At 43.6% G+C, this 115,076-nt stretch carries 111 protein-coding genes, 2 tRNA genes and 5 pseudogenes; 59 read left to right on the top strand and 59 right to left on the bottom strand.

Annotation, left to right across the window (positions count from 1 at the left end; translation table 11 throughout):
* The first annotated feature begins 104 nt into the window (after window positions 1–104).
* Window positions 105–1,190, top strand: a complete 1,086-nt coding sequence (locus tag F6K53_RS05420; protein WP_149031254.1) for a Gfo/Idh/MocA family oxidoreductase — start codon at window positions 105–107, stop codon at window positions 1,188–1,190.
* 260 nt (window positions 1,191–1,450) lie between these two features.
* On the opposite strand, the gene F6K53_RS05415 is transcribed toward F6K53_RS05420, so the two are convergent.
* On the bottom strand, window positions 1,451–2,437 hold the full coding sequence (locus F6K53_RS05415) for an SGNH/GDSL hydrolase family protein (RefSeq protein ID WP_293065603.1): 987 nt from the start codon (window positions 2,435–2,437) through the stop codon (window positions 1,451–1,453).
* Window positions 2,438–2,635: 198 nt separating this feature from the next.
* Between F6K53_RS05415 and F6K53_RS05410 the strand changes: the two genes are divergently transcribed.
* The 3 genes from F6K53_RS05410 (at window position 2,636) to F6K53_RS05400 (ending at window position 3,204) form a co-directional block, all read left to right on the top strand.
* Complete coding sequence (locus F6K53_RS05410) at window positions 2,636–2,776, top strand: hypothetical protein (protein ID WP_293019812.1); 141 nt, start codon at window positions 2,636–2,638, stop codon at window positions 2,774–2,776.
* A gap of 71 nt (window positions 2,777–2,847) precedes the next feature.
* A tRNA-Tyr gene (locus F6K53_RS05405) sits at window positions 2,848–2,932 on the top strand.
* A gap of 200 nt (window positions 2,933–3,132) precedes the next feature.
* A tRNA-Thr gene (locus tag F6K53_RS05400) sits at window positions 3,133–3,204 on the top strand.
* 53 nt (window positions 3,205–3,257) lie between these two features.
* Here F6K53_RS05400 and F6K53_RS05395 read toward each other — a convergent pair.
* The 3 genes and pseudogenes from F6K53_RS05395 to F6K53_RS05385 form a co-directional block, all read right to left on the bottom strand.
* The gene (locus F6K53_RS05395) at window positions 3,258–3,608 is read right to left on the bottom strand and encodes a DUF5615 family PIN-like protein (protein WP_293019810.1); all 351 of its coding nucleotides are present in this window, start codon (window positions 3,606–3,608) and stop codon (window positions 3,258–3,260) included.
* An 8-nt stretch (window positions 3,609–3,616) separates the two neighbouring features.
* Complete coding sequence (locus F6K53_RS05390) at window positions 3,617–3,946, bottom strand: DUF433 domain-containing protein (protein ID WP_070395498.1); 330 nt, start codon at window positions 3,944–3,946, stop codon at window positions 3,617–3,619.
* A 117-nt stretch (window positions 3,947–4,063) separates the two neighbouring features.
* Window positions 4,064–4,267 (bottom strand): annotated as a pseudogene (locus tag F6K53_RS05385) (hypothetical protein); the annotation flags it as partial.
* 115 nt (window positions 4,268–4,382) lie between these two features.
* Here F6K53_RS05385 and F6K53_RS05380 point away from each other — a divergent pair.
* Window positions 4,383–5,030: a bifunctional 4-hydroxy-2-oxoglutarate aldolase/2-dehydro-3-deoxy-phosphogluconate aldolase gene (locus tag F6K53_RS05380; RefSeq protein ID WP_293065599.1), complete on the top strand. Its 648-nt coding sequence runs from the start codon at window positions 4,383–4,385 to the stop codon at window positions 5,028–5,030.
* A 107-nt stretch (window positions 5,031–5,137) separates the two neighbouring features.
* On the top strand, window positions 5,138–5,611 hold the full coding sequence (locus tag F6K53_RS05375; protein WP_293065596.1) for a L,D-transpeptidase: 474 nt from the start codon (window positions 5,138–5,140) through the stop codon (window positions 5,609–5,611).
* A gap of 54 nt (window positions 5,612–5,665) precedes the next feature.
* Here F6K53_RS05375 and F6K53_RS05370 read toward each other — a convergent pair whose 3' ends face one another.
* Window positions 5,666–6,844: a restriction endonuclease gene (locus F6K53_RS05370; protein WP_293065593.1), complete on the bottom strand. Its 1,179-nt coding sequence runs from the start codon at window positions 6,842–6,844 to the stop codon at window positions 5,666–5,668.
* 237 nt (window positions 6,845–7,081) lie between these two features.
* Window positions 7,082–7,264 carry a hypothetical protein gene (locus F6K53_RS05365; protein ID WP_293080045.1) on the bottom strand — a complete coding sequence of 61 codons (183 nt, stop codon included), beginning with the start codon at window positions 7,262–7,264 and terminating at the stop codon, window positions 7,082–7,084.
* A gap of 153 nt (window positions 7,265–7,417) precedes the next feature.
* Between F6K53_RS05365 and F6K53_RS05360 the strand changes: the two genes are divergently transcribed.
* The 6 genes from F6K53_RS05360 (at window position 7,418) to F6K53_RS05335 (ending at window position 13,535) form a co-directional block, all read left to right on the top strand.
* Window positions 7,418–7,738 (top strand): hypothetical protein, encoded by a 321-nt coding sequence (locus F6K53_RS05360; RefSeq protein WP_293065567.1) that lies wholly within the window; start codon window positions 7,418–7,420, stop codon window positions 7,736–7,738.
* Window positions 7,739–8,019: 281 nt separating this feature from the next.
* Window positions 8,020–10,098, top strand: coding sequence for a dynamin family protein (locus F6K53_RS05355; RefSeq protein WP_293065565.1), 2,079 nt, complete (start codon window positions 8,020–8,022; stop codon window positions 10,096–10,098).
* A 267-nt stretch (window positions 10,099–10,365) separates the two neighbouring features.
* Window positions 10,366–12,588, top strand: a complete 2,223-nt coding sequence (locus F6K53_RS05350) for a dynamin family protein (protein WP_364301448.1) — start codon at window positions 10,366–10,368, stop codon at window positions 12,586–12,588.
* Window positions 12,575–12,715 (top strand): hypothetical protein, encoded by a 141-nt coding sequence (locus F6K53_RS05345; protein ID WP_293065563.1) that lies wholly within the window; start codon window positions 12,575–12,577, stop codon window positions 12,713–12,715. The genes F6K53_RS05350 and F6K53_RS05345 overlap by 14 nt, the downstream gene beginning before the upstream one ends.
* A 169-nt stretch (window positions 12,716–12,884) precedes the next feature.
* On the top strand, window positions 12,885–13,157 hold the full coding sequence (locus F6K53_RS05340) for a hypothetical protein (RefSeq protein WP_293065560.1): 273 nt from the start codon (window positions 12,885–12,887) through the stop codon (window positions 13,155–13,157).
* 9 nt (window positions 13,158–13,166) lie between these two features.
* The gene (locus F6K53_RS05335) at window positions 13,167–13,535 is read left to right on the top strand and encodes a hypothetical protein (RefSeq protein ID WP_293080042.1); all 369 of its coding nucleotides are present in this window, start codon (window positions 13,167–13,169) and stop codon (window positions 13,533–13,535) included.
* A 9-nt stretch (window positions 13,536–13,544) separates the two neighbouring features.
* Here F6K53_RS05335 and F6K53_RS05330 read toward each other — a convergent pair whose 3' ends face one another.
* The 3 genes from F6K53_RS05330 to F6K53_RS05320 all read right to left on the bottom strand — a co-directional run bounded on the left by F6K53_RS05330 (window position 13,545) and on the right by F6K53_RS05320 (window position 16,737).
* A complete protein-coding gene (locus F6K53_RS05330) occupies window positions 13,545–14,315 on the bottom strand; it encodes an ABC transporter ATP-binding protein (protein WP_293080039.1) in 771 nt (256 codons plus the stop codon).
* A gap of 359 nt (window positions 14,316–14,674) precedes the next feature.
* On the bottom strand, window positions 14,675–15,514 hold the full coding sequence (locus tag F6K53_RS05325) for an ABC transporter permease (protein WP_293065551.1): 840 nt from the start codon (window positions 15,512–15,514) through the stop codon (window positions 14,675–14,677).
* Between the two features lie 161 nt (window positions 15,515–15,675).
* Entirely contained in the window at window positions 15,676–16,737 is a 1,062-nt protein-coding gene (locus F6K53_RS05320) for an ABC transporter substrate-binding protein (RefSeq protein WP_293065548.1), read from the bottom strand.
* A 726-nt stretch (window positions 16,738–17,463) separates the two neighbouring features.
* Between F6K53_RS05320 and F6K53_RS05315 the strand changes: the two genes are divergently transcribed.
* On the top strand, window positions 17,464–19,023 hold the full coding sequence (locus F6K53_RS05315; RefSeq protein ID WP_293065545.1) for an ATP-binding protein: 1,560 nt from the start codon (window positions 17,464–17,466) through the stop codon (window positions 19,021–19,023).
* Here the strand turns inward: F6K53_RS05315 and F6K53_RS05310 are convergent.
* Window positions 19,001–19,186, bottom strand: coding sequence for a hypothetical protein (locus F6K53_RS05310; RefSeq protein WP_293080034.1), 186 nt, complete (start codon window positions 19,184–19,186; stop codon window positions 19,001–19,003). The genes F6K53_RS05315 and F6K53_RS05310 overlap by 23 nt on opposite strands.
* Before the next feature lie 401 nt (window positions 19,187–19,587).
* Here F6K53_RS05310 and F6K53_RS05305 point away from each other — a divergent pair, with 401 nt between their 5' ends.
* The gene (locus F6K53_RS05305) at window positions 19,588–19,788 is read left to right on the top strand and encodes a hypothetical protein (RefSeq protein ID WP_293065542.1); all 201 of its coding nucleotides are present in this window, start codon (window positions 19,588–19,590) and stop codon (window positions 19,786–19,788) included.
* Here the strand turns inward: F6K53_RS05305 and ftsH2 are convergent.
* On the bottom strand, window positions 19,783–21,669 hold the full coding sequence (gene ftsH2, locus F6K53_RS05300) for an ATP-dependent zinc metalloprotease FtsH2 (RefSeq protein ID WP_293021913.1): 1,887 nt from the start codon (window positions 21,667–21,669) through the stop codon (window positions 19,783–19,785). The genes F6K53_RS05305 and ftsH2 overlap by 6 nt on opposite strands.
* Before the next feature lie 397 nt (window positions 21,670–22,066).
* Between ftsH2 and F6K53_RS05295 the strand changes: the two genes are divergently transcribed.
* Window positions 22,067–22,294: a hypothetical protein gene (locus F6K53_RS05295; RefSeq protein WP_293021911.1), complete on the top strand. Its 228-nt coding sequence runs from the start codon at window positions 22,067–22,069 to the stop codon at window positions 22,292–22,294.
* A 2-nt stretch (window positions 22,295–22,296) separates the two neighbouring features.
* Window positions 22,297–22,716 (top strand): PIN domain-containing protein, encoded by a 420-nt coding sequence (locus tag F6K53_RS05290; protein ID WP_075899596.1) that lies wholly within the window; start codon window positions 22,297–22,299, stop codon window positions 22,714–22,716.
* Between the two features lie 233 nt (window positions 22,717–22,949).
* Here F6K53_RS05290 and petH read toward each other — a convergent pair whose 3' ends face one another.
* Window positions 22,950–24,134 (bottom strand): ferredoxin--NADP reductase, encoded by a 1,185-nt coding sequence (gene petH, locus F6K53_RS05285; protein ID WP_293065538.1) that lies wholly within the window; start codon window positions 24,132–24,134, stop codon window positions 22,950–22,952.
* Window positions 24,135–24,701: 567 nt separating this feature from the next.
* On the opposite strand from petH, the gene F6K53_RS05280 reads away from it, so the two are divergent.
* Both F6K53_RS05280 and F6K53_RS05275 read left to right on the top strand, forming a co-directional pair.
* Complete coding sequence (locus tag F6K53_RS05280) at window positions 24,702–25,712, top strand: phosphoribulokinase (protein WP_293021906.1); 1,011 nt, start codon at window positions 24,702–24,704, stop codon at window positions 25,710–25,712.
* Between the two features lie 96 nt (window positions 25,713–25,808).
* On the top strand, window positions 25,809–26,165 hold the full coding sequence (locus F6K53_RS05275) for a hypothetical protein (RefSeq protein WP_293038575.1): 357 nt from the start codon (window positions 25,809–25,811) through the stop codon (window positions 26,163–26,165).
* 142 nt (window positions 26,166–26,307) lie between these two features.
* Here F6K53_RS05275 and F6K53_RS05270 read toward each other — a convergent pair whose 3' ends face one another.
* The 6 genes from F6K53_RS05270 to iscB all read right to left on the bottom strand — a co-directional run bounded on the left by F6K53_RS05270 (window position 26,308) and on the right by iscB (window position 32,923).
* On the bottom strand, window positions 26,308–26,895 hold the full coding sequence (locus F6K53_RS05270; RefSeq protein WP_293038572.1) for a TIGR04376 family protein: 588 nt from the start codon (window positions 26,893–26,895) through the stop codon (window positions 26,308–26,310).
* A 305-nt stretch (window positions 26,896–27,200) separates the two neighbouring features.
* Window positions 27,201–28,370, bottom strand: coding sequence for a hypothetical protein (locus tag F6K53_RS05265; RefSeq protein WP_293065533.1), 1,170 nt, complete (start codon window positions 28,368–28,370; stop codon window positions 27,201–27,203).
* Between the two features lie 77 nt (window positions 28,371–28,447).
* Window positions 28,448–30,358, bottom strand: a complete 1,911-nt coding sequence (mnmG, locus tag F6K53_RS05260; RefSeq protein WP_293065530.1) for a tRNA uridine-5-carboxymethylaminomethyl(34) synthesis enzyme MnmG — start codon at window positions 30,356–30,358, stop codon at window positions 28,448–28,450.
* Window positions 30,359–30,535: 177 nt separating this feature from the next.
* A complete protein-coding gene (gene gatC / locus F6K53_RS05255) occupies window positions 30,536–30,826 on the bottom strand; it encodes an Asp-tRNA(Asn)/Glu-tRNA(Gln) amidotransferase subunit GatC (protein ID WP_293038553.1) in 291 nt (96 codons plus the stop codon).
* Window positions 30,827–30,942: 116 nt separating this feature from the next.
* A complete protein-coding gene (locus tag F6K53_RS05250) occupies window positions 30,943–31,464 on the bottom strand; it encodes a photosystem I assembly protein Ycf3 (RefSeq protein ID WP_293021894.1) in 522 nt (173 codons plus the stop codon).
* Window positions 31,465–31,639: 175 nt separating this feature from the next.
* Window positions 31,640–32,923 carry an RNA-guided endonuclease IscB gene (iscB, locus tag F6K53_RS05245; protein ID WP_293065527.1) on the bottom strand — a complete coding sequence of 428 codons (1,284 nt, stop codon included), beginning with the start codon at window positions 32,921–32,923 and terminating at the stop codon, window positions 31,640–31,642.
* On the opposite strand from iscB, the gene F6K53_RS05240 reads away from it, so the two are divergent.
* Window positions 32,922–33,095 carry a hypothetical protein gene (locus F6K53_RS05240; RefSeq protein WP_293021515.1) on the top strand — a complete coding sequence of 58 codons (174 nt, stop codon included), beginning with the start codon at window positions 32,922–32,924 and terminating at the stop codon, window positions 33,093–33,095. The genes iscB and F6K53_RS05240 overlap by 2 nt on opposite strands.
* 571 nt (window positions 33,096–33,666) lie before the next feature.
* On the opposite strand, the gene F6K53_RS05235 is transcribed toward F6K53_RS05240, so the two are convergent.
* The 3 genes from F6K53_RS05235 to map all read right to left on the bottom strand — a co-directional run bounded on the left by F6K53_RS05235 (window position 33,667) and on the right by map (window position 36,939).
* Window positions 33,667–34,356 (bottom strand): Uma2 family endonuclease, encoded by a 690-nt coding sequence (locus F6K53_RS05235; protein ID WP_293021892.1) that lies wholly within the window; start codon window positions 34,354–34,356, stop codon window positions 33,667–33,669.
* 1,349 nt (window positions 34,357–35,705) lie between these two features.
* Window positions 35,706–35,834 (bottom strand): hypothetical protein, encoded by a 129-nt coding sequence (locus tag F6K53_RS05230; protein ID WP_293065522.1) that lies wholly within the window; start codon window positions 35,832–35,834, stop codon window positions 35,706–35,708.
* Between the two features lie 271 nt (window positions 35,835–36,105).
* Entirely contained in the window at window positions 36,106–36,939 is an 834-nt protein-coding gene (map, locus tag F6K53_RS05225) for a type I methionyl aminopeptidase (RefSeq protein WP_293065518.1), read from the bottom strand.
* A 252-nt stretch (window positions 36,940–37,191) separates the two neighbouring features.
* Between map and F6K53_RS05220 the strand changes: the two genes are divergently transcribed.
* Window positions 37,192–37,644 carry a helix-turn-helix domain-containing protein gene (locus F6K53_RS05220; protein ID WP_293021888.1) on the top strand — a complete coding sequence of 151 codons (453 nt, stop codon included), beginning with the start codon at window positions 37,192–37,194 and terminating at the stop codon, window positions 37,642–37,644.
* 18 nt (window positions 37,645–37,662) lie between these two features.
* On the opposite strand, the gene F6K53_RS05215 is transcribed toward F6K53_RS05220, so the two are convergent.
* On the bottom strand, window positions 37,663–38,304 hold the full coding sequence (locus tag F6K53_RS05215) for a hypothetical protein (protein WP_293065515.1): 642 nt from the start codon (window positions 38,302–38,304) through the stop codon (window positions 37,663–37,665).
* Between the two features lie 192 nt (window positions 38,305–38,496).
* Here F6K53_RS05215 and F6K53_RS05210 point away from each other — a divergent pair, with 192 nt between their 5' ends.
* Window positions 38,497–39,723, top strand: a complete 1,227-nt coding sequence (locus F6K53_RS05210; RefSeq protein WP_293065512.1) for a sulfite exporter TauE/SafE family protein — start codon at window positions 38,497–38,499, stop codon at window positions 39,721–39,723.
* Between the two features lie 151 nt (window positions 39,724–39,874).
* Complete coding sequence (locus tag F6K53_RS05205; RefSeq protein ID WP_293021883.1) at window positions 39,875–40,315, top strand: hypothetical protein; 441 nt, start codon at window positions 39,875–39,877, stop codon at window positions 40,313–40,315.
* Window positions 40,316–40,384: 69 nt separating this feature from the next.
* Here F6K53_RS05205 and F6K53_RS05200 read toward each other — a convergent pair whose 3' ends face one another.
* From F6K53_RS05200 to upp, 3 genes are all read right to left on the bottom strand, one after another.
* A complete protein-coding gene (locus F6K53_RS05200; RefSeq protein WP_293065509.1) occupies window positions 40,385–40,633 on the bottom strand; it encodes a YggT family protein in 249 nt (82 codons plus the stop codon).
* 117 nt (window positions 40,634–40,750) lie between these two features.
* Window positions 40,751–41,086, bottom strand: a complete 336-nt coding sequence (locus F6K53_RS05195) for a hypothetical protein (protein ID WP_293065506.1) — start codon at window positions 41,084–41,086, stop codon at window positions 40,751–40,753.
* A 300-nt stretch (window positions 41,087–41,386) separates the two neighbouring features.
* Entirely contained in the window at window positions 41,387–42,037 is a 651-nt protein-coding gene (gene upp / locus F6K53_RS05190) for a uracil phosphoribosyltransferase (RefSeq protein WP_071104472.1), read from the bottom strand.
* 126 nt (window positions 42,038–42,163) lie between these two features.
* Between upp and F6K53_RS05185 the strand changes: the two genes are divergently transcribed.
* Both F6K53_RS05185 and crtH read left to right on the top strand, forming a co-directional pair.
* The gene (locus F6K53_RS05185) at window positions 42,164–42,331 is read left to right on the top strand and encodes a hypothetical protein (protein WP_293021876.1); all 168 of its coding nucleotides are present in this window, start codon (window positions 42,164–42,166) and stop codon (window positions 42,329–42,331) included.
* 386 nt (window positions 42,332–42,717) lie between these two features.
* Window positions 42,718–44,268: a carotenoid isomerase gene (crtH, locus tag F6K53_RS05180; protein WP_293065503.1), complete on the top strand. Its 1,551-nt coding sequence runs from the start codon at window positions 42,718–42,720 to the stop codon at window positions 44,266–44,268.
* A 27-nt stretch (window positions 44,269–44,295) separates the two neighbouring features.
* Here crtH and F6K53_RS05175 read toward each other — a convergent pair whose 3' ends face one another.
* Window positions 44,296–44,418, bottom strand: coding sequence for a hypothetical protein (locus F6K53_RS05175; RefSeq protein ID WP_293021874.1), 123 nt, complete (start codon window positions 44,416–44,418; stop codon window positions 44,296–44,298).
* 456 nt (window positions 44,419–44,874) lie between these two features.
* Window positions 44,875–45,171, bottom strand: a complete 297-nt coding sequence (locus tag F6K53_RS45710; protein ID WP_364301474.1) for a TIGR03985 family CRISPR-associated protein — start codon at window positions 45,169–45,171, stop codon at window positions 44,875–44,877.
* A gap of 439 nt (window positions 45,172–45,610) precedes the next feature.
* Here F6K53_RS45710 and F6K53_RS05170 point away from each other — a divergent pair.
* A pseudogene (locus F6K53_RS05170) lies at window positions 45,611–45,808 on the top strand (IS1 family transposase); the annotation flags it as partial.
* A 1,057-nt stretch (window positions 45,809–46,865) separates the two neighbouring features.
* Window positions 46,866–47,267: an Hsp20/alpha crystallin family protein gene (locus F6K53_RS05165; RefSeq protein WP_293021873.1), complete on the top strand. Its 402-nt coding sequence runs from the start codon at window positions 46,866–46,868 to the stop codon at window positions 47,265–47,267.
* A gap of 77 nt (window positions 47,268–47,344) precedes the next feature.
* Here F6K53_RS05165 and F6K53_RS05160 read toward each other — a convergent pair whose 3' ends face one another.
* Entirely contained in the window at window positions 47,345–47,641 is a 297-nt protein-coding gene (locus F6K53_RS05160; protein WP_293021872.1) for a DUF2470 domain-containing protein, read from the bottom strand.
* Window positions 47,642–48,630: 989 nt separating this feature from the next.
* Between F6K53_RS05160 and F6K53_RS05155 the strand changes: the two genes are divergently transcribed.
* The gene (locus tag F6K53_RS05155) at window positions 48,631–49,821 is read left to right on the top strand and encodes a HetZ-related protein 2 (protein WP_293065499.1); all 1,191 of its coding nucleotides are present in this window, start codon (window positions 48,631–48,633) and stop codon (window positions 49,819–49,821) included.
* A gap of 601 nt (window positions 49,822–50,422) precedes the next feature.
* On the opposite strand, the gene F6K53_RS05150 is transcribed toward F6K53_RS05155, so the two are convergent.
* Entirely contained in the window at window positions 50,423–50,887 is a 465-nt protein-coding gene (locus tag F6K53_RS05150) for a CAAD domain-containing protein (protein ID WP_293021868.1), read from the bottom strand.
* A gap of 273 nt (window positions 50,888–51,160) precedes the next feature.
* Here F6K53_RS05150 and rpe point away from each other — a divergent pair, with 273 nt between their 5' ends.
* Window positions 51,161–51,868: a ribulose-phosphate 3-epimerase gene (rpe, locus tag F6K53_RS05145; RefSeq protein ID WP_293042750.1), complete on the top strand. Its 708-nt coding sequence runs from the start codon at window positions 51,161–51,163 to the stop codon at window positions 51,866–51,868.
* 105 nt (window positions 51,869–51,973) lie between these two features.
* Window positions 51,974–52,159, top strand: a complete 186-nt coding sequence (locus tag F6K53_RS05140) for a hypothetical protein (RefSeq protein WP_293042749.1) — start codon at window positions 51,974–51,976, stop codon at window positions 52,157–52,159.
* On the opposite strand, the gene F6K53_RS05135 is transcribed toward F6K53_RS05140, so the two are convergent.
* From F6K53_RS05135 to F6K53_RS05105, 7 genes are all read right to left on the bottom strand, one after another.
* Complete coding sequence (locus F6K53_RS05135) at window positions 52,092–53,573, bottom strand: family 10 glycosylhydrolase (protein ID WP_293021865.1); 1,482 nt, start codon at window positions 53,571–53,573, stop codon at window positions 52,092–52,094. The two genes, F6K53_RS05140 and F6K53_RS05135, sit on opposite strands and share 68 nt — an antisense overlap.
* 649 nt (window positions 53,574–54,222) lie before the next feature.
* Window positions 54,223–54,627, bottom strand: coding sequence for a photosystem II protein Psb27 (psb27, locus tag F6K53_RS05130; RefSeq protein ID WP_364415405.1), 405 nt, complete (start codon window positions 54,625–54,627; stop codon window positions 54,223–54,225).
* Window positions 54,628–54,750: 123 nt separating this feature from the next.
* The gene (locus F6K53_RS05125; protein WP_293080029.1) at window positions 54,751–54,921 is read right to left on the bottom strand and encodes a hypothetical protein; all 171 of its coding nucleotides are present in this window, start codon (window positions 54,919–54,921) and stop codon (window positions 54,751–54,753) included.
* Window positions 54,922–54,990: 69 nt separating this feature from the next.
* Window positions 54,991–55,821 (bottom strand): phosphate ABC transporter ATP-binding protein PstB, encoded by an 831-nt coding sequence (pstB, locus tag F6K53_RS05120; RefSeq protein ID WP_293042743.1) that lies wholly within the window; start codon window positions 55,819–55,821, stop codon window positions 54,991–54,993.
* Between the two features lie 97 nt (window positions 55,822–55,918).
* Window positions 55,919–56,827 carry a phosphate ABC transporter permease PstA gene (pstA, locus tag F6K53_RS05115; RefSeq protein WP_293065491.1) on the bottom strand — a complete coding sequence of 303 codons (909 nt, stop codon included), beginning with the start codon at window positions 56,825–56,827 and terminating at the stop codon, window positions 55,919–55,921.
* Window positions 56,827–57,834 carry a phosphate ABC transporter permease subunit PstC gene (pstC, locus tag F6K53_RS05110; protein WP_293042737.1) on the bottom strand — a complete coding sequence of 336 codons (1,008 nt, stop codon included), beginning with the start codon at window positions 57,832–57,834 and terminating at the stop codon, window positions 56,827–56,829. The genes pstA and pstC overlap by 1 nt, the downstream gene beginning before the upstream one ends.
* Window positions 57,835–58,116: 282 nt before the next feature.
* Window positions 58,117–59,085 (bottom strand): PstS family phosphate ABC transporter substrate-binding protein, encoded by a 969-nt coding sequence (locus F6K53_RS05105; protein WP_293021858.1) that lies wholly within the window; start codon window positions 59,083–59,085, stop codon window positions 58,117–58,119.
* Window positions 59,086–59,291: 206 nt separating this feature from the next.
* On the opposite strand from F6K53_RS05105, the gene bioB reads away from it, so the two are divergent.
* The 4 genes from bioB (at window position 59,292) to F6K53_RS05085 (ending at window position 63,144) form a co-directional block, all read left to right on the top strand.
* Window positions 59,292–60,449 carry a biotin synthase BioB gene (bioB, locus tag F6K53_RS05100; protein WP_293065624.1) on the top strand — a complete coding sequence of 386 codons (1,158 nt, stop codon included), beginning with the start codon at window positions 59,292–59,294 and terminating at the stop codon, window positions 60,447–60,449.
* Window positions 60,450–60,464: 15 nt separating this feature from the next.
* Complete coding sequence (locus F6K53_RS05095) at window positions 60,465–61,049, top strand: biotin transporter BioY (protein WP_293021857.1); 585 nt, start codon at window positions 60,465–60,467, stop codon at window positions 61,047–61,049.
* A 232-nt stretch (window positions 61,050–61,281) separates the two neighbouring features.
* Entirely contained in the window at window positions 61,282–61,785 is a 504-nt protein-coding gene (gene lspA / locus F6K53_RS05090) for a signal peptidase II (RefSeq protein WP_293048376.1), read from the top strand.
* A gap of 852 nt (window positions 61,786–62,637) precedes the next feature.
* On the top strand, window positions 62,638–63,144 hold the full coding sequence (locus F6K53_RS05085; RefSeq protein WP_070393137.1) for a transcriptional repressor: 507 nt from the start codon (window positions 62,638–62,640) through the stop codon (window positions 63,142–63,144).
* Between the two features lie 49 nt (window positions 63,145–63,193).
* On the opposite strand, the gene F6K53_RS05080 is transcribed toward F6K53_RS05085, so the two are convergent.
* On the bottom strand, window positions 63,194–64,213 hold the full coding sequence (locus F6K53_RS05080) for a dipeptide ABC transporter ATP-binding protein (protein WP_293080026.1): 1,020 nt from the start codon (window positions 64,211–64,213) through the stop codon (window positions 63,194–63,196).
* Between the two features lie 94 nt (window positions 64,214–64,307).
* Window positions 64,308–64,922 carry a TetR/AcrR family transcriptional regulator gene (locus tag F6K53_RS05075; RefSeq protein ID WP_293065483.1) on the bottom strand — a complete coding sequence of 205 codons (615 nt, stop codon included), beginning with the start codon at window positions 64,920–64,922 and terminating at the stop codon, window positions 64,308–64,310.
* 229 nt (window positions 64,923–65,151) lie between these two features.
* Between F6K53_RS05075 and F6K53_RS05070 the strand changes: the two genes are divergently transcribed.
* From F6K53_RS05070 to F6K53_RS05060, 3 genes are all read left to right on the top strand, one after another.
* Complete coding sequence (locus F6K53_RS05070; RefSeq protein ID WP_293021846.1) at window positions 65,152–65,748, top strand: hypothetical protein; 597 nt, start codon at window positions 65,152–65,154, stop codon at window positions 65,746–65,748.
* Between the two features lie 61 nt (window positions 65,749–65,809).
* Window positions 65,810–66,328, top strand: coding sequence for a hypothetical protein (locus F6K53_RS05065; protein WP_293065480.1), 519 nt, complete (start codon window positions 65,810–65,812; stop codon window positions 66,326–66,328).
* Window positions 66,329–66,760: 432 nt separating this feature from the next.
* Entirely contained in the window at window positions 66,761–69,184 is a 2,424-nt protein-coding gene (locus F6K53_RS05060; RefSeq protein WP_293080023.1) for an ATP-binding cassette domain-containing protein, read from the top strand.
* Here the strand turns inward: F6K53_RS05060 and F6K53_RS05055 are convergent.
* The 3 genes from F6K53_RS05055 to F6K53_RS45705 form a co-directional block, all read right to left on the bottom strand.
* Window positions 69,102–69,326, bottom strand: a complete 225-nt coding sequence (locus F6K53_RS05055) for a hypothetical protein (protein ID WP_293065474.1) — start codon at window positions 69,324–69,326, stop codon at window positions 69,102–69,104. The two genes, F6K53_RS05060 and F6K53_RS05055, sit on opposite strands and share 83 nt — an antisense overlap.
* Window positions 69,327–69,476: 150 nt before the next feature.
* Window positions 69,477–69,872, bottom strand: coding sequence for a DUF5615 family PIN-like protein (locus F6K53_RS05050; RefSeq protein ID WP_293065471.1), 396 nt, complete (start codon window positions 69,870–69,872; stop codon window positions 69,477–69,479).
* Window positions 69,869–70,996, bottom strand: coding sequence for a DUF433 domain-containing protein (locus F6K53_RS45705; RefSeq protein WP_366511324.1), 1,128 nt, complete (start codon window positions 70,994–70,996; stop codon window positions 69,869–69,871). Before F6K53_RS45705 ends, F6K53_RS05050 begins: the two co-directional genes overlap by 4 nt.
* Window positions 70,997–71,306: 310 nt before the next feature.
* Between F6K53_RS45705 and F6K53_RS05035 the strand changes: the two genes are divergently transcribed.
* Complete coding sequence (locus tag F6K53_RS05035; protein WP_293080020.1) at window positions 71,307–71,561, top strand: hypothetical protein; 255 nt, start codon at window positions 71,307–71,309, stop codon at window positions 71,559–71,561.
* A gap of 304 nt (window positions 71,562–71,865) precedes the next feature.
* On the opposite strand, the gene F6K53_RS05030 is transcribed toward F6K53_RS05035, so the two are convergent.
* The gene (locus F6K53_RS05030) at window positions 71,866–72,687 is read right to left on the bottom strand and encodes an Rpn family recombination-promoting nuclease/putative transposase (protein ID WP_293080017.1); all 822 of its coding nucleotides are present in this window, start codon (window positions 72,685–72,687) and stop codon (window positions 71,866–71,868) included.
* Window positions 72,688–72,831: 144 nt separating this feature from the next.
* Between F6K53_RS05030 and F6K53_RS05025 the strand changes: the two genes are divergently transcribed.
* Window positions 72,832–73,368, top strand: coding sequence for a Uma2 family endonuclease (locus F6K53_RS05025; RefSeq protein ID WP_293027167.1), 537 nt, complete (start codon window positions 72,832–72,834; stop codon window positions 73,366–73,368).
* A 95-nt stretch (window positions 73,369–73,463) separates the two neighbouring features.
* Here F6K53_RS05025 and F6K53_RS05020 read toward each other — a convergent pair whose 3' ends face one another.
* The 4 genes from F6K53_RS05020 to F6K53_RS05005 form a co-directional block, all read right to left on the bottom strand.
* A complete protein-coding gene (locus tag F6K53_RS05020; RefSeq protein WP_293080014.1) occupies window positions 73,464–74,255 on the bottom strand; it encodes a DUF4058 family protein in 792 nt (263 codons plus the stop codon).
* 115 nt (window positions 74,256–74,370) lie between these two features.
* Window positions 74,371–74,982: a Uma2 family endonuclease gene (locus F6K53_RS05015; RefSeq protein WP_293027173.1), complete on the bottom strand. Its 612-nt coding sequence runs from the start codon at window positions 74,980–74,982 to the stop codon at window positions 74,371–74,373.
* Window positions 74,983–75,568: 586 nt separating this feature from the next.
* Window positions 75,569–76,315: a 16S rRNA (guanine(527)-N(7))-methyltransferase RsmG gene (gene rsmG / locus F6K53_RS05010; protein WP_293069928.1), complete on the bottom strand. Its 747-nt coding sequence runs from the start codon at window positions 76,313–76,315 to the stop codon at window positions 75,569–75,571.
* A 299-nt stretch (window positions 76,316–76,614) separates the two neighbouring features.
* Window positions 76,615–77,256, bottom strand: a complete 642-nt coding sequence (locus F6K53_RS05005) for an ABC transporter ATP-binding protein (protein ID WP_293027213.1) — start codon at window positions 77,254–77,256, stop codon at window positions 76,615–76,617.
* 302 nt (window positions 77,257–77,558) lie between these two features.
* Here F6K53_RS05005 and F6K53_RS05000 point away from each other — a divergent pair, with 302 nt between their 5' ends.
* The 4 genes from F6K53_RS05000 to carA all read left to right on the top strand — a co-directional run bounded on the left by F6K53_RS05000 (window position 77,559) and on the right by carA (window position 80,848).
* Window positions 77,559–78,512, top strand: a complete 954-nt coding sequence (locus F6K53_RS05000; protein ID WP_293069930.1) for a Sll0314/Alr1548 family TPR repeat-containing protein — start codon at window positions 77,559–77,561, stop codon at window positions 78,510–78,512.
* 266 nt (window positions 78,513–78,778) lie between these two features.
* The gene (locus F6K53_RS04995) at window positions 78,779–79,105 is read left to right on the top strand and encodes a hypothetical protein (protein ID WP_293027182.1); all 327 of its coding nucleotides are present in this window, start codon (window positions 78,779–78,781) and stop codon (window positions 79,103–79,105) included.
* 49 nt (window positions 79,106–79,154) lie between these two features.
* The gene (locus F6K53_RS04990) at window positions 79,155–79,697 is read left to right on the top strand and encodes a GIY-YIG nuclease family protein (protein ID WP_293027185.1); all 543 of its coding nucleotides are present in this window, start codon (window positions 79,155–79,157) and stop codon (window positions 79,695–79,697) included.
* On the top strand, window positions 79,694–80,848 hold the full coding sequence (gene carA / locus F6K53_RS04985; protein WP_293069933.1) for a glutamine-hydrolyzing carbamoyl-phosphate synthase small subunit: 1,155 nt from the start codon (window positions 79,694–79,696) through the stop codon (window positions 80,846–80,848). Before F6K53_RS04990 ends, carA begins: the two co-directional genes overlap by 4 nt.
* Here the strand turns inward: carA and F6K53_RS04980 are convergent.
* Window positions 80,799–80,927 (bottom strand): hypothetical protein, encoded by a 129-nt coding sequence (locus F6K53_RS04980; RefSeq protein WP_293069935.1) that lies wholly within the window; start codon window positions 80,925–80,927, stop codon window positions 80,799–80,801. The two genes, carA and F6K53_RS04980, sit on opposite strands and share 50 nt — an antisense overlap.
* Window positions 80,928–81,525: 598 nt before the next feature.
* On the opposite strand from F6K53_RS04980, the gene F6K53_RS04975 reads away from it, so the two are divergent.
* From F6K53_RS04975 to F6K53_RS04960, 4 genes are all read left to right on the top strand, one after another.
* Window positions 81,526–81,882 (top strand): STAS domain-containing protein, encoded by a 357-nt coding sequence (locus F6K53_RS04975; RefSeq protein ID WP_293027215.1) that lies wholly within the window; start codon window positions 81,526–81,528, stop codon window positions 81,880–81,882.
* Between the two features lie 178 nt (window positions 81,883–82,060).
* Window positions 82,061–82,549, top strand: a complete 489-nt coding sequence (locus tag F6K53_RS04970; protein WP_293069937.1) for a ribonuclease III domain-containing protein — start codon at window positions 82,061–82,063, stop codon at window positions 82,547–82,549.
* 14 nt (window positions 82,550–82,563) lie between these two features.
* On the top strand, window positions 82,564–83,613 hold the full coding sequence (gene rlmB, locus F6K53_RS04965; RefSeq protein WP_293080010.1) for a 23S rRNA (guanosine(2251)-2'-O)-methyltransferase RlmB: 1,050 nt from the start codon (window positions 82,564–82,566) through the stop codon (window positions 83,611–83,613).
* Window positions 83,614–83,681: 68 nt separating this feature from the next.
* Entirely contained in the window at window positions 83,682–83,966 is a 285-nt protein-coding gene (locus tag F6K53_RS04960; RefSeq protein ID WP_293042898.1) for a DUF1816 domain-containing protein, read from the top strand.
* Window positions 83,967–84,077: 111 nt separating this feature from the next.
* Here the strand turns inward: F6K53_RS04960 and F6K53_RS04955 are convergent.
* Window positions 84,078–84,281: pseudogene (locus tag F6K53_RS04955) on the bottom strand (Uma2 family endonuclease); the annotation flags it as partial.
* A 328-nt stretch (window positions 84,282–84,609) separates the two neighbouring features.
* Here F6K53_RS04955 and F6K53_RS04950 point away from each other — a divergent pair.
* The gene (locus F6K53_RS04950) at window positions 84,610–84,825 is read left to right on the top strand and encodes a hypothetical protein (RefSeq protein WP_293069941.1); all 216 of its coding nucleotides are present in this window, start codon (window positions 84,610–84,612) and stop codon (window positions 84,823–84,825) included.
* Between the two features lie 23 nt (window positions 84,826–84,848).
* On the opposite strand, the gene F6K53_RS04945 is transcribed toward F6K53_RS04950, so the two are convergent.
* The 3 genes from F6K53_RS04945 to F6K53_RS04935 form a co-directional block, all read right to left on the bottom strand.
* Entirely contained in the window at window positions 84,849–87,233 is a 2,385-nt protein-coding gene (locus F6K53_RS04945; RefSeq protein ID WP_293069943.1) for a hypothetical protein, read from the bottom strand.
* 168 nt (window positions 87,234–87,401) lie between these two features.
* Complete coding sequence (locus F6K53_RS04940) at window positions 87,402–88,616, bottom strand: glycosyltransferase (RefSeq protein ID WP_293027207.1); 1,215 nt, start codon at window positions 88,614–88,616, stop codon at window positions 87,402–87,404.
* Window positions 88,617–89,188: 572 nt separating this feature from the next.
* Entirely contained in the window at window positions 89,189–90,418 is a 1,230-nt protein-coding gene (locus F6K53_RS04935) for a glycosyltransferase family 4 protein (RefSeq protein WP_293030952.1), read from the bottom strand.
* Between the two features lie 197 nt (window positions 90,419–90,615).
* Here F6K53_RS04935 and F6K53_RS04930 point away from each other — a divergent pair, with 197 nt between their 5' ends.
* Window positions 90,616–91,575, top strand: coding sequence for a glycosyltransferase family 2 protein (locus tag F6K53_RS04930; protein WP_293030760.1), 960 nt, complete (start codon window positions 90,616–90,618; stop codon window positions 91,573–91,575).
* A gap of 610 nt (window positions 91,576–92,185) precedes the next feature.
* Window positions 92,186–92,902, top strand: coding sequence for a heme oxygenase (biliverdin-producing) (locus F6K53_RS04925; protein WP_293069945.1), 717 nt, complete (start codon window positions 92,186–92,188; stop codon window positions 92,900–92,902).
* 484 nt (window positions 92,903–93,386) lie between these two features.
* Here F6K53_RS04925 and F6K53_RS04920 read toward each other — a convergent pair whose 3' ends face one another.
* On the bottom strand, window positions 93,387–93,743 hold the full coding sequence (locus F6K53_RS04920) for a Mo-dependent nitrogenase C-terminal domain-containing protein (protein WP_293069947.1): 357 nt from the start codon (window positions 93,741–93,743) through the stop codon (window positions 93,387–93,389).
* 715 nt (window positions 93,744–94,458) lie between these two features.
* The gene (gene mfd / locus F6K53_RS04915) at window positions 94,459–98,226 is read right to left on the bottom strand and encodes a transcription-repair coupling factor (protein ID WP_293069949.1); all 3,768 of its coding nucleotides are present in this window, start codon (window positions 98,224–98,226) and stop codon (window positions 94,459–94,461) included.
* Between the two features lie 382 nt (window positions 98,227–98,608).
* Between mfd and F6K53_RS04910 the strand changes: the two genes are divergently transcribed.
* Both F6K53_RS04910 and F6K53_RS45700 read left to right on the top strand, forming a co-directional pair.
* Complete coding sequence (locus F6K53_RS04910; protein ID WP_293069951.1) at window positions 98,609–99,565, top strand: PleD family two-component system response regulator; 957 nt, start codon at window positions 98,609–98,611, stop codon at window positions 99,563–99,565.
* 719 nt (window positions 99,566–100,284) lie between these two features.
* Window positions 100,285–100,554: pseudogene (locus F6K53_RS45700) on the top strand (hypothetical protein); the annotation flags it as partial.
* Here F6K53_RS45700 and menD read toward each other — a convergent pair.
* From menD to F6K53_RS04890, 4 genes and pseudogenes are all read right to left on the bottom strand, one after another.
* A pseudogene (gene menD / locus F6K53_RS45695) lies at window positions 100,539–101,621 on the bottom strand (2-succinyl-5-enolpyruvyl-6-hydroxy-3-cyclohexene-1-carboxylic-acid synthase); the annotation flags it as partial. The pseudogenes F6K53_RS45700 and menD overlap by 16 nt on opposite strands.
* Before the next feature lie 106 nt (window positions 101,622–101,727).
* Window positions 101,728–102,513 (bottom strand): 2-succinyl-6-hydroxy-2,4-cyclohexadiene-1-carboxylate synthase, encoded by a 786-nt coding sequence (gene menH / locus F6K53_RS04900; RefSeq protein ID WP_293069955.1) that lies wholly within the window; start codon window positions 102,511–102,513, stop codon window positions 101,728–101,730.
* A 257-nt stretch (window positions 102,514–102,770) separates the two neighbouring features.
* Window positions 102,771–104,219, bottom strand: a complete 1,449-nt coding sequence (locus F6K53_RS04895; RefSeq protein ID WP_293069971.1) for an isochorismate synthase — start codon at window positions 104,217–104,219, stop codon at window positions 102,771–102,773.
* 561 nt (window positions 104,220–104,780) lie between these two features.
* On the bottom strand, window positions 104,781–105,872 hold the full coding sequence (locus F6K53_RS04890) for a methyltransferase dimerization domain-containing protein (RefSeq protein WP_293080007.1): 1,092 nt from the start codon (window positions 105,870–105,872) through the stop codon (window positions 104,781–104,783).
* Window positions 105,873–106,301: 429 nt separating this feature from the next.
* Here F6K53_RS04890 and menA point away from each other — a divergent pair, with 429 nt between their 5' ends.
* The 7 genes from menA (at window position 106,302) to F6K53_RS04855 (ending at window position 113,190) form a co-directional block, all read left to right on the top strand.
* Complete coding sequence (gene menA / locus F6K53_RS04885; protein ID WP_293026061.1) at window positions 106,302–107,213, top strand: 2-carboxy-1,4-naphthoquinone phytyltransferase; 912 nt, start codon at window positions 106,302–106,304, stop codon at window positions 107,211–107,213.
* Window positions 107,214–107,230: 17 nt separating this feature from the next.
* The gene (gene ubiE, locus F6K53_RS04880) at window positions 107,231–107,929 is read left to right on the top strand and encodes a bifunctional demethylmenaquinone methyltransferase/2-methoxy-6-polyprenyl-1,4-benzoquinol methylase UbiE (protein WP_293026059.1); all 699 of its coding nucleotides are present in this window, start codon (window positions 107,231–107,233) and stop codon (window positions 107,927–107,929) included.
* 202 nt (window positions 107,930–108,131) lie between these two features.
* Window positions 108,132–109,058 (top strand): o-succinylbenzoate synthase, encoded by a 927-nt coding sequence (locus tag F6K53_RS04875; protein WP_293026057.1) that lies wholly within the window; start codon window positions 108,132–108,134, stop codon window positions 109,056–109,058.
* 10 nt (window positions 109,059–109,068) lie between these two features.
* On the top strand, window positions 109,069–109,260 hold the full coding sequence (locus tag F6K53_RS04870) for a hypothetical protein (RefSeq protein ID WP_293026055.1): 192 nt from the start codon (window positions 109,069–109,071) through the stop codon (window positions 109,258–109,260).
* A gap of 91 nt (window positions 109,261–109,351) precedes the next feature.
* Entirely contained in the window at window positions 109,352–110,839 is a 1,488-nt protein-coding gene (locus F6K53_RS04865) for a 2-succinylbenzoate--CoA ligase (protein WP_293026053.1), read from the top strand.
* Between the two features lie 151 nt (window positions 110,840–110,990).
* The gene (gene dusA, locus F6K53_RS04860; protein WP_293069960.1) at window positions 110,991–112,013 is read left to right on the top strand and encodes a tRNA dihydrouridine(20/20a) synthase DusA; all 1,023 of its coding nucleotides are present in this window, start codon (window positions 110,991–110,993) and stop codon (window positions 112,011–112,013) included.
* A 268-nt stretch (window positions 112,014–112,281) separates the two neighbouring features.
* On the top strand, window positions 112,282–113,190 hold the full coding sequence (locus tag F6K53_RS04855) for an Rpn family recombination-promoting nuclease/putative transposase (RefSeq protein ID WP_293069962.1): 909 nt from the start codon (window positions 112,282–112,284) through the stop codon (window positions 113,188–113,190).
* Window positions 113,191–113,318: 128 nt separating this feature from the next.
* Here F6K53_RS04855 and F6K53_RS04850 read toward each other — a convergent pair whose 3' ends face one another.
* The gene (locus F6K53_RS04850; protein ID WP_293026043.1) at window positions 113,319–113,567 is read right to left on the bottom strand and encodes a hypothetical protein; all 249 of its coding nucleotides are present in this window, start codon (window positions 113,565–113,567) and stop codon (window positions 113,319–113,321) included.
* 254 nt (window positions 113,568–113,821) lie between these two features.
* Between F6K53_RS04850 and F6K53_RS04845 the strand changes: the two genes are divergently transcribed.
* Window positions 113,822–114,082, top strand: a complete 261-nt coding sequence (locus F6K53_RS04845; RefSeq protein ID WP_293026041.1) for a hypothetical protein — start codon at window positions 113,822–113,824, stop codon at window positions 114,080–114,082.
* Between the two features lie 194 nt (window positions 114,083–114,276).
* Here F6K53_RS04845 and F6K53_RS04840 read toward each other — a convergent pair whose 3' ends face one another.
* Complete coding sequence (locus F6K53_RS04840; protein ID WP_293069965.1) at window positions 114,277–114,882, bottom strand: exosortase, PEP-CTERM interaction domain protein; 606 nt, start codon at window positions 114,880–114,882, stop codon at window positions 114,277–114,279.
* Between the last annotated feature and the right edge of the window lie 194 nt (window positions 114,883–115,076).

Below are 115,076 nucleotides of genomic sequence, written 5' to 3'. Positions count from 1 at the left end.
TGAAATTCTTCACATTTATAGTTGCTGTGGTACTATCTGGATGGTTTAAGGCGACTTAGATTAAGTAAATCGACTTATTACCAGTGGTGGAGGAGCAAAAAAGAGTGCAGAATCGTACTTATCAAAGACATCGAGATCATCAAGTCCAGCGCAACTTACCGCAGCCAATCAAAATCGGTGTGATTGGCGTTGGCAATATGGGACAACATCATGCCCGAGTTTTGAGTCTTCTCAAAGACGTTGAAATTGTGGGTGTGGCAGACATTAACGTCGAGCGTGGTTTAAATATTGCCAGTAAGTACCGTGTTCGCTTTTTTGAAGATTATCACGATCTTCTTCCCTATGTAGAGGCGGTTTGCATTGCAGTACCGACCCGTCTACATCATGACGTCGGGATGACTTGTCTACAAGCTGGAGTCCATATTTTAATTGAAAAACCGATTGCCGCTAGTATTGCTGAGGCAGAATCCTTAGTGAATGCTGCAGCAGAGTCCCAATGTATTCTTCAAGTTGGACATATTGAACGTTTTAACCCAGCTTTCCAGGAACTGAGCAAAGTTCTGAAGACAGAACAATTGCTGGCTGTGGAAGCTCATCGCATGAGTCCTTACTCTGACCGAGCCAATGATGTCTCGGTGGTTTTGGATCTCATGATTCATGATATAGATCTATTACTAGAATTGGTAGCCTCACCGGTGACAAGGTTAACCGCTAGTGGCAGCCGTGCTTCTGATTCCGGGTATTTAGATTACGTCACTGCTACCTTGGGGTTTGCCAATGGTATTGTTGGTACCGTCACGGCAAGTAAAGTGACACACCGAAAAATCCGTCGCATCGCTGCCCATTGCAAAAATTCTCTGACGGAAGCTGATTTCCTCAATAATGAGATTCTAATTCATCGGCAAACCACTGCCAATTATATGACCGACTATGGTCAAGTGCTTTACCGACAGGATGGTTTGATTGAGAAGGTTTATACCAGTAATATTGAACCACTCCATGCTGAGTTAGAACACTTTGTCAATTGTGTACGGGGTGGTAATCAACCTTCTGTCGGGGGTGAACAAGCCCTAAAAGCACTGCGCTTGGCAAGTTTGATTGAGCAGATGGCTCTTGATGGTCAAGTTTGGCACAACGTAGACAATGGGAATCATAAACTCCATACTTCCGTCATGACAGTTCCCTGTTAATGACTTATTGTTGATTTGTGATGATGTAGGGGTCAGTTGCACTTGTAACTGACCAAAATTACGGGAAGCCCAAGGGGGTAAGGAATAAATCAGCCAAATCCGCTTTGATAAATCCCTTCTAACCCTGACAACTAGAAGTCGCGGCTATAGGTAGGTGAAGCCTTCTCGAAGAGTACAAAGTTTGCCTGGACAGACTGACTTCAACAGGGGGTCTTTAATCCGGATTTGCGATCAACCTTTTCCCCTGTGCGTTTGAACATTTACCTGACTTGTCTTATCACTGATGAAGCTACCTGATTTGATATAACTTCACTGACTTTCTGATTTCCTTGGGGGCTAAGGTGAATGTGGTCACGGTAAAGTATTTCTGGTGTTTCGGTGTTATTGAACACTGGTAAAAAATCTAGATAAGTAATGTTGTGCTCTTGAGTAAAGCCACTCAAGCGTTTACGGGCTTTTAACTCATAGTCACGAGGTCCTTTGGTTCCAATTTCCCGCAGTAGGGGGGTCATCCCTAGCACTAACTTGGCTCCAGCAGCATCAGTTAGGGTCTTAATTTCCCCAATGGCCTTGAGATTAAAGCCAACCCGGTCTCCTGGTTCCGCTCTGACTGCTTCCATTTCAGGAATAGCTGGCGCTCTCAGGAGATAGCGACTCCAGATCTCGGCTATGGCTAGGAGGGGTTTTTGGCTGGGATAATTGCGATCGCGTCCCACTTGTACAGAAGTCGGTGCTGTAGCAAACAAGTCATCGGTATTAATAAGTAATACCACTACATGGGCGTTGAAGGTGCCAAAGCGTCGTAGATAGGCTAACTCATTTCGTGGTCCCCAAGAATTAGCAGAAGCATTAAGGACTTCGACTGTTTCAAATGGTTTCTCGTTGGTTAGACTTGGTAAAACGTCTTTGGTCAGCCATAGTTCTAATTGAGATTGGAGCAGTGCTGATATGGTTTGGTCTTGGTCTGTCCACCAAGCCCCATTCGCAACAGAATCCCCCAGTAGGAACACCCGCAGCATGGATAGAGGTGGCTGAGGAGTGGTGGTGGCACTGCGCATGGAATATTCATTAATGACAATGCGGTTGCCAAACCGTCTGGTGCTTTGGTTAGGGGCTAGCAAATAGCCAATTTCCTCATCTGCCAGATAAATCAGGGGATTACCGAAGCCGAGCAGCCATCGTAAACCGACCTCTAGCGCTACCAAGGAACTGACTAGCACTGCCAAGGTTAATAGCAATACTTTCACAAGAAAATCCTATATAATTTATAAATTTTTCCTATAGTTTTGTCTAGGTGTTCAGTAGTGAGATCACTTTAAAAGCCGAGTATAACCGCTCAAAGCTGAGTATACCAAGGTTAATCGGTAAATTTCCCCCTGATCTAGCCCTGGCTATAATCGACTTGTTGGTTAGATCCCTGATAACTCAAACAGGAGCGACAAACTATGTCAGACCTCAATCGTGGCATCATGAAGTTTAAAGGAGCTGATAGCCCCACAGCCGTTGTTATTTCAGCAATTCTGGTTTTGGGCAGTATCAGCGTTCTGATCTGGTGGGCATTGCACAACGCTTACAGCATTGGCTAATCTCCGTCGATTTCCTTAAAAAATTGACAATTCCTAAAAGCTGTGCTAACATTTATAAATGTGAGCTAAAAGGGTCGGTGCCCGAGTGGTTAATGGGGGCGGACTGTAAATCCGTTGGCTATGCCTACGCTGGTTCAAATCCAGCCCGGCCCACCACAATGGTTTGGGATATAACCTAAATATACTTTTGATAAGTCAGCATAAAATTGGCTGATGTTAACCGTTAACTAATTACCATGACTGGTTTAGCGTCGGGAAATCAAAAGCTGATTAATTGATACCTTGGCAGAGTAAATTTGGCCAAAGTACAATAGTCTAAATCAAACCAATAATGTAAATCTAATAATTTAAATCTAGCCCGTGTGGCTCAGTGGTAGAGCACACCCTTGGTAAGGGTGAGGTCACGAGTTCAATCCTCGTCACGGGCTTTTAAGCATAAATTACCGAGTAGTTAGCAAATTGTACAGTGACTAATTATTGGTCACAAAGGCAAATACAGCACAATTCCCTTCCATTCTGCTTGCTCACTACAATCGATCAGTAGTAGTAATTCATCAATTGCCTGTCGAATTGGCATTCGATCATTGACGACAAAGATGCCCGCCATTGACTCTCCTGAAACTAGGCGGTTGTAGGCAAAATCTGGCATCGTTGCACGATCATGAGTTAGAAGGATACGTCCATTAATTGCTGCCCAAGCTAGAATCGCTGGATCATCTACTTCTCGCAACCCAACATCTTGAACTCGTAGTAGGTCAAGATTGGGTTGACGCGAAAACAGCCCTCGAACAATGTCACCGTTGAAATTCTCATCGCTCAGCAAACTCAGCATAACCGTTTCTACTGATTCTGCTGAGATAGCAAACGGGTACGAATTAAGCTGAGATCAGGTTGGATACTAGACAAACGTTGCTGCACTGATTCAGCTAACTGCTCTCTCTGATTTAAGTATGTTTCTACCGCATCTTGGTGTCGAAGGTAGTAGCCAATTGTATTGTAAACATCGGACAAAGATAGAGTCGAGTATCGATGCACAATAGACTCAGGAGATGCACCATCTTGAAACGCTCGAATAACAGTCTCTAGCAAAACCCTTGAATTTCCAACTCGAATCGCTCCGGTTTCATCTTCTCGCAAAGGCGGTGTCTCACGTTCTAAAACTAGGCTCATAGATTAACTTTCCGCGCATCCAGTATAAAACCATCGTAACTTACCTGACTAGCGCAATTGCTCAGTGAACTTAAAAACACTGTCTCAAAATTGGGCGTTGCTGAATATCGAAATGATTTAACCATAAAGGAGAATTTTATGATAATTTAAATAATAAACAAGAAGCCTAATTGATAAATCCAAGATTTTATTGATGCAAAGCGCGAGTGGGGAGAGACCCCCAAGACCGCGCTGCATCGCTTCTTCAGATTTAGAGTAGCACAGAGTGCGTCGATGTAGTCTTGCTAAATAATGTCTCAATCTTGTATTTTCATTTTCTATATATAGTCATATAAATTTTATTAACCCAAGTTGCTAGTTATGCAGATGCGATTTGACCGTAGGTCACGCTACGGGAACGCACAAGGGTGTTGAGGTTAACTAATGGTAACTAGAATTGAGGACTGATAACTGGTTAAACCTATTACAACAGCAGCGAGTAATTGCTGTGATTCGAGCATCCTCGAAATCCTTAGGAGATCAGATGGCTAAGACAGTAGCCACTGGGGGTATACGGTTAATTGAAATTACCTGGAATAGCGCTGATGCTCCTGAGCTGATTAGTCAGCTCCATAGAGAATTACCCAACTGTATCATCGGTACTGGCACCATCTTAAACCAATCTCAGTTACATCAGGCAATTGATGTTGGAGCGCAGTTTATCTTTAGTCCCCATGTAGATACAGCAGTTATTAAAGCAGCGGTAGCTGCTAACGTGCCAGTGGTTCCCGGAGCACTTTCCCCCACAGAAATTGTGACAGCTTGGGATGCTGGTGCTAGCTGTGTTAAGGTGTTTCCGATTCAGGCGGTCGGTGGTGCTAGTTACATCAAAGCCTTACTTGGGCCACTCGGTCACATCCCGTTAATCCCTACTGGTGGTGTTACGATAGACAATGCTCAGGAATTGATTAATATCGGAGCGATCGCTGTGGGTCTTTCTGGGAATTTGTTTCCTAAATCCCTGATTGATGGGGGGAATTGGAATGCGATCGCAAAACGAGCAAAACAGCTCAAGCAACGATTAGCCCCTGATTCTCTGAGTTGAGGCTATGATGTTGGTGATTTGTTTGATTGACTTTGATTGACTGCTAAGGTTATATGTTTTTCCACTGGCTAAATCCCTTAAGAACCTGGTTTGCCAGTTTACCACTGATGCTAATCGCCTTGGCTGTCTGGACAACACCAGCGTTGACCAATCCTGTGAGTGAGCAAATCGCTACCAGAGTGATGGAACTACAAGATTCAGAGGAACGCTGGATTGAGATAGACCTAACCAATCAAAGGCTGATTGCTTGGGAAGGTAGACAACCGGTTTATGCAATAATTGTCTCCACTGGTAAAGATTCAACACCTACCCATCCTGGTACATTCACGATTCAATCCAAGCGTCGCAAGGACAGAATGCGTGGTGCAGATTACGATCTGGCCAATGTACCTTATGCGATGTATTACCACCGAGGCTATGCTATCCATGGGGCATACTGGCATCGTAAGTTTGGTACGCCAGTAAGTCATGGCTGTGTGAATGTAGCTGTGGATCATGCTGAGTGGTTATTTGATTGGGCCTCTGTGGGAACACCAATCGTAATTCATCAGGGCGTTGAGGAATTGGCCAATGATGAATGATATCAAGTCTGTTGAATCATTAGTCACTCTACCTGTAGGGTGTGCTTCCCAGTTCTAAGTAAATCCTGTTAATTTCTTTAGGAATAGTTCACCAGCTTCTTCCAAATTCCCATCCAGAGAAAACGTCAAGCTGCGGACTCGAATATCACGAATTTTAACATCAAGGGGTTGAGTTAAAGGAGCTGGATATACTAAAACTGCCTCTTGGCAATCTTGTGTGATGGCATAGATTACTACTTGGTTAAAGTCATCACGAGATGGACTAATAGGGATTTTATACTTAGTATCGAGAATGCAGCATGTTTTCTCAGTCGCTATCTCGTACAGTACTAAATCAATGTAAAAATATAATGTCTTGTCGATGTCTACTCTTTCGAGTATCTTAATGCCAAAGCCAGTAGGTAAGTGCGATTTTAACCATTCAGCCACAAAGCGTTCATAGAGTTTTGCCATGTTAACTAGAAAGGGCAACATGGTATGACTACCTGTTTGATGACTTGGTCCGCTGTGTTCGAGAAAAAAGCGGCAAAGAACATGTAACCTTTGGTAATTCTGATTGAGCCGATTATAGTTTCGTCCGATACAATCCCTAGCGCTATAAGGTTGTAGGGTGACAAGGTTTTGTAGGGCATGATAGGCTTGGCGCAACATGGGACTTACCTTAGCGCTATATAAACCCGTGCGAGAGATACAGTGGAGTGTCCAGGCGATAATCTGATTATCTTCGATGTCACTAGTATGTTCGTCGTAATGGCAGTTAAGTTTGATATCCCATGGCTTCTGGATAGTTTGCTGTACATCCAAACGCCCCCGAAGGTATGCTAGTTGACCAGTTGTAGGGATGTAGGTGCGGTAGAGTCCTTGGCGAATGCGATCGCGTATGCCATTAATGAGGATACTGACCAGGTAATCGTAAAATTCTTCTAGAGATTTACAATCAATCAACCCCTCTAGAATCTGAAAGCTTCTAAGGTTATAAGCATAGTCCAGCATTCCGAAAAGATTGTTTAGGGGGACTTTCGGCTGGAGTTGGATGCTCAGTTCATTGCTTAGGGGAATATAACCTACCCATCCTTGAGAGGTTAGTTGCCAGTAATCCCCGCTTTTGGAGTATTCAAGATTTACTGTGACCTGATTGCTGTATTTTTGCTGCAATTCATCGATTACCGATTCTGGAATCTGGTAGCGTGGGATCTTATCTGGCTGATACTCCGTTAGTTTAATTATTGTCATTTTTTATAGGGCTACGCCCAGGGAACAGGGAATAGGGAATAGGGAGTAGGAAGTAGGGAGTAGGGAGTAGGGAGTAGGGAGTAGGGGTAAGAACATTGAATTTACTTCATAAGTATTTGAAACGCTAGATTCTTAATTCTTAATTCTTAATTCTTAATTCTTAATTCTTAATTCTTAATTCTTAATTCTTAATTCTTAATTCTTAATTCTTAATTCTTAATTCTTAATTCTTAATTCTTAATTCTTAATTCTTAATCTGACTTCTGACTTCTGACTTCTGACTTCTGACTTCTGACTTCTGACTTCTGACTTCTGACTTCTGACTTCTGACTTCTGACTTCTGACTTCTGACTTCTGACTTCTGACTTCTGACTTCTGACTTGCGCGTAGCGCTATAGTAAAAACTATAGGCTTGATCATACTTATGAGCTATATTGAATCAATTTAGAATTGCTATAGTAGCTAATGACTAATGATAAAAGTACCCCTGTGGGTACTGTCAATCCATGACAGAAGCATCAGACTAGATTTGTCAGTCAACCAGGAAATTTTCAGTCAACTCAGGAAAACCCGATGAATTCCAAAGAAGAAAAAGCTAAAGACCTTGAGCTTCGAGAACGAGAACTCCAGCAACGGGAGCGAGACCTTCGACTCCGGGAAATGGAAACGGAAATTTATCAACAGGAACCACAAGTGCATCAAACCCAGAAGCATGAAAAACCTGAAGGTAAACTAAAAAAGTGGGGCAGAAAGCTAGCTAGATTCGGGAAATTCTTAGCCGTTGTCATTGCCGTTGTTGTCACCATTAGAGTCGCTTATTGGCTTGCCCTAGTCATGATAGTTGGAGGAATTGCCTGGTTAGGGTACGAAATTTTCTGGAAAGATGACGCCTGAATAACAAAACAAAAAGGCAATAAGGTTAAATTTATTTATAAATTACCAAGACCACAATAGTTTAACATAAACTAACTAATTGAATAGTATTATAATTAATTTTTCTAATAAATAGTTGGTAAAATATATAGGAATGAACAATTAATTAATTGTGATAAGTTTTGTTCCCTACTCCCTACTCCCTACTCCCTACTCCCTACTCCCTACTCCCTACTCCCTACTCCCTACTCCCTGTTACCTGTTCCCTTTGAAACCATTAATTAGCTAAAAGCAAAATAAATATGAGTACTAAAATGGAAACCACAAATTTTATCCATGATCTCGATCGCGTTGCCAGAGTTCGTGCTGAAATCGCCAGTAATTTAAATCAAATCAATAAAACTCTTGAGCAATCGGAATCCGCAGGGGAGCATAATTCCGGTAAATTAGGCTTAGAGAGAGATATTGAAGATATCTATAAAGTCAGTAAAAATTTACAGCAGGGGCGATTCCGACTACTAGTGTTAGGGGATATGAAGCGGGGAAAAAGTACATTCCTCAATGCCTTAATTGGTGAGAACTTACTGCCCAGTGATGTCAATCCTTGTACAGCTTTGCTGACAGTTTTACGCTATGGTGCTCAAAAGAAAGTTACAGTGTACTTTAATGATGAGACACTACCCCAAGAAATTGATTTAGAAAGTTTTAAGCATCGCTATACCATCGACCCAGATCAAGCCAAGCGACTACAACAAGAGGAGAAGCTAGCGTTTCCCAATGTTAGTCATGCCGTGGTGCAATATCCCTTACCGTTGCTAGAAAAAGGGATTGAAATTGTAGATAGTCCAGGACTGAATGATACGGAAGCGCGCAATGAGTTATCCCTCAGTTACATTAATAATTGTCACGCTATCCTGTTTGTCCTCAAAGCAACTCAGCCCTGTACTCTAGAAGAACGTCGTTATATCGAAAATTATCTTAAAGGTCGGGGATTAACAGTTTTCTTTTTAATCAACGCTTGGGATGAGATTCGTAAGGGATTGATTGACCCGGAAGACTCCGAAGAACTGGCAGCAGCTGAGGAAAAACTCCGTCAAGTCTTCCAAGCTAACCTGATGGATTATTTTCAGGTAGAAGCACAGACTTATCAGAAACGAGTCTTTGAAATCTCTTCATTGATGGCGTTGCGTCGGCGGGTTAAAAATTCTGAGGATTCTCTTGAAGGAACGGGATTTCCTGAATTGATGGCAGCACTTAATTCATTTTTAACCAAAGAACGTGCGATCGCAGAAATGCGCCAAGCTAAAATCCTAGCCCAGCAAGTCTATAACCATGTCCATGAAGCAATTGAACGGCGGATTCCATTGCTGGATCAGGATGTTAATCAGTTGAAACAGCAGATTAGTGAAGTCGCACCGGAATTTGAGAAACTGACGGAAATTCGTGATCAATTTCAGGAAGAAATCCGAATTACCCGTAACCGTACAGCAAAAGCTGTCGCTAATTCCTTTCGGGACTATATTTTAAATTTAGGCAATACCTTTGAATCAGACTTTGTCCGCTATCAGCCAGATTTAGGCTTTCTGGATTTCCTGCGACAGGGGAAACGGGATGAGTTTAATGCAGCATTTAAGCGAGCCTTTGAACGGTACATTAACGAAAAGATTTCGGCTTGGGAAGTCACCGCTGAGCAAGACATAAGTGAAGCGTTTTTAGAACTAGCTAGGAGTGCCGCTAATTATGGTGCAATCTATGGTAAGATAGCCGATGCCATGACTGAAAAGTTGATTGGGAAAAAGGTTTACGCGAATACCACTATGGATTCAGCAGACACTTCACCAGCCTGGGCTAGTTGGGCGATGGGATTTTTATCCTTGGCTTCAGGTAATGTTGCTGGTGTGTTTCTAGCTGGTGCTGGGTTTGATTGGAAAAATATTCTGGTCAATTGGTTAGCCGTGTGGGGAATTACTGCCTTTTTATTGATTTTTACAACAACACCATTTATAGGACCAATAGGTGTGGCTCTGATGGGTCTAGGGGTTGGTGCTTTCCAAGCCGATCAAGCTCGCAAACAATTAATTCAAGCTACTAAGAAAGAGTTGGTGAAATATTTGCCCCAGTTGGCTGAGGAGCAATGGCAACCAATTCATGATGCGGTCAACGAGTGTTTTGATGATTATGAACGCCAGGTAATTAAACGATTAAATGATGACATTAAATCCCGGAAGGATGAGTTGGATAATTTGGTAGAGCAAAAAGAATCTAATCAAGTGAATCGCGAGACTGAGTTAAAGCGTCTAAGAAGTTTGGATGCTGAGGTTTTGTCTAAGGTTAATGGTATTGAATCCGTTTATGGCTACTTGCTAGCAGCTCCAATGTAAGCATTGAAGGGATTAGGGAGTAGGGAGTAGGGAGTAGATCACCTTTATAATTAGGTATATAGATCCCCCCTAACCCCCCTTAAAAAAGGGGGGAATTAGATTAAAAAGTCCCCCTTTAGATTAAAAAGTCCCCCTTATTAAGGGGGATTTAGGGGGATCTAAATCAGGGATTAAAAAAAACTTACATGCTCCCCTAGGGAGTAGGGAGTAGGAAGTGTTGAAACCATTAATTAGCTAAGATCAAACTATAGCATTTATAAAAAACGAATGCTAATTGAGCATAACACCAAAAACTACTCGCATCTCTTGACTACTGTTCCCTGTTCCCTGTTCCCTGTTCCCTGTTCCCTGTTCCCTGTTCCCTTTGTCTATCAACCCTATCTTTACATCTCAAATAGAAATACTAGAACTATGAGTACTAAAATCGAAACCACAAATTTTCTCAATGATCTCGATCGAGTTGCCACGGTGCGTGGTGAAATAGCTGGTTATTTAAATCAAATCAGTAATATACTGGAACAATCGGAATCCGCAGGGGAGCAAAATTCTGGTAAATTAGGCTTGGATAGAGATATTGAAGATATCTCTAAAGCTAGTAAAAATTTACAGCAGGGGCGATTCCGACTACTAGTGTTAGGGGATATGAAGCGGGGAAAAAGTACATTTCTCAATGCTTTAATTGGTGAGAATTTACTGCCCAGTGATGTCAATCCTTGCACAGCTTTATTGACAGTTTTACGCTATGGTGCTCAAAAGAAGGTGACAGTGTACTTTAATGATGATACACCACCAGAAGAAATTGATTTTAAATCCTTTAAGCATCGCTATACCATCGATCCAGCTGAAGCGAAGCGACTTGAACAACAGAAGAAGCTAGCGTTTCCGAATGTTAGTCATGCTGTGGTGGAGTATCCCTTACCGTTGCTAGAAAAAGGGATTGAAATTGTAGATAGTCCAGGACTAAATGATACGGAAGCGCGCAATGAGTTATCCCTCGGTTATATTAATAATTGTCACGCTATCCTGTTTGTGCTCAGAGCAACTCAGCCCTGTACTTTAGGGGAACGTCGTTATCTAGAAAATTATCTAAAAGACCGGGGATTAACGGTTTTCTTTCTAATTAATGCTTGGGACCAGATTCGGGAAAGTTTGATTGACCCCGATGATACAGAAGAATTAGAAGAAGCTGAAGATAGACTAAGGCGAGTATTTCAGGCTAACTTGGCAGACTATTGTCAGGTAGATGGCTATGATATCTATGATGAACGAGTGTTTGAAATATCAGCAATTAATGCCCTGCGCAAGCGAGTGAAAAATCCAGACGTGTCTCTTGATGGCACAGGGTTTCCAGAGTTTATGGGAGCACTCAATACATTTTTAACGAAGGAACGAGCAATTTCTGAATTACGACAAGCGAGAACCTTAGCCCGTCAAGGTAGTAACCATGTTCATGAAGCTATTGAACGTCGCATCCCCTTGCTAGAGCAAGATTTAAATGAGTTAAAAGAACGGATTAATTCCGTTGAACCAGAATTTAATAAACTCAAGGATATTGGTGAGCAATTCAAGGATGAAATTAAAACTGTTCGGGATAGTAAAGCGAAAGCGATCGCAGATTCCTTTCGTACCTATGTTTTAAATTTAGGCAATACCTTTGAGTCGGATTTTTTACACTATCAACCTGAACTCCGATTTATGGATTTCTTGAGTACAGGCAAACGAGAAGCCTTTGAATCAGAGTTGAGACAGGGATTTGAACGGTATATTAATGATAAATTGTCAGAGTGGAGTAAAACGGCTGAAAAAGAAATGGATGCTGCCTTTGAACAGCTATCTCGCAGTGCGGTAACCTACGGGGCTTCCTATACTAAAGTCACGGATAAAATTAATCAAAAGTTAACCGGACAAACCGTAAGACCGGTGAGTAGCTACACCACAGAAGATAACGCTCCCGCTTGGGCAAAATGGGCAGCAGGATTATTTTCCTTAGCTAGAGGTAATCTAGCAGGAGTCGCCATGGCTGGAGCTGGTTTCGATTGGAAAAATATTGTACTGAATTTCATCACAGTCATGGGAATTGGTAGCATCATTACCTATGTTTCTGGGATTGCTCTCGGACCAGTGGGTCTAGCCTTATTAGGATTAGGGGTTGGAGTCGTGCAAGCCGATCAAGCTCGTAAGGAATTGGTGAAAGCAGCTAGAAAAGAGTTGGTTAAATATTTGCCTGAGGTAGCACAAGAGCAATGGCAACCAATTTATGATGCTATCAAAGAATGTTTTGATGTGTATGAGCAGGAAGTAACTGAGCGGATGGATGATGATATTAAGGCTCGCAAAGGGGAATTAGATAATTTAATGAAACAAAAAGAATCTCATGAAATTAATCGGGAGCAAGAATTAGCTCGGTTGAAACAGTTAGAGGCTGATGTCGCCTCCCAATCCCAGAAGGTTGAGAGCACTTATCAGAATTTTGTGAATGCGATCGCTTAACCTTCTAGTAAGCATTCAGCTATCAGCGGTCAGCGGTCAGCGGTCAGTGGTCAGCGGTCAGCCGTTGGCTTTTGGCACCTCAAGTAGCGCATTAGCTGTTCGCTTACAATGCGATCGCTTAACGTGATACTATCGATTACCCAAGAGTAATAATTAGTCTTGGGTAATCGATAATAGAAGCAAAAACCATAACAACTACTATCCTATATTTAGTGCAGTATTTAGCATCTTGATTTACGGAAGAGCTGAATCGGTATATAATTGATATTGTATACTTCTATAGTAATCCTTGCCCAGTGGCAGTTGAACAACCAGAGAAAGAATTTGAGGATTGGGCTAAACAATGTAAACTTGGTAATCTCAACTCACCTATAACTGGCCAGCTTTACAAAAATCGCTTTCTCACTGTCCAAGAGTATATTGCTAGATTCCGAAGAGCTAATATTAACCAAGTTCTTCCTGATGAAGCAAAAACCATGACAGTTGAAGAAGCTCTTAAAGCTGGAAGAGTAGCAGGGATAAACATTCGCAAGCTACTGACAGATAACAGAGAAAAATTAAAAAAATGAGGTAACCTGATGACTTTGAGAACTGATCCAAAGGATGATATTACCGAAACTCTTAGGCAAATGATTGGGGATATCATCCCAATAGCCTATGAAACAGATCGTGCTGAAGCCTGTCTATCTACCTTATCTTTCCAAAGCCTAAATTATCCAGAAAGACACATTTGGATTGACACAGATGGTGATGGAATAGCAATTGATTTAGAAGACTGGCAGGATGAAAGGGAATGGGATAACGCTGTTGCTCGCATTACAGTCGAGGCTACAGCAGAAGTCGTAGATATCGTCAAAACCTGGCTTTCTGGAGAGAAATTGGACAACTATTCTAATCTTAATAAAGACTATAAAAGAGTTAATAAAATAGCCACTATCTCCAATTAATAAGCATGATCAAATGCGCAAAGCATGAATTACCTGCCGTTTCAATTCCACAAATTCCAACGTTAGCTTTGTATCCAGAGTACGAACAGCGGGTAAATCAATCATAATCTTATCCCGGATACAACCTGGATGAGCTCCCATCACATAGATACCCTCGGATAAGAACACCGCTTCTTCCACATCATGGGTAATCATCAAAACGGTAATATGGGTCTTCTGCCAAAGTCCTAGGAAGAATTCCTGCAATTCCTCCTTAGTTTGGGCATCTAAGGCTCCAAAGGGCTCATCCATCAACAGCACTTCCGGTTCATTAGCCAACGCTCGTGCGATCGCAACCCGCTGTTTCATCCCCCCTGACAGCTGTTTGGGGTAGGCATTAGCAAAGCGGCTGAGACCGATTACATCCAAATAGTAAGCAATCCGTTCTTGGGATTCCCCCTTAGGCAATCGTTGTAACCTCAGACCAAAACCGATATTATCAGCAATCGTTAGCCAGGGAAATAGAGTATAGTTCTGGAAAACCATGCCCCGATCCCGACCAGGACCTAAAACCACCTCACCATCTACCTTTACATGTCCTTTGGAAGGAGGAACTAGTCCAGCGATAATGTTGAGCAAGGTTGATTTGCCGCAGCCAGATGGTCCAACTATACAGACAAATTCATTGGCTTCAAGATCGAGATTAATATCCTTTAGCACTACCAATTCTTCCCGTCGGTGCCGAAAACTTTTGGAAAGATTGCACACCTGTAGCTTAGGCAAATTGTGATTATTGGTCATTTTCAAATAACCTTGAACATAATAACCTTGTCAGCTATCAGCTTAAGCGCTACGCGCACGCTACGCGAACAGCTATCAGCTATCAGCTTAAGCGCTACGCGCACGCTACGCGAACAGCTATCAGCTATCAGCTGAATACTTATCCTTCAACTTTATTAAACCTTAAACCTTCAACTTTATTAAACCTTAAACCTTCAACCTTATTAACCCTTAAACCTTAAACCTTAAACCTTAAACCTTATTAAACCTTAAACAGTCAACCTTATTAAACCTTAAACCTTAAACCTTAAACCTTCAACCTTTAACCTTCTTAAACCTTCAACCTTCAACCTTCAACCGTCTTAAACCTTCTTAAACCTTTAACGCTCAACAAATTGCTCCGACCAAGGAACAGTTAAGCGGAAAAGCAACCTAAACCCAAAATCCAGCATGAACCCAATGAGTCCAATCACTAAAATACAAAAGAGCACTTTATCTGTCTCTAGGAATCGTTGAAAATAGATAATCTTGAAGCCCAAACCATTTTCAGCAGCAATTAATTCCGCAATCACCAGAAAATTCCAGGCACCAGCAACATTAACTCGCATCGTATCAATAATATTTGGTAGAGTTGCTGGTAGAATCACTCGAAATAATACATCAACCCGATTCGCCCCCAAGGTGTAAGCTACATTAAGCATTTCATCAGGGATAAACTTGACAGCATCAGCAATCATTATCGCGTTGTAGAACACAATTCCCAAGAAAATAATTATGATCTTTGCGGTTTCACCTAACCCTGCCCATAGAACAATTAGGGGCATAAACGCCGCCACTGGCATATAGCGTACAATACCGACAATCGTACCAAACAGGCTCTCCATGCTGTAAAATGTCCCCATGGCAATGCCAATGGGAATACCAACTACTGCCGCAAACAGAAAACCAACTAGCACACGGGTGAAACTGGCGATAATATCAGTCAGTAATTCCTCTTCTGTCAACATTTTCCAGCCAGCTTTCAGGACAACCATCGGACTTGGCAGGAATCTTGGGTCTACTAATTCTTGATAGCTGAGGAAGATCCAAACTAGCAGGGGTACTACTAAGGCAATGATGGTGAGCAGGACACTGAGCCAGCCAGGAAAGCCCTGACGGATACTCCAAAATACGGATGGTCGTAGGTAACGTTTGCGGGGAGAAGATATAGGTTGTGGCACAGGGGTCTTAAGTGACAGCAAATTTAGGTAATGTGTAATGTTTCTAAAGCGGCTTTGACTGAGATCTTGCACCATTGTCATTAATCGTAGGGTGGGCAGTGCCTACCAACGCGCTTTGCAAGCTTCATTATCTGTCTGGTGCACTGCCCACCCTACATGAACTAAAATGCTTCTAAAGCGGCTTTAACAAATTTGGGTTCCAGGAATTGCTCCATCTCAGGAATAGTATCAATCTTGCCTTGCTTTGCCAAAAACCTCGCCACATCCATCAAGGGCTCCAGTAAGTAGGAATCACTCTGCTTATTTCCTAGCATCTCCAGATTGGCACGAGCATCTGGGAGACTAATCCCTTTTAGATCAGCAGCTAGGGCATCCGGCTCAATTTTCAACTCCTTCGCTGCGATCGCTAACCCTTCCGATGGATATTGATTGAGAAACCCTAGTCCTTTGAAAACCCCTTTGACAAAGGCTTCCACCGCCTCCGGGTTGGCTTCGATATACTCAGTGGCAAACAGATAAACATCCGTAATCGCTGTCGGTATTTGGGACGAGTCGTAGATAATGCGTCCATCAGGTTGAGCCAAGTTAGCCTGTTTTAGGAATGGTGCATAGGTAACAGCAATGTCCACATTTCCCACTTGGTAAGCTGCTGCTGCTCCCGCTGGATCCACGTTCACCAAAGTAACATCAGCTTCACTCAACCCAACTGCTGTGAGTACTTTTAGTAGAAAGAAATGGCTAACTGCCCCTTTTTCAACAGCAATCTTCTTGCCCTTAAAGTCCTTAATGCTACTAATACTGTTGCGGGCTAAGATGCCATCCCCACCAACGGAGTTATCCTCTACCAAAACAATGCGATAGTCTTTGCCCTTAGTTGCCAATAAGACTGCTTCAGAGGTTACAGGGGCAATAGCATCCAGTTTTCCTGCTAAAAAGGCAGAGATATAATCGGGATTATACCCAAAGGTTTTCAGGTCAACCCTTAGCCCCAGTTCCTCAAAGAAGCCTTTTTTGAGCGCAATCAAAAGAGGAGTTAAACCAATCCAAGTGGTCACCCCTAGAGACAAAGACATCGATGGGCTGGGCTTAGAATCACCCAAGTCATTCCCAGAAGATGTTTGCTTTGGGGGAGTACATGCCCCCAGGATAACGCTGCTGGATACGAAGATTAGCCATTGCAAAGTTTGACGTCTTGACCACAACTTGAGTCTTTGTAGAACCATATCATCTTCCGTTATATCCGTTACATGGGTTAACCCATCCGTTTCCAGTTAACTCCTGAAGACGGTATCTAAAATAACATTTTGTTATTTTTTTTGGGTGAGGGGTTGCACCCCTCATTATTGGTGTTATATTTAGATCAGTAGATGCACCCTGATGATTAAGAGAGCCGCAGTAGTGACTCTCTTCTTTTTTTTTAGGGTCAGAGGGGCAGAGTGAGAAGAAGCAGACCAGAGGAAAGAAATTTGGTGTGTGCCTTACCAGAATTTGGGTAGGGCTATGCATTGGCTTAAGTTGACTATTGCTAGTCAACAGTTAACAGTCAAAAGTAAATAGTCAACACTTTGAGTAATTTCTGCTAGATCTTAATTGACTACAAGCTCAAAAAAATCCCCAAAAATACGGTTTTAGCAACTAGAGATGATCCAGGAAGATAAAGCAGGGGACTTTTAAACCTTCTCAAACTACCATCCGATTTGATTCGTCAAATAAATTTTTCCTGTTAGCATCATGCTCGTGCAGGCAAAATTCCTGTCCTAAGGTTTACAACTATAGCAAGTTTTATCAAGGTATTTACAAGTACTTTAGGTTAGTAAGTTAGTATAAAAAATCTGATTAAAAATATATTAAAATTATTATCTATCCCTAAAAAAAAATAAAAAAATGTAACGTAATTTTAACAAAATTTAACTATTGAAAATTAACAGTATAAACTAAGTAACTTAACTATGATGAATACTGAACAAAACCATGCTCCTATAATCCTGGTCGCAGATGATGATATCCCAACCCGGACAATGCTGTGTAAACTTATGGAAAATGAGGGATATAACGTCGAAGATGTAGGAGATGGCGAGCAGTGTCTGGCAGCTTATACTGAGCTAAAACCGGATATAGTATTGCTGGATGCTATGATGCCAGTGATGGATGGGTTTATGTGTTGCTCCCAAATGCAAAAGCTACTTAAAAATGAATCAACACCAGTATTAATGATTACTGGACTTAATGACCAAGCTTCCGTTGATTGGGCATTTCAAGTCGGAGCAACGGATTATATAACTAAACCCATCCAACCATCAGTGCTAAGGCAGCGTGTCCGTCGTCTTATCGAAGCTAATCGAGCCGAAAAAACCTTACGGGAGAGGGAGAAACAATATCGTTCTGTCGTAGAAAGTGTTAAAGAAGTGTTTTTTCAAATCGATGCCACTGGACACTGGATATTTCTCAATTCCGCCTGGACTACTTTCACTGGCTTTACTGTAGAAGAAAGTCTAGGTAAAAATTGTCTAAAATTTATTGATCCTGATGATCAGGAACGTTATCAACAATTGTGGGAGTCTCTAGTCAACGGTGAAAAGGATTCCTTTAAACATGAAATAAGATATGTTACCAAAACAGGGAAGTGCAGCTGGGGGGAGATTAATATTCAGTCAAGCTTGATAATTGATGGTGTAGTTACCGGTTTTTCTGGTATGCTACAAGACACCACTGAACTTAGAAAAGCTCAAGCTTTAGAAAAAGATAAAATAAAATTGGAAGCGGATATCCAAGAACGAGAACGTCGCTCAGAAATCATTCGCAAATCTCTAGAGCAGGAAAAAGAACTGAGTGAACTTAAATCTCGGGTTATTAGTACGATATCTCATGAGTTTCGTACTCCACTGACGATGATTCAATCCTCTACTGAATTGCTAGCTAAGTACAGTGAGAAACTGTCAGACGATAAAAAACTGAAACATTTTCAACAAATTGGATGGGCGGTTGAACACATGAACCAACTCCTGAGCAATGTGATCTTCCTAGATAAAACTGAATCAGGGGAACTTGATTGTCATCCTGAATACTTGAATCTAGATAAACTATGCCAAAAAATTATTAATAATTTACAGGTTACTTTAAATAGTGACTCTAAAATTGATTTTTCTAGTCATAGTAATTCTAGTAAAGTTAATTTAGATGAACAGCTAGTTGGACAAATTTTGACTAATATACTCTCTAATGCGGTTAAATATTCTCCCCAAGGAGGCATCATTAAGTTTGACGTATTTTGTCAGCCAGAAGAAGCTATTTTAACTATTCGGGATTCAGGGATTGGTATTCCAGCAAAAGAAAAGCAACGAGTGTTTGACTCTTTCTATCGAGCCACTAATGTTGGTGCTATAAAAGGAACAGGATTAGGTCTGGCTATTGCTAAAAAATGTGTTGAATTGCATCGGGGTAAGATTAACGTGGACAGCGAAGTTGGCGTGGGAACAAAGTTTCAAGTCATTTTGCCATATTTGGATTAATCAATATAGCGGTTTTCAATTGGGTGAGATAGTTTAGTAAAGGGAATAGGGAACAGGGAGTAGGGAGTAGGGAGTAGGGAGTAGGGAGTAGGGAGTAGGGAGCAAGGGGAAGAAAATTCGCTATACTTGATTGCTCAAGAAAACCGCTATATTCAATGAACAAAATTACAACAATCCCCGACTTGTGAACAAGCCGGGGATTGATAGTAGGTAGTTGTATGGGTTCGATGCCCACTCAACTACCGATTAAATTTTGCTGTAACCGATACTTTTTAGCTACCAAAGTCTACCAAGATAAACTTTAGCCCGCCAATGCAAGCTGATTGCTCAGCCAGGGGGTATCTCCCAAAGCACAGTGAGGCGAGGGATTGCTCGCCTCACTGTGCGCCATCATAAAAGTGCGTAAACCAGATCCAATCTCACTACAAAACCCTTGGTTTTCGGGAAATTTATTGAATTGAGACAAGGTCATTGCACTAATTTCATAGTTAAAGTATAGCAAATTACTTGAGGCAATGGCCAAGCTTTGTGATACTTTTGCCTACTGTCCACTAACCTCAAACCTTGGCCTTTCGGCCACGCTACGCGAACAACATTAAACCTTGGCCTTTCGGCCACGCTACGCGAACAACCTTCAACATTCAACCTTGGCCTTTCGGCCACGCTACGCGAACAACCTTGGCCTTTCGGCCACGCTACGCGAACAACCTTGGCCTTTCGGCCACGCTACGCGAACAACCTTCAACCCTCAACAAGCCCTTATAACTGAGGTACATACTGTGGCTTCTCAGGCACATCCGTGTACTCAGCCACAATTTGACGGAACTCATCACCATCAATAGTTTCCTTCTCAATCAACAGATCCACCAATCGGTCAACCGCATCTCGATTCTGCCGAATGATATCTCGTGCTTCTTGATGGCAATGTTCTACAATTTGACGAACTTGCTGATCAATCCGAGCAGCAACCTCTTCAGAGTACTCTGCCCTAGACATTAATCCCGCACCGAGAAAGACTTCTCCCTCTTGGCTTTCCAAGGACAGAGAACCTAAGTCACTCATGCCGTAGCGAGTTACCATTTGCCGTGCGATCCCAGTCAACTGCTGCAAATCACCACCGGCACCAGTAGTGACTTCAGCATGACCGAATACTTCTTCTTCGGCAGCTCGACCCCCTAACGCTCCAGTAATCCGAGCCAAAAGCTGAGCTCTGGTAATTAAACCTTGTTCTTCACTAGGAGTAAACCAGGTTAGACCTTGAGCTTGTCCTCGGGGAATCAGGGTAACTTTCTGTACGGGGTCGTGATCCTTGACTAGGGTACCAATAATAGCGTGACCAATTTCATGATAAGCAATCAATCGCTTGTTCTTGCTATCTACCAGGGGAGTACCTTCCATCCCAGCCACTACCCGGTCAACCGCATCATTGATTTCCAGCATTGTAATCGCTTCTTTGCGACGGCGAGCAGTCAGGATAGCGGCTTCATTGAGGAGGTTGGATAAATCAGCACCAGTGAATCCAGGAGTCCGTCTTGCGATCACTTCGATGGAAATTTCTGAAGCCAGTTTTTTATCCCGAGCATGGACTTCCAAAATCTTAACCCGCCCTTTCAGGTCTGGGGGATCTACCATCACCTGGCGGTCAAAGCGTCCGGGACGTAACAGAGCTGTATCTAGCACATCCGCACGGTTAGTAGCCGCAATCACGATAATGCCGGTGTTTCCTTCAAACCCGTCCATTTCCGTCAGCAATTGGTTTAGGGTTTGCTCCCGTTCATCGTTACCACCACCAATTCCAGCTCCCCGTTGCCGTCCTACCGCATCAATTTCATCGATAAATATCAAGCAAGGGGCATTTTCCTTAGCTTTCTTGAACAAGTCACGAACCCTAGAGGCACCAACACCCACGAACATTTCCACGAATTCGGAACCAGAGATACTAAAGAAAGGCACTCCTGCTTCACCAGCGATCGCTTTTGCTAAGAGGGTTTTACCAGTTCCAGGAGGACCGACCAGCAGCACCCCTTTTGGTATTCGTGCTCCGACTGCGGTAAACCGTTCCGGTTGCTTGAGGAAGGTAACTACTTCTTCGAGTTCCTCTTTCGCTTCTTCGATACCGGCCACATCATCAAACAGGACCCCAGTTTTGGCTTCCATCATGAACCGCGCCCGGGATTTCCCGAAATTCATCGCTTGACCAGGACCACCATTCATGTTGCTGGAGCGACGGAATAGGAAAAATAATCCCGCAATCAAGAGAATTGGAAAAATTAAATTCCCCAGCAGTCCCCAAATTGCCCCATCATTGCGAGCGGGATGGGAAGTCAGAGCAATATTAGACTCTCTGAGCTTAGAAATCAGTTCCGGCGCACTAATGGGCAGATCTACTCGCAGCCGCTGTAAGCGGTTATCAAGATCCACATCCACAGCTTCTACAATCGCTGTGCGACCACTATCATAGAGGTCAACACTAGTGACTCTACCGGAATCAATATAGTCCAAGAAGCGGCCATAGGTCATGCGAGTACTGGCGGTATTACTACCCATATTCCCGGTAGTACTGGCAAATGTTCCCTGCCAAAAGAAAAAACCAATGACTAGGGCAGGTAATGTCCAGAGTAGGAGTATTCTCCAAGAAAATTTCATGTCTTATTCGCCTCTATTATTGGTAACGAATGCTGGTATCACCCTGTGAGGGAGGATCTGATTACAAAGCAAATCAAGATCAAATATCCATTCAATACCCTAAAACCGTTTGCTTATAGTATGTTTGTATTTTTGGTCAATACCCATGAGGGGTATTGCCACATAACTGGTGATAACACAAGTTATTGTAACGTTATTTTAACTAAATTTAACATAACTCTCATTCTGTGAGCAAGGGAGTGATAGCAAGGCTTGTAATGGTGTTTCCCAGGAGGGTGGGAGATGTGGGAGGTGTAGGGAGGATGGGGTAGATTTTTATGAAAAGCAGTTATCAGTTACAGTTGGAATAGGCTTGTTGATGTCATGATCTCAATAAGGTGTTTAGGGACAGATAACCATGACAGATTTGTTGGAGCAAGCCATCTCCCAGGTGAGACAGTTGCCAGAGTCGGAACAAAATAGCATTGCTGCGCTGATTCTCAAGGCATTGGAGCAGAAACAGGGGGATTTTTGGGCTGATTTTGATGAAATTATCGCAGAAAGCCAAGTTAGCACGGGAATTGCTGATTTATCTTATCAACATGACCATTATGCCCACGGTGGGGAGAAGCGAGGGGTGGAATAGTCGTGAGGACAGTTTTTGTGGATACGGCGGCGTGGATTGCTTTGGTGAATGTGGATGATGATTTTCACCGCATTGCTAAACAGGTAAGGGTGAGGTTGGAGCAAGATAATTATCGTTTGGTAACTAGTTATTTTGTGCTTTTGGAAGTGGCTGATGCTTTAACTTCTGTACGCTTTCGTCCCCAGACTATTAATTTGCTCAATCGCCTCAAGGGTTTGGCAGGTTTGCGAGTGATTGAGGTTAGTCAAGCTCTTTTTGATGCGGGTTGGCAGCTTTATTGTCAGCGTTTGGATAAGGATTGGGGATTAACTGATTGTATTAGTTTTGTGATTATGGAGCGGGAGGGGATAACGACGGCATTTACGTCAGACCAACATTTTGAACAGGCTGGTTTTATTCGTCTGTTAAAGCCCAGGGGTTAATTTGGTTCCTTCTTTAACTTGGCAGTATGGGATTGGGACTATTCAGGCTAAGGTGGTTCGGTTGCCCTTACTAGAATTTTGAGCGAAGAGTAAAAAAGCGATGCAGCCCTATAGAATAAGCTCAAAAAAACAGTAGCGCATCTGTTTCAATCAGCCCTATGGCCAAAATAAACAGACGCGCTAGTTTTATCTAAATCCTCCTTTTGGAGGATTTACTTTATACCAGCCGTAACCTAGTAGGTTTCAACGTGCCAGCGATGTGCTTTCTTCATTTGCTGTCGGTATGTAGTCCAATCTACATCCTCCTTAGCCGCTGCAGCGGTCAAAGCCTCATCAATACCACCTTCCATACCTTTTAATCCGCAGATGTAGGTATGGGTGTTGGGTTGCTGCATCAGCTTCCACAACTCGTCAGCATGTTCCGCCACCCTGTGCTGGATATACATCTTGCCCCCTTCAGCATTCTTCTGCTCACGGCTAATGGCATAGGTGAGGCGGAAGTTATCTGGGTTATTCTGCTGCATTGCTTCTAAATCATCTTTGTAAAGGATGTTAGGGGTAGTAGAAATACCAAAGATCAGCCAAGCCAAGCCCTTGAACTTGTAATCTTCGTGCTGCTCCTTAAACATCCGCCATAGGAAAGCGCGGAATGGTGCAATACCAGTTCCCGTTGCCATCATGATGATATTGGCATTGGGGTCTGATGGCAGCAACATCTCCTTACCCACCGGTCCAGTGATTTTGACATCATCCCCTGGATTCATAGTGCAAAGGAAAGTAGAGCAGACACCGTTTACGGTCTCCCCAGTTTCAGGATGTTTGTACTGCAGCTGTCTGACACACAGGGATACTGTCTTATCATCCAGGTCATCGCCGTGACGAGTAGAAGCAATGGAGTACAGACGAAGCTTGTGGGGTTTGCCTTTGTCATCAGTACCATCGGGAATAATCCCAATACTTTGACCTTCGAGATAGCGCAGCTCACTTCCAGAAAGGTCAAATTTGAGGTGACGGCAATTACCAATACCCCCTTCCCGGACTAGTTGTTCGTTTGATATACACTTACCAATGAAGGGGTTTTTGGGTCGATAGGTATTGACAGGGATACCATCTTTTGCCTTTTTGGCTTTTGCTTGAGTCATAGGCTTAGTTGTGTTTTCTGACTGGGTTGGTTGTGTTTGGGCCACTGACCCATTAGCAGCACTACTGGATAGAGGTTTAATGCTGACAATCTTCCCTCCCATGCGAGCAATCCGCTGCATTTCCTGCTTCATGCGGTTATAGGGCACCGTCAACAAAACGGTGCCACTCTGGCGAATCGGTCCATTTTGACGAAGACCGACTACCTCATAAAGGTAAGTGCGACTACCAAATTCTGTAACAGTGCTGGAATTAGTAGACTCGCTAGGACTAGACATTGCTTCTATTGCTCCAAACCAAACTGACTATGTATTGCTAACTATGTATTGCTAAGACTTGCCTTGGCACCACAAACGGACTCACGGTCGATGGGTGAGCGGCTAGCTAGTAATAACCCCGAATAATGCCTTATTAGCGTAACATTGTAAAGCTATGCCCAGTAATGTTTTGGTTTATCAGGGAGAGAATTAGTGTAGAGGCACTGCTAGGCACTACTCCCAAGCTACATGATGAGTAACTCAAAAACTGTAAATCCTGAGTCAATTTAATTTTTTCTTTAAAAAATGCCCAACAAACCTTAGCATAAGTACTAAGCGAGGTAATGCTACTGACAATCAGCCTTGTATAAGCAATCTGGTTTTGGTAGAATCCACTATGAGCAGCTAGTAGTAAATACTTAAGCAGAGCTTGGCTTTGGTCTTCCCTAGTGGTTAGTACTTAAGCGAGTGGATTTATGGTGGCATGTTATCAAGCACCACTATAAGCGTGTGTCAGATTGCTCCCAGGCTTGGGCTTTGGCTTACTGAAAACTGATTTGAGAATATGTTTTACGTTAGAGGGAAGATATGACCACAGATCTGGAGAGGGTGGTAGTTATAGGAGTTGCTGGAGACTCAGGATGCGGTAAATCAACGTTTCTGAAGCGTTTGACCGATCTATTTGGCAAGGAGTTCATGACGGTGATTTGTCTGGATGACTATCACAGTCTGGATCGCAAACAGCGCAAAGAAAAAAAAGTTACTGCCCTTAATCCTAAGGCCAATAACTTTGACTTGATGTATGAGCAAATCAAAACGCTCAAAGAAGGTGGGGTCATAGACAAACCTATCTACAACCATGAGACCGGTGAAATTGATCCACCAGAGCGGGTTGAGCCTAATAAAGTCATAGTCATTGAAGGTCTGCACCCTCTTTATGATGAGCGGGTGCGTGAGCTGGTTGACTTCGGCGTTTACCTAGACATTAGCGATGAAGTCAAAATCCAATGGAAAATCCAGCGGGATATGGCAGAACGGGGCCATCGTTATGAGGATATCCTAGCGTCCATTGAAGCTAGACGTCCAGACTTTGAAGCTTACATTGAAGTCCAGAAGCAATACGCTGATGTGGTCATTCAAATCTTTCCCACCCAGCTGCTTCAGGGAGAGGCAGCTAAGGAAAGCAATCTACTGCGGGTGCGCCTAGTTCAGAAGGAAGGGGTGGAAAACTTCGACCCAGTTTATCTGTTTGATGAAGGGTCAACCATCGACTGGAGACCTTGTGGTCGGAAGCTAACCTGTGCTTATCCTGGTCTGAAAATGTACTATGGGCCAGACAGCTACATGGGTAACGAAGTCTCTGTACTAGAGGTAGATGGTCAGTTTGATAACCTAAACGAGATGATTTACATCGAAAGTCACCTCAGCAATACCTCAACCAAGTACGATGGAGAGATGACCGAGTTATTGCTCAAGCACACCGATTATCCTGGCTCTAACAACGGTTCTGGGTTGTTCCAGGTTCTGGTTGGTCTGAAGATGCGGTCAACTTATGAAACCTTGATATCCGCTCCAGCCAAAGTAGCAGCCAAGGTGTAGTATGGTCTACAGGAGCTGATGGAAACAATGTTTGCGTGACTCCAATTCCATCAGCTTCCTCAGAGGGAACAAACCGAATCAGAGCATAAGATTGGCATGGTATCGGATAGAGTTATAAAGATTTGGATAGCTAGCGTTTTGGTGTTTTTTGTGATGGTGGAAATCTACCAGTGGGTTAGACACGTAACTCTACCACTACCAGTGTTTATCTTAGCAGGAGCCTTATTAGCGATCGCTTCTAACTATGGCAAGCATCCAGGCTGGATTTTTCGCCAGCCTTCTTTCCCATCTGATTCATCTAATCCCAATCCAAGCCAAGACAGCCAAGACCAAGACCTTACCAATACTGCTAACTTAAACCCTACAAAGCAGTCCTTATTTCCTACCTTGCCTATCCCACAAAAATCAATTTCTTTTATTATCAATCGTCCTTTTAAAAAAAAGGATGAGTGAAGAATTCATCTAAGCATTCAGCAGTTAGCTGTCAGCAGGGAACAGGGAGCAGGGAGCAGGGAGCAGGGAGTAGGGAACAGGAAACAAACATTCTCTTAATTGATTTAAGATTGCTGCTATAGCTGATAGCTGATAGCTTACATTAACCGTTCATATTCCGCTTCATTTGCTCCAACTCTTCATCCATTTCCCAGCTTTGAAACTGTTGCTCTAAAGGGTCTACACCAGAAGGAATATTGTATTGGTTACTGTTGGTAGTCTGATTCCAGGCAAATGTCTGGGAGTTCCCCTTCGGCTGAGCACTTGCGCGAGCTGCTGCTGTATCTCTAGCTTTAGCCTGCACTTCAGCGCGACGGTTTTTAATCTGTTCTTGGAGTTCCTTGGCTTTAGTAATGCGCTGTTTAACCCCTTCCATCTGGCCCCAAAGCTGATTGCCTTGACGTAACAGAGCTGCTTCTCGCTCTTGAGCTGCTTGAGCCCAATCAAATCTGTTGTGGGACTTAGCCTTTTTAATACGCTCATGCCAACGTTGAATGTCTTTGGCAACGGCGAGAATTTGGTCTTGCAACCGCTTTTCCTGTTGCTGTAAGTCAATAATTAGTCGCAGTGTGTCTTTTTCTTGCTCCCGTAACTGCTCCTCTAGTGCCTGTAGCTCTAGATGAGGATTGTTGCGGAGAAATTCTTCTAGACGACTTTCTAGAAATCGATTCAGGTCTTCAAATAGTCCCACTGCACTACTATCCTAGATCCTATTAGATCATATATCTTTCACTCTGTTATATCAACATATCTCAGGTTATCTGAAATAGCTACAGGAATGCTAACTATAGTGAGTTGATAATAGTTAATTTGAAACCGGCCATTGGGCTTTGTGCGATCGCACAAATCGGGTATGCGATCGCAAACATAATATAACCCACTACAAAATACCATTGGCAATTGGCAACCGAGCCATCCTGTTGTTAATTTTGGCAGAGGGTGAGGGCTGTTTTTTTTGGAGTAGATACAGGGATTTATCACCCGTATTTCATCTAACTAAAAATGTTGTCCAACGTAAATTGAACGAACTTCACCATTGCGTCGAATCACTGCTTCCTGATTATCTACAGACACTAGAGTCCAACCGCTATTACCAATGGCTTCCCCCAGCTTAATCCGTTGGGTAACACCATCAATTTTAAACAAAGCAGCAGATTGCTCTCCTAGCTCCAGTAATCCCACCAAGGTATGTTTGATGGCAGGTGATGATGCTGGAGGTGGTGGTGGGGCAGGGAGTCGGTCAAGAGTAGCGGTGGGCAGGGGGTCTGGGGTTGGTGGTGGCGGTAATTCTAGAGTAATTGGTGGCGGTGATTCTAGAACATTTGGTGGCGGTGGTTCTATAGCAGTTGCTGACGGAGGTTTCGGGATTGGTGATGGGGATGGTGTAAGTTCAGGGGTACTAGGAGGGGATGGTTTTACTGGCGCTGAGGATGCTATGGCAGGATCAGGGGTTGGAAGCTTTTCAATTGGAATATAATAAACTCGTTCTAAGACACGTTCTTTGACAGCAGTTGGTGGTGCAGTTGCTGCTGAGTTACGAGCTACCGGAGGATTGGCAAGGGTGGGGTCTGGTAATGATTGGGCGATCACAGTCTTTTTGATAGCTTGTGCTTTGCGGTCAATCACTTCTAGCGATCGCAACATATAGTTAATAAACTGGGCATCAGGTTCTGATACTTTGCCTTGTTGAACTGATACTAAAGCCACTAAGTTGTTCAACCATGACCAAGTTAGCTTTCCTTGGCTAGTCAGCCACATTATTGTGATTGCTGATAGGGACAGTAAGGCTAAAGCCCATAGGAGCTTGTCTAAAAACTGACCAGAGTTATCCGCGACAATACTAGAGTTAGTATCTGCCGTTGTCGTTTGCAACTCACTTGATGTGGTTTCGGCTAACTCCTGTGTTGAGGGGAGTGGCGATTCCAGAAAGGGAATAATTGCCGCTGATATGGGAATTTTCTGGATTGCTATCGGTTCCAAGGAGACATAGTCTGGCTCAGGGGGTTCTGTCGGCAACTCGCTGCCGTTCTCGATCATTTGGTACAGATCCCCAAATAAATCATCCATTAACCTATCGGCTTCAGCATCTACCGACCATGGCTGAATGGGAAGGGGAGGGTTCAACCGCTCTGTTGATTTTTCTTTGGTAATCACATCCTGAGACATCGATGGTATCTCTCGTTACTATGACTATGAATTATTTGAGAAGATTATCTAGGGTTCTCTAACAGATGCCCCTAAGATTATGGAGCCACAACAGGACTTAACTTTCGTTCCCGCACCTCTAGATATACCAGCAACGCATTGATATCTGCTGGATTGACCCCGCCAACTCTTGATGCCTGACCAATAGTCATAGGTTTGACCTGGCTAAGCTTTTCACGAGACTCTTTGGATAGAGTTTCAATAGCAGCATAATCCAAATCTGGTGGTAACTGCCGATTAGCTTGCCGAGAAACTTGGTCAATTTGGTTTTGCTGACGCTTAAGATAACCTTGATATTTTAGATCAATTTCTGCTCCTTCTCGTTCCGACTGATTCAGGTTAGGGTCACCCAGTCCATATTGGTCTAGATTGACATAGTGGAAACCAGGACGACGTAGTAACTCAGCTAAGGTAATCGAGCCTTTGATCTTTTGCTGGGTATCGGATGCGATCGCAATTCCGATTTGATCATGTGCCTTAATCCGCACCGACTGGAGTCGGGCTTTTTCTGTGGTAATATTCGCCTGTTTTTGTTGATAAAGCTGCCACCTACGGTCATCAATCAAACCCAGTTTCCGTCCTAAAGGAGTCATACGGCGGTCAGCGTTATCGGAACGCAATAGTAACCGATACTCCGAACGGCTAGTCAGCATTCGGTAAGGTTCCCGCAGGTCTTTGGTACACAAATCGTCAATTAATGTACCCATATAGCTTTCTTCCCTAGGAAACACCACCATTTCCTGATGGCGGACATAGCGCACTGCATTAATTCCCGCTACAATCCCCTGAGCTGCTGCTTCCTCGTAGCCAGTGGTACCATTAATTTGTCCAGCGCAGAACAATCCCTCAATTTTTTTAGTCATCAGTGTCGGATAACACTGAGTTGCTGGTAAATAATCATACTCAACCGCATAAGCAGGACGTAGCATAGCACAATTTTCTAATCCCGGAAGAGTTCGCAATAGCTGCAACTGCAACATCTCTGGTAATCCAGTAGAAAATCCCTGGATATAGAGTTCTGGAATATCTCGTCCTTCTGGTTCAATAAAAATCTGGTGGCTTTCCTTATCAGCAAAGCGCACAATTTTATCTTCAATACTAGGGCAGTACCGGGGTCCTTTAGCATCCACCCAGCCTCCATAGATGGGGGACAGATGAAGATTGTCCCGAATCAACCGATGAGTCTCAGAAGTCGTGCGGGTCAGATAGCAATACATCTGCTCTCGTTCCACCCACACATCTGGGTCAAAGCTAAACCAGCGCACCTTCTCATCCCCTGGTTGAGGTTCCAAGTTGCTGTAATCTACGGATCGCTTATCTACCCGTGCGGGAGTTCCCGTCTTGAGTCGTCCCGTTTCAAAGCCTAAGCGGTTAAGGGTTTCCGTCAAGCCAATTGCCGCAAATTCCCCAGCCCGTCCTGCTGACATCGACTTGTTTCCCACCCAGATCCGTCCACCCAGGAAAGTGCCTGTTGTCAAGATTACTGCCGATGCTCTCAAAGCTACACCGAAGTAAGTCTGGACACCTATCACCTCATCATTAGACCCCAGCACCAAATCCGTGACCATGGCTTCCCGGAGAGTCAAGTTTTCTTGATTTTCTACAATCTCCTTCATCACAGCCGCATATTCTCGCTTATCCGTCTGCGCTCGCAAAGCCCAAACCGCTGGTCCCCGTGAACAGTTAAGTACGCGCTTTTGCAGGTAGGTACGGTCAGCCATTTTGCCAATTTCTCCACCCAAAGCATCTACCTCATGGGTGAGTTGAGACTTGGCCGGTGCTCCCACTGCTGGGTTACAGGGTTGCCAAGCAATTTTGTCTAGGTTGAGGGTAAGTAGGATAGTACGACAGCCCAACCGTGCTGAAGCTAGGGCGGCTTCACAACCAGCGTGTCCCGCGCCAACTACAATCACATCAAAGGCATCTTGGAAATCTACTTGGGAATGCATGGGTCTAAGGAAGGATCAGAAATCAAAGGTGAGGAATTTCATACCATAAAATGGTTCATTTTTTATAGTTTAATTTAAAAATTAAGGGTTTGGTTTGATAGTTTACTGTCTACTAGCCTTCAATCGTCAACCCTCAACCGTCAACAACCAACTATTAGTTAACCCTTTCAACCCCAGTTACCCTTCAGTGAGAATTTTTGGCACTTTGAAGAAATCACCATCCTGCTCAGGAGCCTCCCTGAACATACAATCCCTGTCAGTATAGGGTTTGAGAGTATCCAGTCGAGTCACATTACTAATATCAATCGCCCGTGTAGTCGGCGGCACATCCTCAGTATCTAATTCACTAAGCTGTTGAAAATATTCGAAAATACTGCTCATCTGAGCTGCAAATTTCTCCTCTTCCTCTGCTTTCAGTTCTAAACGAGCAAGATTGGCAACTTTTTGGACTTGTTCGCGGTCAATCATAATTTAGTTATATTATATTCTTGGTTACTAATGAACTCCTCAACACTCAACAGTAAAGGCTTAGCCCAAATCAAAGACTATCAAGACTATCAAGTTTATTAACTAGAAGCTAGCCGCTAGAAGTAAACATCAATCGTAGAACGACCTGTAGTTTTCAGCCAGTTTTGGGCTTCAATGTAGTTATTAGGAGCAAGGCGAATAGCTCGTTTCCAATAATCAGCCGCTTTGTCATACAAAGCTTCTGCCCCCTCACTATCCCCAGCTTCCTTAGACTGTTCACCTTGGTAATGGTAAATTACGGCTACATTATTAAGGGCCTGAGGCATACGGGGGTTGATATCAAGGGCCTGATGATAGAGTTCTAAAGCACGCTCATGCTCACCATTACTCGCTTGAATCAGCCCCATGTTGTAGATAATAAAGCTGCGGTCGTTGGGGTCTTCCTCCAGTTCCAAGGCTTTTTTGTAATTATCCATAGCTTCAGCATATTCCCCATCCGCTTGAGCTGACATACCATCTCGGTAATAGACAAAAGCTTCCTTGGCTTGCTTATTAGTAGGCAGAATCTTTAAGAGGATGTCTGCCATCACCGTAAAGGTTTTATCGATAAAGTTATCGTTGCGTTGAGTGCGTGGCATAGTTGCGTGGGTCTATAGTCTTCACCTTGTAGATAATCCTATCTCGTGATGTGAGCATTTAGCTATGAACCTATCAGCAGTTAGCTCGACAATCCAGGAAAACTTAAGCATTGGGCTGACTGCTGCAAGTCATGACTTATCCTGAACACCCCTCAATCAGGAAAATCTAGGAGCATCATTTCCAGGCAGTTCCGGGTAGGCTCTGGCAGAACCTGTAGATATATCCATCTTTTCTGTGTACCGCTGATATGTCTTGAGGTCTACAGCTTTTATAACCCTTCTCTCCTAGAGGAGTAAATCCAAAACTTCCCTTACTTCTGGGGGTTACCTTACCTATACCCAACTTCTGATGTTTGGCAATGTCCCCAGTAATCCAGCCCTTAATAGGTTTAAGTGGATTGTGCCTGATCGGGTAGCCATACTTATTGAGTGCAGCTTTCTGCCTGCCTCCGGGTCCAATACAGGTGACTAGTAGAGGTTGAGAGGTTTTCAATACCAAAGCTTCAACGTCTCCAACACAAGCAGCATCAATCCAATGCTGTTTAGGCAATCCGAAATTAATTCGGTTGTATTTAGTCTGAGCACCCGTACCAGTAACCACAGGTTTTATTCCTTTAAGTACTTTCACGATCTTATTCCTAGTCGTATTTACCGCTGCTGCATCTGATAATGGTTGTTTGGCCTTAGTTTTTATTTTTTGTAGCAGACTTGGTTTCTTTCTCAGGAAGTCTTCTACAGGCTTGTTTCCTTTTCGTTGATTGCATTTATCGCAGGCTAAACAAAGATTACTTACTCTATTGCTTCCTCCTTTTGATTTTGGATGAATATGCTCAATCTGTAGGGGGGTATTTTGCTTGCCACAATAAGTGCATTGTCTTCCCCATTTTTCGAGTAAATACTCTCTGACTTCGTAGCCAGCTATTTCCCCTTGCTGGTATTCAGTACCATTGATTTCAGGGTTCTGCATCTTTTGGGTATCAAACTTGACTCTTTCGACCCAAATTTCGTTGACTGGACAGAATTTAATCAAGCGTTTAACCCAAGTCTCAGTAGTCAATATTCTGTGCTCCAAACTGGGAGGCAGCCATCCTTCTGGACGCTTACGGTTAAGGAATCTGGGCTTCCTGTACCTGGTGTTACGGTTACGCCTTCGGTGTCTTACAGCTCTTCTAGACTCTAATTTTTTCTTGATTAATCCTCCTCTGTGTTCTAGTTCCATTCCCCAGATGACTTGGTCGTTTTGAACTATGGCAAACCCAGTAGTTTTACTCCCCGGATCTATTTTAATTTGACAAGGTGAGATAGTTGGATTATTGATCGCAGTCTTAAGGATGATTGTAAATGGATACATTCTAAAAACCGCAGCTTTGCCAATATCAAGCAGTCGGCGAGCTTTCTTTGGGTGAATGGGGTTTAATGGTTGTTTGCTTGCGTCAATGACAAATACATAATTCTGCATGATTAGTGCATCTCAATTTGGTAAAGTGTTCCGGACTTCGTCCCGCTACGCGAACGACAATGTTGGAATGGCTTGTGTTTTGCTAATCACACTTTTTGCCTTCACCTTAATGATTAGCGACAGAGCCAAGAGCTGGAGGTTACTCTTGGGTGTCATGACCAAACCAACGTAGAAAATTAATTCTCAGTCTGCATCCTAGTTGGCGATTTCCGGGAATTGCCGGGAATTGCCTAGGCTTTGACTAGGAGGTGATATAGCTTGTAGTGCTATAGCTCAAGTAATGCCTGTGTTACCTAGAGCGTCAACTGACTTACTGTTCTATAACTTGATTATTCTTTAGCATATCTGGTTATATATGTCAATAAAATTAACGAAGTGTAAAAATCTCAGTAAAATCACTTAGAATAAAAGCATGGTAGATGAACCCTGATAATTACCCCCGGAGCTGAAGTTTCCGGGGTTTTCTGTATTGCCTATAGTTCCCACACTAATCCGATCCGAGCTAGATCAGGGTTTTGTAGATTCCTCTGGATCAATTAGTGAGTCACTTTTCCGGATATGCGTGAAATCACCGAGAAAAGAGAAATGGTAGATGCACCCTGATAGTTACTCCCCGAAGCTCACGGTTCGGGGGTTTTATTTAGTACCGATATTCTGCATTTCTTATTTTAAGTATAAATACTCGGGATTGGCCAATGAGGTACAGTCTTCTTTGACGCTCATTCCCTCAATCGATTCTCTGCCTAACCCACTGTCTTGATGCAGTCGCTCATGGGGGGAACCCCCAAGACCGCGCTGCATCGCTTCCGAAAAGCCCTTAAAGCAGCACTTGAACCTTGAGTCAAACTCATTTGGACAAACTGCTCAACCCCTTCAATAATGGGAAAATTAGGAAAAGTACGACTCAAAGAAGACTCAACATAGCTACCCCCCTTACCTGCTTGGAGTACATTGATTTTTAAACTTCCCTTAGAAAACTGCCATAACTCAGGCACTCCCAAAGCTTCATAAGCACTCAGTTGTGTTTTGGAAGTAACATCAACCTCAATGGCTATATCGGGAGGTGGATCACTACTTAAATCTAATCTTCTTTTGCCAATCATTAAACGATAATTTTGAATATAAAAACAATTATCCGGCTCGATTCCTGCTGCCATATCCTTCCGCTTGAAAGTAGTTGAGCCGTAACATTCGCGATTGAATTCCAATTCTTCTAGTAAAATTTTCACCATATCACCAATAATTTCTTTATCAAACTCATGTTCTGGCAATGGCATTCTAATTTCTAATTGATTTTGATAGTAAGCTACTCTATTAGCTCTTTTTTCACCGAGTTCTTCCAAAATCTCCTCGAACTTTGACCAGCTTACATCAGTCAAAAGAATCCGCTGTCCTGGAGGAACACTTAACTGCCTGAGCTGTAATGTTACCATTGAGCATTACCTTCCGATTAACCTGCTTCTGTCTTGGTGCGCGTTTGGTGTGGGCGTTGGAACCTCGCGCCTTGTCGCACCGCTATTTTATGGCAATCGCCCCTTGGAAGCTGTGAGAGTGCGATTGACCGTAGGTCACGCTACGCGAACGCCAATCAATTAACCCACCCTACGTGCTTCAAGCTGTAATATACAATAACACATCAAGGAGTAGTCCTATGGGTCAATTGATAATTGATAATTAATACAGCTTTCGAGGAACGGTCTTGCCGCCAGTCGTCAATCATCCCCTGCTAAACCTTCCGGATACTGAAGAAGTAACTCAGAAGAAAGAAATGGTAGATGCACCCTAATAATTACCCCCGAAGCTCACGGTTCGGGGGTTTTCTTTGTAGGTGCGCTTTCCGCATCTAATTATTAAATTCGCCACGGGTCGCACCTGTAGATGCTGCCATAAACCATAACTTGGCCGTCAGCTAAAAGTAAAGTTTTATCTAGGTTTTATCTAGGTTTAGTGATCATATAGAATTTTAAGCCATACCTTAGCTTCCGGATATCAATCCCATCAATCAGAAGAAATAAATGGTAGATGCACCCTGATAATTACCCCTGAAGCTCACGGTTCGGGGGATTTTTTTTGGTAGATGTTGCCATCAGCGCCTTAGCTGGCTGTTGGCTTTGAGCAAATTTATCCCGTGGGTTTTGTTATTGATTGACTAGTAAATTTACTAGTAATCCTTCCGGATATCAATCCCATCAATCAGAAGAAATAAATGGTAGATGCACCCTGATAATTACCCCTGAAGCTCACGGTTCGGGGGATTTTTTTTGGTAGATGTTGCCATCAGCGCCTTAGCTGGCTGTTGGCTTTGAGCAAATTTATCCCGTGGGTTTTGTTATTGATTGACTAGTAAATTTACTAGTAATCCTTCCGGATATCAATCCCATCAATCAGAAGAAATAAATGGTAGATGCACCCTGATAATTACCCCTAGGCTCAACGGTTTGGGGGTTTTCTTTTGAAACAGCTGTCGAATCCCTATCAAAGCTAATAGTTACCAGAGATATTCCGGCAATTTTTTCGACTATTTTATTGGTCATAGTTCCGGAGAATAGTGAAGTAACTAAGAAGAAAGAAATTAGATGCCACATGATCAACACCCCTGAGATCTGATCGGGAGTTTTTTAGCAGTAGATCAATTGCGATCTATGTCACTAGTTACTAGAAGCACCGTCTAAGAGTGTTTTTTACCCATTTACTTTTCTGAGTGGGGTTCCGATGTGGATGCTCTCACCGCGTAGAGGAAACTCCCTTATTATAAGGCTACATTGATGGGATTGACCGTAGGTCACGCTACGCGATGAAGCGTTCGCGTAGCGTGGCCAAAGGCCTCAGCTTCCGCTAAAAGCGATTGACCGTAGGTCACGCTACGCGAACGATGATTACTCAGAAAAGAGTGAGTGCGAAGTATATTCACAAGTTAATCGTTTTTAATCCCAGCTCTGACGAGACTGGGTTTTAAAACTTCGCGCTTACTTGTGATCAATCCTGCTAGCTGTCAACTGCCAAAAATTTGGTAGTTTCTATAAATAGCCCCAACCCAATATATCATAACCTTATCTGGTAAGCAATAGCTATGGCTTGGGAGAAAATGGTACACCTAGATATTTCCCCTGGAGTAGGAGACGCTCCTCTATTTAATTGACCAAATACCCACTGATAAGTTCCATCTACCAGCAAGTCCTTAACTAGTTCATAACCTTGGCACGGTCAGTCAAAATTTCGTAGCCATCAGTTGTTACCAAAACCGTATGTTCAAACTGAGCGGATAGAGAATTATCGACCGTAACGACTGTCCAACGGTCAGATAGGGTGCGTGTGAACTTAGTACCAGCATTCAAAATTGGCTCAATCGCCAGAGTCATCCCAGCACGGAGCTTGACATTCGGCAATTCGCGGGTGCGGAAGTTGAACACTGAGGGGTCTTCGTGTAGATTTCGCCCCACACCGTGACCCGTATAATCCTCCACTATACTATAGCCATAAGTTTGGGCATGGTCTTCAATCGCACCAGCAATGTCTAGCAAGTACTTCCCTGCTTTCACCTGTTCGATGCCCTTGTAGAGAGATTCATTTGCCACCCGAATTAATTGACTCGCTTCTGGTTTGACCTCTTCAATCGGAATAGTAATGCATGAGTCTCCGTGAAATCCCTGATAGAAGGCACCTGTATCCACTTTCAACACATCACCACTGCAAATTACTTTCTTAGGACTAGGAATACCATGAACTACTTCGTGATTCAGGCAGGTGCAGATCGACCCAGGAAAGCCGTAGTAGCCTTTGAAACTTGGGGTTGCTCCCATCTGACGGATCCGCTTTTCGGCATAGGCATCTAAATCCGCTGTGCTCATTCCTGGCTCAACCATCTCAGAAATTTCTTTGAGTACTGTTGCCACAATAGTTGCCGCCTGCCGCATGATCTCAATTTCACGCTCAGATTTGATTTCAATCCGTCGGCGTTTTTTCTTGGCACGGGAGGGATTAGTGGCACCGGAAAGCAGGTTACTTAGAATGTTCATTTGATAATTATTAGTTAATTAAGAATTATTAAAGAATTATTATATCTTTCGATTTTCTTTCTATTTTCGGTTCCTAGCTCTATTGAGTAAAAATTCTTAGCAGGATGGTCTCCAACACTTCAGTAAGAAGAGGATAAATCCTTTATTTCAATAAAGAGCTATTCCAGTTAACCACAACTTGACATTAATGGTCGATTTTATTTATACTACAGATATCGGAATAGTTAATAAAACAAGGTTTAAAGTTAACTGATGAATAAGTGCGTTTGTACTACTGAAGCAGCATCTCTTTTAGGAATATCTTCGAGACGGTTGAGACAACTCCTCCAAGACGGTCGCGTCCGGGGTGCCTATAAAAGCGGTAAATTCTGGATTATTCCTCTGTTCAACCATTTACCGCAAATTATCAAGGCCAGCCGTGGACCGATTGGCACATGGAGTAAAAGTCGTCCTCCGGCTCTAGCTAAGATCAATGTCAATCGCAATCGCATTGGCACCAACAAAACTAAACCTCCCGAAGAGCGTCAGCCAGTGATTTCGGTAAAACGAAGCGGCAACAATCTATACGGCAATCAGGTAGAAATTCTTGGCCCGTGTCGGATTGTGTATCAACCGGATAACCCTCTTGATTGTGGTGCTCGTCTGTGGATTGAAACCTTTAGTGATATTCACTTTATCGGTGGGAGTTTTCCGGCCACTGCCTAGTAGAGGGTGGGGTTATATTTACCTTTTTCCTGTTGCCTTTTTCCATAACAATACACTCGCAATACCTAGGATGACTAAGGCAAAAATCCCTACGGGCAACCACCACTGTAATAGTTGAGGCTCTGATGGTGCCGTATCCTCTTCTGAGAAGGATTCTGACTGCTGGTTAAATCCAGGTTCAGTGGCAGGACTTGGCACAGTTGCAGTTTTTTTCCCAGGAGTGACTGTAACGTCGTACTTGATCTCAAATGGCTTAAAACTAGCTCCTGATTTAGGAGTACCGCTTAAAACTAACTCATAGACTCCCGCTTTAGGAAAGACTAGATCAGCTCCAGGAATACCTTGATATTGTTCGGCTGATATAGCTTTCAGCTGTGGCTCAAGGATGGGGGAACTCCCTAACTCTGATGAGGATTTAGAGTAAACGGCTAGTTGACAGTCACATTGGTCTAGGGGAATGAGTTGGCCCCCTTGGCGAGTAAGGGCAAACCACGCTAGAGCAGGTTCTCTAGCGCGAGGATTGTGATTGGGTTCAATGTGGAAGGTAGCACCGACATCAGCAGAGGTTTTAATGTTGTGAGAAATTATCGGAAAATACTGCTGAGTTGTGAGTGCTGAGTTTTCAGTAGAGGAAATGTTTGATGGCAGTTGAATGGTCATGGGGGTTAACTCTTAATGCTAAAATTTCTTCAAAGATGCTCTTACCTCCTAACCATAAAATGCCGGAGATACAGAGGATATAGAAGATCACACATGAATCTTTTCATGACAACTTGCTATAAGTTCACAATAAGCATGAATGGCTGATGATAATATTTACCATAGTCTATAGGTAAGGAACATAAGCACGGAATGGTTTTAGATTTGCTGCTGGTCATGACCCTAGGGTTTCTGGGGAGTTTTGGTCACTGTGTGGCGATGTGTGGACCTCTGGCAGTGGCGTTTTCCCTATCTCAGCAGCAGGAAAAGTCTCCAAAGTGGCTGCATCAGCTGGGTTTTCATAGTCTACTGAACCTAGGACGAACAATTAGTTATGCTCTCGTCGGAGCTGGACTTGGGGGTATGGGTTCAGTCTTGATTGCCAGTGGTCAGTTGGCTGGGATTGGCAGTGGATTGCGCCAAGCCATGGCAATTCTGACTGGTTTAATGCTTATTTGGTTTGGCTGTGTGCAGCTTAAACCCGATTGGATTCCCCGTCTGCCCCTATTACACCCCCTATCTAAAGGGATTGGGCATCAACGGCTGACGGTCGCGATGACTAAATTGTCTGGGGAATCTCAGTGGTGGACACCAGCCCTTTTAGGAGGAGTCTGGGGTTTGATGCCTTGTGGATTCCTGTATGCTGCTCAGATTAAAGCAGCGGAAATGGGTAATCTCTGGTGGGGAGCAGCAACAATGCTGGCCTTTGGACTGGGAACGATGCCCATGATGCTAGGAGTGGGTGTATCTGCATCTAGACTCAGTGTTAGCAAGCGCAGCCAACTGTTTCGCCTAGGAGGCTGGGTTACCCTCACCATTGGTATTTTAACGCTTCTGCGTACCGATGCTATGGTGGATTACACCGGTCATGGGGCGCTGCTGTTACTGATGTTATCTTTGATTGCTCGTCCGATTAGTCGTTTGTGGGCTGGGCTGTTACGCTATCGTCGGGCTTTAGGAGTAGGGGCATTTGTGTTGGCGATCGCTCATACATTTTTTAGGCTAGACCATGCCTTGAACTGGAAGTTAGATGCTATGGGGTATATGCTACCGCAGCATAAGTGGGGTCTGTTAGCAGGAATTTTAGCGCTCGTGTTGATTACCCCAGCCGCCCTCACGAGTTTTGACCGCTTACAGAAGGGTTTGGGCAAGCTTTGGCGACGGATTCATTTATTGAGTATCCCTGCTTTAGTCCTAGCTGCAATTCATACCGTGATGATTGGTTCGAGCTACCTTGGACAGTTAGCTTGGACTGGAAACCACCAACTCAGAGCTGTGAGTTTGGGAATAATTACCTTAGGAGTTTTGCTAGTGCGATCGCGTATTGTTTGGTCAGGGTTATCCCTAGAAAAGTTCTACCTTCCCCCCAAATCTTGGTAATGGTCACTGATTCTAAACTGAGCTTTGGACCCATCCACTTCAGTATTAGCTATTCAGTATTACCTATAGTTAGCAATATTTTCTCTGCTTCAAGCTAAACCTATCCAATTTAGATGTAAAGTAGCTATAAGGTTATTTTTTGGTTGGCTTTATGGGATTTCGAAATTGGTTAACGGCTACAGCAGTAGCTTGTCTGATTTGGGTGATCAGCTCGGCATTTGCGCCCCCTGCTTTTGCTAAGATCCCCATTAAACTCTTAGACTTGCATTCCCAGGAGTGTCCCTCAGAAATCGGGCAAGGCACGGTGACCGTTGGTGGGGGTTCGGCGAGGCAGGCTAGTTGCTATCTGATCAAGGGTAAAGCCAAGAATACCAAGAAAATAAACGTATTTGATGCTGATGTTTTTGGTCGTATCTACGATGCCAATGGCAATAATACCTTCCAAAACCGGGGTCGCGTGGGATCAATTGATGAAGTGCCACCAGGCATCAGTGATTTTGAAATCCGGGTTACAGTTCCTGCTAATGTAAAAACGCCTCTCAAGCTTAAGAAGTTTAAGGCATCCGGTTTTAAGCACAAAATCGGTCGGTGATTAGCTTAAAGGGGGATTAAGCCCACGCTGACGCTTCCCTTTCAGACGTGGGGCTTCTCCCCGTTTAAGCTAAAACAGCCCAGCTACAATTTGTAGAAGGAAAATCGCCAGTATGGGGGAAAAATCTATACCTCCAAGGGGTGGAATGAAGGAACGGAAAATATTCAGGTAAGGGTCAGTAATTGGACTTAAGACAGAAGCGACCTGATTCGCCCAATCCATTGTTTGAAACCAAGTTAACAGAATTCGGACAATTAATAGAACTAGATAGATTTGGATAAAGCTCTGGAGAGTGCTAGTCAACAGTTCTGTAGCCATAGATTTATAAGCTTTCTTACTAAGTTTTTATCTTAATGTTAAGTTTAACGAATTTGAGCACCCTGTGCCTGAATACCAAGTCAGTAAAGCTAAAACATACCTACAACATAATTTTTTTCACGGCTCAAGCACCCGTTCCTGTGTATTTGCCTCAGCTGTACCTTTCACTGTGCTGACTTGTTGACGTACATCGTCAATTGCTGAATTGAGCTGGGCAATTTTGTCTTCCAAACTCTGACGTGCCGCTTCAATACTTGCTTCTGCCTTTAGTTCGCGCCTTCTCGCCCTAATTGCCTTAGGGTCTGAGCGCTCAGAATTTAACATAGACCGATCTTCCTCATCGTTTTGATTACTTTTCCCAGCAGTAACCAAAGCGCCGATTAATCCACCTATCAATCCCCCGACTACTGCTCCAGTCAGGAATCCACTTGCAAAACCATCTTGCTGACTCATGTTGCTCTGTTGCTCTTGATTTTCAAAATGCAGCTTTTATCCAGATTAACCCATCAAGTTTGAGAGGATCTTGCTGATTAGACAAGGGGTTTGCTACCAGCCCATAATTAATTGTATCGTATCGCAAGGCTTTTAGACAAAGCTTTGAAAGCCCGGTCTGGTGAGGGAGCGGAGAGTGTGAAGTTTGGCACCGTGATCAGCCAGTCTAGGTAGAGGTGTTGCCTGGAACACCTCTACTATCAGTTAGTTGGATTTGCTGTCTAAGTTGCTCAGGGTAATAGGGGTTATTTGCTGCTCAGGTCAAGTTCCAAAAGCGCGATCGCCTGCATCACCCAAGCCTGGTACGATATATCCCTTAGCATTGACTTCCTCATCAATCATGCCAGTGTAGATGGTCAAACTCGGATAATCTGCCCCCAACTTTTGTAAGGCTGGTGGTGCTGCTACCACGCTAATAATCCGTGTTAAGTCTGGTGTTGCTCCTCGTTTTTTAAGTTCTGACATTGCCAACATCATTGTGCCACCAGTAGCCAGCATTGGGTCGAGAACTAGGACTCGTGTATTTGGGTCAAACTGATTGGGTAAGGTATTCAGGTAAAAACTGGCTTGTAAGGTTTCCTCATTTCTGACCAGACCAAGGTGATAAACCGATGCCAAGGGCAGCAAAGTTTGGGCTCCATCTAAGAGCGCTAGTCCAGCCCGCAAAATTGGCACAACTACTATGGGCACTTCTGGGTTAACCATAGTTACCTTGCACGGAGCTAGGGGAGTTTGCACTGTTAGTTCTTCATTCGGCAACCAATCCCGCATTGCTTCATAGGTCAACCAGCGTCCCAACTCGGTCATAGCGCTTTTGAACAATGGAGGTGGTGTCGAGGCATCACGGGCAACCCCTAGCCAGTGCTTAACTAGGGGATGGGGTGGAACATAGACACGTAGTTGGAGAGTCATAACAGGTCGTAACTATAAGAATTAGTGAGAAACAAATTAGGTAGTGTCAGAGGAATTGGGCAGCAGGGTTTTTGGGAATAACCACAAGTTTTGATCTAGTCGATGATAGTTTCAAGTTTTACATTGATGAATACAGTATTAACGAGTGTTTGCTTGATTCAAGCAAACCCTAAACAAGTTGTCAAAATACAGACAGCACTCAAAGGGTTTGGGCATGCTTTTAACTATGCCAATAATACTGTCAAGTGGTCAATTACAAGCAAAAACACCATAGAGACTCAGATCTACACCTGAGGGGGTGTGTGGTGTGGCGGGGGCGCGGGGTGTAATGATTGCCTTAGTTCCCAAAAAGTTTTCCCTACAGGTTCGCCGACACCCAGTAAGGGTAACAAGGCTGCTTGTTACCCTTACTGGTGGGATGGTTAGCTAACACTCCTCCCACTCCCGGCACTCCCGACACTCCCCTTTTCGGGAAAATGCTTTTCAATATGTTGACATTTTTTATCAACAAGAATATAGTAGTAATAAGTGTTCTCCTCTCATTAAGGATAGGCGGGTGGGACCGGTACGCAGCAGCAGGCTGGTGCCCACTTTTTTTTTTGCATTAGTAATGAACTCTTATATCAACAAGAAACGCTAAACTCAGATCCATCAGTTAATATATTTAAATTGCTAATTCCATGACTGCTGGATCCCAACCTTGCCCATCAAGCAATCAATCCCATACCATTTCCAATCAATCGGTATTTGATACTATTGTGATTGGCTCTGGTATTGGGGGGCTAGTAACCGCAACTCAGTTGGCAGCGAAGGGAGCGAGTGTGCTGGTGCTAGAAAGCTATATCATTCCTGGTGGTAGTTCGGGTTACTTCGAGCGAGAGGGGTATCGCTTTGATGTGGGAGCATCAATGATTTTTGGGTTTGGCACCGAAGGGACAACCAATCTACTTACCCGAGCTCTTGAGGCTGTCAATGTCAGTCTGGAAACAATTCCAGATCCAGTACAGATTCACTATCATCTCCCTGGTGGTCTAGAGCTAAAAGTCCACCGAGACTATGAGAATTTTTGGCAAGAACTTACTGCTCACTTCCCTGACCAACGCCAAGGAATTCGCAAATTTTACGATGAATGCTGGAAGGTCTTTAATTGCCTGAATGCCATGGACTTACTGTCCTTGGAAGAAATTCGCTATTTGACCAGGGTATTTTTCCAGCATCCCTTGGCTTGTTTGGGTTTAGTAAAGTACCTGCCCCAAAATGTGGGAGACATTGCTCGCAAGTATATTAGCGACCTCCAGTTGCTGAAATTTATAGACATGGAATGTTATTGCTGGTCTGTGGTACCTGCTGACAAAACACCGATGATTAATGCTGGGATGGTGTTTTCTGACCGACATTACGGTGGGATTAATTATCCGGTAGGAGGTGTAGGAAAAATCGCCCAAAAACTAGTGGAGGGATTGGAGAAAGCTGGAGGTCAGATTCTTTATAAAGCTCGAGTCGGGAAAATTCTGCTGGAAAAGGGCAAGGCAGTGGGTGTCCAGCTAGTCAATGGTAAAGAGTATCGAGCAAAACGAATTGTTTCCAATGCTACCCGTTGGGATACATTTGAGAAATTAGTCCCAGCTGACCAGATGCCAGCAGTTGAGCGGAAATGGCAACAGCGTTATCAGAAATCACCGGGTTTTTTGAGTTTACATTTAGGGGTAAAGGCAGATGTTTTACCACCTGGTACAGAGTGTCACCATATTGTCCTAGAAGACTGGGGAAAAATGGAGGATGCGGAGGGGACTATTTTTGTTTCGATTCCTACCTTGCTTGATCCCAATTTAGCCCCAGAAGGCTATCATGTTTTCCACACGTTTACCCCTAGCTGGATGGAAGATTGGCAAGGATTATCCCCTCGTGAGTACGAAAATAAGAAGGAAGAGGCAGCTGGATGCTTAATTGAGCGACTAGAAACGATTTTTCCTGGCTTAGATGCTGGATTGGATTACATGGAGGTGGGCACACCACGCAGTCATCGACGATTTTTGAACCGTATGGATGGAACCTATGGGCCAATTCCCCGCCGCAAGTTAATGGGATTGTTGGGAATGCCGTTTAATCGGACTGCGATTCCAGGGCTTTATTGTGTTGGGGATAGCACTTTTCCAGGGCAGGGTTTAAATGCAGTAGCGTTTTCGGGATTTGCTTGTGCTCACCGTATTGCTGTGGATTTGGGATTCTAGGTAGAATGCTTCTTAGGGAACAGCGGATCACCGGAATAGGGAACAGCGGATCACCGGAATAGGCAATAGGCAAGCTAGCAATAGGCAATAGGGAACAGGCAATAGGCAAGCTAGCAATAGGCAATAGGGAAAAAATCCTGTGTACGTCATTAATATGAGAATCGCTATAAAGTAAGTATTCAAACGCAAATTAGATCACACTCGCCACACTTCCCACACCTCCCTCTGTTTCCCTATTCCCTATTCCCACCGGCGGAGGGCAATAACTTCTAGTTGAGAAATTAATCTGGCCAATTCCTGGGTCAAAAAATCCGAACGTTTTTCCTGATAAACTTTGAGTAAGCTCTGATAAAACCAAAGGGTGCCCTCTTTACCACCTGTAAACTTTTGCCAAACTTGTTCCCCTTCTCTGTGGCAATCAGCAAGAAGTGAACGAATATTGTGGAGTTTATCAGCTAAAGCTTTAGCATATTGATAGCTATCGAGTTTATCAAAGGTGGGATTACGGAAGGATTTTTAGATGTAGTGTTGGGCAAAATTTGCATCAAAACGGAGGAGCATTAAACGGGATTTTTCATAGAAATCAAAGCCATAAGCAGAGTGTAATTATTGTTGAATATAATCAGTACTGTATTTTTCGGTATGGTTAATAATTTCTGATTTTGACCAAGGGAAATTGGGAGTATCCCAAGACAATTTTTTGAATTCGGTTATTCGTTCTAAACGGTAGTTATACCATCCCAAGGGCGGTTGGTTTTCAGTTCGCTCAGGTCTTTGACCAAAGGCACAGAGGTAATAAGCCCGATGATAATAGTAAAGACAAACTGGGTAAACAGTGTATTGTTTGTTTTTATTTAAGCAAGCACTGTTATAGATATTTTTGATATGTAGTTTAGGAGCAATCTTCCAAATTTAGGTAGTGATAAATAAGTAGTGATGCAATATTACATTTTAAATAAGGCATTTTGTTTTGAAAAAATATAGGAATTTGACTATCAATTAATTAGGTCTAATTATCTAAGTAATCATAAATAATGATTAAATAATCCTTAGAAAAATGCTAAATTTTTATTATTAACAAAAAGGTTAGTGATCAATACACCATCATAACAATGAATACAGTCTCAGATTTAATAACGCGACCCAATTGCCCTTACTGCAACTGTGAGCGAACAGTTAAAAAGCGATGCAGCAAGGGAACAGGGGGTTTCCCCCGGAGACAAAACCTTAGATAGTGGAGCCTTTATAGTTAGCAGGTTATGCAGAAAAGGGTTAAATATTTTATAATAAGGCGACCCTATCTTACGGTAAATTCAAACCATGAGCGACTGCATCAAGAACAGTAAGACCAAAGAAACGTCACAAACCAGTAGCAAAAAAAACTGGGTAAACTAATCATATTGAAAGATTAAATAATACTTTAATACAAAGGATTAGTCGTCTGGTAAGAAAAACTTTTTCATTTAAAAAAAAAATAGAAAATCACTTAGGAGCTATTTGGAATTTTATTCATCACTATAATAAGTGTTTGTCGGGTTGATTAGGCTATCACTACTTGTGTATCACTACCGCTTACGCAACGAGAATTTCCAGATCTCTAATATCATGATCGGGATAATTACCCTTAATAAAAATCTCCCCATCTCCCCATCTGGCCATCTCCCCACCCTCCCTCTAATTATGGGTATTCAACCTGACTTGATATCAAATCCACCAAGGATAACACGGCAAATAATTGAGCAATGTTTCGGGCTTGTTGACAATCAACCGGTCGATTATAGATTTTTGATACTATTGTAGATTTTTTTTATGTAATTTTTGATACAAATTACGAGGCGTTTACCCTGGAATCTCAACCCTAGTTGCTCCTCAAGTAGCGTGACCGTAGGTCAATCGCGTAGCGTGGCCGTAGGCCAATCCCGCAGCGACCCTTTTGGAGCATCGCATTTCTCTAGTTTTCTCTGCCAGAGACAAGTGACAGGATCCCTGATTTTAGGCATTTGTGAAAATTTGTGACTATTTCATTGAGCGCTTCTCATATTAATGAGATACACAGTATTTTTGGCGTATTCCCTATGGCGTATTCCCTATGGCGTATTGTCTCCTGAGCCGAAGTTCCCTGATCCCAAGTTGCTTATTCCCTGTCTTGATGCATAAATAGCTAATTAGGCCATGATAGAGTGTTTAATCAAGGCTCTAAGTATTAAAAATATTAAATTAGTATTAAAAATATTAAACAAGTTTGTCAAAGGGTCCAGCAGTTTTTATAAGATTTAGTTATAATAGGATTATTAGAAATAAATACTCATAATTAGATCTCAAAAAATAGATAGATCTCAAAAATAGATAGATCTCAAAAAAGTAGATCTCAAAAGAGTAACATCTGCTCACCGCAGCCCAAACAGTAAAATCAGATACTAAAGTAAGGACCCCGCTTGTGCATAGACGGGGCTTCCAAACATCCTAAGATTTTCTGTGAATCAATTCCTGCCAGTCTGGAACTTTCTTCTATCTAGAGTGTGGCTAGTTGGGCAACAATAAACTGGGCGGAAATTAGAGGTGAAGGTAAAAAAACTGGATAGTTGGAGATAACCATAATGGCTATTACTCGTTCGGAACATCTGCCAGATCTAGAAAGTGTGCATCGGGAACTCAACCGCCGACTCACCCATTTCATGAATAGCGACGAGGGAGGATTTCCAGGGATGACGTTTATGCCCTATGCAGAGATCGAGGAAACTCCTAAAGCCGTTTACCTGAGACTAGAAATTCCAGGCATGGAAGCCAAAGACCTTGATGTTGAACTCACGGAAGACTCTGTTTGCATCAGTGGCGAGCGCCAGTCAGCAGCTAGGACTAAAGCAATAGGTATGGTACGCTCGGAACTACGCTATGGGAAATTCAAACGGGTTATTCCAATACCAGCCAAGATTAACAGAAATCAGGTTGAAGCTGAATATCATAACGGCATGCTCAAACTCACCCTGCCTAAAGGGTAAGCTTGAATCTTCAACCTTTTCTAAGGTGAAAGTTGGTGACCTGAGGGGGTGACAACAAGGCGCTTCATTGCTGCTTGTCACCCCTTCAGGTTGGTTACTGACTGCCTTGCCTGTTTGATCATGTCAATTAAGGTGTAGTGAGCATCTTCAGAATCTTTAAGTTCATGATCAAACCTGATGCGCACAGTGGAAGACTCCCCCTTGACTTTTGTGATTATATTCATGCCTTGAGCATCAATCGAAACCATTTCTGCTTCTTCTGTATCCGGGGAATTGCCGAAAGTCTGAGCATACAGTGCCACAGCATCAGCATGATCATCGTTCATGTGCTTACAAATGCGATCGCTTACCTCAGGAGAAAATGGGTCAGACATGCTTAATCAAGAAATATAGTTATCAAAACATCTTTATCAAGATATCAGGTTTCCCCTCTCAAAACAGTCAGGACTTACCCAGCTGAAAGGAAAAATTAAGGTTTTAGCCAATAGGTAACCGCCAACGGCGAACGGGGATATCAGAATTACAGACGTTTGATAGGTCTGGGTGGATATACTGTCTATGGGGAACTCCTGATTTACCTATTAGCAGTTGACTAGCTTGGAGGATAGAATTCATAGGCACAGCGGTAATTCCAACCTGTGTAAAATTCCCAGGGTGCCTGTTTCAGCATCAAGTTAGCTGATCTGATGGGCGTTTTCTGATATATTCAATATTAGGTATGAGCATTTCCTCTGATTCAAGAAGGTATGTTAAATAGTAATCCCTAAGGTCAAGAGCTACCGGGATATCGGGTGTACTCAGCTAAATCGTCAGGGTTAGATTATCAGGGTAGACGAATCAGTGAAACACCCAGGGTAAACCCATCTAATTTTTTAAATCCTATATATAGTGTTTTTTAAATTAAATAAACACTATATGTATAAAAATAATTGTCAATAAGCACAATAAGGCTAGGTTTATTGAGAACTACCCCCGCTTACCCAACAAGATGCGTTTACCCTGGTGAAACACCTTTAAACTAAAAGCTTGATAAATACTTATGAAGATACTGTGACGGTATATCAATTGGCTGCTATCAGCATAATTCATATCATTCTCAGTGATATCTAAATAGTGGTGCTTACCCTAGTTTACGAAGCTAAAACTTGCTGGATGTCCCAGAAGTCTATTTAGGGCTTGTGATCTAGAACACATCTAAAAGAGGATCTAGATCTCCAGACAGGCGTGCTATCTATCATCCTACTGGTGTGACTTTCGTAAGCGTAGTTATGGGAGTTTGATCACTTCCAATACCTAGAAATTAGTGGTCAAATAGAAAGCAGTCACTACCCACTTCGAGTGAGTAGAAACAGGGAGGGTTGTCATGCAAACTTTAAAACAGGGATCCAAGGAGTGCAATGTCATGGCAAAGTTGGCGGATAAACTGGAAAGAGAATGGCAGTCGCGCTTGTTGAGTGACTGTCCCAACCAAAATCCAGCCACCAGCTCCAGTATTGTACAGTGGTTAATTGGAGAAGATAAAGAGGGGTTTGACACTCTCACTCAGAGCAAACTGGTAATCGCTGTCCAAGCAATGGAGTATCGTTACAGAATTTTGCAACAGCGTTACTTGGGGGTGCCACCAGAACGTTGCTATCGCAATTTGACCACCCGCTTAGCTAGTCTAGTTACCTTACGCAATAAAATCCGCACTTGGGTGTCCCTAAGTCGCGATCGCCAAAGGGCTGTGGTGGATGTTCTCCAAGAAGTGATTCAGGAATTATTAAATAGCGATCGCTATATCCAAAAGCAAATTGCCTGGATTAGACAATGTACCAAGGAAGAACCGCTGCGCAATGCTTTATTATTAACTACTCTTGAAGAGTATTGTCTGCGCCCGATTCGCAACCAGCCCTTAGTTGTCTATCGGTTTGTCAACTTTCTGCGTCGGTCTCAACGTGGCGGTATGACCCATGTGCCAGAAGGAGACATGGTACGTTTAGTGTCAGAGTCAATCAACCCGGAAGGGGAAACCGATGCCCCAGTAAGTCTATTGGATAACCAAGCCATTACTAATTATCAACATAAGCAGGCTTGGGAAGACAAACAAAGCCTAAGGATGTCCGTATCTAAGGAATTTGAGGCTTACTTAGAGAAAAACTTAGGGTCTGAGGCGGCCCTTTGGCTGCGACTTTACTTGCAAGGTCAATCTCAAGAGGCGATCGCTCGTCGCCTAAATTGGCCGATCAAGAAGGTCTATCGTCTACGGGAAAAAATTAGCTACCATGCCATTCGTGTCTTTTCCATCAATGGGGTAAAAGGCCAGCCAGACTTAGTAGCCAGTTGGCTGGAAACATCCTACACTGAGCACAGGTTTGGACTAACCCCAAGGCAATGGCAAGAATATCAGCAAAAACTGACCCCTGAACAACAGCAGTTGCTGGATAAGATGAAAGCTGGTCATACCTTCGAAGCGATCGCTAACGATCTTAACTGGAGAACTAACCAGGTGATGGGTGAATGGAACAAACTCTATCTAGCAGCTCAAGCCCTGCGCAGTGCTTCGGCAAGTTGAGGTTTGAATTTTATTATCCAATCAATCCCGCTAATTATTGATCAATAAGTGATAGGTATTAATTAGTATAGCTACAAGGAGCTACAGCCAAACAACACCAATTTACTTTCATCAAAAAAAAATGGGTCTGAAACCCCGTCCTTCTAGGACGGCTTTGTGCTAGAATATCATAAAACGCAATGAAGGGAAAAGGAAGGGTGAAACTCCCAGCAGTGGGACGCCTTGGTTAAATGGTAGTTACTCGAAATGGGGACTCGGTCTAAGACTCCAATTCCAGCCCAATGCCACGCAAGAGTCTTTTCGGAAAGCGAATCAAAGTACTTCAAAAAAAAAGTAGACTCAATGACATTTCTGTCGGAGAGAGTAGAGGCAATTGGCACCGCCAAGTGGACTATCAACCCCATGTTGGTAGTTGTTACGAGCAATGCCCCAAAAGGGTACCTCCTCTAAATAATCCTCGCGCCTTTAGGCCGGGGAGTGTCAAACTAATTTAGTCAAACTAATTTACTGGAATAGGGCATGGAAAGCAATTGAGACAATTGTCCATGCCCTATTTTTTATACTCCTCACCTGACAAGGGCTAATGCCACCAAACTAGATATCACTTTTTAGCTATAAACTGACCTTTAAGGGATTGAATCTCCCCTGATAATTCTTGGCGTGTTTCGACTTTGAGTAGATAACGAGCTACAAACCAGATGGTATAGCCAATACCCACTAATTCAAACAACGGTGCCATCAGGGGAATATCGTTAATTGCATCCAGCACCGCCAACGTGACCTTAACAGTAATGAACCCAGCCAGCAAAAGACCAACGGTAAGCAAGGGTTTTTGGTAATTGCTAACAAATCCGCCGATATATTCCGGCAATTGTGACAAAATTTCTGTAAGAGTTTGCAACCATTCCTGCCACGGTTGGGTCAGTCCTGGCTCAGGAGCAGTGAGTTTGGCTATAGCACCAGGTTTGTCAACTTTGAGGTCTACTTTCAGCTGTTTTTCATCCTCCAGGGTAGTTTCATTGGTGCTGCTCTGAGTATATGCAGATGCTTGGGGATTTGACGCCATATTTCCTCCAAAATTCTATTAAAGCAGGATATTCTATCGTTTGAGCAAGGCAGCTGCATAAAATTACAGACTGACTAACTGTTGCCCATGTTATCAAAAGTTCCATCATGACCTGCTAGGGGTGAGCATCCGTAGGTATGGGCTGATTTATAGCCCACTGGTCACGAGACCAGTGGTCACTAAGTAGGTCAGCACCACAACAACTCGTTAGGGAAAATCTAAAGATTTTGTTAAAATACTAAAAAATAAGCTTCCAGGAGAACACCTCCAATCATGAGCAACACCCTATCCCAAAAGCAAGTTGTTATTGCCCCTTCTATCCTGTCAGCTGATTTTAGCCGACTGGGAGAAGAAATTAAGGCTGTGGATGCCGCAGGGGCTGATTGGATTCATGTTGATGTAATGGATGGTAGATTTGTCCCTAACATCACCATTGGTCCTCTAGTTGTTAAAGCCATTCGCCCGATTACCGAAAAGCCACTGGATGTCCACTTGATGATTGTGGAACCAGAAAAGTATGTCGCAGACTTTGCTAAGGCAGGGGCTGATATTATATCCGTTCATGCTGAACACAACGCTTCACCCCATCTGCACCGAACTCTCTGTCAGATTAAAGAATTGGGTAAGCAAGCAGGTGTTGTACTTAACCCCTCCTCATCCTTGGATTTAATTGAGTACGTCCTAGAAGTCTGTGACTTGATCCTGATTATGAGCGTCAATCCTGGCTTTGGTGGTCAAAGCTTTATCAAAGAAGTTGTGCCAAAAATCCGCAAACTGCGTCAGATGTGTGATGAGCGTGGTCTTTCTCCCTGGATTGAAGTTGATGGGGGACTCAAGGTGAACAATACCTGGGAAGTGCTAGAAGCCGGAGCGAATGCGATTGTGGCTGGCTCAGCTGTATTCAAGGCACCAGATTACGCAGAGGCCATTAGCGGTATTCGTAACAGCAAGCGTCCTGAACCCCAGTTAGTAACTGCTTAATCAGAACTATCCCCATTAGGCCAATCTTAATCAGAGGTCGAGGGGGCTGATAAGGGTAGGTTTTTAACAAAGACGTGAGTATGGGGTGTAGGGTGTGTCGAAGCGATGCAGCAGCTTCATGAGGGGGTTGGGGTTGGGTTTGACCCTGATCTAAAAAACCTACTCCCTACTCCCTACTCCCTACTCCCCTCAGGTCATAAGTACCTCAGTCAAGGTCGAACTGCTATAATCTGCAAAACTTTCGCTCGCGGTCAAATTCTGGATTTTGCCAAGAGAAAGCAAAATGGCTGACTGAGTTAATTTGTGGTGTCACTCGGCGCAATGCCTGCATCTGGTTTTCTAGGGAAGGACGATTTTTTATGGATCTTCCCCAAGTTCCTGCTAATGCTGGTTTTACGTCTGTTTCCGACGATGCCCACTTAAACACCCGTTTGACTAAATTGGCAATACAACCGGTGTGACCACAAACACCATAAGACATGGGATGCCATTCCAGGGAACGGGGAAAATGTTCCCAAGGCTGTAGTCTCGAATCATAACCCATGCGACCTACAACTTGGTTGCCATCAGGGAAAAACACTGCACCGGCTTGTACCCCAGCTCGCTCTGCTGCCAATTCACCTAATTTGAGAAAGTCTAATATCCCTTGGGCAGCGTGAGCAACACTGAGTTGCCACAACTGCCATTGTATAGTTCGAGTACTCTCTCTTGGGGAAGGAGTGCGACCTTGCCACAGGGGAGTTTTTTCATCAGGGTAGAGCTTTTTGACAGCTTTTATATCCCTAGTACTAATGGAACCCTTACTCAGATAGCGCCGAATTAGCTCCTTACCTTGATTGTTACCAGCCCGTTGATACAGGGCTTGCTTAGCTGCATCACTGTAAATCCAAAGATCCTTGACACTGCTGGCCACAGACTGGGAACCTGAACCACGGGGATAGCGAATGTAGTCGAATAAAATCCCATCGGGGCGTCGCTTTAATACACCCTTAAGCATCTCATAGTAGTCTACCTGGGCTTGTCGATTATAAGGGTCGATAAATACTTGAGAGCCATTCTTAACTACCGACAAACTGGTCTCTCCCCGACCATTGCGGGCAAGAATCTGTTGCCGCTCGGCACGATGACCGTAGGTATAACCAAAATTCATGGTAAACATCCAGGCATATACCTGCAAACCCCGCTCACGACCTTTTTGAATCGCCTGGGCTAATAAATCTACGTTCTCATTCCCCGGTTGTTGTATGACTGACGGCCAAGGAGTACGATTATCTGCCTTTGGTAACAGGACGCGACCATCGTAAAATACTTCAACGTAGACCTGATTGTAGCCTTGGTTAACAATACGGTCGAGGGTTTCCTCAAGGGCTCCAGGACGAGCATCACAGGGATATAAGCGCACCCAAATGGCTTGATTCTTCGGCCAGGTTTGGGAACGACACTGCTGTAAGAAACTGGCGTGTTCCTGGATAATGGTTTGGTAGCTGATTTTAGAGTTTGAGTTGTCCTTTAAGGAATTAACTCTTAAGCTTTCTTTTTGAGCGATCGCTTCCTGAGTAAAGTGGCAATAAGCTTTTGTTTTTGCCTCAGCGGTTGGTACCAACCAACACTGACTCAACAGACTACTTCCTACTGCAAAGGCGGCAATCAAGCTACGATGTAGACCTTGCCGGTGTTGCCTCCGTTTAACAAAACTGTTATACATTCCTAGAAACACTACAAAAGAACAGAAAGTTAGCCAAAAGCCAGCTAACTCATCCCCGATTGGTTCAATATTTTTGAAATCTGCCCCAGGTGCAGCATCAGGGATTCTAAACGGATACTACGAGAGGGTCAGCAAGTCACTAACTCGTTTTCATCCCCGCCGTTATTGCACAGGGGTTTTTAACTGGGATTTTTGGTAAAATTAGCTTTAGCTAGTTATTATATGGTTTAGGGATAGAAAGGGAAACACCAAGGGAGGGGTCAGAGGTAAATCTATATCGTTTTATTTGATGCATATATCATTAAATTTGTCAAGCAAGTTTGATTATTGTCGATTATTAGCTAACTAAAGCCCTAGTAGTAGTGATAAACCATATAATCATTAGTCTAACCCCTAACCGCGCTTCGGCTGGCATTATCTTTAACTGTTTTCAGCTCTCTTACCTACTGTTCCGGAAAATTCTTACTTATAATGAGAGTTAGGGGGAGAGCAGATAAAAAAATTGGCCAAAACTTTGAGATCATCGATAATCCTACCCTCCCTTGGGTGGGATGTTCTCAAGAAACCTGAAGATAGGACAGGTTTCTACTCGCAGTTTTTTTGTTAACCCAGCTTATGCCTCGCCTATTCTAGGCGAGGTATCGACAGCTTAAGCGCCCCGTTTGAGAGAACGCTCTACTTGGGAAAATTCCTGCTCTAGACGATCCTTCACCTTTTTCGGTAAAGGGCGATTGGGATAGGAACTGTAGTAACCAGCCAAGGAATTGACAGCAGTTCGCATGGTAGTGAAGGAATTAAGGGTAGACACAGCTCTATCTCTGCGGTAGCGCGAAGCATAGTCATTCATCAGTAGAGTTGCTTTTTCACGAATTGCCGTCTTATCTGGTGAATCTTCTGGTAATTCAAGGGCTTGTCTTAATTCTTGTAGAGCAATTATTGTATCCTGACGGTAATCTCCTGTTAAGCCTGTACCACTTGAGGCACAACCAGTTAAACCGATAACCATAACCAGTACCAGGGCAATAAAACCTGATAAGTAGCGCTTTATTCGCATGATTGACAACAAATCCAATTTTATAATCAGATTTGATCCTATCTTGAATTGGTACTGGGGGGATCATCCCCATCAGAAAAAAAAATCCCACGGGCCTGTTGCCATGGGATGTGTAGTCTCAGATCAAATCTCCCAGGAGTTGGGTTTGAAACGCAAGGTTTCGCTCGATGTTAGGCGTTGCTTAATCTTCTTGTGAATAGGAGTAGAGTGGGCATCCTGCCCGCCCGAAAATAAGCATGAAACTGGCAAGATGCCAGTTCCACGCAAGATGCCCATTCCACGCAAGATGCCCATTCCACAAAACTCTTAAAATCATTCCATTATTAAGCAACGCCCCATGTTAGGGCAAAATGTTAGGGGGATTTAGCCGAAACGCCCACTAACATAGTCCCTGGTTGCTTCCTGCTGAGGATTTTGGAAGATGACTTCAGTTCTATTGAACTCTACTAAATAGCCTTGTTTGCCACCTGTTTCCGTTGCCCTAGCGTTATAGAAAGCGGTCATGTCTGCTACTCGGGTAGCTTGTTGCATGTTGTGGGTAACGATAACAATCGTGTATTTCTCTTTCAGCTCGTGCATTAGTTCTTCCACTTTGAGGGTGGAGATGGGGTCAAGAGCAGAGCAGGGTTCATCCATCAACAACACTTCTGGCTTAATGGCTAAGGCGCGAGCAATACACAAACGCTGTTGTTGACCGCCAGATAGAGACAGACCACTCTGTCTTAGTTTATCTTTGACTTCATCCCAGAGGGCAGCTTGTTGAAGACTGCGCTCCACTAATTCATCCATGTCCCCTTGATAGCCGTTAATCCGGGCTCCAAAGGCAATATTTTCATAAATGGATTTGGGAAAAGGGTTTGGCTTTTGGAATACCATGCCAATGCGGCGACGTACTTCTTCAATGCTGTTGTCAAACTTTTTATCATAGAGATTTTCGCCATGGAAGGTAATTCTACCTGTCACCCGTGCTCCTGGAATCAGGTCGTTTAAGCGATTAAAACATCGCAACAAGGTGCTTTTTCCACAACCAGACGGTCCGATAAAGGCGGTAACTTGTTTTTTCGGAATATCTAAATAGACATCTTTGACTGCTAAAAATGATCCATAGTATACGGAAACTTTTTCAGCCCGTAAAACCGGATATTGTACTTCTACAGACGAAGTTGTGCAGTCCATAACTTGGTTATAATTCATATTTAAATCCTCTGTGTAATTGTCAACTTTTGAAATCAAAACTGAAAACTTTTCCATCCCTTTGAATCTGTATTTTAATAGTGGGGATATTGACTTTTTATCTATTGCTTTGGAATTTATTGCGCAGGAAAATTGCTCCGGCATTCATGACCAACAGCACTACTATCAACATAACAATTCCCGCAGCCGCGTTAGTGTGGAAGGCTTCTTGGGGACGGGATATCCAGTTGTAAACTTGAATTGGCAGTGCAGTAAATGGATCTTGTGGATTCATGGGCGGCCTGGTAATAAAGCTCAATGCTCCGATAGTGATTAAAGGAGCAGTTTCCCCAATTGCCCTTGACAGTGCCAAAATGGTTCCTGTCAGGATACCAGGTAAAGCGAGAGGAAAAATATGCTCTCGAATCACTTGCCAGCGAGTTGCTCCTAAGGCATAACCCGCTTGACGCAAACTATTGGGAATTGCCCGTAGACTTTCACGGGTGGCAACAATAATGATGGGCAGAATTAACAAGGACAGGGTTAGGGAACCAGTTAGTATGCTCCTACCATTAGTAATGGGTTCCAACCACCGGACAAATACTTGTAAACCCAATAAGCCGTAAATAATTGAAGGTACAGCAGCTAGGTTAGCGATGTTGATTTCAATAATCTGGGTCAACAGGTTGTCAGTGGCATATTCTTCTAAGAAAATACCTGCCCCTACTCCCAAGGGAAAAGAGACCATTGCTGTTATCACCAACAGCCAGACACTACCGATTAAAGGAGGAAAAATACCGGCTTGGTCTGGTTTACGGGAGGGAGGACTGGTGATAAATTGCCAATCGAGCCGGGGCAGACCATCCCTAAAAACATCAATCAGCAATACTGCGAGTATGGCTAGCCCAAAAAAGATGCCAACCCAGGCAGCAAAGGCGAAGATTTTATCAAAGTTGTAGCGCTTGGTTAGCGCCAGGTTGAAGTAACCTGGGGAATCGTCTCCTAGAGGTTTTAGGTCTTGTGCCATTAGTCGTATTTCTCCCGGAAGCGACGGACAAACCAAAAGCTAAAGATATTTAGGGCTAAGGTCAGTAAGAACAGGGTCATGCCTACAGAAAAAATAGTTTTGTAGGCTAGGGAACCTGCTGGTGTATCTCCTAAGCTTACCTGAACAATATAGGCTGTCATGGTCATCACTGGTACTAGGGGATTCAGTCCCAAGGTGGGATTTTGACCCGCAGCGATGCTAACAATCATGGTTTCACCGACAGCACGGGAAACCGCTAGTACGAAGGAAGCAACAATTCCAGATAATGCTGCTGGTATTACTACTCCGATAATGGTTTCTCGTTTAGTTGCCCCCAAGGCATAAGCACCTTGTCTTAAGCTATTGGGTACAGCATAGATAGCATCTTCACTGAGGGAAGCTATCATAGGAATAATGGCTATTCCTAAAACAATCCCAGCGCTTAAGGCATTGAATCCTTGTAAATCTGGAATAGCAAATGACTCCGGAATAGGTATAACCCGACCCATCAATGCTATAACCCAATTAATAAAACCAATAAAATCTCTTAAGAAAGGGCTAACTACCATCAGAGCGAAGTAACCAAATACTACCGTAGGAACCCCTGCTAATATTTCTAGGGCAGGTTTGAGCCAGCGACGGATACCACTAGATGCATATTCACTCAAGTAGATAGCTGCAAGCAATCCCAGAGGTAATGCCACCATCAGCGCGATTACAGAGGTCAGGAAGGTGGCACTAATCAGCACAAAAATGCCAAACTTCGGATTAGGAAACAAGGGAGTCCATGCTTTATCAGTAAGGAATTTCAAGAGTGATACTTCTTGGAAAAATCCTACTGTTTCAAATATTAGGGTTAGAACAATGCCGATGGTAGTTGCGACAGAAACCAAGGCAAAGGTAGCAAAAATTATTTTTACTACCAGTTCTACCCGCTTGTTTAACTGCCGGTTTGGTCGAAACATCTCAGAGTCTGATGACTCAAAAGATGAGGGAGTGGTAGACATCAGTAAAGTATTAAGTGTGAAGGAGCAAGTTTGAAGGAGCAAGTGTGTTCGCTTGATAGCATTATATTAGGGTAGGATGCAGTGCGAATGCTAAAGGATAAAGGATGAAGGCTCAATTGTGATAAATTAAGTGTGAGGAATCAAGTGTGAGGAATGAAATAATTCTACTCATAGGTGTAGTGGTGATATCTATCAAGGTGACTTACAAGGTGACTTAGCAACTTGGTTCTTTTCAGCCTTCAGCCTTCAGCCTTCATCCTTTAATGCATCCTTTACTATTATTTATTTCCCTTTCATCAATAGCTGTTTCACTTTGGAGCCTTTAGGAGCATTAGAAAAGACTGTACCAACTTTGCCGTCGCTAAAGCGCTTCCTCACCAGCATCATAATATCTTCTGGCATGGGAACATAGCCAACTTCTGAAATTAATTTGGAATTTGCTGCTGCCAACTGATACTCTACAAATGCTTTAACTTCAGGTTGAGTTGCCGCCTCTTTATTGACGTAGATAAACTCTGGGCGAGCTAGAGGTTTGTAACTTCCATCGGCAATAGTTGCTGTGCTAGGAGCAATGCAACCACTTCCTCCATTAATCTTTAAAAGTTTGAGTTTATCTTTGTTTTCTTCGTAGTAGGCGTAACCAAAGAAGGCTAGTCCACCCTTATCATTCGATACCCCTTGAACAAGCAAATTGTCATCTTCACTAGCGGTATAGTCGCCCCGAGAGCCCTTGTCTTTACCAACCGTGTTTTCCATAAAGTAGTCATAGGTTCCCGAGTCAGTTCCTGGGCCATAAAGTCCTAGTTTGGTATCAGGGAAACCAGGACGAATTTGCTTCCAGTTTTTGATTTTGTCTTGAGCTGCTGGCTCCCACATTTTTTTGAGTTCAGAAATTTTTAGGCAGCTAGCAAAGTTATTTTCTTTGTTAACTACTACAGAGAGTCCATCAAAGGCGATGGGTAATTCGATGTACTCAATTCCTCCCTTCTTGCAAAGTTCTATTTCTGATTCTTTGATCGGACGGGAGCCGTTGGAAATATGGGTTTCTCCAGCACAAAATTTCTTGAATCCACCACCAGTACCAGAGACACCGACATTAACAAGGATTCCCGGATTGGCTTTCTGGAACTCTTCCGCCATTGCCTCAGAGATGGGAAATACAGTGCTGGAACCATCCACCTTAACTTTAGGGCTTGAACCACCACAGGAGGTAATCCCCATGGCTAAGGTGGTGATCAATGCTATTGACAATGAATAATTCTTTTGAGACAACATGGAATTGGCTTGATTTTTTTAGGCGTCACAGCCGGAGTGTACCGCTCTACCATAAAGAGTTGGTTAAGCATTAGGTTAAATTATAATTAAGAAAAGGTTAAATTTTGAGTTGGTGTAGTAGGTTTCACTAGCTAACTTACTCTAAGGTGGTATAGTGAGGGGTGCCTTTAAAGCTGAGATATGTGGGAGATACTGTGGTTCAAGCACCTTTGTCAACTGCTGTAGGTGTATCTGTAGATTTATCAAGTACACCAGCAAGTACACCAGCAAGTACACCAGAAAAATGCTCAACATCCCCAGCATCCCTGAATCAGTGGCTGCAAAAGCTAACTCAGGGGATTATTGCAGGCGATCGCATTACTAGAGAGCAAGCCTTAGCCCTGACCAAACTGGAAGGGCAGGATAATATATTGCTGCTGTGCCAAGCAGCTGACAAAGTGCGCCAAGCCTGCTGTGGTAATACGGTGGATTTGTGTAGTATCGTCAATGTCAAATCTGGTGGTTGCTCAGAAAATTGTGGCTTCTGTGCCCAGTCGGCTCACCATCCTGGCGTTGATTCCCCGATTTATGGTCTTAAGTCTAAGCAAGAGATAATGGCTCAAGCTAAGGCAGCTGAAGCGGCTGGAGCCAAACGTTTTTGCCTAGTGAGTCAGGGACGTGGACCAAAGTACAGTAGTCCTAAATCGAAAGAGTTTGAACAAATTCTGGAAACGGTACGGGAGATTATTGCCGAAACAAGCATTAAGCCTTGCTGTGCTTTGGGAGAAGTCACCTCGGAACAAGCCCAAGCCCTGAAAGAAGCTGGGGTAACTCGCTACAACCACAACTTAGAAACCTCAGAGCGGTTTTTCCCAGAAATTGTCACTACTCACAGCTGGCGCGATCGCGTCGAGACGATCCAGAACTTGAAATCAGTGGGGATTCAAGCCTGCACTGGTGGGATTATGGGCATGGGGGAAAGCTGGGCAGACCGAGTGGATTTAGCTCTAGCCCTGCGGGAGTTAAAGGTGGAATCAGTACCTCTGAATTTGCTCAATCCTCGCTCGGGAACCCCTTTGGGAGAATCTGGGAAGCTAGACCCCTATGAAGCACTAAAAGCGATCGCAATTTTCCGGATGATCCTACCTGAGCAAATCCTGCGCTATGCTGGTGGGCGAGAAGCTGTGATGGGTGAATTGCAGGCAAAAGGGCTAAAATCCGGAATCAATGCTATGCTGATTGGACACTACCTCACCACTCTGGGACAGCCACCAGAGCAAGACCACGCTATGCTGGACTCTTTGGGTCTAACCGGTGGTGAAGCTCCGATTCCCGGAGAATATAACTCCCAGAATAAATAGATTATCGATGTAACTGTGTCTGCTCCCAATGAGATTTTGTGGGCCATAATTGGTTTGCTGCTGACCATCGGCGGCACGTTTCTAGAAGCCTTCTTTGTCTCCAATCCACCCTGGGATTGGTCAACTCAAGGTGTTCAAACTATATCCTTAGGGGTTACCTATCAGATTGGAGCAGTCCTACTAGCTGCTTGTTTAGGAGGCAGAAATGCTGGTGCTCTTTCTCAAATTGCCTATGTTGTCATCGGCTTGAACCTGCCAGTCTTTACTCAAGGTGGAGGTATTGGCTATATCAAAGAACCGAGCTTTGGATACATACTAGGCTTTATTGCTGGAGCCTGGGTGTGTGGTTTTTTAGCCTTTCGGGTACAAGCACGAGTCGAAACATTGGCCTTTAGCTGCCTGTGTGGTCTACTAACCATCCATACCTATGGTGTCGGCTATTTGATGATTTTCCACGGCATCAATTGGTCAGTGCTTGGGGCTATGCCTCTCATGGAAGCGATCATGAAATATACCATTTCGCCTTTACCGAGTCAGCTAGTGGTAGTTTGTTCTGTCACCGTTGTGGCATTTGCTCTACGGCAGTTAATGTTTTATTAAAAGTCATTGGTCAAAATACAATTGTTAATTGATAAGGGTTAATTAACAAAAAACTAATCACTAAAGGACTTACCCACCCTTGATGCGTAAAACGACTTTGACACTCCCTACTCCCTACTCCCTACTCCCTACTCCCTACTCCCTACTCCCTACTCCCTACTCCCTACTCCCTACTCCCTACTCCTAGTAAGTACCTGACCCAATCAATAAATGCTATCATGACTAATGACTAATGAAAAAAAACCCCCTGTGTTGGTTTGCTGCTGCTATTGGTCTGATTCTGGATCAGCTGACTAAATATTGGGTGGTGCAGAATTTTGAATTGGATGAGACTCTACCCCTGTGGCAAGGAGTGTTTCACTTTACCTATGTGACTAATACTGGTGCCGCTTTCAGTCTCTTTAGTGAAGACGGCAGCTGGTTACGCTGGCTTTCCTTAGCTGTGAGTCTTGGTTTAATCGGCCTAGCTTGGTTTGGGCCAAAGCTGATTAGGTTGGAACAGCTTGGTTATGGCTTCATACTGGGAGGAGCATTAGGGAATGGCATAGACCGTTTTTTCAACAGTTGTTTGGTAGATAACCAGACAGTCACGGGTTGCGTTGTGGATTTCCTCCATTTTCGGTTGATTAACTTTCCGGTATTTAATGTGGCCGATGTGTGTATCAACCTAGGTATTGTCTGCTTACTTATTGCAAGTTTTAAGCATCAATCGCCAAAATCTAGGGAGAGGGGTTAGTAAACAGCACAAGAAAACGTCGCAGAGTCTACCAAAAACTCCTCAGGGGGTGACAAGCTAATTGAAAATCTTACAGGGGTTAGGTTTTAGGGGTTAGGTGTTAGGTAAAATTGTCAAGCGGGATGGATTGATTAAAACTATCATTGACGTTGTATGGTGAAAATTGCTTCAATTCCTGGGAAATACAAATGACTCATTGCTGTAATTTCCCCAATACCTAAAACCTAAAACCTAACACCTATCTAGGTTTGAGCTTTGTTGTCACCCCGTGAGCAAAAACTCTTATTATTTGTTAGACTTAAATTAGGGTAACACCGACAGGGATTATTATGTAACTTAAATTAAAGCCGAAAACCAAGGGTTTAATAGTTGCGCTCTCTATCCCGGTGGAACCAACTTTGTTGACATTTTTATGGCGCTCGCGGGATATTCCGTTAGAGCTTTGGGAGATACCCCCTGGATGTGAAAGCATCTTGCATTGGCGGACTAAAGTTTATCTTGGTAGACTTTGGTAGCTAAAAAGTATCGGGCAATAACATAGTCATAACATACAAGCCACAATACACAAGGGTTATGGTCAATCTGCTTCCCTAACCCTGTTCCCTGTCTTCCCTCTGTTCCCCCTTTTTCAGTTATTCGCCCTTTTCCTAACTTATTTGCCAAATCCCGATCGTAAAGCTGGATTTGGTATTTTCGTTGTATCCCTGTATCAGAGCTCGATCCGTGCCTGGCCTATTCTCAAAAGTAACCAATAATCCTTTACTATTTATTCTCAATTAGGAAATTTTCTTGCAAGTGAGAGAAATAATTATTTAATATTGTCAATAATGGCTCGTTTTTGAGAGGGTTACCATGGCTAACTATACTGCCGCTTCACTCAAGGCCGAACTCAATGCTCGAGGTTGGCGTATGACACCGCAACGGGAGACCATTCTCCACGTTTTCCAAAATTTACCGAGAGGAACCCATCTGAGTGCTGAGGAACTTCACGAATTGCTCGACCAACGAGGAGAAGGAATCAGCTTATCTACAATTTACCGTAGCGTTAAGTTAATGTCACGGATGGGCATCCTGCGGGAATTGGAATTGGCAGAAGGGCATAAACATTATGAACTCAATCAGCCTTTTCCCCATCATCACCATCATCTGGTATGTATTCAGTGTAACCAGACCGTTGAATTCAAGAATGACTCAATCTTGAAACAAGGGATGAGGCAGGTAGAAAAAGAAGGCTTGCAGCTAATTGATTGCCAGCTGACCATTCATACTATTTGCCCAGAAGCCCTGCGGATGGGATGGCCTTCGGCTCTACCGAGTAATTGGCGTTGCTCTCGATCCATTGCGATGGACGAACATTAGTTTTGTGAGTGGTTAGTCCTATGATAAGCGCTATACTAAGATCCTCTTGTCAATGGACTAAATGACAAGCAACATAATGTCCTCTACCTGCATCTTTAAACTCTGGTTCTGGGTCTTGCCGACAAGTATCCATTACCATGGGACAGCGAGTGTGAAACCGACAACCTTTGGGGGGATTGCTCGGGCTGGGTACATCCCCTGTTAGGATAATACGTTCCCGTTGATGCTCAAGTTCAGGGTCAGGAATTGGTACGGCTGAGATTAATGCTTGGGTATAGGGATGCAAGGGGTTCTCATATAAACAGACGCGATCTGCCAGTTCTACTATTTTGCCTAGGTACATTACTGCCACCCGGTCAGAAATGTGGCGCACTATACTTAAATCGTGAGCAATAAATAGATAAGTTAATCCAAATTCTGCTTGCAACGACTGCATCAAGTTAACCACTTGGGCTTGAATGGATACATCTAAAGCAGCAATCGGTTCATCACATACTATAAAGTCAGGGTTTAACGCTAAGGCGCGAGCAATCACAATCCGCTGACGCTGACCCCCAGAGAATTCGTGGGGATAGCGATTGATAAACTGGGGATTGAGTCCTACGACTTCTAGTAAGGACTGGACTCGTTCTTGTTTTTGTTTACCGGTGGCTAACCCATGAATTTGCAGGGGTTCACCGACAATACTTCCTACGGTCATCCTGGGATTGAGGGAGGCATAGGGGTCTTGAAAAATCATTTGCATCCGGCGGCGCATCTGGCGCAGGGATTCAGCGTCTAGCTGGGTTAGGTCGATATTTTCAAAGTAAACATGACCGGCTGTGGGACGGTATAGTTGTAGGATCGCTCGTCCAGTGGTACTTTTGCCACAGCCAGATTCTCCTACTAAGCCTAAGGTTTCGCCACGGTTGATCTGGAAGTTGAGTCCATCGACAGCTTTGATGGAGCCAATTTGCTTTTGCCAGATGATTCCTTGGGTGATAGGGAAGTGCATCTGTAGGTTTTCTATGTGTAACAGACTGTTGTTTTTTGGGTTGGGCTTGGGGTTGTCTAGCTGTGCTGCTGTCATGTGATTGTTTAATTCTTAATCGCAATCATATTAGCCTTTTGGTTAAGGTTCACATGCCATTGCTTTAATGTTTGACAATACAAACTTGTCTTGATTAGGAATTACCAGAGCCAGAAATAGCATGGGTAGACAGCAACTCGTTAACGTAGCGCCGAATTACAATCTGCTGCTGGTCAGGGCTAAGGCGTTTGGCTTGAATCAGGGAGTCGAGGCTAACCCCATTCACTAGGGCTAACAGGGCGTTGGCTTCTAACTCTGGCTCTATGTTAGCTCGAATCAGTTTGGCTGACTGTAGAGCTTTCAACTCTTGAATAATCACCTCACGGAGCTGAGCAGCACTCTGTTGATGCTCAGCCATCAAGGCTTCTCGTCCAATGGCATACCCCAAAAAAGCGACCCAGACCTTGAGAATATCTTGCCGTTGAGTGTCTAGTGGCAAAAACGCAGATAGCATTTCTACTAGTCGATCCACTCCCCTAGCGTGCTCTGTTGCAGTCTGCATGGTTTTTTGCAGACGCTGAGTTACTTGATTAAGGGCAAAGAGAATCAGCTCCTGCTTATCTCGAAAGTGGTGAGTAACAACTCCCGTGGTGCAACCCAGCTCTTGGGCGATCGCCCGCATACTGGTGCGATCTAACCCTTCTCGGACAATAACTCGCCAGGCGGCTTCAGAAACTTCAAGGCGGCGATCCTGTTGGGACATGAGCATCAAAGGGAACTATAGCAGAAGTCAGAAGTCAGAAGTCAGAAGTCAGAAGTAAAACTATTGCGCTTACTTAGGTTTGAGACTTTTGTCATGTCCGCGCCTGCCCTGCCGACTACTATAACCAGATATACACCAGATATAAAGTCGGACAGAAACACAGTGTCAATGTCTATTGACAGCTTATCATAACAGTTGTTATGTTAATAATAACAACTGTTATGAGGTTAGGTTAATGCACTCTGAGCTGACTTGTCCTTCCCCTCGCTCTGGTCTGAAAGGTTTGCTTGATCGCTTCACCGGACCAGGGGCAACCCAAGCTGAGTTGCTCATACAATTTGTACCGTCGCTGGTGGCTTTGGTAGCAGCTCCAACCTACGCCCTGACCCTCCCAATACAGTGGACCCCGTTGCAATTAGGACTGATCGCTGTTCTTGCCCTGGATTTAGTGGGGGGTGTCCTCACCAATGCTACCTCCACGGCTAAGCGTTGGTATCACCGACCGGAACAGGGTTGGCAGCAGCATTTAGGATTTGTGTCTGTTCATGTCATCCATGTCTTGTTAGTGGCCCTGCTCTTTCGTGGGGGAGATTGGGGATTCTTTATTGGTGTCTCCAGCTACCTGTTGGGGGCATCGGTCTTGATTTTGCGGTCTCCCCTTTATCTTCAACGTCCAGTGGCGCTAGGGCTTTACAGCTTAGGGCTGTTAGGCGATCGCTATCTATTTCCCCCAATTCCTGGTCTGGAATGGTTTCTGCCTTTGTTTTTTCTAAAAATATTGGTCAGTCATTTGCTTAAGGAAACCCCTTATCGCCCTAGGGAAACCCTATAAGATTTTCTGCGACTGATCTGTGATGTTCGACAGCAATAATTCTAGTTATGAGGTAATTACAATGACGATAACTATTAGACATCTGGTATCTGCACTCTTGGTTTTATCGTTTGGATTGTTGGCATCTCTTGTTCCTGGTGGTTTAATTGAAACAAGGAGTTTCTCACATATTGACCCGTTGATATTGGGTATATTTAATACCTTTTTAACTTCCCTAGTAATAGTCAGCCTTTTGATTGTTTACTTTATCTTCAAAGATTTGAAGTGGGCGTTCATTGTGTCTGGGTTATGTGGCATTTCCTATTTTATCGTATACGCCCTAGATTTAGGAACACTATTTCCAGTCTCGCCAGATCCCATGCCTCAGGCGCTATTTGTAATTGAAGTATTGGGAATGATTGTTTCTCTTCCTTTACTATTTATTTCTGTTCGCGGAGCTATGAATAGTAACAAGAGTAGTAACGATAAAGTAATAGCAAGCCAACCCTATTCAAAGACGTTTGTATATTTCGCTTTCTTTTTGGTTGTTGTTGGTGTTGGCATTATCACGTTTGCTACCAAATCCGCTATGGCTAGCTAACAGTGCCTAACATTCGTAAGTATTCAGCGGTCAGCTTTTGAATAACACAATTAACCATTATAGCGGTTTTCAATTAGGTGAGGTACATTTTTTGAGGGAGTAGGGAGCAGGGAGCAGGGAGCAGTGAAGTCAGAAGACGTAAGAGCTAAGAGCTAATAGGGTAAAAATCTTGTGTACCTCATTAGAATAAAAACCGCTATAGTTTAATCTGAGTTAAGGAAAGCTGACCGCTGACTGCTGACCGCTGACTGCTTAAGAATTAGAAGGAATAAGTTTGCTTTTTAGATCAATCCTATGTTTACATCTCAAATAAAAATTATCTAGCGTTTATAATAGCTATGAGGTACATTCAATTTTATTAGCCCACGGCCTTAGCTCCCTAAAACCCTAAGGGCGAGGTACCTCATCCGATTGAGAGTGCTATATATTACAATGATATATCTAGAGCTAAACAATCAAGGTCAAGTACTTCGTTTTTCTCTTGAGAAAGGATTTTATCGATTAGGACGCGATCGCACTTGGTCAGATTTCGATATTCCTGAAAAAGGCTGGACTATTGTCTCCCAACGCCATGCTTTTCTGCTTCAAGAGGGAGAGGATTATCGCATCTTTGATGGTGATGGGGCAAATCCTAGTACTAATGGAGTATTTGTTAACCACACTCGTATCACTGATGGGTATCTTCTCAAACATGGTGCGGAGTTGACTATTGGACAAAATCCTCGGGATTACATTCGCCTCACTTACTTTAATCCTGCCCATAGTCAACCAAGGGTTACGCCAAATAAACGGCAGCTTTCCTTGGCAACTGTTCAAAATTGGCCAGTGCAATTGGGTCGTTCTCCTAATCCTGAACTTTCCCACTGTTGGCAATTAGATGCACCTACAGTTTCCACCCTTCACGCTACCATCATCAAAATTTCAGCAAGCAATTATCAGATTAATAATTATAGCAGAAATGGCACCTTTATCAATGACACGTTAATCCATAAACCAGTGTTACTTAAGGATGGGGATACGATTCGGATTGGTCCGTTTATATTACTGTTGAGGCAGGATACTTTAGAATTAGTTGATCAAGGTAATCAAATTCGGATTGATGCTGATAAATTGCTGCGTGAGGTTAATTATAAATTAGGCAAAAAACGGACTATTCTGAATCAGGTTTCGATGCCGATTGAACCAGGTCAGTTAGTGGCGTTGGTAGGAGGTAGTGGCACTGGTAAATCTACGTTACTGAAAACGCTATTAGGAATTGCACCAATTACTAATGGTACTGTATTTATCAATGGCCAAGATTTGCGACAGCATTTTAATCAGTATCGCTCACAAATTGGCTATGTTCCCCAAGATGATATTGTCCATCGGGATTTAACGGTAAAAGAAGTACTAACCTATGCCTGTGAATTACGATTACCACCAGATACTGATGTGAAACAGGTGGTGAAGCAAACTTTGTCACAAGTCAAACTGGATTTTGTGAGAAACACTCTTGTGGGTAATCTCAGTGGGGGACAACGGAAACGAGTCAGTATTGCTGTGGAATTATTGGCTGATCCGAAACTGTTCTTTCTGGATGAGCCTACGTCTGGTCTAGATCCAGGACTGGATAAGGAAATGATGCAGCTATTGCGAGAATTAGCGAATCAGGGACGAACAGTGGTGCTGGTGACTCATGCTACTGCGAATATTGACGTATGCGATCGCATTGCCTTTATGGGTCGGGGTGGACGGTTGTGTTACTTTGGTCCTCCCACAGAAGCGATGGACTTTTTTAAGATGCCATCTCCAGACTTAAGATACTTCCCTGATATTTACCTCAAGCTAGAGCAAGGGGAAACACCGGAGGAACTTGAGGAGAATAGTGAAAACTGGCATCAGCAGTTTCTCAGCTCACCTGGTTACAAGACCTACATTTCAGCACACCTCAGTCCTGGTCAAAGGTTGCTATCGACGTCAATCCCTAGCAAAAGTGCTGGTATTCCTGTTTTCAAGCAACTCAAGCAACTCAAACTCAAGCAACTGCTGTTGCTCAGTCAGCGCTATCTAAAACTAGTAGTGCGGGATATGCGGAGTGTTGCCCTAGCATTACTAACTGCTCCCATTGGGATTAGCTTGATTATTCTCACCTTGTCAGGGAAAGACCCTTTAGCTCAACTGAATTCTCCAGAGATCTCCCAAGCACCTCTAGCGCTACGGGTACTGTTTATTTTTACCTGTGCTGCCCTTTGGGTAGGACTATCTAGTTCACTCCAAGAAATTGTGAAAGAGTCCAGTATTTATGCCAGAGAGCGACTGGTTAATTTAGGGTTATTTCCCTATCTTGGTTCCAAAGTATTGATTCGGTCTGGCTTAGCTATTTTACAAACTATCTTGATTGTTACTATTGTGCTCTATGGGTTTAAGTCACCTACCTCTGTACTACTGGATTGGAAAATTGGCTTGGGAATCACTACTTTTTTAACGATTATCGCTGCTACCAGTTTAGGTCTGATGGTATCGACATTGGTTAAAAATGAAAGTGAAGCCAATAATACTATACCATTAATTTTGCTACCACAGATTATTTTTTCTGGAGTTATTTTTAAACTAAAAGGATTAGCCAGTACACTATCTTGGCTGATGGTAAGTCGTTGGTCAATGGGAGCTTACGGTGCCCTGGTAAATGTGAATAGCATGGTACCAGAACAGTCTTCCAGGTTCGGATTAAAGCTTCCCCCTCCTCCCTTTGAAGCAACACCAGTTTATGATGCCACTTGGCAAAATTTGATTCTTAATTGGCTACTACTGTGCTTACACACAGGGGTTTATTTAATAATCGCTTTTCGATTACAGAAGCGGAAGGATATTTTCTAGAAGTCGGGAATCGGGAATCGGGAATCGGGAATCGGGAATCGGGAATCGGGAGTCGGGAATCGGGAATCGGGAATCGGGAGGAGATGTAGGGTGGGCAGTGCTTACCTTGATGATTTTTAGGTTTTAAATTTATCTGAGGCACTGCCCACCAGAGGATTAATTTTATAGTTAATTTACTGTCGGTGGGCAGTGCTTAATTTTAGGATTGTTAGGTTTTAAATTGGTTTTATGCACTGCCCACCCTACGATGAATTAATCTCTGATCATAATAACACTGGTTTCCAATGCTATCTTAGGGAATGAAGAGCCGACCTACTCCCATATAATTCTCGATGTCAATCACAATTTCAAGTAGCCGGTCTACACATTTATCCCGATAGGCTCCTTCATCCAAGACCCGATTAGCATTGCCAATTGTGATCACAGGAAGGGAATTAGAGTTGTTTTCTTCACGCAAAACCTTCTCCAATGCATCCTTACCTTTCATTCTTCGATTGGCTGTTAATATAATCATCTGATTGGCTTGAGCAAAGCGCCAAACAATTCGATCATTGCTATCGATTGCTAGCTCAACCTCTTGAAAGTAGACAAAACGGATGGGGAGAGTCTCAAGCCAACCTTGATTAGCAATGTTGCCTAACAAAACTTTTGCATGTCTCTCAAGATTGTGATCAATCAAGAAAATCATGCTTTCTGTCCGTGTCTTGCTTTCTGTTCCTGGAGTTTTGCCCACAACGCTTCTCGACCGGGTTTAGGGGGCATTGTTGCAATGCGAGCAAAGTGTTCTCGATTCCGTTGTTCCCAATACTGTCGGTTTTCCTGTTCCTCTTGCAAAATAGTTTGATACTCTGCTTCGACTTGGGTACGATTTTCTTCAATGTATGATAGTGCAGCGCTTACTTGTTCGTTAGTGAGGTTAAGAACATCCCCAATTAACTTGGGTGGATACTGAGCTGTGACATAATCCATCACATCGTAGAGAGTGATACGTGTTCCGGCAATGGTTAATCCCCATTCTGTGCGGATTATTATAGCTGTCTCTTTTGTTTTGAGGCATTCCTTGATAAATTTCTTGACACCAAGATAGAGCAGACTGTTTTGAGACTCTGGTTTACATAGGTCAATGTGATTCTCTGGTATGGCAACCGGCTTCACTTTTTCAATGCCGGGGTTGGCACTATCTGGGTCTACCACCAAAATCCCTTTGACAGGCTGAGTTTCATAGTAGACCTTTGTGGCAATGCCTAAACTCCGGACATTTTCTCGATACCATTCATTTAATTCCCGTAACTGAGGGGAATGAGCTTTGAGTTCCTTTACACTTACGGTGGTTTGTGTCAGAACGCTAATATTATCAATTAAATTAGCTAGATGAGCCCCAGTGTGGGGAGTAGCCAGAAATACAATCCCTTTCGTCTGCTCAAGAATAGCTTGCTTTTGAAAGGTCAAGGCACTGTTGAGCATTTTTTTGACTAAAAGCCCGCCCATACTGTGAGTAATAAAGATTAATGGACGTTGGCCGAGCTCGCGGCTATCTAACCAATCTAATAAATTACTCGCTTGATCGAAAAGGGGCATACTGCTGTTGCTTTTCCAGTTTGTCGCTTCAGCCTGATACCCAAAAGACCAGATGTTAACGCATAAATTATCTTTTCCTAACCAAACTGGCCAGTAGTCATCATCATCCCGTTTTCCCTGGGGATGCCAGGTGGTTATAGCATCCCCTCCCAGCCCGTGAACAAACACCACATCCGCACTGGGCACTAAGTCCTGATGGCTTGAGATTTCGATTAAGCACGTTGAATCACTCACCGATTACCCTCCAGTTCATTATATAGCATTAACTAGTAAATGCATGAAACCCAATGTCGAATTATTTTAACACAGGAAAATATAGGGAGTCGGGAGTCGGGAATCGGGAATCGGGAATCGGGAATCGGGAGTCGGAAATTCTTAATTCTTAATTCTTAATTCTTAATTCTTAATTCTTAATTCTTAATTCTTAATTCCATAACCGTACATTTTCTATCAATAAACCTCAAAAAAAAATCTAAAATTCCTTGACAAAATAATTCATAATAGTTATGATTATAATTGTAAACCTTAAAACGTTTTTTTTACTATGTCTGACAACTTCCGCCCTAACCCAGAAAACAATCCTGAGGAGATTACTCCTAGTAATACTCCTCAGGAACCTTCCAAAAAAAAATACCCGATTAAGCACATTCTTAAGGGCTCTCGCCGGGCAATAACCAACACCATGCATACCCTTTATGCGCGGGGTTACGCCCAAATTGACGAGTGGAGCCCCCTTCAGCCAACTGACATTCCTGGGGAATTCATCACGGTAATGACGAAATACTTAATGCTGGGTTAAGGGCTTAAATTTTGGGGGGGTTTCCCCCCCTGGCCAAAGGCCAATCACATCGGATCACGTCCGAATGGGTTTACAAGGTTGAGACATAGGTAACAATTCCTAGCCGTGGAACATAGTTCTGCGGCTATTTTTTTTGGTTAGAATGTAGAATTAAGAATGTAGAATTAAGAATGTAGAATTAAGAATGTAGAATTAAGAATGTAGAATTAAGTGCGATCGCTCTTGTCTGGTGGGCAAATCGACATGAAAACTGATTACTTGGTCAAACTTTCATAATTTGCCCACCCTACTCCTTTCAAACCGCTCAACCTTCTCGCAGCTTCTCAATTTCCTCTACAGGTAAGCCAGTAGTCTGGCTAATCGTTTCATTATCTAACAGAGGCAAAAGTTGGCGTGCTATTTCGTTCTTAGTTTGTTTTTCTGTAAAAATAACTAGCCCTTGTTGGTCATGAATAAACATCTCTCTTTTTCCTAATTCCTCCAAATCTTTCCTACTTAAATTTGCCTCAGAAGCAATCCCAAATGCCTGTTGAAACTCAGGTTTTTCGGCCATTTGCGGTGGCACCGTTTCTAAGGAAGGCGCATTTTTTAGAAAATACATCCACAACTCATCTAATTGCTCTAACTCCTCCAACTGCTTCTCAAACTTCGGTAGTTCCACAAACACTAACTGCAAGTGATTTTCGATGTAGTTGATGTTGGTAGTTTCTTCTCGTAACTTGAAATTAGAAATTATCTGATTATGCTCAGGAAACATGACAAAATCGGTAATTGTCAGAGCAATAACTGGCTTGAGATAACGGTAGCCTTCTCCTTTACCTAACTGTAGAGAGTAAGCTTTAGTAGCATTGTATAAAACTCTTCTAGCAAAGGATTCTACCTGCAAAACCTGCATTTCAATAATCACCAAAGAACCATTCCTAAGTTTGGCCTTCACATCGAGGAAAGAGTCTTTGAGGATTGGAAGAGGAGAAGACTGATAAGGGTCAATAATTTCCAGGTCTTGAATCAGAGGTTGATTGTGGTAGACCAGAGCATTGAGAAAGCTAATCAGAATCGGTTTACTTTCCTGGGATCCAAAGATTTTTTTGAAGGCAAAGTCGGTTTTGGGGCTGATAAATGTCATTACTTAGTTCTCCACTAAACGTGGTATACTCTAAGTATACTATCCAAACTATAGCGGTTTTCAACTTAAGTAAACCTAACAAACTAACCCATATTATAAATATACATTACACCCCCTTTGTGTGCCTTTGCAGATAACTTAATTATGCAATCACCTAGCATTACTAACTCCTTAGATGCTTTTCTCCAACAACCCAACATAGAAGCTTCTCCTGCTTGGGAATTCATCCATGGACAGCCGAAGCAAAAACCGATGCCAACATTGTTTCATTCCCGCCTCCAGCGCAACCTCGTAAACGCCATTAACAATCAAACCCATGCTTGCGTTGCGATTCAAGAACTCCGGTGCATCATTCCTCCCTTATCTCCGGTACCAGATATTGTAGTTGTTAAACGCGATCGCTTCCAGGATCAAGATGGCCCCCTGCAAGGTTCACCGGACTGGTTAATTGAAATTCGCTCCCCTGACCAAAGCACATTAGACCTACAGAACAAAATTCTGCACTGCTTGAGCAACGGCACTAAGCTGGCTTGGCTAATCGATATTCAGCGACAGCAAATTTGGGTTTGGGAAAACCAGGAACTACCACTGGTGTTTGCCGGAACTGACATACTCCCGACCCTTGACACTATCTCAGACTTTACAGTGGAAGCAGTCATCGCCATGACCCGACAGCGATAACTGAGGGGGATTACTCGCTCTTGTCGGGTGCGTTTTTCGTTCGTTACGCTCACCCTAACACACTGTTTATTTAGCAAAACAAATAGCATTCCACTCTAGTGCGATCGCAGTTGTTGCTCTGTTAACCATGTATTAACCCAAACCCGGTCGTCTTCCGACAATTGCGGTAGTGGCTCTTCATTATAATCTATCAGTAAATCATAACTAGCTTGGTCGTAGATATTATTCAACAATAAGTGTAAATCTACTAATGGTTCTGTATCTCCAGACTTCAGCGGTAAGGGAAATGAAGGGATAGGATCTGGTAAATTAAATCCATACAAATCAGCTTGAGGACGACGGTCTCCTCGACTGACTAAAATTCGATAATGGGTTTCAATATTGCTATTATAAACTGGCATTGGTTGTCCCTTACGCAGTAAATCAATTTCTACTAAATGAGTGAAACTGCCTAAGACTTTATTTCGTTTACTTTCATATTGCTTGCGTCCTTCCCCAGAACGTTTATTAATCGGAGAGAGGATTTCAATAGCTGTTACTACTTCCTTGGTAGCTACCTCTCGCACTTCTAAATAACCTTGTTTAATGGTTTCAGGTACAGGAACTTCTACTGTTTGGGGTTGAGTTGGAGCTTGTGCAACTGCAACATTAGTCATTGCTTGTTTAGTTGTCACCTGTGACCCTTTGACAGTTAAATCGGGAATGCCAACTAGTAGGGATTCTTCCCCAATGGTTTCATACATGCGCACTTCAACACCAACTCTGTATTTTGGACGCAGTTGAGGAGACAGGGATCTGGCTAGTTCAACAATGAGCCAGTGATGTACTCCTGGCCAAACTTCTGGATGTTCTAGGTAAGGGTTCATCCCTGGAAAAGGGGAAGGCATAAAATTTCCTCCTCGGTGCTTAGAGCGTTCAACTTAGAGCATTCAGCATTCAGGTTTTAGAACTTAGCTGACAGCTGACAGCTAACGGCTGATGGCTAAAAGTCTATTACTTATTCTAAAGCGCACCATTCAACACTTGTTGTGCCGAAAGCTGTAACCCCGGAAAAATAGTTGATTCAATCAACTCATCCCTGACAAAAACCGTTTCCTCATAAAGATCATCCACCAACTGCAACACCACAACCTGCTCTTTGAGCGGATCGACAATCCAATATTCGCGAATTTCCAGCAAGTTATACTCCACTCGTTTGCTGCGATAATCCGTCGTCCGAGTCGATTCGCTAACCACTTCAACCACCAAAAAAGGTGGCGATTCGTTGAGACGAATGATCGCCTCTCGATCCAGCATTCCCTGCCATTGCTCCAGTGTTGCCACCGTCACATCTGGAATCCGCGCTGTATCCCAACGTCCCCCACGGGGCGACTCGATCGCGAAGCGCTGCTGCAAGCAGATGGCAATAAACCCTTGCTTAGAAACCCAGGCTAACCCCTGAGCCTGAATTTCAGCCCGATATTGATCGTTGAGAAACTCAGTAATTGCACCATGTTGTCCTTTGGGTTGAGACATGGCAATCAGTTCCCCATTCACCAGTTCATAACGCCGATCAGTGCCATCGTTGTAGCTTAAGTAGTCTTCGAGGCTAAGCAGTGCAGTAGTGGCAGTCATCGGAGTTTTCCTAAGAAGCCATTTTTTTGATAATACTAGTTTAGCAAAAAATGGGGTATAAACTTTCATTTATAGCGATTTGCCGATAAGTTAATTATGAAAATGGGGCAAAAAAGATAAAGTTTACTTTTTAATTAGCAATAATAAATAACTTAGGTTGGATGCCAACTGCTTTATTCCCTATTCCCTTCCCCCCTTATTAAGGCAGGGCTGTTTCAAACTTTAGTAAGTTAACGATTATTGGAGATAGGGGGATAGGGGGATAGGGGGATAGGGAAATAAACTAAAATTTACCGAAAAATGCCCAAATTTAGTCATTAAAATCTTACGAATTAACCGCCTTCAATCAACTCAAATCACTAACAATTTGTTAACGGCCTTGGTGTAAGGGAACGATAAATTTGCCCAAAATCCCGAGTATTAGTCCAAAATTCTCCCCATCTCCCCATCTCCCCATCTCCCCATCTATTTTTTGCGAGAATGAAACAGCCCTGCCTTATTAAGGGGGGTTAGGGGGGATTCCTTTTCCCTGTTCCCTAAAAACCCATAAATATGTAGTCAATAAAGTCGCAAACCGCTATATCTTCTAATTCAAAGGGTCTTGTGCTGGTAATCCTACAGCACGGGGAAACTTAGCTGCCGTGGGTGATAATACTTTCAACAACAAACAATGACGAACACTATCGCTCAAAGGGGTAGTAAATTTTTCAACTGATTCAATCCTTCCACCTAACTTTTTTACCGCTGGCTGTAAAGCTTCGGTTTCTTCATCTGTCCAATGACCACGATAGAGAATCGCCAAACCTCCTTGTTTCAGAAGTGGTAGAGCATATTCAGCACAAACAGAAGGGGCACTAACAGCACGAACTAGAGCAATATCGTAGGAGTGTCGATGCTGTCGCTTCTGTCCAATGGCTTCTGCTCTGCCAACTAAAGTTTTAACATTATTAATTTCCAACTGGGGGATTAAGGTTTGGAGAAAAGTAATTTTTTTGCGAGTGGAATCGAGTAAAGTAATAGCAGTATTAGGAAATGCGATCGCAACTGGTAATCCTGGAAATCCCGCCCCCGTTCCAATATCAATAATTCTCTGTCCTGGAGTTACAGACTGCCATATGGGAGCCAATCCTACCAAAGAATCCCACAGATGCTTTTCCCAAAACTCCTCGGGAGCTGTAATCCGAGTTAAATTCAACTGGCGATTGCCTGACAAAATCCCTTCATAGAGTTTTTGAAACAACTGTTGTTGTTCTGGATCTGGCTGCCAATTTAGAGTTTGTTGCCAAACCTCTGTCATCTGTGGCAGCAATAAAACGTTTTGGTCATTTGTCATTTTGGCTCTACCGTACTTGTTATGCTAAATAAACAGTTTGTAAGAGGGAGCAGGGAGCAGGGAGCAGGGAGTAGTGGAAAAAGCCCGTATTCAAAATTTTTTGTGAGTTGAATAGCATAATTTTAATTCTACAGTAAGCTTTCTGGGCTTTTTGAGTATAAATTTAGCATAAAACGTACTGAATAACGGTAATTTTTTAATTTTTAAATAGGGTACCTAAATAAATTGTGATAATTTTTTTTCCCTACTCCCTACTCCCTACTCCCTACTCCCTTTCCTAAAGTACTCAACACTCACCACTAAGCACTAGCTAGATCAACAGCTTTTAATTCCCCTTGCTTAAGAGTCCAGCAGCGGTCAGCAATGGGCAGTAAATCCTTAGCATCGTGAGTCACCACTAGGAGTGTCCAATGGGTTTTGAGTTTTGCCAGCAGATTAACTAACTGTCTTCGCATAGACCAGTCTAATCCAGCTGTTGGTTCATCCAACATCAGTATATGGGGTTGACGAATCAGTTGTACTGCCAGAGCAAGGCGTCGCTGCTGACCACCACTCATGGCATGGGGTGAAGTATCCAGGGTAAAATCAGCTAGTCCCACTTCCCCCAAAGCATCATAAACCCTTTGTGACCCCAACTCTGGATGTCCCATCCGCAATTCTTCCAGGATAGTCTTACCACAGAAATGCCGTTCTGGAAACTGAAACACTAATCCTGCCAGTTGTGGTAGCTGGTCGTTTGTGAGTTCGGTTTCTCCCCAAAAGATGTTTCCTGCCGTGGGCTGGGCTAATCCTGCCAAAATTTCCAATAATGTGCTTTTACCAGAACCACTAACACCAATCACTAGTCCCAATTCTTGTGGTGCTAGCTCTAGACTCAGACCCTTCAAGATCGGGGTGGAGCTAGCTGGTGGATGATAGGTTAAGTCTCTAAGATATAGCATTGCCTTTTGCCCACTCCTTCCCTTCTCCCAAAATTTTGGAGGTTTCAAAATTTCATAGACATTACTATCTTAAGCACTCAGCTATCAGCTATCAGCTATCAGCTATCAGCTATCAGCTATTAGCCTTTGGGCCACGCTATGGGAATGGCTGACCGCTGACCGCTGACAGCTGTTCGCGCAGCGTGCGCGTAGCGCATATGCTTACTTACTATCTTATCCCCCAACTTCCGGTACTATGGAACCTGGCATCAAGTGCAACGTCAGTACTGAGGTTAGTAGCATATATTTTTAATATTGCCACAATGACGATGAACCAACGGTTTCGAGCACCAAAACAGATAGTTAAAGCCTGTGTCAGCACAGCAGTTGTATTAATCGGTTTATGGGGAATGCCCACCTTGGCAGCTGACCCCTTTCGCGACAGTAATCCTCGGAACATTGATGACACTGTTCAAGATGCGTTTGACTTCTTCTTCAAGGAGGGAAACTATAAAGAGGCTGAAGCTTATCTAAAAAAATCGGAATCTAGGCAGTCTAAAGAACCCATGACCTATGCTATGCTATCATCTCTAGCTTACTTAGATCAAGATTGGGAAACCTTCAAGACCTACGGAACTAAAACTCTTAAGACTGCTAAGGAAATGATTGCCTCTGATCCTTTGCGAGGTAATCTCTACACAGCAGTAGGTTATTTTTTGGAAGGGGCTTACGATTTTGAAAAAGAAGGTCCTATCAGTGCCTTGACTAAATTACAGAAAGTTTTTGAATATCTGGATGAAGCAAAAGAAATTGCTCCTAATGACCCAGAGCTAAACTTGATTACAGGCTACATGGATTTAATGTTAGCTGTCAATTTACCATTTTCTGACCCATCTCAAGCCATTGACAAGTTAGAAACCTATGCTTTACCATCTTATTTAGCCTATCGAGGCATTGCTGTAGGATATCGAGATTTAAAGCAATATTCTAAGGCAATAGACTATGTAGACCGGTCAATGGAAACAACACCAAGCAACCCAGATGTACTTTACCTTAAAGCACAAATTTTGCGAAAACTGGGGCAGGAGGAAAAAAGTTTAGATTTTTTTAACAAAGCTTTAGAAAAACAGAATCAACTGCCAAAACGCCACGCTGCTCAAATTACTTACGAGCAGTGCAAACTTGAAAATAAACTCACAGACGGGGATAGGAATTGCTCCAAGGAACGGAATCGCATCCGGAAGCGGGGAACAGAAGTGGTTCAGAAGGATGACTAAGTTGAAGGTTGAAGGTTGAAGGTTGAAGGTTGAAGGTTGAAGGTTGAAGGTTGAAGGTTGAAGGTTGCAGGTTGCAGGTTGCAGGTTGCAGGTTGCAGGTTGCAGGTTGCAGGTTGCAGGTTGCAGGTTGCAGGTTGCAGGTCTTACTAAGGACTTAGAACTCAGAACTTAGAACTCAGAAGTATATTTCACGGAAGTCTTGTTCAACAGTGAATCTTGATCAGGTATAATCACTCTCGTAAAGAGTTCGGGATTGTCCTTGACTTATGGTTCGCCTCAAGATAGTTAACAAGTTTGATAGCAGTTTCGTCCTAGCTCCAGAAGCCCGAGACCAGTTATTTGCTTTACTAACCGGGGAAAACTTCTTGGCTCAAGTAGCTGAAGCGGCTCAAGCTGACAGGGTTGAGTTTACTGAATTACTGTTTCAACCAGTTCCCTACACCACTTCAACCCCTAAGGGAATGCCAGCGGACTATGAGCAGTATCACGAATCTGATGATTATATCATCATTAATGTACCTCCTAACTTCATGTTCAAAGCCAAAATATTTAATCCCAGTCGCCTGTGTGGGATTTATCGCAAATTTCAATAAAATTTAGTTTTTATATTTATTTTTTAATAGTAATTTTTAATCCCATCCCATGCTCACCTCTGATAATCAAATTCCATCTCTGAAGGATTTAGAATTTATTCCCTATCTGGATGAAACGGGAAATCTACCAGAATATTTACAAAAAAAGATTGGTGTATACGCTATTTTTGACCAAGATAAAACCCTGAGATTTGTGAATTATTCCCGGGATGTATATATCAGCATCAAACAACATTTAGTTCGTCAGCCTCACTCCTGCTATTGGCTAAAAATAGAAACCATTGAAAAACCTAACCGGAGTCGATTAGAAACGATTCGTAAGGCATGGATTGAAGAGAATGGTGTGATACCGGTAGGGAATGGAGAGCAGGAAAATCTCTGGAGTCAGCCGATTGATGCTAAAGTGACAATGACTGAAGCAGAGCAGTTAGACTATGAGCAAAGTGAGGAATTAGCAAAAACGAAGATTCTCAAAAAAATTGCTCGGAGAGTTGAAGCTAAAATTAAAGATGAGCTAGAATCCCGAGGGGTAAAGACTGAAATTCGCTTCAATCCTAAGCTTAAAGAAAAGGGTTTACTTGACATAAAATGACTATCTCAACGGCTCATCCAGCTCTGCTAGTTCTCGCTGATGGCACAACTTACCAAGGCTGGTCTTTCGGAGCGACTGGTACAACCATTGGTGAAGTAGTGTTTAACACTGCTATGACGGGTTATCAAGAGGTGGTGACAGATCCCAGCTACTGCGGTCAAATTGTGACCTTCACCTATCCAGAATTAGGCAATACTGGTGTTAACCCGTCCGATGAAGAATCTGCTCATCCTCAAATCAGAGGTGCAATTGCCCGTAACATCTGCTACCGGCCCAGTAACTGGCGCTCTACCCAGTCCTTGCCCGATTATCTCGCAGAACACAACATCCCAGGAATTTACGGCATTGATACAAGGGCATTGACCCGCAAAATACGCTCCATTGGTGCGATAAACGGTGCCATTTCCACAGAAATCCTTGACTCCACTGAGTTATTGTCCCAAGTGCAAGCGGCTCCGAGTATGGCAGGATTAAATCTAGTTAAAGAAGTGAGCACTGACGAGGTTTACGAATGGTCTGATCCTACGGAAGCAAATTGGGAGTTCGGTCCGGCAGTTGATGGGGTAGAAAAGGACAAGGGTTTGACAGTTGTTGCTATCGATTTTGGCATCAAACGTAATATTCTCAAGCGTCTAGCTAGCTACAATTGTCGGGTAATTGTCGTCCCTGCTAATACACCGCCAGAAGAAATTGCTAAGTATAATCCCGATGGGATATTTCTGTCCAATGGACCAGGGGATCCGGCTGTAGTACTCGAAGGCATCTCAACCACCAAAGCCTTATTGGAGCGTCAGCAACCTATTTTTGGCATCTGCATGGGACATCAGATTCTTGGTCTTGCCCTAGGAGCGCAGACCTTTAAACTTAAATTTGGTCACCGAGGTTTGAATCACCCAGCCGGTTTGCAGCAAATGGTGGAAATTACTAGCCAAAACCATGGTTTTGCTATTGATCCCGATACATTAGGGGATCAGGTGGAAATTACTCACCTAAATCTCAATGACCGCACTGTGGCAGGGTTGCGTCACAAATCCTTACCGTTCTTCTCAGTACAGTATCACCCAGAGGCTAGTCCTGGTCCTCACGATGCTGACTATTTATTTAAGCAGTTTGTCGAGCTGATGCGATCGCGTAGCGTGGCCGTAGGCTAATCGCGTAGCGTGGCCGTAGGCTAATCGCGTAGCGTGGCCGTAGGCTAATCGCGTAGCGTGGCCTAGGGCGTGTTTTCAAAGTTTTCCGCAAGATTATGATCCCCCCCAGCCCCCCTTAAAAAAGGGGGGAGCCATACTCAAAGTCCCCTTTTTTTAAGGGGGATAATGGGGGATCTCTGAGGCAAGAAGACACGCCCTAGGCTCTTGACTAGAAACTGATTGATTCTGCGAGGGTTTGCGTTCGCGTAGCGTGGCCTAGAGCCAATCGCGTGACTCGCTTAGCGGCGACCCAGGAGCATCGCGTGCAATCCCCGATGCCAAACCCCAACTGTAGGGTGACCGGGTGTGGGACTAGAAAATAGCCCCTACATTGCCAGCAAACCAAGAAATATGCTTCAGTTATGATTAATCGGTTAGAATCATGGCTGGCTTAATTTTACCCTACCGCTAGACCCGGTCACCCTACCCCCCAAACTCTGATACTGTTGTATAATCTAAAATTGACGTTGTTTTAGCCCCTTGACGTGCTAAGCAACAAGCCAAGGTATGGTTATAGGGCGCGTTTATCAACGGTAACCAAGTCATCAATCTACTGTCACAGTAGTCAACTTGACAGTAGAAGTATTAGATTATTGATATTTATAAGCTATATCGAGGAGGGTGTTATTCCTGAACAAATAACCCTTACAGTCAGTTTAAGGGGCACTCGCCAAGTCGAGTCAAATTATCAAATTTTCCGCCTTACTGGATTGCTAGATGCCTTTTCGGAATCTACTCTCCGTAACGTTATTGGCAAATGTATTGATGAAGGTCCAGCGGATATTATTCTGGACTTATCTAAAATTGATTTTGTCGATAGCTCTGGTTTGGGTGCTTTGGTGCAGCTAGTAAAGAAAGCTCAAACTTCTGACGGAAGTCTACAAGTCGTGACCAATCCCCGGGTGACTCAAACTGTGAAACTAGTGCGCCTAGAAAAATTTTTCTCCCTGCAAGATTCTCTGACGGTAGCTGTGGAGAAAATCAAGTCTAAGTGACAAAATCGATGGTGATGGCGGGGGCAAAACCCGCCTTCACTTTCAGAAGCAGTGGGGAATCGGTGAGAGTTGAGTGTGAGTAAGTTGCCGTTTTGCTAATGTATTGAATACTCTAAGCAGAAATTGTTGAAGGATGTCAAATTTGGTCTAGTAAACAAAAGACCGTGAGACCCCAAAGATGGCTCAAACAGATGCACAATTAGACCCCTTGGAAGAGGATAGCCATGGCTGTGGAACTGACTCTATAGTATTGTGGACAGAGTTTCGATTTAGGCAATTCATGGCGAAAGTTGATCAAATTGCCAAAATTCAACAGATTTCCCCAGCATCCTTGGCATATATAGGAGATGCTGTTTATGAACTCTACATCCGAACCCACTATCTGCTACCACCGAGGCGAATCTGTGACTATCATAACCAGGTAGTGGCTCACGTCAGAGCAGAAAGCCAAGCTAAGATTTTGCGATCGCTTGAACCTTACCTAACTGCTTCTGAAAAAGACGTTTTACGGCGCGGACGGAATGCTGCTACAAAGAGCCCCCGGCGTCTCAATCGAGAAATCTATCAACAAGCTAGTAGCTTAGAAACTTTACTGGGATACCTCTACCTTACTGATACTCAACGCTTGACCCAGTTATTGGCTCATCTACAACTGGATACCCCATAAATCCTAATTCTATTATGGCTAATCAAAACCCCTCCTCTGATGCCTCCTCTGATGCTTCTGGTCAGATCAAGTCAGGGAAGTCCTCTGATCGGCAAGGTGAGAATAAAAAATTATCTCGTTCGACCTCAGCCAATTCTCAAAAGAACGGCAAACCCCCTCGAAAGAACTACCACTCTCGAAAGCCACGGCCAAAACATTCCCATTACTCCGAGGAAACTCAGCCGAAGCAGCATGGGTACCCTAAGTCAAAACTTGTAAGTAGCACAGAAGAAGAGAGTGACTTAATCTACGGGCGTCATTCAGTTCTAGCAGCTCTCCAAAACCAGCACCAGCTAAACCGAGTTTGGATTATTTCCCAGCTGCGTTACGATCCTCGCTTTCACTCTTTACTAGTTCAAGCCAAGGCTAACGGTACAGTAATTGATGAAGTAGCACCAAAACGCCTGAGCCAAATTACTAAAGGTGGTAACCATCAGGGTGTGGCAGCTCAAATTGCACCTTACCAGTACATAGATTTAAATGACTTAATTGACAAAGCAAAATTTGCAACTGAGCAGCCAGTTTTATTGGCTTGTGATGGCATTAATGATCCTCAAAATTTAGGGGCGATTATTCGTACGGCAGAAGCTCTAGGGGCTCAAGGCTTAGTCATACCCCAACGTCGAGCTGTTGGTGTCACCTCAACTGTAAGGAAAGTGGCAGCAGGAGCTCTAGAAACCTTTCCTATTGCCAGAGTTGTCAATCTTAGTAATGCCCTAGAGCAGTTGAAAACTGCGGGCTTTTGGATTTACGGAACTGCTGCTGGTACTGGTAAACTTTTACACAAAGTTGATTTGACTGGTTCAGTAGTATTAGTAATAGGTTCAGAGGGTAATGGTTTAAGCCTAAGGTCACAAAGCTGCTGCGACATGTTAGTTTCAATTCCATTACAGGGTAAGACCCCTAGCCTCAATGCCTCAGCAGCAACTGCTATGGTGTTATATGAAACCTATAGGCAGCGTTGGTCAGACTTACTGTATATCGATAGTACTTCCAATCAACAGATTGTGAAACAAGAAGAGTAAATGGAGGATAAAAAGGTTTAAAAGCCGATTAAATTAACAGAGATTATCCTGGAAACTAGGTGGATGTCATGAAAGAATCCTTAATCAAAATCTTAGACCTCTTCGGGTTAGCGTTTTGGGTGGAAATCATCACCGAAACCCCCAAGTGTACCTACTACTTTGGACCCTTTGTTAACCAGCAGGAGGCTCAGGCTGCCAAATATGGATATATTGAAGACTTAGACAATGAAGGAGCTCAAGGCATCATGGTAACTCTCAAACGCTGCAAACCCAATAGACTAACAATTTTTGATGAGTTGCCAGAACAGACTGAACTAGAGAAATCCTCTAGCTTAAGTAAGCCGATTTTTTGACAAAGGATGAAGTTTAACCTGTAACGTGTTAAGTGTGAAGGATGAAAACGCTCTAATACTCTCTACTTACAAGTATGAGTCCGCAGTTACTTACTAACCTGCTGAGGTAATTTAAAGCGGCAAAGCTAACTCAAAGTTAGGCAGAATAGTTTCCCCTGACAAAGTAACAGGAAATTTAGCAGTCTCAACAGCTTGATTGGGACGATAGATTTCAACCTCTTTGCCCTGGGGGTTAATTAACCAGCCTAAACGTAAACCACTGTTCAAATAGTCTGGCATCTTTTCCTGTAGAGGCTTGAGGGAATCAGTGCGAGAGGCTGGATCATGACTGTCTCCTTAGTGGAATGATTAATATCAAGTCAGGTTGAATACCCATAATTAGAGGGAGGGTGGGACCCACCCCTAACCCCTCCCAGGAGGGGAAGTGTGGGGAGATGGGGACCCACCCCTAACCCCTCCCAGGAGGGGAATGGGGAGATAGGGAGATGGGGGAGATTTTTATTAAGGGTAATTATCCCGACATGATATAAGTATTCAACCGGACATGATATAAGCTAACCGCTCCAAGTATAGTTAGCATGTGCTGGAAATTCAGGATAAAATTACGTGGTGTTGTGAGAAAGCAAAAATACTTAGTCTAGAAATGTTAACTTCTTCCGACCATCTGACCGATTTATCCGATGCCCACTGGCAGAGCAATTGCCGTTCTGTTGTCACTGGTGACCCCCAGGTGAAGAAATTGATGACATCGGTTTATGGGGTTGACCAGCAAGTAAAGTACCTTCACTTACAGGCAGAAGTTGAATCCCTCTGGCAGCAGCAGCAATTACTTAAGCAACAACGGTTGGTTTTGCGTTAAACTAATGCCTTTAAGTACAGGCATTACTGAAAACGCTGATGCTTGGGTGACCAACGCTTAAGGCTATAGTTATTTGGTTCATCAATGACTATAGCCGCAGGACCCCCATCCCCTAAATCCGCGATCGCTGTCATGGAGCTGCTGGCATCTTGGGAAAATTCGCTGTAGAGTAAGGCTCCTGTGTCAGAAAAAATCATGGTGCGGGGTTTGTAGATAGTAGTTGCCCGATCTGTATCCATCCCGTCATTAATACTATCCGATAGACCCACCTCTGTAGATTCTGAGGTAACCGATATTTCTTGATATAAGGTTAGCACCGCTTCCGGCTGGTTGTTGCCAGTCAGCTCGATCGGTCTAACTGACCAATGCCCGATCTCCTGAAGCATCATTGGTAAACTAGGAAGGGGTCCTGGGGAGAACTGACCACTGTTGATTAACTCCTGCCAGAGTACTGGCAGCATGGTTGACACCGACTCGGGGTTAAGGTGGTAGAGTGCTGACAAAGTGATCGCACTTGGGTCTAACCAGCGCAGAGCCGTCTCCGTGTGTGCTAGCAGGTGCTGATTAGATCCATCAATAGCCACGGTGTCACTAGGGAGTTTCCCACCTGCTGCCAACAGCTTAATCACCCCTTCCTGGTAGGAAACCCCCTTGACCGTAGCTGTGGTTGATTGTTGGATACCATTCTCACTCCAAAGGCTAATCCGAATCTGGGGGTCAACGTCTAAGCCCAAATATCGCCACAGTCGCTTTCCCTTGGTCAAAGTGGGCAGCCGTAAATCAGAAAACGGCATCCACCGCCAACCCTGACCATCGTGAAATGCTTTTACCTGTACTTGATACCAAACTTGCTCCGGTTGTTTTTGTAGAGTCAGAGGAACAGATGGGCAGGGGGATAGGGGGGAAAGTGCTATACTCTGTTCCTCTGCTATAGAAACCAATTCAGTACTTTCCTGCTGCCTTTGGCAGTGCTGTTCTCCTATTCCCCCATCTCCATCTTCCGGTTGCAGCCAATCCGTTGCGTTGACAGTTTGAATGATTTCTGAATTGCCAACCAGTTGACTGAAGTGCCTGACGATGGCTGGAACTGGGTTTAAGGCATTGTCCATATGGTTGAGGAGTTGGTAAACCTGGGGATTAGTTTGGGGTAATTCCTTAACCCATGCGATCGCTTTTTGAGGGTCTTCCTGGGCTGCCAAAATCAACCCTCCCCAAACTTGCACATTGCTGTCATCAGGATTGACCTCTAGTGCTGCTTCCACCCGCCCCCACAATCCCCCAGAATCGGTCTTTAGCATAGTGATAATATCCCCCAACTGAGCACCATTCACTGCGGTCTGAAACACTGTTTTTGCCTCCGCCCAGCGACCATCCAGGAGATAGGCAAAGATAGCAGCACTCGCACTTGCCCAAATTTGATTTGCCTGAGACTCGGTGACCTGAGCGTGCAGTTTAACCAAATCTATTTGGGCTTGAGCCTCTGCTGACCAGTGTTTTGGTCTCTGTTGGTTCAACCATTGCCAAGCATCAGACCACAAACCATGACGGGCTAGGATTAAACCATTCTGATAGGGTTTAGTATCTATCGCTGCTTGGGTTAGGGAAATTTCCTCTAGATAAATCGGGTTGGGAACAAAAGAGCGAGGTTTAATTTGGTAAACCTTGAACTGGGGTTCCAAGCCTACAGTATGATTAACCACTAATTCTGGAGTAGCACCACCGGTCACTTCCTGCCAATAGGGAGAACCTTCATTAGGGCTTGTCCACTCCAACATCATACTCAGGTGTGTCTGGTCTTGATTGTAGTGAATAATTTGTCCATAGCTCTCGGGTGTATTCTCTGAGACCACTTGACCCGAGAGGTTGAACCAAAACCCTTCCTCTAGAGCTTGTTGATCGAAACGATCGAGTTTGGTTAAAGGTAGTGAACGAGAGACACTAGCATCACCGGATGCTGTGTTGACTTGGGTAGACAGCACAAAATATTCGACCGGGGCAGTGATAGGCAGCTGACTAACTAGCTGATAATACTGCTGTTCGCTATGGCTTTGTTCAAGAGGCTGATAGACTCTGAGTTCCACGATCTGGTCACAATTACTTTGGCATGATGGTGGTGATCCCAAAATCGGTAGCAGCAACTCAGAGTTAAGGGAAAGGGGTGTGCCCGCCGTTAGCCCATTTTCACGAATCTCCCCTTGAATTTGGGCAAATGTCTTGGCAGATGAGGGAACAGTCTGGGGGATACGAGCCCAACTCGGCAAAATGTGATTGATCCAGACAATCGAATCAGGGTCAATTATTAACATAACCGCCACCCAGATACTACCGGCAATGATACCGCTAGTGGTGATTAAGGCAGCGATCGCGCCCAAGGTTGTTAACCAACCACCTCTACTAGACTTTTGCACTGATGTTTTAATGGTTTATCTTTCCAGTTTTTTCCTAGTTTGAAAAAAATCTTGGGGGCAATAGATAGTAATTAGCCAAATAGTACAGATTTTTGGACTTAAACGCTAATTGTCCATGTCTTTGTCATTCCCCCTTGCTCAATCTAAAACAAGTGCACCCTAAACCCTTCAACCTGTGATTACCTGCTCATACAGTTCACCAGCACGTTCCCAAGTATATTTCTGTTCAATATACGCTCGCCCATTTTCCGACAATTGCTTACGGAGCTGGCGGTCTTCAAATAACCGACTAATGGCATAAACATATTCTGTTGTATCATTTGCTCGCAATGCCCGCAAAGGGACATCCCCGCCATCAACTGTCAATCCCTCCAAACCGCGATCGCTTCCCACGACCGGTACTCCCGCTGCCATCGCTTCCAGAGTTTTATTTTTTACCCCAAATCCACTCTGCATTGGCACCACAAATATGGTTGCCTTATGAAGGTGGTCTACTAAAGAAGGCACCGAGCCAGTTACACTAATCCCTGGTATATCTTCTAACTCTAGCACCGCCTGCACCGGTTTGGGTCCGACTAATTCTAGCTTGGTATCACCATAGCGCTCTGTAATTGCTGGGAACACGTCTAGGCTAAAATAACGAGCCGCTTTGATGTTTAGTGGGTTATCCATCGCCCCAGTAAATACTAATCTGTGTCCACCAGGATCAGAGATGCGCCGGGGAAATAGATGAACATCAACCCCATTAGAAATCAATGTAATTTTACTGTCTAACTCAAATGAGTCTATTTGCCGTCGATCTTCCGCTGTTGTGACTATAATGTCTGTGAACTTAGCACAATATTGCTCTTCATAGCGACGTAATAGGGGCAAATTTAACTTGTCTTTCAGCTGATTGTCTGATGTTTTGGTTTCGAGCTTGTCCAGGGATTTCCGGTATACAGAATGATGAATATTCACCAAAGTTCGCAGCTGCTTCCGCCACTCTGGTCGCACATAAATTTCATTGGTACTGTGTTCACAGGTAATCAGGTCAAATTTTCCCGCCTCCACAGCCTGATCCACCCATTGCTGCATTGGAGTTGAGTAGAGTTGGAGCACTTTCTGGGGCGTTCCCTGTTGCAAAATGGTACTCCAGCGCTGTAATTTCTCCTTTAAGCCTTCCTCTTGTTCTGATGGCTGCGGTTGGGGAAAAATCACCAGTTCTTCCACCCACTGCTGCAATTTTTCTACCTCGATGTCCGTGATATCCTCAGAACGTTGAGTAACCAAGGTTATAGCATGACGCTCACTCAGGTACTTGAGTAAATTAAACGTCCTGACCTGAGTTGCCCCCCGCGTTGGCGGATAGGGAAAGGTTGTGGAGATCATTAGAATCTTCATAGGACGTTACTACTTGGACAAATAATTGGCAACAAGGAAACGGCAGGCAATAATTCATTCTTATCTCACTTTTTACCTGAGTTAAGAATGAATTTATTTATACTATTTAAAATTTTTATAAACTTTTTTTAACATTTATTCATGTTAATTTACTCCAAATCACCATTATATCAAATCCTTGAGCATCGATATTGCCAAGCTTGGGGTTTTTGATAATTTTGATTACTCCAGAGTAATTCCCGATTACCTATTACCCAAAACCCAAAAAACAACGACAAAGAACACTATCCAAAAAACTGGACAGTATAAATGTATTATATCTTCATACCAATACATTTATACTAATTGTGAATTTTCCTCTAGAAAATATAGTTAAAAATTCAAATTTACCGATTTACCAAACACCAGGTAGCCTAATCTCTCTATGACTTCCAGTGACGGTGATTTAGAGGGGTTTGCCACGGTTCTGGAATAGAATTGGTTGTGTAGGGAGTAAGAGGGCAAACAATGGGAACAGGAGGAACAGAGGGAAGACGAGTCAAGGGGTTCAGTCCCCAAACTACTGTATTCCACTAACCTCTAACCACTGACTGGGTTAAGGCTTGTTCGTAGCATTGACCAGCGCGATCCCAGGTGTATTCATCCTCGATCAATGAGCGCCCGTTTTGGGACAACTTTGCTCGCAGTTGTGGGTCTTCAAACAAACGAGTGATGGCACTAATATACTCCTTAACATGATTTGCCCGCAATGCTCGCAGAGGTGTATTGGCACCATCAACCGCTAGTCCCTCCAAACCGCGATCGCTTCCTACTACAGGTACCCCAGCCGCCATTGCTTCGAGGGTCTTGTTTTTAATGCCAAAGCCAGTCCGCATCGGTACCACACAGATAGTTGCTTGATGGAGATACTCTACCATTGATGGCACACGACCGGTGACCGTAATTCCCGACAATTCTGCCAACTCCAACACCGAAGGTACTGGTCTTGCTCCTACCAGTTGCAGCTTAGCATCTCGATAACGTTCTTTAATTGCTGGAAATACCTCCAAGCTTAAAAAGCTTACAGCATCAATGTTGGCTCGGTTATCCATAGCTCCAATAAACACTATGCGATGTCCCCCTGGGTCAGCAGTGCGTTGGGGAAATTGAGTCAAATCCACCCCATTGGGAATCACCACAATTTTACCCGATGGCTTGTAGGCAGCTATCTGGCTTTGATCCTCCGGTGTTGTGACCACAAGGCCATTAAATTTGGCACAGTATCGTTCCTCGTAGCGGCGCAACAGGGGTAAATTTAACTGGTCTCTGAGCTGATTTTCCGAGGTTCCTGTTTCCAACTGGTTACGGAAGGTACCATACACAGAACTGTGAATATTCACCACCGTTCCCAGCTGCTGTCGCCATTCTGGTCGTACATATATTTCATTTACACTATGTTCACAGGTAATAATGTCAAACCGTCCAGCCGCCACAGCTTTATCCACCCATTGTTGAATGTCCCGGGAGTAGAGATGTAGCACACTGGGGGGAATTCCCTGGCTTAAAAAATTACTAAATCGCTTTACTTTGCCCCAGATTCCTCCTGAGGGTTCAGAAGGCTTTGGTTGGGGGAAAACCACCAATTCATCTACCCATTTCCCGAGTTTTTCCACTTCCTGATCCGTGACATCTTCTGAACGTTGAGTAATCATGGTGATATCATGACTTAACTTAAGATGTTTTAGTAAATTAAATGTCCGTACCTGAGTTCCTCCCCTAGTGGGGGGATAAGGAAAGGTGGCAGATAGCATGAGAATTTTCATCATATCTTCAGGTTAGGTAATAAAGCGATGCAGCGCCGCCAAAGGGGGTTCCCCCCATGAGCGACTGCATCAAGACATTGCTATAAGTCATATCTAGTGCGTTGTAACCGGACTTGATATCAGGTATCCAATAGGATAATTTTATGTCAAAAAATCAATGAATTGAGTGGCTTGATAGTTTCATCTATAACAATACAATGATTCAACGAGTCCCCAAGGTTAGTGTGTGTATTCCTACATTCAATCGCGTTAATTTACTTCCTTATGCGATTGACAGTGTTATTAAACAAACCTATCAAGACTGGGAATTAATTATCTGTGATGATGGTTCAACTGATGAAACTCCTAAGTTAATGTCCCAATATCAGGATAGCCGAATTAACTACATCCGTCACCCCAACAATCTTGGCAAAAGTAATAATATGCGCTCTGGATTTGATGCCGCATTGGGGGAATATTTTATTAAATTTGATGATGATGACCGGCTGACACCTGAATTTTTATCCAAAACAACGGCTATCTTACAGCCAGATCATAGTATTGATTTTGTTGGTACAGATCATTGGGTAATTACCATCAATAATACTCGGGACGAATCAGCTACAAAATTAAATTCTCAGAGGTGGGGTAGAACCAAGTTAGTGGAAGGTATCGTTGAGAATTTAATCGAGGTTGTTTTTATTCAGCAGAGCTTTCAAATTGGCGCTACGTTGTTTCGGATGCAGGCGTTGAAAGACGTAGATTTTATGCGTCCTAATATCCAAAATTGTGAAGATAATGATTTATTCGTTCGGCTGGCTATGGCGGGAAAGAAAGCCTATTATTTACCAGAATTGTTAATGGAATATCGATTCCATGCCCAACAGCAAGGGATTAGTCGAGCAATTCCCTATTTAAAGGATAAACTGCGTTATCTAGAAAGTTATAAGTTTGAGTCAGAAATGTTGGAGACAGTTAGGCGATCGCGCCTGACGGAAACTAAGCTACTACTAGGATTTCGCCTGATTGAAATTGGACAAACATCAAAGGGACGTGAACTAGTTTGGTCAGGAAAAGCTTGCTCTCCCTCAAAAGCTTGGGTTGGTTTGGTGCTGTCCCTATTGCCAGAAGGGTGGCGTTCTCAGGCGTTTAGTGTGTTGCGTCAATTCAAGGCATAGACTCTCTGGGAATTCCGGGCTAGAAAAAATCTGATCAAACTGCCAAGGCATTGGCAGCGTCACGATGCTTAACCAAATTTCCACTCTTTTGGTGCCCGTTCCCTTGGTGAGCTTCTCTCGCGCCTTGTCGCACGGCCTTTCATGAGACTTCCTGTAAGTATTCAGGTCTCAGCCGTCAGCCTTTGGCCACAGGGCACAGGCCAATGGCTGAGAGCTGATGGCTGAGACCTGAGAGCTGATGGCTGAGACCTGAGAGCGTAGCGTGCGCGTAGCGCATTGCCTGAGGACTGCTTAAGTATTTTTACTTAAAGACTTCTGGTGTCTTGCTAGTTTCTAGAGTTTTTTGGATGGTTACGACAGTTGAGCCTTTGAATCTAGGGTACAACTTCTCCCCTCCCCTCTCTGTAGTGATCAAACCGTTGCTAAACTGATCAGTTTCACGATCTATGAACTGGCTCTCTCAGGGTGGGGGAGGTAGGATCTCGGGTTTACGTAAGAATTCTTAACAACATTTTTAATTAAATCAGTTTACTCTAAGAATTTGGAAAGATATTCGCTTGTCTGTAAGTAGTAATACAAATACCGTCAACTTTAGGAACAAAAATAAATAATGAGTACCAATTTAGCCACCAAGTTGCGTGAAGGCACAAAAAAATCCCACACCATGGCAGAGAATGTGGGTTTTGTCAAGTGCTTTTTGAAAGGAACCGTTGAAAAAACCTCCTACCGTAAATTAGTATCCAACCTTTACTTCGTCTATTCCGCCATGGAAGAGGAGATGGAGCGCCATCGGGAACACCCGATTCTTTCAAAAATCTACTTCCAAGAGCTCAATCGGAAAAAGACCCTAGAGCAAGACCTATGCTATTACTTCGGTTCTAACTGGCAAGAGAAAGTAGTCCCTTCAGTGGCGGCTAAAGAGTATGTGCAAAGAATTAAAGATATCTCTGAGAAGCAACCAGAACTATTGGTTGCTCACTCCTACACCCGCTATCTAGGGGACTTATCTGGCGGACAAATTCTCAAAAAGATTGCCCAGCGCGGGATGAACTTATCAGATGGGCAAGGTACTGCTTTTTATGAATTCAAACAAATCTCTGATGAGAAGGGATTCAAGGCCAACTATCGGCAAGCCATGGATGAGCTACCCATTGATGATGCCACAGCGGATCGGATTGTGGAAGAAGCTAATGCCGCGTTTGGCATGAATATGAAGATGTTCCAGGAACTGGAGGGTAACCTGATTAAAGCCATTGGTATAATGCTATACAACACCCTTACCCGTCGTCGCGTTCGTGGTAGCACAGAACTAGCTACAGCTGAGTAAGCTTATTGCACAAACTGGGATTACCACCAAAGATCGGTGGCGACTAATCGCCTTAACTAGAAATTAAGGCGATTAGCTCTTATCTCCTGTGATTGATTAGTTATTAGTAGTTAGTAGTTTTGAGGTAAGCATTCAGCTGCCCTAGGCTGAATGGTTGCGTTTTGATTACTAACTACTAATTGGCAATCTAATGTTGCAAAATTGAAAAAATAATTAACATAAATATAACTGATCAGATTGAAATTCATAGCCTCTCTGTTTAGAATAGAAGGCGGAATACGTCAAACAAAGCTTTTCTGCTGTGGAGTAAGCCTTTTTTTTGGTTTAGGTCATTCACAAGTGTGAATACTAGCCGAAACAGAGAAGGTAATTATCCTGACATGATATAAGACCTGTTCGCGGTCGAAAGGCGTCTAACCAGCAGTCTCCTTTAAACTTAGAAGCCCCTTGCTCAGGATCAGTAGCAAGGGGTATTTTACCCCTCTCAAGCGTAAAATTCAATATCCTCCCCACACTGATCCACTAGGTAACAGAGGGCGCGGAAACGCAGGCTAGCTAATTGCTCGTAGAGAGGGTTGAGCTTACATAGGGGAGGGATGTGTAGTACTAAGTGACCGAAAAGTTTTAAATCCCGCTCAAAGGGACATTGACCAGGAATAATTTTGGACAGGAATCTAGCTAGGGTTTGATCTGTAATTTCTATGTGATCCAGCCATCGGCGCACAGGTTTGAGTAAATCAACACGTTTTTTGGGCAGTGGCTCAGGCGGAGTGAGACTGCTATTGAGATCAGCTACCTCTGAGAGGAGTGGATTGGTCCTGTGCTTGTTGGTTCTGAACATGGCTATACACCTCTAAAATTAGTCAATAAAGTCCTCAGCTAAGGTATTCCGGTGGAATAGCTTTTACAGAGTTCTAGTTAAGTTCATGTAGTTCATGTAGGGTGGGCAGTGCACTAGACAGATAATGAAGCTTGCAAAGCTCGTTGGTAGGCACTGCCCACCCTACGATTAATGAAAATGGTGCAAGATCTCAGTTTTACAGAGTTCTAGTTAAGTAGGTAGACATCAAGTAATCAAACACGATTACTATTGAGCTGTATTGCCATATTGGCGGTAATTTATAAAAATTTATATAGTTAGAATTCATAGCATGTCCGGGAGTCTAGGTATTGTAAAGCTTTTGTGTAAGCATTCAGCTATCAGCCATTGGCCTAAGGCCAACGGCTGACAGCTGACGGCTGACAGCTGACGCTTTTGTAATTGGTAATTGGTAATTGGTAATTGGTAATTGGGATTACTCCCGAGCTATTACCTATTACCAAAAAGATAATCAACGATGAACACTACCAAAACAACCGGACATGAGCTCAATTGTTACCACTTAACTTATTAGGTAAGCTTTCAGATAAAAACTATAATAAATCTAGCTTTTTAATGGTTTTTTCACTATTAAAAAGCTAACAGCTTACCTTATTTCAAGCATAAAAATAGAATGGAAAGGTTTGGTAAAGGTTAAAAGAAGAAAGACCAATCAAACTATGAACTTTTGTTAAAACTAATTGGTTGACTGTTGACTGTTATAGGCATTAGGGATTGGGGATTCGGGTAACCCAACCACAGTAGGTTCTGGCAGTGCCCCTTGCATCTTACCTAACCATTCAATCAGGCTCTCTAGCTGTTTGTTGGTCTTGACTAGACCTAGACCACGAACTGTAACTTTACCAGGAGAATAGACAAAACGCGATCGCAAATGTTGGGGCAGGTTCTCTTGGAGTAACTTCCAGGCTGGTTCCTCCATGGGGGTTTCTAGGATAATGTGTTGTTTACCCTCAGGTCGAATTCGGGCAAATCCCAAAGACTTCCCTAACTGTTTTAGTTCCATCACCCGCAGTAATTGCTCTGCCACTGAGGGAATTGGACCATAGCGATCGCTCCAAGCTGCTGCGATCTGTGCTAACTCCTTCTGGGAGGCTGCTGCAGCTACTGCTCGATAAGCACTAATTTTTTGGTCTAAATCTGGAATATAGTCAGCGGGAATAAAGGCTGTGATCTGAAGGTCAATCTGGGTATCATCTACTTGAGGAATTTCTTGCCCTTGAATTTCCTTGATCGCTTCTTGCAGCATTTCCATGTAGAGGTCAAAGCCAATGGCTTCCATTTGACCGGATTGTTCTACACCTAGGAGATTCCCCACCCCTCGAATTTCCATATCCCGGGTTGCTAACAGATACCCTGACCCGAGTTGAGTGAACTCCTGAATTGCTCGTAAACGTTTCTTGGCTGCTTCTGAGAGTACCTTCTGGTTCGGATAAAGTAACCAAGCGTGGGCTTGAATCCCCGCCCGACCTACTCTTCCTCGCAATTGGTACAGTTGGGCAAGACCAAATTTGTGAGCATCTTCGATCAAAATGGTGTTGACTCTAGGAATATCGAGCCCAGATTCAATAATCGTAGTACACACTAGGATATCTGCCTCACCGTTGCTAAAGGTGAGCATAATTGACTCTAATTCGGCTGGGTCGAGCTGACCGTGAGCAATGGCGATTCTGGCCTCAAGGATCATTTCCCTGAGTTCCGCAGCAACTTCTTCAATCCCTTCAACCCGAGGTACGACATAGAATACCTGACCACCTCGGTCAAGTTCCATACGAATGGCGGTGCGGACAGCTTCTGGTTTATAGGGAGATAAGTGGGTTTTAATGGGACGCCGTAAGGGGGGTGGTGTAGTAATCAAACTCATTTCTCGTACCCCCGATAAGGACATATAGAGGGTACGGGGAATGGGAGTAGCGCTAAGGGTCAATACATCTACTTGAGTTTTGAAAGATTTAATTTTTTCCTTCTGGTTGACACCAAACCGTTGTTCTTCATCTATCACCAACAGCCCTAATTCTCGAAACGTTACACTCTTCCCCAGCAACTGATGGGTACCTACCACCACATCTAACTCCCCAGTTTTCAGGCGTTGGAGAATATCACGCCTTTCCTGAGGGGTACGAAAGCGGTTGAGTAGACCGACATTGATGGGGTAGGGAGAAAACCGTTCTTTGATGGTATGATAATGCTGCTGAGTAAGGATTGTGGTCGGGGCAAGGAAAGCTACTTGCTTGTCAGAGGTGACAGCTTTAAAAATAGCCCGAATTGCCACTTCTGTTTTACCAAACCCCACATCCCCACAAACTAACCGATCCATAGGGCGATCGCTTTCTAAATCCCGTTTCACATCCTGTATCGCCTTGAGTTGGTCAGGAGTAGGTTGGTAGGGGAAAGAATCTTCTAATTCCTGCTGCCAAGGGGAATCCGGTGGAAAGCAATAACCGGACTGCTGTGCTCGCTGGGCATAGAGCTTCAGCAAATCCACCGCTACTTTCTTAATACTTTTACGGACACGATTTTTGGTTTTCTCCCAGGTTTTACCGGACATCTTGTGGAGTTGAGGCAAACCGGTACCTGTATGTCGAAACCGAGATAGTACCCCCAACTGATCCGCTGCCACCCGGAGCAAACCATCAGCGTACTTGATCACCAAATACTCGCGAGTTTCATTATTTATGCTTAATTTTTCCAGCTTGAGGAACTGACCGATCCCATGATTCTTGTGAACCACATAATCCCCTGGACGTAGCTTATTGGGGTCAACCTGTTGGGAGGCAGCACGGCGGCGCTTACGGATATAACTGGGAGTTGCCAAGGTATGCTGCCCAAAGAACTCCCGGTCTGTTACCACCACGATCCGGTAAGTAGGGAGGATAAATCCCTCTAGTTCTGCTAAGCCCGAATACTTGACTGCTACCGCTGTCCTCTGGAGATTTAATTTGTCAATAGCTGGGTAATCCCGAGGGTTGGGGACAAACTGGGCAGGACAATCATGTTCTTGGAGCAGGGCAACGGAACGACTAGGTTGGGCAGAAACCAGCCAAATCGAGAAACGGCGATCGCTTTGCTCTCGCAGTACTTCCGCTAGTTTGGCAAACTGGTGGGGTGTTACTGGTACAGAGCGGCTAGCCAGATTAACGGCATTTTGGCTAGTTTCTTCCACCAATTCTGATAAATACAGGATTGGTGGAAGGTTAGTAGGTGGAAGGTTAGTAGGTTGAAGGTTAGTAGGTTGAAGGTTATTAGGTTGAAGGTTAGTAGGTTGAAGGTTAGTAGGTTGAAGGTTAGTAGGTTGAAGGTTAGTAGGTTGAAGGTTATTAGGTTGAAGGTTAGTAGGTTGAAGGTTATTAGGTTGTTCGCGAACAACCTGGAACTGGTTAACCTTTAACTCTAGAGCATGATCAAAATAACGATGGAGACAGGGCAGGGAATGATTCAGTTCCTCTAATTGTTCTTGGGCATGTTCCACCCAGCGATCGCAATGGGCAGCACACTGTTCTGGTTCATCAATGACAATTAAAGTATTTTCTGGCAGGTAATCCAGTAGAGAGGCTGGCTGGTCAAAGGCAATACCCAAGAAACGGCGGCTACCCTCTAAAGACTGACCTCCCTCGAAAGATTCTTGCTCCTGAGGTGAGAGATAAGATTGGATTAGTTCAGCCTTTGAGGTTCTCAGCACTTGGCTAATAATGTGACCAAAATCCGTGGGGGTCAGCACGATGCCGTCAATTTTATCCAGGGAACGCTGGGTTGCGGGGTCAAACTCCCGCAACTGCTCTAACTCATCCCCGAACCATTCCAGCCGCACTGGCAATTCTAAAGCTACGGGGAAAACATCTACAATATCACCGCGCCGACTCCACTGACCTTCTGTTTCCACTAGGGGAACCCGTTCATAACCCAGCTGTGCTAACTTTTTATCAAGGTTTTTCCCATCCCAAGTCATGCCCTGGTTAAGGGTAAGGCAGTAGGGCTTAAAGGCATCGACAGGGGGCAAGTGGGGTTGGAGTGCTGCTTGAGTGGCAACAATCGCCATCCGATCAGTTGAAGGTTGAACCAACGAAGGTTGTAAGTCAGAACTTTCAACTGGCAACCTGTCAACCTTCAGGCTTTCGACCAAATCTGCCAATACTTGCATTTGTCCCCAGGTCATTTCCGACTCTGGGTCAAAGGGTTCATAGGGTGATGCTTCTGAGGTGGGGTATAAGTGGACTGTATCCCAACCCATGGCTTCCAGTTGGGTTGCCCAGCGACTTGCTTCTTCTAGGGTGCTACAGACTACGAATAGGAGGCGTTGGTCTGCCTTGGCCAGGGCTGATGCTACTAATCCCTTTGGCAAACGGGGAATACCATTCAGAGATAGATACTGTTGGCGATTTAGTTTCGTGAGTAGTTCACTGGTGAGAGGGGAGTGCTCTAGTGTCCGAATGATCGAGGAAAGTGCCATTAGTTCAGTGGGTACTTGACAATAGGGCTTCCAGGATAGCTGTTTCTCTCATTTTACTAGGAATAGCACTGCCTGGGAAAAATTGACTGTTGTTGAATAGGTTAACTTATCTCATTAGTGGCCTTACCACTGGATGCAGGAGTGTTTCCCAGTCGGTCGGTTTACATTAATTGATCTTGAATAAGCCAAAATCCTGTTTAGGTCAAGGATTCGGCTATAACAATTTCAGGGGTGACGACTTGATCGGAAGACTAATCTTTAGAAGATTTAATTTTCCTAGGTTAGATTAAACAGATATTGCCGAGCAAAATTCCCCTTAATTTCTAGACAAAATAACAAAGAGCTACCGTTCAGAAATACATGACTGACTCAAGCAGCAATAATGGATAATACTGACTTGAATAACTTTAAGAATAAAACTCCTCAGGTTCTCGTGGTTGATGATGAGAAGATCATGCGCTTGGTGCTACGTCGTAGCTTGACAAAGGAAGGATATAAAGTCATTGAAGCTAGCAACGGTGAGCAATGTCTGAATATCTGTGAGCAGCAATTGCCAGACATTGTGCTTTTAGATGCCAGAATGCCCATAATTGATGGGTTTACCTGCTGTGCTAAATTGAAGGATAACTTTGGTTCCGAATGTCCTCCTATACTAATGATTACAGCCCTCCATGATGAGGAATCTGTAGAACGAGCGTTTGAAGCCGGTGCAACCGATTATATAACTAAGCCAATTAACTGGGCAGTTTTGCGACGAAGAGTACATCGTTTGATTGAATCAAGTTGGACAATGAAACAGTTAAAAATCGCCAATAAAGAGTTGGAACGCCTGGCTACTATCGATGGCTTAACCCAAGTTGCCAACCGCCGAGCCTTTGACGAATATTTGAACAACGAATGGTCTCGACTGGCACGGGAAGAAAAGCCATTATCTTTAGTTTTGTGTGACATTGATTTTTTTAAGCTTTACAATGACACTTATGGACACCAATCAGGAGATGAGTGTCTTAAACAAGTTGCTCAAATCCTTGATCAAGCAGCAAAGCGTCCAGCGGATATGGTGGCTCGCTATGGGGGTGAGGAATTTGTGGTAATGTTGCCGAGTACTGATATACAAGGCGCTATTCAGGTAGCAGAAACCATTGAAACTAAACTCTACAAAAAGGCGATCCCTCATTCTGGTTCTCTGGTGAGTGACATTGTTACCGTCAGCCTAGGGTGTGCCAGTACTATTACCACAGGAAAATCCTCCCCATATAATTTATTATCCGAGGCTGATAAAGCGCTATATCATGCAAAAGTTTCCGGAAGAAATCGCATGGTTCATGTTAGTTATTAAAAACAAATCAGTAGTAATTATAATGAAAATAATCTTGACGCCAACTAGCATCTTTTCTACGGTCAGTGGGCAATTCTAACACTCTAATGCCTTGGCTAGGAAGTGGTTTTAAACGTTGCTTCAGCTGCTGCCATGATTGAATCAGCTGGTGCTCTACTCCATAAGTCAGACACAACTGTGAAAAATTGACATCTTGGGGTGTGGCAAAGAATTCTTCAAAGGGTGGGTCAAATTTGGCAATGGGCAACATCTCGAAAATGCCACCACCATTGTTATTAATTAAGATAATGGTTAAATGACCAACAAACTTGTTTTTAATTAGGAAACCATTGGTGTCATGCAAAAATGCTAAGTCACCCGTTAGCATCACACTGCTTTGATTACGATGAGCAATACCTAAAGCTGTTGATAAGGTACCATCAATCCCATTAGCGCCCCGATTAAACCAAGGTCGAATCCTGGTGTTACCAGGTTTCCAAAAGAACTCCACATCTCTGACTGGCATGCTGTTAGCAATAAATAGAGGTGTTTCCGGTGGTAGACATTGGGACAGTAACCAAGCAGCTTTGCCTTCAAACAACTGACTCATTTTAGTCATTGTTTGATCAACCTTTGCCCTGACCTTCGCTTCAGCCTCACACCACTTTTGTAGGTAAGGTTGGGTTGCAGGTTGCAGGTTATCTGGTTGCAGGTTATCTGGTTGCAGGTTATCTGGTTGCAGGTTATCTGGTTGCAGGTTATCTGGTTGCAGGTTATCAGGTTGCAGGTTAGAACCGTCAACCTTCAACGGTGGTGAACCTTGGCCAAAAGGCCACGCTTTCGCCGTAGGCGACGCTGCGCGAACGCGAACAACCTTCAACCTGTCAACCTTCAACCTTTCAACCTTCAACCTTTCAACCTTCAACAGTGGTGAACCGTCAACCTTCAACCTGTCAACCTTCAACTCCTTTACCCATATCCCCAGTTGTTCTACACTCATGCGCAGATGAGTTGTTTTGCCATGGAGGGGGTCGAGGTTGTGGTGGCTAGGGTCAATCACCCAACGTCGCGGTTGACATTTATCCAACCAAGCACGCAGTTCTTTGCTAATCGGTAGTTCACCGATGTGAATAACCATTGTGGGTTTTAGCTGTTGCGCTAATCGTGGATTACGCAGGATCAAGTCATAGGTGGAAATTAGATCTCGGTTGAGGTCGCAATAGTTTCTTACCGGTGAGAGCCCTTCTGCTAATACAGGCCATCTTAAGGTTTTGGACAAGGATGCGATCGCATTACAATAGTCTTTGGGATTGTGGGGTTGAGCTGGACCAGCGATAATTATTCCTTGCTCGGATTCTTGCCACTGCTGTATGACTTTAGCGATTGCAGGTTGCAGATTGTCAGTTGTAGGTTGCAGGTTGTCAGTTACAGCTTGCTCTTGACAGTGAGCGAAGAATTCTTCTGGTTGTAATTGGGATTTTAATGGGTTAGTGGTTGTGTCGGGAATAGGTGGGAGGGGGTCACGGAAAGGTAGATTTAAGTGTACTGGACCAGGGGTAGGAAAATGTGTTAGTGGAGTGCTGCCAAAGGAGGCTCGCTCCCAAGCATGAACTACGGTTTGCCGTAGATAACGGAGCATACTGATATCAGCTTGAGGGACCGCTAGGGTACTTTGCCAGTTGGGATAGTTGCCGTATAATTTGATTTGGTCAATGGTTTGTCCGGAATGACAATCTTGCAGTTCTGGGGGACGGTCAGCAGTCAATACCAATAGTGGTACTCGGCTTTCTCTGGCTTCAATCACAGCGGAATAGAAATTAGCCCCAGCTGTGCCAGAGGTACAAACCAGTACAACTGGTTTTCCCGATTGTCGAGCAATGCCTAAGGCGAAAAAGCTGGCTGAACGTTCATCGAGAACTGGAATTGCCTCGATCTGTGGGTGTTGAGCAAACGCAACAGTTAGAGGGGTTGAGCGTGACCCTGGACAGATGATTGCTGTGGTCAATCCCAAGCGCTGTAGGGTTTCTACCAGGATGGAAGCCCAGAGGCTATTGGTGTTGCGAAAATCAATAGGCATTCAATTAGGTTAATCAACATTTTATTTGAATATTTTAAATGTTGATTCGGTTTTGTTGACAGTTGACGGTTGACTACCCTAATTCCTAATCGCTAATCCCTACTCCCTAAAAAAAATCTCTGACATTTTTAACAAATTCATTGACGTTCTCAAAATGGATGTTATGTCCACAATCAGGAATGACGTTTAACTTAGCTTCTGGAGAAAGTGTTACTATTTCTGAGTTAATTGATTTAAATTTATGATCATAGTCTCCGACTAGCAAAAGCAAAGGAACTTGATTATGTTGGAGTGATTCCCACAGAGATGGTTGGCATCCTGTACTCATATGACGCAGAGATTTAGCTAATTCCAGAGGGTTATTTTGTTGTCGAATCTTGATAATTTGTTCAAAGTTAGGATGCTGCTTGAGGGAGCTGAACAGAGGCTGATTGTACCAATTTGATAAGAAGGTCAATAAATCTCCAGTTTCCAATTTTTCGGCAATTTGCCAATCTCGTTGACGACGCTTTAATTGTTCTTCTTCAGTCTTTAGCCCTGGAGATGCTGATTCGAGTAGTACTTTACTAAAACATTGGGGGAAATGAAGGGTCATGTAGAGAGCCAATCGACCTCCCATAGAATAGCCAACTAAAAAACATGGTTCAAAGTTTAACTGCTCTAGTAAGTTCTTTAAGGCGTGAGCAGTGTTTGGCATGGTGTAGCACTCATCCCCACCTAAAACTTTGGTTTTACCATGACCAGGTAAATCAACAGCTAGACAACAAAATTCCTCACAAAGTAATGATATTGCTTCATCAAATTCCTGGCTGCTACCCATGAATCCATGGCAAAAAAGAATCCGTGGTTGCTCTCGGTTTCCTCTTAACTCATAGTGAAATTGATATCGCATTTATAGCAGTTATTAATTCGGTGAGGTACTTTATTTCTAGGTTTTAGGGAGCAGGGAACAGGGAATAGGGAATAGGGAATAGGGAATAGGGAATAGGGAGTAGGGAGTAGGGAGTAGGGAGTAGGGAGAATAAAATTGACTGTACCTCATAAGTACGACCAACGCTATATAGTACGATCAACGCTATATTATTGTTATAATTCATTATAACCAAATTATTTTAACTGATTAAACAGCAACCACCAATGAACACAGGGTTAAACTAAGGCTTTAAGAAGCACCATTAGCTTCAGGTTAATTTCTGCGAGTTCTTTATTGGGATCAGAGCCAGCAACAATTCCAGCACCAGCGTAGAGTCGAGCGTGATTACCTGCTATCAAAGCAGACCGAATCCCAACGATAAATTCACTATTACCTTGATAATCTATCCATCCGAGGGGAGCAGCATACAGAGAACGGTCAAAGGTTTCGTAGTGTCGGATTTGCTCACAAGCAATTTTGGTAGGAACACCAGCCACTGCTGGAGTAGGATGCAGTTTCGCTATAATATCTAGGGGATTGACATCAGCTGGTAATGCTGCTTTAATCGGAGTCCATAAATGCTGAATATTCGAGAGTTTCAGCAGTTGGGGAGATGGCGAAAAATCCAGTTCCAAACCCAGTTGACAAAGACGTTGGATAATAAATTCACTCACTGCGTTATGTTCACGTCTCTCTTTTCCACTACTAAGTAATTGGTTCGCCAAATCCGCATCTTCGGCTGGGGTTTTACCTCGTGGAGCAGACCCTGCTAAAGCATCTGTCACTAACTGATGGTCGTAAATACTAATCAGACGTTCAGGACTAGCGCCAATAAAGTTTTTGCCTTTGCCGTTACTGATGGAAAAAATATAGCAATCTGGATAATTATGGCGCAAATTGTCCAGAGAATCCACCAGATTAAAGGGTATTGGTGAGACGACATCCACGGCTTGGGAAAGGACAATTTTGCTAAATTGATTGGCTTGGATAGATTTTAAGGCTGATGAAACCGATAATTTGAAGTCTTTGGCTTTTTTTGAATCTTGCTTGAGAAATTGATGATGGTTAGCCTTACCAGTAAAACAGTAGAGCAGACGACCAGAAGAGGTGATTAGATTGAACTGCCGACCTAGGCTTTCGACCAGCCAATCCAGATTAACTTGAGAATTGATTTCAAGATTAGCCACTACTACACATCGGCTTTGACAAAGTGAAATTTGCCAGCGAGGTAGAAAAATAGTGGCAGATGGGAAAGGGTTGTTACTATTAAGCTGATCACCAAAAAACGTAAAGCTACAGAAGAAATGAGGTCCAGCAAATCGCTGCTCTATTTTACCACTAATTATGGTGTTAGCTAGACATGAGTCGATAAATCTTTGCGCTTTATAGAACCGTTGCTCACCAGCTAACTTAAGGGAGACAGCCGCATCAATAGCAACAATTGATTCTTGATTACTTCTATTTTCAAAATAGAAGTGTAGGGGCTCGGGCGTGGCGGCAAAAGGGGCGGCTCTATCCCGAATTGCCTGAAAAACCGCCAGTGGGTCGAGGGGGGGAATTTCTTGAGAAATACTGGCAATTTTTGCAATACCTTGTTTTTGAGATTTTTTCTGGCAAGCTAGTAGAAACTGATGTAACTCTTTAGGCTCATGAAACAGCTTAGCAGGGCAGGGAATGACTGACATATATAGGGTTTCTTGAATTACAGGAGTGTTTACCTCAATGAACGACAACACAAACGCGATTGGCCTTGGCCTTTTTGCCACGCTACGCGAATGGCCACGCTGCGCGAACGCTCTTTACTACATATTTCTTAATTTGTATTTACATAACTTATTTAATTCACATTTAATTCACAGAATTTATAGTTACTAATGATCAATTATAAGCATGTTTGGCAATTAAGAAAAGCAGGGTAAGGGCAAAAATCAATAAATAGGCGGTTTTATCGCAACTATTGAAAAAAATTGCCATAATCATGATAATCAAGGCTTACTATGGTCATAATCCTTGCTCTATTCTTGATGCAGTCGCTCATGGGGGGAACCCCCTTTGGCGGCGCTGCATCGCTATCACATTTTGGTTTAATTTTTCTTGCGCTTACCCTAGAATTCTATAATTGCTCACCATCAAGAAATGATGAGCCCTAGTTTTGGTAGTAAAAATTTTGGTTTGGATGAAAAATCATTTATTTGCTCACTAGTCAAGACGGAAATCAAGGGGATATTAGTATAGACAATCCCTGATTAATTTTTCCAACCTACTACAAATAAAAAGCTGCCCTTTTGGGTAGACACCACTTCAGTTTTGATGAAGCCTACTTCTCTTAAGAGGTTAACAATTTTATCGGTAGAGTAAAGAGAGGGAGCTTTAACTCCGCCAATCAATAAATCCATTATTTCTAATTCTGGCAAAAATGATGGTGAAGGAACCAAACTGTCAGTGCTAGGTTCTAGGATAATCACCATACCCTTTGGTCTTAAAACCTGAAAAGATTTTTTGATAAACTGGCTACCATAATCGCTGTACGACAATTTTCTAAATAAGAAGACAATATCATATTCTTCTTTAGCACCCCACTGGTCATACAAAGCGTTTCCTTCGGCAGATATAATAATCTCTTCCGGAGATTTAGGTAAAGGATACTTGCTTAAAAGTCGATCTAAAAAATCAATTTGATTTTCCAAGCCTGCCAGCACAAAGTCTACATCAGGCTTGCGTTCCAGTAGCTTGCCTATAAAGGTAATACCCACTTCGCCAGTAATAATTCTCTTAACCTGATCAAGAGGAATTTTAGTGAACAATTCTCGGGAGGGTTCTTTCAGATATTCGTTAGCAAATGCATAGTACTCATAAAGGGTTTCATCATTACCATTAAACAAATCCATCTGCTGATTTGAGCTGCCGGTTTGGATAGTTAAGTTTAATGATAACCAGGATGACCATGTCTGAGAGACTAGATTGTAATAATCTCCCAAATAACTTGGACTTTCTCTAACTAAGTAATTCTTAGTCATTTGGGTATTAACATAGCCAAAACCTTGATTATGATTAGTTTGGCTAATTTTGAGATAACCAAGACTCTCCAAAACCCTCAGCAATCGCTCAGTTGAGATCAAATTAAGATTCAAATCCCTGGCTACTAAATTAGCAGAAACTCCGGGATGCTTGTGCAGATAATCAAAAACACCAAGTTTCACAGCTGACATAATAATTGCAGTGCGTTGGAAACTGGTGGCATCTGCCAGCATTTCTGCTCTTTCTAAGAGTCTGATTCGATTACCAATAACTTTGCTTAAGGTATTGATAGTTTCTGGGAAATACTTTTTGATTGCCAAGGCTAAGCCTACCAATTTAGATGGCAGTCCAAATCTTGGCTGTTTCGACTTGATCTCTAGAGTATCCCTTTCTAGCACTCTTACATTACTGGTCATACTTTTTAGTCATACTTTTTAGGATTGATTACAAGACTTACAGGGTGCGTTATTAACGCACCCTACTACTTATAGAGTTTGGGGTTCAGTTTTGCGTAAGTCCTATAGTAATAGTAGTTTTTTTATCACTTTAGTTAAGATTTTGTCAATAAAATTTACATAAATTGACGTATTATCAATTCACGACCTTGATTGGGATTAATGGTATTCTGCTATTGCTGCCCCTTAACACCGTTGAAGACCATTTACCCAAGGCTTGAAGAGTCCCAGCAGTATTGGTTGATGGTTTGACGGTGAGCCTAGCACGACTTGCATTCATATTCCGTGACTATTATGACAACAAACACAATTAAAGCTCCTAACTCCAAACGGAAATTGTGGCTAGCAGCAATCAAGCCCCCCATGTATAGCGTGGCAATTATGTATGTTTGGGTGGCAGCTGCTGTGGCATGGTTTGAGACCAATCACTTCAATTGGACGATATTTTTGACCTTTGTCAGTGCTTCGATTCTGATTCTGGCTTGGGAGAATCTGAGTAACGATGTGTTTGACTCTGAGACTGGGATTGATACAAACAAACCTCACTCGATAGTCAACCTGACGGGAAACAAATCCTTGATTTTTTGGCTAGGGAACCTGTGTTTAGGACTGGGTATCCTTGGTATGCTACTGATCTGCTGGTGGCAGCAAGACTTAACAGTGATGGCGTTAGTACTCCTATGCTGCAGCCTTGGCTATATGTACCAAGGACCTCCCTTTCGCCTGGGCTACCAAGGTCTAGGAGAGATTCTGGTCTTTTTGAGCTTTGGTCCGTTAGGTATGTCAGCTGCCTACTACAGTCAAACCCAGAGTTGGTCTGTCACTAACCTGGCGGCATCGATAATTGTGGGTCTGGCGACTACGTTAATTCTATTTTGCTCCCATTTTCACCAAGTAAAGGATGATATAGCAGCTGGGAAGCGATCGCCTATTGTTCGCCTTGGCACCAAAAGGGGTGCTAAACTGTTGCCCTGGATTTGTGGTAGCCTATTTGCTGCTACTGCTGGGTTTGTGATCATGGGGCTATTCCCCATATCGACATTACTCAGTTTGGTAGGATTGCCTTTTGCTATCAAGCTTTGCCGCCATGTTAACGCTAATTACAACCAACCGGAAAAGGTGAGTAATTGTAAGTTTATTGCCGTAGCGCTACATTTTTGGAGTGGACTCTTGTTGGGTGTCGGTTTCTTAATTAACCTTAATTAACCTTAATTGAACGAATCATGTCAGACCAATCCCAGGCGATTCAGGGAATTTTTGATAATATCTCTTCTAACTATGACCAGCTAAATGACTGGATCAGTTGGGGTCAGCATCGAATTTGGAAGCTGATGACGGTTAAATGGGCTGAACCTAAGCCAGGAGATACCTGTGTTGACCTGTGTTGTGGCAGTGGAGACCTGACTCGACTATTAGCGGAGAAAGTAGGCACTCAAGGAAAGGTGTATGGAGTCGATTTTGCTCCCCAGATGTTAGCGATCGCAAAACAAAAATCCTCTGAACCACAGATTGACTGGGTAGAGGCGGATGTTTTAGATTTACCATTTGCTGACAATACCTTTGACGGAGCAACTATGGGATATGGATTACGTAATGTCGTAGATATCCCCAAGAGCCTAAAGGAAATTTACCGTATTCTTAAACCAGGGGCTAAAGCAGCAATTCTTGACTTTCACTTACCGTCTCAGGCTCTGTTTCGACAGTTTCAACAGTGGTATATGGAAACTATTGTTGTTCCCCTAGCCAGTCAGCAAGGACTTGAGGAAGAGTATGCCTATATCTGGCCTAGTGTACAGCGATTCCCCCGTGGTCCGGAGCAAGAATCTTTAGCACGGCAAGTAGGTTTTCGTGCAACTCACTACCCGATTGTTGGCGGAACCTTAGGAGTATTGGTATTAACTAAACCTAGAAGTGTTGAATAGGGAATAGGGAATAGGGAATAGGGAATAGGGAATCGGGAATCGGGATGCAGCGCAATAGCAATTAGCAATTACAGCGTTTTTCATAACTATTAGGTACACAGGATTTTTTACCTATTCCCTCTTACCTGTTCCCTGTTAGCTGTTCCCTGTTCCCTAAAACCCAGGAATTTGTACCTCACCCAATTGCAAACCGCCGTAATAAATGACCAACTATAAGTTCAAGTTTCACCCATACCAGCGTCCCTTTAAACATCCCCTGTCTACCAGTCATGGCCAATGGACAGTCAGAGAAGGTATCATTCTTAGCCTTAGTGATGAAATAGGGAACATTGGCTGGGGTGAAATTGCTCCTATCCCTTGGTTTGGTTCGGAAACTCTGGAACAAGCCTTTAATTTTTGCGAGCAATTACCTCAGGAGATTACTACAGAGGAGATTTTCGCCATTCCTGCTGAACTACCTTGCTGTCAATTTGGGTTTGAATCGGCTTGGGAGCTAGTGATGGGCAAAGGACTTTCTACAAAAGACTTTGAACAAAGCAAACAACACTACAGTTACTTGTTGCCGAGTTATGAAGCAGCAAAACAGTCCTGGGAAGCTCCCTGGAATCAGGGATACCGAAGCTTTAAATGGAAAATTGGTATTGCTCCGATTGAGGATGAAGTCAAGATAGTTAAGGAGTTGGTTGAAGCAATACCTGCTTCTGGCCAATTGCGTTTGGATGCCAATGGGGGATTGACTAAACAAGAAGCTGAGCAGTGGCTGATGGTATGTGACACCATTGGAGCGGTTGAGTTTATCGAACAGCCCCTACCTCCAGAGCAGTTCGATGTGATGTTGGAGATGAGCCACAACTATTCGACTGCGATCGCATTAGATGAATCGGTGGCAACCCTTGACCAACTTGAACAGTGTTACCAGCGGGGATGGCGAGGCATTTTTGTGATTAAAGCTGCGATCGCAGGTTCTCGGAAACGACTACGGCAGTTTTACCAAACCTATCCAATTGATACCGTCTTTTCATCCGCCTTGGAAACTACCATTGGTCAACAAGCGGTTCTCCAGTTAGCCGCAGAACTCTCTGACTTCAAGCGCGCTGTAGGTTTTGGTGTCAACCATTGGTTTGATTAAGGTTTAAGAGATGGTTGAAAGTTGGAATGTTGAAGGTTGGAATGTTGAAGGTTTGATGGTTGAAGGTTTGATGGTTGAAGGTTTGATGGTTGAAGGTTTGATGGTTGAAGGTTTGATGGTTGAAGGTTTGATGGTTGAAGGTTTGATGGTTGAAGGTTTGATGGTTGAAGGTTTGATGGTTTTTAGGTTATTGGGTTTTTAGGTTATTGGGTTATTTGGTTATTGGGTTATTTGGTTAGATGATTGAAGGTTGGAATGTTTAAAGTTATTGGGTGTTAAGGTTATTTGGTTAGATGGTTGAAGCTTTAAAGAGCAAATATCGGCAAGATTCATACGTCCAGCAGCCCCTAAGCTATGTCCAACAACGTTCTGGTGAACAATGGCTGATTGGCTATGACAGTCAGCAACTTAACCAACTCATTGAGCAATACTGTCAGCAATTCTCCCAACTTTCCCAGGAAAAAGCACCGAAAATTCTTTTAGTAGAGCAAAGTCCTCTTAAATTTATCGCCGCTTTCCTAGCTGCTGTTTCCAGTAATTGTCATGTATTCTTAGGGAATCCCTACTGGGTAAAACCAGAATGGCAACAAGTCCTTAACCAAATCCATCCCGATCTAATTATCGGAGAATTAGCCAGTATCATTGAGCCATCAACACTCAATAATAAACACTCAACACTCAATAATCAATATTCAATAATCAATAATCCGCCCTCAGCACTCATTATGATTCCTACAGGGGGCTCATCTGGCAAAATCCGCTTTGCGATTCACACTTGGGAAACCTTAATGGCATCAGTAGCAGGGTTTCATCAGTATTTTGGGAACAAGCCAGTGAATTCCTTTTGTGTCTTGCCTCTTTATCATGTCAGTGGTTTGATGCAGTTTATGCGATCGCTTACTACAGGCGGACGTATGGTAATTTTGCCCTTCAAAGCCTTGAAAGCTGGGGAAGGACGAGACATTGATCCCAAAGAATTTTTTATCTCTCTGGTACCGACTCAACTAGCCAAGCTCATCAACCAAGATGCGGCTGACTGGTTATCCCGCTTTCGGACAGTCTTGTTAGGCGGTGCTCCGGCTTGGGAATCCCTATTAACACAAGCAAAACAGTATCATATTCCTTTAGCTCTTACCTATGGCATGACCGAAACCGCTTCTGGTGTAGTCACCCTTAAACCTGAGGATTTCCTCAGTGGTAACAGTGGTAACAATAGTTGTGGTCAGGTGTTACCCCATGCTAAGGTGACCATTCGCAATGGTAATGGAGAAATTCTCAAGGCTAATCAAACTGGTGTGATTACTATTGAAGCAAAGTCCTTATTCCATGGCTACTATAGCCCTAGCAAAAATCTTGCCCTAGAGTCTGAGGTAAGTAAATTTCCCAACAGACTCCAAACGCTACAATCGGACGATTTAGGCTATTTCGATCAACAGGGTTACTTATATACTGTTGGCCGTCGCAGTAACAAAATTATTACCGGTGGTGAAAATGTGTTTCCCGCTGAGGTAGAACAGGTAATTCGTGGCACAGGGCTCGTCAGTGATGTTTGTGTGATTGGCTTACCCGATGACTATTGGGGTCAAGTGGTAACCGCTGTTTTTGTGCCTAGTTCCGATCAGGTTTCTGTTGCGATGGTGCAACAAAAGGTAGAGGGGAATTTGAGTAAATTCAAGTGTCCTAAGGATTGGGTGGCGGTAGAATCTTTACCGCGCAATGGTCAAGGAAAATTGAATTATCAGCAAGTGAAAGTTATCGCGCGTGATTGTTTAAGTAATTGAAACTCAACGAAATCAATTAGGTCAATCTAAATTGCTAGGCTGGGGATACGGCGGTTTGCATAACTATCAGGTACACAGGATTGTTTTTCCACTTCCGACTTCCCTGCTCCCTGCTCCCTGCTCCCTGCTCCCTAAGTAACTGCCTCAACCCATGACTGCTCCGAGTACAGCTATTTCACCCGAATCACTTCCAACTGAATCCAAAATTATTAGTAGCGGTTATCCCTTAAGTATTGCGCCAATGATGGATCGCACTGACCGCCACTATCGCTATTTCATGCGCCAGATTACACGACGGACATTACTCTACACCGAAATGGTCACCAGTGCAGCAATTCTTCATGGCGATCGCAAACGCTTGCTAGGCTTTTCCCCACAAGAGAAACCCCTAGTCTTACAAGTTGGTGGTGACACTCCCAGTGACTTAGCTGAATGCGCCCGAATTGCTGAAGCTATGGACTATGACCAGATTAATCTCAACGTTGGTTGTCCCAGTAGTCGAGTGCAAAATGGCAATTTTGGAGCTTGTTTGATGGCGCAGCCTGAACAGGTAGCACGCTGTGTAGAGGCAATGGTTAAAGTAGTGAACATACCCGTTACTGTCAAGCACCGTATCGGTATTGATCACCTTGACCGCTATGAAGACATGGCTAATTTTGTTCGCATTGTCTCAGATGCCGGTTGTCAGCATTTTACTGTACATGCTCGCAAGGCTTGGCTACAGGGTTTGAGTCCAAAAGAGAATCGCAACGTCCCACCCTTACGTTACAGTGACGTCCATCGTCTCAAGCAGGAGTTACCTGACTTATTCGTGGAAATTAATGGTGGATTCACTAGTCTTGAACAAGTGCAAGAACAACGGGAGTATGTCGATGGGGTCATGATTGGGCGTGCAGCTTACGACAATCCCTATCTGTTTGCCAAAGCTGATTGTGATATCTATAGCGAGACAGTTATACCCCCAACTCGCCATCAGGTTGTCGAAGCTATGTTTTCCTATATTGATCACTGGGTAGCCAAGGGTTTTAAGCTTAACAAAATTACCAGACATATGCTGCAATTATTTGCAGGGCAACCAGGTAGTAGAGCTTGGAAACGTCATCTAACTGAAAATTCCTGCTTGGTTGGTGTTGGTTCTGATGTCGTTCGCGAAGCTTTAGCTAAAATTCCTTAGAGTAAGCATACAGCGGTCAGCGGTCAGCGGTCAGCTTTGTGGTAAGCATATGCGCTACGCGCACGCTGCGCGAACAGCCATCAGCTAATGCTTACGGTTTTTTATTGCCATATCTCACGTTTTATATTATTAAGTATATTTGTACTATTTTGCGATATAATAATCACAACTATAATAGTGGTATTGGCCAATTTAGGGACAAAATACTGGTCTAATCCAGATTTTATGGTTCAAAACCCGCTCACCCATCATCCCTAACAAAATAACCATGAGATTTATCAGCCCCAAAACCGACTTTGCTTTTAAGAAAATCTTTGGTTCCTCTGAAAGTAAAGAAGTCCTAATTAGCTTTCTAAATGCTTTAATATATCAAGGAGAATCTAGGATAAATAATTTAGATATCATTGACCCATACAATGCTGGCTATACTACGGAGTTAAAGGATACCTACCTGGATGTCAAGGCGATTCTAAATGACGGCTCGACAGTAATTATTGAAATGCAAGTGTTAAATGTTCCAGCTTTTGATAAACGAGTAATCTATAATCTCGCCAAAACCTATGCCAATCAATTAAAATCTGGGCAAGGATATTATAAACTCAAGCCGGTGATTGCTTTAACGATTACCGACTTCACCATGTTTGAGGAAACCGACCGATACCTAACTCGTTTTGTATTTCAAGAAGAACAAGATAATTTTATCTATCGAAACCAACACCTAAGCATGGTCTTTGTGGAACTGCCGAAATTTTCCCGGTCTTTAGAAGACTTAGAAACGGCATCGGAGAAATGGATATATTTTATGAAGGAAGCCCCAAATTTAGAAGCAATTCCCGATACCTTATCAGAAATCCCGGAAATTGCTCAGGCGCTAACCATAGCTAATCAAGCGAATATGAGTAGAAAAGACTTGGAGGAATTACACAAACGAGAAGTATTTATGGAAGACCGCAAAGGTGAAATTCGTCAAGCTCTCGAACAAGGCCGGGAAGAAGGGAGATTATTAATGCAGGGACTGATATCCCGTCAACTGGAAGGTAAACTTGGTGCAATACCCTCAGAAATTCTAGAAGGAATTCAACAATTATCTCTAGAACAATTAGAAGGTTTAGGAGTTGCTATGGCAGATTTTACCAGCTCCGTAGATTTGTCGAATTGGTTGCGGAATAACCAATGATATAGCGCTACGCGCAAGTCAGAAGTTAGAAGTCAGAAGTCAAAAGTTTTTGCCTATTAAGTAGGGTGGGAAAATTATAGGATCTAGAATTATCAAAAGAACTAAACGGTTTTTGCCCACCCTACAAGCTATTTAGTAAAATCTTTTGATCTCCAATTGATAATTCCATCCCAATCCTCTTCCTCAACGAGGGAAGTGACCAAATCTCCCAAAGTTCTACCTTTACCGGCAATGGAAGCTGAGGGAGTCCGGCGCAATACTTTTGGTTCACTATCCGAAAGAATTGTCACAATTACACGAGCTTTGGATACTTTTGGTGCATCTGTTAACCATTGAAGTTGACCATTTTCGATAATAGCTTCATAACTTTGAAGCATTGCTCTCTCCTGGTTTAAAAGCTAATGTTGGATAGGAATACAAAGCATTTCTCTATCTCCAAAATTAGCAAGAATATATATAGCGTTTATTGCATTTATGAGGTACGCTTATCAAGGTCAAAGTCCCCCTTTTTAAGGGGGACCAACGGGGGATCACTTTGTACCTCATGGGAAAGAGAATTGCTATAGGAATTTTTGGCCGGATCCCATGGCTTGATCATAACACCAAAAACTAGGCGTTGCTTAATAATGGAATGATTTTAAGAGTGAGGTGGAATAGGCATCTTGCCGTAGAATGGGCATCAGGCGTGGAACTGGCATCTTGCGTAGAACTGGCATCTTGTGTAGAACTGGCATCTTGCCAGTTTCATGCTTATTTTCGCGCGGGCAGGATGCCCACTCTACTCCTATTCATTCAAAGACTGACGCAACGTCAAAAACTATTCGGATGGGTGGTGCGTTACGGGACCGGCTGTTGCAAGCGCGAAGAGGCTCAAAAGCAAACCCATCCCTAACCCACCACTAGCAACTTCCCACCCTCCCGACTCCCTACTCCCTACTCCCTACTCCCTAGTTCCCTTAAAACAGACTAGAACCGATCCTTCTCTTAACCATAGGACTTACGCATTTGCCCCCTAAATCCCCCAATTCTGGGGGACTTTAACTCAATTTCCCCCCAAAATTGGGGGGCTAGGGGGGCGAAATCAAGTTAACCGCGTAAGTCCTGAACCACTAATCCTAAGCCCAGAAAGCCCAGAGCCAGTAGACCCTGAGACGACATCGGTTCAGGCACTGGCACTGCCAGAGGCAGTGGAGCATTACCTGTCCCGGATTGGGTATCATTCTTAGCCGTGAACCTCCCAAATGGACCAATGGGGGGTTGTGTGGTTTGCCAAAAGAAGGAGATGGTTTCTGGAGTGTCGGAATTAGTACTCCAATCTGATCCACCGACAACACTCCAAACTAGACTGCCATCTTGATCAAGCTTTATGGAAAACTCCCCACTCGAACCGAGTGCCTGCTTTGCTTCCCCAAAGCTATAGCCCGCAACTCCTGTAAAGCCTTCAGCTTTGAACTCCAACCCGAACTGATTGACATCATCAAACCGAAGTAAACCATCCGGTTGAGGGAAGGGGGGATCGTTAGGAAAGTCTACACCAGGGGTAACTTTGTGTATATAAGTGTAGATGGTTCCCGCTGGATTTTGGGGCGGCACACAAGTTAGAAAACCAACAGGACAAGAAACGCTACTGGTCAAGTCCCCCAGGCTGTTGCCGTCACCATTGATCAGGGATGCATCGACTGTCGGACCCACTGGTCCTGTGATGGTTGCTCCCAGAGTCAGGTCGTCAAGGTTGATGGGGGTAATCGACGCAGCACTAATATCAAATCCGGTTAAATAGTTATCGTTAAGCCTTGGCTGCCTGCCACCAATGAAAATGGGTCAGACCACGAATGAAGTCGCACTGCTTGAGTAAAACACAACAGCGAGCGCAAATTATCTGCTCC

Origin of the sequence: Moorena sp. SIO4A1 (genome assembly GCF_010672065.1) — a bacterium.
Taxonomy (GTDB): Bacteria; Cyanobacteriota; Cyanobacteriia; order Cyanobacteriales; family Coleofasciculaceae; genus Moorena.
Note: the sequence above shows the minus strand (reverse complement) of the source record. Positions and strands in the feature narration are given on the sequence as shown.

Bases quoted from the DNA above. Each gene is read 5' to 3' on its own strand.
- F6K53_RS05025 (WP_293027167.1), top strand. From the start codon at position 72,832: ATGCAATCACCTAGCATTACTAACTCCTTAGATGCTTTTCTCCAACAA.
- F6K53_RS05410 (WP_293019812.1), top strand. From the start codon at position 2,636: ATGTCAGACCTCAATCGTGGCATCATGAAGTTTAAAGGAGCTGATAGC.
- F6K53_RS05295 (WP_293021911.1), top strand. From the start codon at position 22,067: ATGACAGATTTGTTGGAGCAAGCCATCTCCCAGGTGAGACAGTTGCCA.
- F6K53_RS05015 (WP_293027173.1), bottom strand. From the start codon at position 74,982: ATGACTGCCACTACTGCACTGCTTAGCCTCGAAGACTACTTAAGCTAC.
- F6K53_RS05060 (WP_293080023.1), top strand. From the start codon at position 66,761: ATGATATATCTAGAGCTAAACAATCAAGGTCAAGTACTTCGTTTTTCT.
- F6K53_RS04855 (WP_293069962.1), top strand. From the start codon at position 112,282: ATGAGATTTATCAGCCCCAAAACCGACTTTGCTTTTAAGAAAATCTTT.
- F6K53_RS05265 (WP_293065533.1), bottom strand. From the start codon at position 28,370: ATGTCTCAGGATGTGATTACCAAAGAAAAATCAACAGAGCGGTTGAAC.
- lspA (WP_293048376.1), top strand. From the start codon at position 61,282: ATGAAAAAAAACCCCCTGTGTTGGTTTGCTGCTGCTATTGGTCTGATT.
- F6K53_RS04995 (WP_293027182.1), top strand. From the start codon at position 78,779: ATGGTTCGCCTCAAGATAGTTAACAAGTTTGATAGCAGTTTCGTCCTA.
- F6K53_RS05165 (WP_293021873.1), top strand. From the start codon at position 46,866: ATGGCTATTACTCGTTCGGAACATCTGCCAGATCTAGAAAGTGTGCAT.
- psb27 (WP_364415405.1), bottom strand. From the start codon at position 54,627: ATGCGAATAAAGCGCTACTTATCAGGTTTTATTGCCCTGGTACTGGTT.
- F6K53_RS04845 (WP_293026041.1), top strand. From the start codon at position 113,822: ATGATTTTAAGAGTGAGGTGGAATAGGCATCTTGCCGTAGAATGGGCA.
- rsmG (WP_293069928.1), bottom strand. From the start codon at position 76,315: ATGACAAATGACCAAAACGTTTTATTGCTGCCACAGATGACAGAGGTT.
- F6K53_RS05000 (WP_293069930.1), top strand. From the start codon at position 77,559: ATGACGATGAACCAACGGTTTCGAGCACCAAAACAGATAGTTAAAGCC.
- F6K53_RS05280 (WP_293021906.1), top strand. From the start codon at position 24,702: ATGACCACAGATCTGGAGAGGGTGGTAGTTATAGGAGTTGCTGGAGAC.
- F6K53_RS05070 (WP_293021846.1), top strand. From the start codon at position 65,152: ATGCACTCTGAGCTGACTTGTCCTTCCCCTCGCTCTGGTCTGAAAGGT.
- F6K53_RS05185 (WP_293021876.1), top strand. From the start codon at position 42,164: ATGAATACAGTATTAACGAGTGTTTGCTTGATTCAAGCAAACCCTAAA.
- F6K53_RS04925 (WP_293069945.1), top strand. From the start codon at position 92,186: ATGAGTACCAATTTAGCCACCAAGTTGCGTGAAGGCACAAAAAAATCC.
- F6K53_RS05080 (WP_293080026.1), bottom strand. From the start codon at position 64,213: ATGACAGCAGCACAGCTAGACAACCCCAAGCCCAACCCAAAAAACAAC.
- F6K53_RS04930 (WP_293030760.1), top strand. From the start codon at position 90,616: ATGATTCAACGAGTCCCCAAGGTTAGTGTGTGTATTCCTACATTCAAT.
- F6K53_RS05320 (WP_293065548.1), bottom strand. From the start codon at position 16,737: ATGGTTCTACAAAGACTCAAGTTGTGGTCAAGACGTCAAACTTTGCAA.
- F6K53_RS05150 (WP_293021868.1), bottom strand. From the start codon at position 50,887: ATGGCGTCAAATCCCCAAGCATCTGCATATACTCAGAGCAGCACCAAT.
- F6K53_RS05075 (WP_293065483.1), bottom strand. From the start codon at position 64,922: ATGCTCATGTCCCAACAGGATCGCCGCCTTGAAGTTTCTGAAGCCGCC.
- F6K53_RS05355 (WP_293065565.1), top strand. From the start codon at position 8,020: ATGAGTACTAAAATGGAAACCACAAATTTTATCCATGATCTCGATCGC.
- F6K53_RS04960 (WP_293042898.1), top strand. From the start codon at position 83,682: ATGAAAGAATCCTTAATCAAAATCTTAGACCTCTTCGGGTTAGCGTTT.
- F6K53_RS05395 (WP_293019810.1), bottom strand. From the start codon at position 3,608: ATGCTGAGTTTGCTGAGCGATGAGAATTTCAACGGTGACATTGTTCGA.
- F6K53_RS05390 (WP_070395498.1), bottom strand. From the start codon at position 3,946: ATGAGCCTAGTTTTAGAACGTGAGACACCGCCTTTGCGAGAAGATGAA.
- F6K53_RS05030 (WP_293080017.1), bottom strand. From the start codon at position 72,687: ATGACATTTATCAGCCCCAAAACCGACTTTGCCTTCAAAAAAATCTTT.
- petH (WP_293065538.1), bottom strand. From the start codon at position 24,134: ATGTCTAGTCCTAGCGAGTCTACTAATTCCAGCACTGTTACAGAATTT.
- F6K53_RS04870 (WP_293026055.1), top strand. From the start codon at position 109,069: ATGGTTGAAAGTTGGAATGTTGAAGGTTGGAATGTTGAAGGTTTGATG.
- rpe (WP_293042750.1), top strand. From the start codon at position 51,161: ATGAGCAACACCCTATCCCAAAAGCAAGTTGTTATTGCCCCTTCTATC.
- F6K53_RS05065 (WP_293065480.1), top strand. From the start codon at position 65,810: ATGACGATAACTATTAGACATCTGGTATCTGCACTCTTGGTTTTATCG.
- F6K53_RS05240 (WP_293021515.1), top strand. From the start codon at position 32,922: ATGATTAGTGCATCTCAATTTGGTAAAGTGTTCCGGACTTCGTCCCGC.
- F6K53_RS04970 (WP_293069937.1), top strand. From the start codon at position 82,061: ATGGCTCAAACAGATGCACAATTAGACCCCTTGGAAGAGGATAGCCAT.
- F6K53_RS04935 (WP_293030952.1), bottom strand. From the start codon at position 90,418: ATGAAAATTCTCATGCTATCTGCCACCTTTCCTTATCCCCCCACTAGG.
- F6K53_RS05210 (WP_293065512.1), top strand. From the start codon at position 38,497: ATGGTTTTAGATTTGCTGCTGGTCATGACCCTAGGGTTTCTGGGGAGT.
- F6K53_RS05085 (WP_070393137.1), top strand. From the start codon at position 62,638: ATGGCTAACTATACTGCCGCTTCACTCAAGGCCGAACTCAATGCTCGA.
- pstA (WP_293065491.1), bottom strand. From the start codon at position 56,827: ATGGCACAAGACCTAAAACCTCTAGGAGACGATTCCCCAGGTTACTTC.
- map (WP_293065518.1), bottom strand. From the start codon at position 36,939: ATGAACATTCTAAGTAACCTGCTTTCCGGTGCCACTAATCCCTCCCGT.
- mfd (WP_293069949.1), bottom strand. From the start codon at position 98,226: ATGGCACTTTCCTCGATCATTCGGACACTAGAGCACTCCCCTCTCACC.
- F6K53_RS05375 (WP_293065596.1), top strand. From the start codon at position 5,138: ATGCTAATCGCCTTGGCTGTCTGGACAACACCAGCGTTGACCAATCCT.
- F6K53_RS05035 (WP_293080020.1), top strand. From the start codon at position 71,307: ATGTCTGACAACTTCCGCCCTAACCCAGAAAACAATCCTGAGGAGATT.
- F6K53_RS05365 (WP_293080045.1), bottom strand. From the start codon at position 7,264: ATGATCAAGCCTATAGTTTTTACTATAGCGCTACGCGCAAGTCAGAAG.
- F6K53_RS04875 (WP_293026057.1), top strand. From the start codon at position 108,132: ATGACCAACTATAAGTTCAAGTTTCACCCATACCAGCGTCCCTTTAAA.
- F6K53_RS04950 (WP_293069941.1), top strand. From the start codon at position 84,610: ATGTTAACTTCTTCCGACCATCTGACCGATTTATCCGATGCCCACTGG.
- menH (WP_293069955.1), bottom strand. From the start codon at position 102,513: ATGCGATATCAATTTCACTATGAGTTAAGAGGAAACCGAGAGCAACCA.
- F6K53_RS05050 (WP_293065471.1), bottom strand. From the start codon at position 69,872: ATGATTTTCTTGATTGATCACAATCTTGAGAGACATGCAAAAGTTTTG.
- crtH (WP_293065503.1), top strand. From the start codon at position 42,718: ATGACTGCTGGATCCCAACCTTGCCCATCAAGCAATCAATCCCATACC.
- F6K53_RS05250 (WP_293021894.1), bottom strand. From the start codon at position 31,464: ATGCCACGCACTCAACGCAACGATAACTTTATCGATAAAACCTTTACG.
- F6K53_RS04940 (WP_293027207.1), bottom strand. From the start codon at position 88,616: ATGAAGATTCTAATGATCTCCACAACCTTTCCCTATCCGCCAACGCGG.
- dusA (WP_293069960.1), top strand. From the start codon at position 110,991: ATGACTGCTCCGAGTACAGCTATTTCACCCGAATCACTTCCAACTGAA.
- F6K53_RS05200 (WP_293065509.1), bottom strand. From the start codon at position 40,633: ATGGCTACAGAACTGTTGACTAGCACTCTCCAGAGCTTTATCCAAATC.
- F6K53_RS04910 (WP_293069951.1), top strand. From the start codon at position 98,609: ATGGATAATACTGACTTGAATAACTTTAAGAATAAAACTCCTCAGGTT.
- F6K53_RS04865 (WP_293026053.1), top strand. From the start codon at position 109,352: ATGGTTGAAGCTTTAAAGAGCAAATATCGGCAAGATTCATACGTCCAG.
- rlmB (WP_293080010.1), top strand. From the start codon at position 82,564: ATGGCTAATCAAAACCCCTCCTCTGATGCCTCCTCTGATGCTTCTGGT.
- F6K53_RS05215 (WP_293065515.1), bottom strand. From the start codon at position 38,304: ATGACCATTCAACTGCCATCAAACATTTCCTCTACTGAAAACTCAGCA.
- F6K53_RS05135 (WP_293021865.1), bottom strand. From the start codon at position 53,573: ATGTATAACAGTTTTGTTAAACGGAGGCAACACCGGCAAGGTCTACAT.
- iscB (WP_293065527.1), bottom strand. From the start codon at position 32,923: ATGCAGAATTATGTATTTGTCATTGACGCAAGCAAACAACCATTAAAC.
- pstB (WP_293042743.1), bottom strand. From the start codon at position 55,821: ATGAATTATAACCAAGTTATGGACTGCACAACTTCGTCTGTAGAAGTA.
- gatC (WP_293038553.1), bottom strand. From the start codon at position 30,826: ATGATTGACCGCGAACAAGTCCAAAAAGTTGCCAATCTTGCTCGTTTA.
- ubiE (WP_293026059.1), top strand. From the start codon at position 107,231: ATGTCAGACCAATCCCAGGCGATTCAGGGAATTTTTGATAATATCTCT.
- F6K53_RS05160 (WP_293021872.1), bottom strand. From the start codon at position 47,641: ATGTCTGACCCATTTTCTCCTGAGGTAAGCGATCGCATTTGTAAGCAC.
- F6K53_RS05195 (WP_293065506.1), bottom strand. From the start codon at position 41,086: ATGAGTCAGCAAGATGGTTTTGCAAGTGGATTCCTGACTGGAGCAGTA.
- F6K53_RS05140 (WP_293042749.1), top strand. From the start codon at position 51,974: ATGCAGCAGCTTCATGAGGGGGTTGGGGTTGGGTTTGACCCTGATCTA.
- F6K53_RS04850 (WP_293026043.1), bottom strand. From the start codon at position 113,567: ATGCTTCAAAGTTATGAAGCTATTATCGAAAATGGTCAACTTCAATGG.
- F6K53_RS05175 (WP_293021874.1), bottom strand. From the start codon at position 44,418: ATGACGTACACAGGATTTTTTCCCTATTGCCTATTGCTAGCTTGCCTA.
- F6K53_RS04895 (WP_293069971.1), bottom strand. From the start codon at position 104,219: ATGTCAGTCATTCCCTGCCCTGCTAAGCTGTTTCATGAGCCTAAAGAG.
- F6K53_RS04920 (WP_293069947.1), bottom strand. From the start codon at position 93,743: ATGTTCAGAACCAACAAGCACAGGACCAATCCACTCCTCTCAGAGGTA.
- F6K53_RS04990 (WP_293027185.1), top strand. From the start codon at position 79,155: ATGCTCACCTCTGATAATCAAATTCCATCTCTGAAGGATTTAGAATTT.
- F6K53_RS05335 (WP_293080042.1), top strand. From the start codon at position 13,167: ATGACTTTGAGAACTGATCCAAAGGATGATATTACCGAAACTCTTAGG.
- F6K53_RS05155 (WP_293065499.1), top strand. From the start codon at position 48,631: ATGCAAACTTTAAAACAGGGATCCAAGGAGTGCAATGTCATGGCAAAG.
- F6K53_RS05235 (WP_293021892.1), bottom strand. From the start codon at position 34,356: ATGGTAACATTACAGCTCAGGCAGTTAAGTGTTCCTCCAGGACAGCGG.
- F6K53_RS05315 (WP_293065545.1), top strand. From the start codon at position 17,464: ATGATGAATACTGAACAAAACCATGCTCCTATAATCCTGGTCGCAGAT.
- F6K53_RS05345 (WP_293065563.1), top strand. From the start codon at position 12,575: ATGCGATCGCTTAACCTTCTAGTAAGCATTCAGCTATCAGCGGTCAGC.
- F6K53_RS05005 (WP_293027213.1), bottom strand. From the start codon at position 77,256: ATGCTATATCTTAGAGACTTAACCTATCATCCACCAGCTAGCTCCACC.
- F6K53_RS05205 (WP_293021883.1), top strand. From the start codon at position 39,875: ATGGGATTTCGAAATTGGTTAACGGCTACAGCAGTAGCTTGTCTGATT.
- F6K53_RS05220 (WP_293021888.1), top strand. From the start codon at position 37,192: ATGAATAAGTGCGTTTGTACTACTGAAGCAGCATCTCTTTTAGGAATA.
- F6K53_RS05020 (WP_293080014.1), bottom strand. From the start codon at position 74,255: ATGCCTTCCCCTTTTCCAGGGATGAACCCTTACCTAGAACATCCAGAA.
- F6K53_RS05370 (WP_293065593.1), bottom strand. From the start codon at position 6,844: ATGACAATAATTAAACTAACGGAGTATCAGCCAGATAAGATCCCACGC.
- F6K53_RS05275 (WP_293038575.1), top strand. From the start codon at position 25,809: ATGGTATCGGATAGAGTTATAAAGATTTGGATAGCTAGCGTTTTGGTG.
- ftsH2 (WP_293021913.1), bottom strand. From the start codon at position 21,669: ATGAAATTTTCTTGGAGAATACTCCTACTCTGGACATTACCTGCCCTA.
- mnmG (WP_293065530.1), bottom strand. From the start codon at position 30,358: ATGCATTCCCAAGTAGATTTCCAAGATGCCTTTGATGTGATTGTAGTT.
- upp (WP_071104472.1), bottom strand. From the start codon at position 42,037: ATGACTCTCCAACTACGTGTCTATGTTCCACCCCATCCCCTAGTTAAG.
- carA (WP_293069933.1), top strand. From the start codon at position 79,694: ATGACTATCTCAACGGCTCATCCAGCTCTGCTAGTTCTCGCTGATGGC.
- F6K53_RS05125 (WP_293080029.1), bottom strand. From the start codon at position 54,921: ATGGGCATCTTGCGTGGAATGGGCATCTTGCGTGGAACTGGCATCTTG.
- menA (WP_293026061.1), top strand. From the start codon at position 106,302: ATGACAACAAACACAATTAAAGCTCCTAACTCCAAACGGAAATTGTGG.
- pstC (WP_293042737.1), bottom strand. From the start codon at position 57,834: ATGTCTACCACTCCCTCATCTTTTGAGTCATCAGACTCTGAGATGTTT.
- F6K53_RS05330 (WP_293080039.1), bottom strand. From the start codon at position 14,315: ATGACCAATAATCACAATTTGCCTAAGCTACAGGTGTGCAATCTTTCC.
- F6K53_RS05350 (WP_364301448.1), top strand. From the start codon at position 10,366: ATGCTAATTGAGCATAACACCAAAAACTACTCGCATCTCTTGACTACT.
- F6K53_RS05360 (WP_293065567.1), top strand. From the start codon at position 7,418: ATGAATTCCAAAGAAGAAAAAGCTAAAGACCTTGAGCTTCGAGAACGA.